This window comes from Acidobacteriota bacterium, from assembly GCA_019347945.1.
In the GTDB taxonomy this organism is placed as follows: domain Bacteria; phylum Acidobacteriota; class Thermoanaerobaculia; order Gp7-AA8; family JAHWKK01; genus JAHWKK01.
The window spans coordinates 1-115343 of sequence record JAHWKK010000006.1 but is presented as its reverse complement, the minus strand read 5'-3'; the positions used below and the strand labels follow the sequence as shown (position 1 = coordinate 115343).

Here is a 115343-nt window from a genome sequence, read left to right as displayed (position 1 = left end):
CAGTTCCGACTCCCCCTCCGCCGGGCGCGGCGGAACACCCGCCGGTTCCAGGACCCGGCCAGCCCGGCATCAATACACCGGCCGGATACTACTCGCAGGAACCCGTCAAGACCGCTGAGAAGAAGGGCTGCGGAAAATGGGCGATCGGATGCGGAGGCGCGGGTTGCCTCGTCGTCATTCTTCTGATTGGCGGTTTCTGGTGGCTGCTCGACAGCGGATGGTTCGGCAAGACGCTCATGACCGAGCTCTCGAACACCGTGACGGAATCGACCGAGCTCGATGACGCGGCGAAGGCCGAGCTCACACGGGAGCTCGACGAGGTTCGCGTCAGAATCGAGCGGAAAGAGATCGGATTCATGGACCTCCAGGAGCTTCTGCCGGTCCTTCAGACGGCTGTCGCCGACGAGCGAATCGACTCGGAAGAAGCCGAGGAACTTCTGGTCGAGCTCCGCAAGATCAACGACGAGCCGATCGAGCAGAGTTTCTGAGCCCGATCTCCGAGTGAACAACTTCGAGCTGACGTCACGCTTCACGCCTCAGGGCGATCAGATCGAAGCGATCGAACAGCTGACCCGATCCGTGTCATCGGGTGAGAAGCATCAGGTCCTGCTCGGCGTGACCGGTTCGGGCAAAACCTTCACGATCGCGTCCGTCATCGAGAAGATCAATCGCCCGACCCTGGTGTTGAGCCACAACAAGACGCTCGCGGCGCAGCTCTACCAGGAGTACCGGAACTTCTTTCCGCGCAACCGGGTCGAGTATTTCGTCTCCTACTACGACTATTACCAGCCTGAAGCATACGTACCGCAAAGCGATCTCTACATCGAAAAGGAGATGACCAAGAACGACGAGATCGACAAACTGAGACTCGCCGCGACGAAAGCGCTGTTCGAAAGGCGTGACGTGATCATCGTCGCCTCGGTCTCCTGCATCTACGGCATCGGCGATCCGCAGCTCTATTTCGGCATGCTCCTCTTTTTCGAGACCGGACAGGACCAGCCGATCGATCACTATCTGAGACGGTTGACCGACATGCAGTACGAGCGCACGCCGTACGATCTGAGCCGAGGAACGTTCCGGTTGCGTGGCGACGTGATGGAAATCTGGCCGGCGTACGAGGACGATGCCGTCCGGATCGAGTTTTTCGGGGACGAGATCGAGGCGATCCGGCGAATCGATCCGGTCACCGGAAGGGCGGGTGAATCGATCGACCGTCTGGCCGTCTATCCCAAGAGCCATTACGTGACCCCGCGCGACCGCCTGGCCGACGCGATGACCAATATCAGGGAAGAGCTCGACGAACGGGTGAGGGAGCTGAGAGAGGCTGGAAGAATGCTCGAGGCGCAGCGGCTGGCGCAGCGAACGATGTTCGATCTGGAAATGATGGCCGAGCTCGGCTACTGCAACGGTATCGAGAACTACAGTCGTCATCTGAGCGGCCGGGCTCCCGGAGAGCCGCCGCCCACCCTTCTCGACTACTTTCCCGATGACTTTCTGATCGTCATCGACGAGTCGCACCAGACGATTCCTCAGGTGCGCGGGATGTGGGGTGGCGACCGTTCGCGCAAGGAGACGCTTGTCGAGTATGGCTTCCGTCTTCCGAGCGCCCTGGACAACCGCCCGCTCAATTTCGACGAGTTCAGGGAGCGGATCGATCAGGCCATCTACGTCTCGGCCACGCCCGGCGATTACGAGCTGACACTCACCGGCGGCGAGTTTGTCGAGCAGGTGATCCGGCCTACGGGGCTGCTCGACCCCGAGGTCGAGATCCGTCCGGTCCGGGGCCAGGTCGATGATCTCATCGGATTGATCCGGGACCGGACTGAGCGTGACGAAAGGGTGCTGGTCACGGTCCTCACCAAGCGGATGGCCGAGGATCTGACCCGGTACCTGCTGGAGATCGGGATCAGGGTTCACTACCTCCACAGCGACATCGACACCCTCGAGCGAGTCGCGATCCTGCGCGATTTCCGCCTCGGTACCTACGATGTGATCGTCGGGATCAACCTCCTGCGGGAGGGACTCGACATTCCGGAATGCTCGCTCGTCGCCATCCTGGATGCCGACAAGGAGGGATTTCTCCGCTCCGGTACGTCCCTGATCCAGACGATCGGCCGGGCAGCGCGCAACGTCAACGCGAAAGCCGTTCTATACGCCGATCGGATCACCGACTCGATCCAGCACGCGCTCGATGAGACCAACAGACGTCGTGCGGTTCAGTCGGAGTACAACGAGTTGCACGGGATCGAGCCGAAGTCGGTCATGAGAGCGGTCGATTCCGATCTCGTGAAGATGGCCAACCTCGATTTCTATGGCGTCGAGATCGCGAATACGGGGCTCGATCTGGTGGCCGAGGGCCCTCTCGAAGAGCGAATCAGGCGGCTCGAGAAGGAAATGCGGGAGGCAGCCTCGAAGCTGGAATTCGAAAAGGCCGCCGAACTGCGCGACCGGCTCCGCCAGTTGCGCGAAGCCGAACTGCTCATCTGATCAGCGCCCCGATCGATCGAGTCCGCGGAGATGATCGGTGCTCGGCGAGATCGCGAGAAATGCAGCGATTGCGACGAGTCCGAAAGGAACGAAGAAGTCGAAGCTCTGTTTCACCATCGCCAGAACCAGCCCGAAGATCGCGACCGATTCGATCATGGTGAGCCGGAGGATGTAGGCCGTGGTGACTTCCCCGGTGAGCTCGAAAGCGGAGGTCGGTTGTGAAGTCGAGGGACGATCCGAGCGCTTTGCTCGGCGAGCCGCCGTTACCACGAGGCCAGGCACGACAATCGCTGCGATCATCACCATGGCAGCCATGCCCGCGAGGATGTAGACCATCGGATCCCGCCAGTCCGCGGGTTCGGCACTCTCGCTGGTGATGATCCATGCGAGAAGGCCATAGATCAGAACCGACGCCAGCATGGCGATCCAGAGCATTCGAAGGGTCTCCGGGGTCGCGGGCCTGCTCATGGACGCATCATACTTCGGGAATGGCCGGGCGTTACCGTGAGAGTGAGGAGAGGCAAATGAGTGATCTGATCGTGAAATGCCGTTCGTGCGGAAAGAGGAACCGGTTACGTGAGCCCGGCCGCCGGAACGTTTGCGGAAGCTGTGGGACGGATCTCGAAATGAGAGGGACCCCGGTCGAGGTCACCGACGAGAACTTCGACGCGCTTCTCTCGCGGGAGCCGAGGGTCGTGGTCGACTTCTGGGCCGAATGGTGCGGGCCCTGTCGTCGTATGGCACCGGTGTTCTCCGAGGTTGCATCGCGTCGAACCGATGTGACGTTCGCCAAGCTCGATACCGAGGCCAACCGAGCGACATCGACCCGCTTCAACGTCCAGAGCATTCCGATGCTCGTCTTTTTCAGGGACGGAGAGGAAGCGGGACGGCTGGTCGGTCTGACCGATCGGGCCGGCATCGAGAGCGCTCTCGAGCGTTATCTCTAGGCATCGGGGAGATAGAATGGGGTGGTGAGACGGTGAGTTTCGCGAATCCCATCTTTTTCGGAGTAAACGGCTTGACGAGAAAAGAAACAGTGACCACTGCTGCTGGTACGCAGGTCGTCGAAGACATCCGGACGGCAAAGCGTTACGTCTTCGCCACGCCGCTCGAGGCGGAGATCGGCGGCGACTCAGTCGTCCTGGTGGATATCTCCACGGGGGGAATGGGGATCGTCAACACCACCCATCTCAATGTGGGATCGCCGGTTCGGATCTCCGTGCTCGATCCCGACTTCGGACAACGTCACAAGTTCAGGGCCGACGTCGTCTGGAGCCGGATGACGGGAGAAAAAGACGCAACGGGAAAGCTGTTTTATCGAACCGGGCTCCGGTTCGACCAGCCGATCGAAGAGATCGCCGGAATCCTCGGGAGGCTCATCCGATTCCACGGGCGCGAGGACGCCGAATCCTTCGATCGCAAGAAGAAGGCGGTAGCCATTCGAATGATCGAACGGGCCCGAGCAGGGATTCAGGGCGCCCAGGCGATCGATTCGGACACGCTGATGCTCGTGGAGCAGGCGATGAGAAGTCTCGCCGAGCTGTCCGACAGCCAGGATCTCCTCGCCGATGCCCGCGGTGAGATGGAGAAGCGGGGTGTGACCGGCAGCCACAGCCGGGAGGTGCTGATCCTCTGGCGGATGCTCGATTACACGGTCAGTCTCGAGAGCATCACCCGTGCACGTGCCGCGGTCGAAGCGATCCGAAAAAGCGGCGGATGATCAGTTGTCGGGAACGCCCCTGGCGAAATCAGTTCGATTCCGCGCGAAACGGGGATAGGTGAGCAGAAATATCGGAATCGCCATGGCTGCAACGGCAGCACCCGTTCCCCATGCGGCGCTCCAGCCTCGAGTGCCGGCGATCCATCCGATCACGAGCGATCCCGCGCCGATTCCGATGTCGAGCGACATCAGGATGCTCCCGAATGTTGCTCCGTGTCTGTCGCCCGGAACCAGCATCAGAATGGCCGACAGAAGCGCCGGGTAGATCGCACCGAATCCGATTCCGAACAACGTCGCCGAGAAGGCCATCTGCAGGCCGGTCCCGGCGTGGATCAGGAGCAGCATCGCCGGAGGGACGAGCAGCAGCGCCGGATAGAGAAGCCAGAGGGGTCCGTAGCGGTCGCCCAGAGGCGTAATGACGATCCGGGTCACGATGATCGCGATCGAGAGGACGATGAAGAAGAGAGCGTCGGGATGGATGCCGCGCTCCGCGGTGAAGATCGCGACGTAGGAGGTCAGCCCTCCGTAGGGAAACGCGCATACGAGAAGAGTCGTACCGACGAGGACCACCCTCCAGTCGACGAGCTGCCGAGGCCGGGGCCACCTCCGGACCGGCTGGTGCGAGTCGGTGATCCGCAGACCGAGAATGAGAATCCCCACCGAGAGAACGGCCATGCTCACACATACCGCCATCCAGCCGGCGGTCTTGAACAGATGCAGCCCGAGCAGCGGAGCGAACGCAATCGCGAGTGTCGGAGCCATACCGTAATAGCCGAGCCCTTCGACGCGCCGCGTCGGTGGAATGATCGAGGTCAGGACCGCCCCGCTCGCCGAAAGCAGCCCCGACCAGAGAACTCCGTGTACGAGCCCGATCGCGAGCAGAACCGGAAGGCTCGTGGTCATTGCGTAGAGGAGAGTGAACAGGAGAAAGGCGATCGAAGCGGTCAGCATCAGCCGGCGCCGGCCGAAGTTGTCCGCCACGGTTCCGGTCAGCGGAGCGGCTATCGCGGATGCCCATGTGTAGACGGCGAGAAAGAGCCCCGCCGACGCCTTCGATCCACCGAGCTCGAGGATGCGCAGGGGCATCGTCGGAAAGAGCTGGAACGCCGAGGTGAATGTGATGAAGACGAACGCAAGCAGCCGCAGGAAAGGACCGGTGAAGAGCGGTGGGCGGCTGCTCATCGCCGGGCCTGGACCGGTCACAGACGAGGCAGTCGTCGACGGGGAGAGCACGGCCGGAAAGGATACCCGGTTTGCGGATGCCGGAGACCGGCGGAATGGCTCCTCCTCCAGCTCAGTCGCGAAGCCTCAGGGCGAGGCGGTTCCATTCGGCGACGCTCTGCCGGATCCGCGCTTCATACTCGGCATTCGAGATGGCGACTTTTCCGACGTAGTTACGGGTCTCGTCGAACGGAGGGACGCCTCCATACCGGCGGACATTTCCCTCACCGGCGTTGTAGGCGGCGAGCAGGAGCGTCTCGTCCCCTTCGAATCTGCGATGGAGATAACGGAGATAACGGGCTCCGGTTTTGATGTTTTCGTCGGGATTGAAGAGGTTTCCTGCTCCCATCCAGCGGCCGGTGCTGGGAATGATCTGCATCAACCCGAGGGCGTTCTTGTGGGAAACAAGCCGAGGCCTGAAATCCGACTCGGTTTTGACGACCGCCGCGACGAGCTCGGGGCGCAGGCCGTTTCGCTGAGCCTCTTCGTAAATGATTGATCCGTAAGGAACGTGATCCCGGAAATAGGCACGCCGGACGGTTTCAGCGGTGAGCCTGTCGTGAAGCCAGCGGTGGACGCGGGGCGCCACCGGGCGCCGTACCTCCGATTCGATCTCGACGATCTCGACGGAAGCCGAAAACGGGAGCAGCTCCGAAGCCGACGTCAGAATCGGGTGAAAGACCTCGGCGCCGAGCGGGGTGGTAATTGAAAGTATGACGACGAGGACGGAGGTGATACCTGCGGTGATCCGTCCGAGACGGGATCGGCGGCGGTGCGTCTGGCACCGGCAGATCGTCCGGAGCGAGTCGACCGCGCGGCGGCGTCTCCTCGCTGCGATCGATGTCGATACGATGTGCATGAGATTCCTCATCAAGTGGGCTCCGGAGGCAAAATTCTGTCCAACTCTTCGTTTAAGGGCTCTTTTTTCACAGGCGTCGACCGACTATGATTACCCGGCACGTTCGATCCCCTGCTGCGGATCGCACGGAGCCCCGTTGGATCGCAGGTGGCGAACGAATGTCCTGGCTGGTTAATTTCTATAGCTCAACCCTGGGGAAGAAGGCGGTGATGGCGATCACCGGCATCATCCTCTTCGGATTCGTTCTGGTTCACATGATCGGGAACCTGAAGCTCTACTTCGGAATGCATGCAGGTCGTTATCCGCTGGACGTTTACGGCGAATGGCTCCGGGTGATAGGGGTTCCAGGACTGCCGGAAGGCGGGGCCCTCTGGATCGCCCGTCTCGTTCTTCTCGCCGCGGTGATTCTTCACATCGATTCCGCCGTTCGCCTGACTCTGGCGAACCGGCGCGCTCGTCCGGTCGGCTATGAGATGAGAAGGACGGTCGCGGCGAAGTATGCCGCTCGGACGATGCGATGGGGAGGGGTCATCATTGCCCTTTTTGTTGTATTTCACATCCTCGACCTCACAACGGGACACGTGAATCCGGCATTCGAGGAGGGAGCGGTGCATCAGAACCTGGTTGCGTCGCTCAGCCGGCCGCTCGTGAGCGCGTTCTACATCCTGGCGAACCTCGCCCTGGGGCTCCACCTTTATCACGGATTATGGAGCATGTTTCAGTCGCTCGGTCTCAACCACCGGAAATTCAATGACTGGCGGCGGGTCTTCGCGATCGCGTTCGCCGTGATCGTGACGATCGGGAACCTCTCGTTTCCGCTGGCGATCCTGATGGGGGTGGCGAAGTGAGGGTGACCAGCGTCGGCGGCAACGGTCTGGATGGGCGCGTCCCGAAGGGCCCGATCGAGAATCGGTGGGATGAAGCGAAATTCACCATGAAGCTGGTGAACCCCAACAACAAGAGGAAGTTCCGGGTGATCGTCGTCGGAGCAGGGCTGGCTGGTGCATCCGCCTCGGCAACCCTTGGCGAGCTCGGATACGAGGTGAGCTGCTTTGTCTTCCACGACACCCCGAGGCGTGCTCATTCGATTGCCGCGCAGGGGGGGATCAACGCGGCGAAGAACTACCAGAATGACGGGGACAGCATTCAGCGGCTCTTCTACGACACGGTGAAGGGGGGCGACTTCCGGGCCCGGGAGTCCAATGTCTACCGGCTGGCCCAGGTCAGCGTGAACATCATCGATCAGTGCGTCGCGCAGGGGGTTCCGTTCGCTCGCGAGTATGGGGGCTACCTGGACAACCGGTCGTTCGGGGGAGCGCAGGTCAAGCGTACGTTTTATGCCCGGGGACAGACGGGACAGCAACTGCTGCTCGGCGCTTATCAGGCGCTCGAGCGTCAGATCGCGGCCGGGACTGTGAGAATGCACACCCGTACGGAGATGCTCGACCTGATCGTCGTCGACGGGGAGGCGAGGGGAATCGTGGTTCGCGATCTCGTCTCGGGGAAGATCTCGAGCCACTTCGCAGACGCAGTCGTCCTCGGAACGGGGGGTTATTCGAACGTCTTCTATCTCTCGACCAACGCGAAGTACTGCAACGCGACCGCGATCTGGCGGGCACATCGGAAGGGCGCCTTCTTCGCCAATCCCTGCTACACGCAAATTCATCCGACCTGCATTCCTCAGAAGGGTGACTATCAGTCGAAGCTGACGCTGATGAGCGAGTCCCTTCGAAACGACGGGCGGATCTGGGTTCCGAAGAAGAAGGACGACGATCGTCCTCCGAATCAGATCCCCGAGGAGGAGAGGGACTATTACCTGGAGCGGAAGTATCCGAGCTTCGGCAATCTCGCTCCACGAGACGTGGCGTCGAGGGCGGCGAAGGAGGTCTGCGATGCCGGATACGGAGTCGGCAGCTCCGGCCGCGGCGTCTACCTCGATTTCTCCTCGGCGATCGAGCGGCTCGGCAAGTCCACCATCGGCGAGCGTTACGGGAACCTCTTCGACATGTACGCCGACATCACGGCGGACAATCCCTACGAGACGCCGATGCGGATCTATCCCGCGCCCCATTACACGATGGGCGGACTCTGGGTCGACTACATGCTGATGAGCAACCTTCCGGGTCTCTATGTCATCGGAGAGGCGAACTTTTCCGATCACGGAGCCAACCGCCTCGGAGCGAGCGCCCTGATGCAGGGACTCGCGGACGGATACTTCGTGCTTCCCTATACGATCGGCAACTTTCTCGCGACCAAACTCAACCGGGAGAGGCCTGACCCGACGGCGGCGGCGAGAGATGCCGAAGCGGAAGTCGAGTCGAGAGTGTCCGCGCTGCTCGGAACCAATGGTTCCCGGACCGTCGAATCGTTCCACCGCGAGCTCGGCGCGATCATGTGGGAGGGATGCGGGATGGCTCGCAGCGAGGAGAGTCTGAAGGACGCGATGACCAGGGTCCGCGAGCTGAAAGAGCAGTACTGGCGCGAAGTGCGCGTACCGGGTGCCGCGGAGACCTTCAACCAGAGTCTCGAGAAGGCCGGCCGGGTTGCGGACTTCTTCGAGCTCGCCGAACTGATGTGCATCGACGCTCTCGATCGCGACGAATCGGCGGGCGGTCACTTCAGGGTTGAACATCAGACCGATGATGGAGAGGCGAAGCGGAACGACGAACGGTTCCAGTACGTCGCCGCCTGGGAGTACACGGGCGACAGCAGCGCACCGCGGCTCCACAAGGAGCAGCTCGAGTTCGAATACGTCAAGCCCACCGTGAGGAGCTACAAGTAATGAAATTGACTCTCTACGTCTGGCGTCAGGCAGGCCCCCGTTCAAAAGGCCGGTTCGAGCGTTACGAGGCGACGGACATCAGCCCTGATGCCTCGTTTCTCGAGATGCTCGACATCGTCAACGAGAATCTCACCGAGAAGGGGGAGGAGCCGATCGCGTTCGATCACGACTGCCGCGAAGGGATCTGTGGCTCCTGCGGCGTGATGATCAATGGCGAAGCACACGGCCCGAAGCGGGGAACGGCTACCTGTCAGCTCCACATGCGCTCATTCTCCGACGGTGACACGATCCGGATCGAGCCCTGGCGGGCAGGGGCGTTTCCGGTGATCCGCGATCTCTCGGTCAATCGCACGGCGTTCGACGAGATCATCCAGGCGGGAGGATTCATCTCGGTCTCGACGGGAAGCGCCCCCGAGGCGAATCTCACGCTGGTGCCGAAACCCGTTCAGGAGGAGGCGATGGATGCGGCGGCCTGCATCGGCTGCGGCGCATGCGTTGCGCAATGCCCGAACGGTGCGGCGCAGCTGTTCACCGCCGCGAAGGTCTCCCATCTCGCCCTGCTCCCACAGGGCGAACCGGAACGCTACCGCAGAGTTCAGGACATGGTTGCCGTCATGGAGGAGTACTTCGGCAGCTGCACCAACTATGCGGAATGTGAGGCCGTCTGTCCCAAGGACATCTCGATCGATTTCATCGCGCAGATGAACCGGGACTGGATCCGATCGCGTTTTTCCCGCCCCCAGACCCCGAAAAAGTGAAGAAAGGATATGAGGATATGAGGATTTGAGGGGTGCACCTGGTGATGGTTGCCCACTCTTGTCCAATCACGCGGGACCTCTGGTCCCAGTGTGCCCGGGTCGGACCAGCTGACCTCCCAGCGACCTGAATCCTCACGTCCTCACATCCTCAACCCTCAAATCCTCAAATCCTTATCTCCTCATATCCTCCCCCTGTAACCGCTCCCTCCCGATCTCGTCATGAAGGGTGAGCGATGGGAAACTATGAGCTGATGGACGACGACCACGGCAGTGACGAGGATCTGATGTCGGCGGTGAGGAATGGGCGCTTCGAGGAGATGGAGCACCTCTTCGAGAGGCACCACCCCGCCTTGGTCGCGTATTGCGCGAAGATCACCGGTGACCGGGATCTCGCGAAGGACATGGCGCAGGAGACGTTCTTCCGGATTTTCAGGAGCCGCGAATCCTTCGAGGAGGGATCGCGGTTCACGCCGTGGATTTACAGCGTCGCGCGAAACGCGTGTCTGGATCACCTCCGCCGCCGGCGACCTATTGCCGTGGACCCGGCGATTCTCGATCTGAAAGATGAATCGGTGCTCGCCCCCGAGCATCTGGAGCACAGGGAAAACCTCGACCGGCTCGAGAACGCACTTCTGCGTCTCGAGCCCGCGAAGAGAGAACTGATCCTTCTCGCACGCGATGAAACGAAAGGCTACCGGGAGATCGCGCGGTCTCTCGGAATCTCGTTGTCATCGCTCAAAGTGCGCGTCCATCGGGCGATGAAGGAACTGAGATCGATCTACAGGGAGATGGAACATGAGCTCGTGTGACGAAATACAGAACGCGATTACCGATGCGTTTGTGGAAGGCGAGGAGCTGGACGCCACTCTGAGCAGGCACATCCGGAGTTGTCCCGTGTGCGTCGAGGAATACGCGGTCATGCAGGAGATCTGGCAGAACCTGCCGGCGATCGACGAGCGGAAGCTCGGCGGAGGCGACGGTACGGTTCGGGCCTTTCCCCGGAGGGTCCCGAAGAAAATCGCGATGGCGCTCGCGGCAGTCGTTCTCTTCGGCGCCGGGATCGCCACCGGGATGCTGATTCTTCGCGACAGCGATTCGCCGGGTGACCAGGCGCGGCTCGAGGAGAAGGTGGACTCGCTCAACGAGCTCGTCGTCCTCTCACTACTGGAACAGTCATCCGCCAGTGCCCGGCTCGAAGCTATTGGCAGGATTGCCGGGATGGAAGAGCCGTCTCCTGCGCTGGCGGCTGGTCTGATCGAGGCCGCCGTGTCCGATGAGAATCCGAATGTCCGGCTGGCGGCCGTCGAAGCCGCCCGCCCGCTGGTGGCCCGCCCAGGCGTCTACAGGGAGCTCGCCGATCGGCTGGCTCTCGAGTCGGCGCCTCTCGTCCAGATCGCCCTGATTGATGTGCTGCTGGAACAGCCGACGGCTGAACCCTCCGACATCGAGAGCCTCATCGACCGCGAAGACATCGAGGATGAAGTCCGGTCGTTCGCGCGGCAGCGCGCAGGAGAGAGAATATGAACCGCACAGCCCTCGCTGTTTTGTTCGTTCTGACAGCATCGACCGCACTCGGAGACACCGAGCGGAGCCGATTCGATCAGAGCTTTCCGGCCGATGGTGTTCGGTCGATCGTGATCGACAACATTTACGGTCCGATGACCATCACAACGGGCGCGGCCTCGATCCGCGTCGCCGCCGAGATCAAAGCCATCGGAGGACGACGGTCCTCGGCTTCGGGGGTTCTCGCCGAATGGCCACTAGTCATCGAGAGGAAAGGCTCGGCGCTCGAAGTCCTGGTCGACGCACCGATGCGATGCTCGGATCGCGGGTGGCGCTGTTCCCACGACTCCGATGATCGCGATCGAGGCCGGGCAGAGTACGCGTTCACGATCGAAGTTCCCGACGGAATCACGGTCGAGGCTCGTACGATCGAAGGTGACGTCGACCTCCGAGGCACGGTCGACGAGTTCATCCTTCGCAACGTCAATGGAGGGGTCTTCTTCGAGGGTGACGCCAGGGGTGGCTCGGCTTCGACGGTGAACGGACCGGTAGCCGGCCGGTTCAGGACGACTCCCACCGTCGATTCGAAATACTCCTCGGTCAACGATGAGATCGATCTCTATTTTCCCCCGGCGCTCGATGCTCTCTTTGCAATCTCTACTCTGAATGGCGAGATCCTGACGGATTTCGACTGGCAGGCTACCTCGGTGGCCGAAATGGAAAGAACCCGGCGTGAAGGAACGAAGTGGGTCGTTCGCAACGCCGGCAGAACCGGAGTCCGCATCGGCTCGGGCGCGACTCGTATCGAAATCGATACCCTCAATGGCGACATCATGATCAGAAAAGGAAATTGAGATGAAACTGAAAAAAACTCTCTTCATCGTCGCGCTGCTGGCGGCGCTGCCGTTGCTTGCGCAGAACGAACCAATCGTCGTACCGATCACCGACCCCGGCAAGCCGGTCACCCTGCAGATCTCGAGGGTAAATGGAAGCATCGAGATCGAAGGAGCCGACGTCTCGGAGATTCAAATCATGCTGCAGACGCCGGAGGGGAGAGAAGCGAAGCCCCGAAGCGATGGCCTCCGAAGAATCCCGAACGTCAGCATGGGCCTGATCGCGGAAGAGCACAACAACGTCGTGAAGGTCGCGCTGCAACCCAATGCCCAGTCTCCGGTGATGCTGCGGGTGCCGCGCCGGGTCAACCTCGTCGCGTCGACCGTCAATGGCGGACACATCCGGGTGAGAGGTCTCAGCGGTGAGCTCGAGCTCAGAAACACCAATGGAGCAATCTATGCGGACGATGTCTCCGGAACCGTCGTCGCAAACACGACGAATGGTCCGGTACGCGTCCGTCTGCTCGAAGTCACCAACGACAGAGCGATGTCCTTCAGCAGCCTCAACGGCGATATCGACGTCACTCTGCCCGCATCGACCCGAGCCAACCTGCAGATGAAGACGAACAACGGCGAGATCCTCACTGACTTCGATATGAACATTCAGCCTTCCTCCGCTACGGTGAAGAGAGGGGACACGAGGGCCCGCGGAGGTCATCGAGTCGAGGTCGATCGCAACGTCATCGCGACGATCAACGGGGGTGGGGCCGCGTATCACTTCACGACCTTCAACGGCGACATCATCATCCGCAGCCGCCGGTGACGGAATGCATGCGGCCGGGCACCCGACCCGGCCGTATGTCGTCCGAGCTGTCCGACCCGTCCGACCTGATTCAGAAGCCGCTGAAGGTTGCCGGTCCGTTTCTGGTTTTGTGTCCCGCGAAACGATCATCGTCGAGAAGGAGCGTGACCTCCTCGGAAGGGAGAGCGGGGGAGATCAGGAAGCCCTGAAACAAATGGCAGCCGAGAGATTTCAACTCATTGACATGGGCGACTTCCTCGACTCCTTCCGCAACGACTCGCAGATCGAGCGTATGGCAGAGCGCAACGATCGACCGGACGACCTCGAGACTCTTCGGCTGGAGCAGCATCGACGAGACGAAGGAGCGATCGATCTTCACCGCAGAGAAGGGGAACATCTGGAGATAGACCAGCGAGGCGTAACCCGTCCCGAAGTCGTCCAGGTGGACTTCGACGCCAAGATCGACGACCTGATTCATGACCTCCATTGCTGTGTCGGAATCGCCGATCAGGACGCTCTCGGTCAGTTCCAGATGCAGCGTTCCCGGATCGATTCCGGTCTCCTCGAGCGTTTCCTGAATCTTGCGGACGACGGCGGAGCTCCGGAAATGAAGTCCGGAGAAATTGACGGAGAGCGACAGATTGGTTCTTCCCTCAACGCGTTGCCACCGGGCCAGCTGACGGCATCCCTCCCGGAGGATCCGAAGATCGATCTCGGTGATCGTCCCGGTTTCTTCGGCGACGGCGATGAAGTTGCCCGGCGGAAGGATTCCCCGGGTGGGATGGCGCCAGCGCATGAGTGCTTCGACGCCGGTGATCGCGCCGGATTCGAGTGAGATGATGGGCTGGAAAAACGGAAGAAGCTCGCTTCGATCGAGGGCGGTGCGGAGGTCGTCCTCGGTTCGCTTGCGACGGAGGAACTTCTTCTCCATCGCCGACTCGAAGACGACCACACCCGATTCGCCGGAGCGTTTGGACTGCTGCAACGCGATGTCCGCGCGGCTCAATACCATCTCGATGTTGTCGCCGGAGCCGGCGATCGTGATTCCGCAATTCGCGCCGACGTGAATCTCGTGACCCTGGATCTCGAATCGGCTCGTGAGCGCTTCAATGATCCTGCGACCGAGCTCCCTCGCTTTGTCGACGCCGTCGATGACGTCGATCAGGATCATGTACTCGTCTCCGCTGACGCGGGCAACCGTATTCGTCGTTCCGACGATCCGGCTGAGGCGACGGGCGGCGCGGCGGAGCAGATCGTCTCCGATTGCGCTTCCGAGGGAATCGTTGATCAGCTTGAACCGCGTGAGGTCGACGTGAAGCAGGGCGAGCTCATCGGTGCCCCCGAGACGATCCAGAGCGTGGTGAAGGCGGTCCCGAAGCAGCCCGCGGTTCGGCAGGCCGGTGAGCGGATCGTGCAGCGACACATGTCTCAGTCTTTCCTCGGCCACGCGGCGATTCGTGACATCGAACATGAAGCCATGGACGAGTCTCGGCTCGGAGGCTTTCGGATCCGATTCGATCACGTCGTGAACCCAGACGATGTGTCCCCCTGCGGCCAGCATTCGATACTCGATCGCGAGCGGGCCGGTTTCTCCGGGGTAGTTCCGATAGTGATTCTCGACCCGTTTCCGGTCGTCGGGGTGGACGTGCTCGGTCCAGAAGGATTCCCGATACCACCATTCACGCGGGTATCCGAGAAGCTGCTCGATCTCTGGTGCGATGAAGGTGAACCGCCAGTTGTCCGCCCGAGCCTCCCATGCGACGACCTTCGTGACGTCGGCGAAGCGGCGCATCCGTTTTTCCATGCGCCCGAACTGTTTCTCACGCTCGAGCTCGGATGAGACGTTCCGGCACATCACCACGAGCCTTCGCCTTCCGCCGGGATCCGATCGAACGGCCGATCGGCAGTGGAAGCGGGCGAGCGATCCATCCGCGGGACGGAACGTCACGACTCGATCGAGGGGCGTTTCCTGTTCGAGAGCGATCATCAGCGCACCGCGTACGGAGGAACGTTCGATCTCGTCGACGCACTCGATGATCTCGTCGAGCGTGGTCGAGCGTGGGTCGAGCTCATAACCGAGAAGATTCTCGACGTGGTGTCCGACCGTGATGCGGTTGGAGATCGGGTCCCATTCGAAGCTGCTCAACCCGGCCAGCGATTCCGCTTGCTTCAGATGCGCCTCGCTCGCCTCCAGCTGGGAGACGATTGCCTGCCTGCTCGTGATCGCGACTCCGGCGAAGAGCGAAGCGATTGCAAGAGTCGCGACGAGCAACTGCGTCTCGATCAGAGTCTCGGCGGAGCTTCGGACGACGAACTGCCAGATCATCGAGGCGATGATCAGCGTCAGCACGGCGAAAACAGCGTTCTTCGTCCCCCCCTTCAGCGCGGCCCAGAGGAGTGGCAGGAGAAGGAGCGAGTATGCCGCAGCTCCGATCGAGCCCTCGATCGAAAAGACCAGCGCGCACGACGCCGCCATCAAAAGGACCACCACGATCGGCGCCGCCCCGTCGCGCATCGTCCGCAAATCGAGCGGCTTTGCGCGCGAACCTCGTTCGTGCTTTCTGAGCTCCATCTCCCCCCATAGAAGCAGCACGACGGGAGCGATCGCGAGAACTCCGAGAAAGTCGCCCAGCCAGAACTCCAGCGACTGTGTCCACGGATCGACGACTCCCGTGTAGATGACGTAGTTCGCGAATACGGCGATCGGGATCGGCGCCAGGATCGCTACCGCGACGAGGGAGTAGACGTCCCGGGCGCGCCGGAGCAGCGGATCGAAGCCCCGCAGCCTCACGAGCTCGGCCGCTCCGAGATAGACGAGAAGTTTTGCGAGCGCCATCGGCACCAGACTGTCGAGAGAGCCCGGAAAACCTCTGGCCGTCATTGCGCTCGCCAGCGCTGCGGCGAGGAAAGCGACCGCCCAGCGCTTTCCGTAGATCAGAAAGAAGGCGAATGCGAGTCCGGCGGGAGGATAGAAACGGGTCACCCCCGGCTCCAGCTCGAAGACGTTCGTCGCGATGTCGGTCAGGACGTAAAGGATGACGAAAATGCAGGCGATCGTGAGTTTTTCCGTCCTGCCGGAGCCTTTCCAGACTCGTTCGGCAAACTTGAGCCTCACACCACTCCGCAGTGACAGGTCAGCATTCTGCCGCGTCGTCATCCGTTACTCCTCGGACATACTATCACCTGGATTGGATGATTCCACGGCTCAAATGCGCGAGCGGCCGTTGGGGCGTCGGCCACCACGGCGGCGGCCCGGCGACTCCCATCGAAAGAAACAGGGCCCGGCTTTCACCGGGCCCTTTCCCCTTCTCATTTTTCAGAAGCGTTTCGATCAGTTGACGTCGACGTGCTCGTCGAGGAACGCCTTGAGCGCCCCCTTGTTCATCGCACCCTGGCGCCGGTCGACGACCTCACCCTTCTTGAACATGACGAGCGTCGGCAGAACCATGATGCCGTACGACATCGGGGTCTGCTGATTCTCCTCGGTGTTGACCTTGGCAATCTTGATTTTTCCCTCGTACTCCGGAGCCACTTCGTCGAGAGCGGGGGCCATGAACCGGCACGGTGCGCACCAGGGGGCCCAGAAGTCGACGAATACCGGGATCTCGGAGTCGATCACTTCGTTCTTGAAGTTCTCGTCATTGACTTCGATGACAGCTTTGGACTCAGCCATTGAATCTCCTTTCGGATCGTTTCCGAAGCAAGGGTCGTGCAGTCAGCTCGAAGAACGGTTCGAAACCGGTCATGAATTTCGCATTAGGGGGACGTTGGGGGAGGATCAATTTCGGAATGCCATTGAATCTCAAGAGTGACCGGCGGGCTGAAGAACGTCCGGAGTCGCCCGACCGGCGGCGCACCCCCCGGCCGCCGCTGTGGCTCAATCTGGCGATTCTTCTGCTGGCCGCGATCGTTTTCCTGATCTCGTCCTGGCATCGCAGAGCGCTGGCCGAGGATTTCGAGAGGGTTCTCGCGAGCGAGCAGACCTCGCCGGTCGCGATCAACGAGGTCAAGGACGAACTGGCGGAGATGGATCTGACCGAGGAGCAGTTGCGGCGCGAGCTTCAGGCTCGGGAGCAGCTGATTGCAAACCTCGACGACGAGAACTTCTATCTCGCGCTCGATACTGAGAAGAAGGCTCTGATGCTTCAGTACGCGGACCAGGTTCTCAGGGAGATGCCGGTCGAGGTTGGGGAGCAGAGGGAGATCGAGGGGAAGGACGGGAAGGTCTGGACATTCGTCCCTCTGAAAGGGGCTTTCGAAGTGGTCGGGAAGTCGTACTCCCCCTCCTGGCAGGTCCAGGAATGGGTGTATCTGATGAAGGGCGAAGAGGTGCCCTCCTCTCTGCCGGCCATCAAGGGAGGCCTCGGCCGCTACGTGATCGAGCTCCCGAACGATTACATGATTCATACGACGCCCTCCGAGGAAAGCCCTCTCGATGGCGTCAAACCCGGTTCCTTCATGGTCTCCGAGAGCGACATGAGAGCCATCTGGCCTCGCATCGGCGAGGGAACGAAGATCTACATCTACTGAGGAGACGACTGAATGAAGCGATGGATTGGATTGATTGCCTCCTGGGCGCTGCTGGTCCTGGCCGTGGGACTTCTGGCCTGGGCGGTCGCGGCGGAAACGCTCAATGTCCAGGAGGCTGCGAAGTACCGGCGCTACGACCGGATCGAAGAGATGATCCAGGAGATGCGCCAGCAGCGCCTCGACGAGCTCCGCGAGAAGATGGAGACGGCGGCCGGTCGGCTCGACGAGCTGTCGGGCGAAGTGGAGTCATCCGACGAGACCCTCAGCGATCATCAGGATTCGAACCAAGTGATCACGGTGTCGACCGAGGAGAACAAGGTGTACTTGCGGCGGGAGGGTGAGGTCGTTTTCGAAGCCGTCTGCTCGACCGGAAAGAGCGACATCCTGGTGCAGAACGGGCGGCGCCGAGACTTCAGGACGCCCGTCGGAAGGTTCAAGATCATTTCGAAGGAAACCGACCCCGTGTGGAAGCCGCCGGACTGGCACTACATTGAGATCGCGAACAGCACGGGTGCAGACATGGTGAGACTCGACCGTGACTCGGCGATCGGCACGCCCGAGCACATGCTCAGCGTCAGCGGTAGGGACGTCGTCGAGATCCGCAACGGTCAGGTCGTCCGGACGATGCCGGCCGGGCAGGAAATCTGGTTTCAGGGGAGGCTCGTCGTTCCGCCGCTCGGTACCCGACCGCGTGAGTACGAAGGCGTGCTCGGCGACTACCGGCTGAATCTCGGCGATGGCTACGCGCTACATGGAACGCAGGCCGTTTCCCAGCTCGGACAGAGCGTGTCGCACGGTTGCATCAGACTCTCGAATGAAGACATCGGCCGGCTGTATCGGATGGCGAACGTCGGCGACGAGGTGATCATCTACTGATGGAAGACCGACGCGAAGAAAACCGACCGCATCCCGCGCATCCCGAACCCGAAGAAAAGGATACGTCCGAGGAGAGCCAGTACGACGAGAAATCGGGCGAGGACCATCCCGGCCCGAAGGATCAGCCGGCTCCGGAGCGGCCCGATTCCGAGTAATCGTTGCGCTCCATCCTGATCAGACCGGGCGACCGGCTCGAGCCCGAAGACCTCGAGAGCTCCGAGTCGGTGATCGTCATCGACAGCGAATGGGCCCCGGAGGGCGGCATCGAGCCGCTCGCCGGAGCTCTCGCGAACCGGCGTGCCACCCTCATCACCGATGCCGCCGGCATGATCGGCGGCGACAAGCTCGCCCTCGGGCTCTGCTCCGACGTCTTCGTCGCGACCGGGGATTCGCGCTTCGATTTTTCCCGCTGCAGCCCGATGGCGATCGCCGGGCTCGTCTGGCGATGCGGGCGGAGAGCGATCGAGATCCTCGGAGGCGACGGGCCGCTGACTGTCGCGACCGCACGCGATCTCGGGGTCCTCGATCTCATCCGGGACGGCGGCGTGCGGACGGCCTCATGGCTCGAGAGCTGGACCGCGGGACGGAGCTTCGAAGCGATTGCGACGGCCGCGCGTCTGATCCGCTCGTCCGGTGGCGATCCCGGAGAGCGGGCCGTCTTCGCTTCGCAGTTCACCCGCACCGACGTGGTCGAGGGATTGAAGGCATTCCTCGAGCGGCGACCGCCGCGCTTCCCACCGGAAAAGTTCCGATAGAGACCGGCCGCAACGGGAAGAGGAAACCCGGGCTCCGCATTTAGGGGAAGAGGAAACCGGGCTCCGCATTTAGTAGAATGGTTGCAACGATCTGGTTTTCCACCGCTTCCGCGGTGTCGAAGAACCGATCGAACCGGCGATTCTTCTGACAGGGAGGCCAATCTGCATGTCCGGCCACAGCAAATGGAGCACCATCAAGCACAAGAAGGGTGCGGCTGACGCCCGTCGCGGCAAGCTGTTCACTCGGATCATTCGCGAGATCACGATCTCGGCTCGGCTCGGAGGAGGGGACCCGGCGGCAAATCCCCGACTCCGCAGCGCCATTGCCGAGGCGAAGGCCGCCAACATGCCGAAGGACAACATCGAGCGTGCCATCAAGAAGGGAACGGGGGAGCTGGAAGGGGAAGCCTTCGAGGAAATCACCTACGAGGGGTATGCCTCCGGAGGCGTCGCGATCGTCATCGAAGCCGTCACTGACAACTCCAACAGGACCACTCCCGAGATCCGCAACCTGCTCGAAAAGAACGGCGGCAACATGGGGACTCCCGGATCGGCCTCCTATCTCTTCGAGAAGAAGGGCTTCATCAGCGTCGCCAGATCGAGCATCGGTGAAGAGGAGCTGATGGAGATCGTGCTCGAGGCCGGCGCCGAGGACCTCGTGTCGGAAGATGCCGAGACATTCGGCGTTTACACGACTCCGGAAGCGTTCGAGGGCGTCCGCCAGAGTCTCGAGGATCGAGAGGTTCCGATGATCGAAGCGAGTATCGGGCTCTTTCCGACCACCTCGATCCCGCTCGACGACGACTCAGCGAAGAGCGTTCTTCGCCTGATGGAAGCTCTCGATGACCATGACGACGTCCAGAACGTCTGGGCGAACTTCGACATCTCCGAGGAAGTGCTGGCCGCTCAGCAGGGCTGATGGGAAACCCCGGGAAAGCGGCCGTCGCCCGTGAGGATCTCCGCATTCTCGGGATCGATCCCGGCTCGCTGGTCACCGGCTACGGTGTGGTCGACTACCGCGCAAGCCGGATCCACCTGGTCGAGCAGGGTGCAATCCGCGGAAAAAAAGGGGACGATCTCGTTGCCCGGCTCGAGAGGATCTTCTACGGAATCACCGAGTTGATCGAGCGTGTGAAGCCGTCCTGCGTGGCGGTGGAGACACCGTACAGCGGAGTCAATGCGAAAAGCCTGATTCAGCTCGCGCAGGCGAGAGGAGTGATCCTGCTGGCGGCCCGGATTGCGGGGCTGGACATCTCGGAGTATTCTCCACGCTCGATCAAAGGCGCCGTGGTCGGGTATGGAGGCGCCGAGAAGAAGCAGGTGGCGCACATGGTGCGTATCCTGGTGAGGGGCACCGAGGATGCAAGGCTGTCAGCGGATGCGGCGGACGCCCTTGCAGTGGCGATCTGCCACGCACATTCGGGACAGTCGAGGATGAGGCTCGCGCGCGTCCGCGGGTGAGCCGTCGACGGAGGGCGAGTTTCTTCCCGGCCCCGGGGCCACCCACCCGAAGAGGAATCGATCAGATGAGAAACTGATGGCAAAACGCGCCGAAAAAAAGAAGACCGAGCCCGCGCTCGGAGAGATCGCTGCCCCCGAATGGGAGCGCATTCTCCGGGAGATGGTGCTCGTCCGGAAGTTCGAGGAGGCGTCCGAAAAAGCGTTTCGAAAAGGAAAAATCGGCGGCTATCTCCACGTCTACAGCGGCCAGGAGGCCGTCGTTGCCGGGATCACCTCGGCTCTCCGGAAGGACGACATCGTCTACGCCGGGTATCGCGACCACGCGCACGCGCTCCTTCTCGGTTCGGACCCGAAGGACGTCATGGCAGAGCTCTACGGCAAGGCCAGTGGCGTCTCGAAGGGGAAGGGCGGATCCATGCATCTGTTCGACGTCGACCGCGGCCTCTACGGGGGATACGGAATCGTCGGCGGCCACCTTCCGCTCGCCGCCGGGACCGCATACTCGCTCCGCTACTCCGGCACCGATCGCGTCTGTGTCTGTTTCTTCGGCGACGGTGCGATGAACATCGGATCGTTTCATGAGGCGCTGAACATGGCCGGCCTGTGGGGCAAGCGTGGAATGTGCCCCGTGATCTTCGTGATCGAGAACAACGGATACGCGATGGGAACCTCCGTCGACCGTCATTCCGCGGTTACCGATCTCTCCGCGCGGGTCGAGGCCTACGCCATCCCCTCGGAGAAGGTCGACGGGCAGGACACCTTCGCGATGCGCGGCGTCGCCGACCGTGTCATCAGCCAGGTCCGGATGACCGGCCGGCCCTATTGCATCGAAGCGATCACCTACCGATTCAGCGGACACGGTGCCGCGGATCTCTTTCAGCCCTATCGAAGCAAGGAGGAGGTCGAGGAGAGCCGCCATCGCGACCCGATCCTGATCCTCTCCAAACGCCTTCGCGAGATGACAGGGCTGACCGACGAAGATCTCCAGGAGATGAGCGACTGGGCGGACGAGGAGGTCGCGGAAGCCGTCCGCTTCGCCGAGGAGGCCGAAGAGCCGGACCCGAAGGAGCTTTTCGAGGACGTGATCGCCCTCGAGCCGGGGCGCGAGCCTGACGGCGACGTTTCGTCTCCGCTCCATTGGGGTCCCCGTGACGAGGGAGGCGGCGAAGAAGACGAAGAAGACGAGGAGGCTGAAGATGCCGAAGACGTCGAAGCGGCGGCGAGCTCCGAGCAGGCCGGCGACGAAGAGGGTGAGGAAGAGTAATGGCGGAGAAGAGCTACCGCGACGCCGTCAGGGACGCGATCTTCGAGGAGATGGAACGCGACGACTCGGTCGTCATCATGGGCGAAGACATCGGCGTCTACGAGGGAACCTTCCGGATCACGGCCGGGATGCTCGACAAGTTCGGCGAGAACCGCGTGATCGACACACCGATCGCCGAGGCGGGGATCGTCGGCACTGCCATCGGAATGGCGATGACGGGGATGCGCCCGATCGTCGAAATGATGACGTTCAACTTCGCGCTCGTGGCAGCCGATCAGATTCTCAATCATGCGGCGAAGATCCGCTACTTTTCCGGGGGCCAGCTCGACATCCCGATGGTGATTCGAGGTCCTCACGGCGCAGGTGTCGGGCTTTCGGCGCAGCACTCCCAGAGCTTCGAGGCGTTCTTCGGACACTTCCCCGGTCTGGTCGTCGTTGCACCATCGACTCCGGCCGACGCGAAAGGTCTGCTGAAGTCCGCGATACGAGGAAAGGATCCGGTGATCTTTCTGGAGAACGCCGCGCTCTACGCCATCAAGGGAGAGGTACCGGACGATTCCGACTTCACGGTGCCGATCGGCACATCGACCATCGCGAGAAAGGGAGCGGACGTCACGATCGTGGCATCCGGAAAGATGGTGCATCTCTCGCTCGCGGCCGCGAAAACACTCGAAGAGGAGGACGGAATCGACTGCGAGGTCGTCGATATTCGCGCGATCCGGCCGCTCGACGTGGCGCCGGTGATCGAGTCGGTGAGGAAAACGCATCGGGCCGTGGTCGTGCAGGAGCAGTGGAAACCGTTCGGATTTGCGGCGGAGATCGCGTCATCGATCATGGACGAGGCATTCGACGAGCTCGATGCGCCCGTCATCCGCGTCACCGGAGCCGATGTTCCGATGCCGTATGCGCGAAATCTCGAACTGCTGGCGGTGCCGCATGAGCCGGACGTCATCCAGGCCGTGCGCGATGTCGCCTACGCGAATGGAGTGTGAGGAGAAATGGGCGAGATCATCATGCCGAAAACCGGCGACGCAATGACCGAGGGTCGTGTCGTCAAATGGTACAAGGCTGAGGGCGACGAGCTCACAAAGGGTGAGCCGGTCGTCGAGATCGAGACCGACAAGGTCAACCTCGATCTGGAGGCGGAAGAGTCCGGACCGCTCAGCTCCATCCTCGTCGGCGAAGGCGAGACCGCCGAAGTCGGGAAAATCATCGGCATGATCGGCGGCGAGCCGCCGAAGAAGAGTGCAAAATCCTCGAAGAAGCCGGAGAAGGAATCGAAGAAGCCCGACGACGAGGAATCGGAAGAGAGCGACGAGAAATCGGAAAAGCCCGACGAGAAAACAGGAGAGAAGAAGGAGAACAAGAAGAAAAAGACCTCCGATGAGACCGCCGATAAGCCGGACGAGAAGAAAGCTGACGCCGGGAAGAAGGTTCCCGCGGAACCGGAGCCCGGAAGGAAGGCCGAAACGAAGGCGCCCGCAGATTCCGGCACCGCTTCGGGCCGCACCAAATCGTCTCCGCTCGCACGACGGCTTGCGAAAGACCTCGGGGTCGAGATCCAGTCGATCCGGGGAAGCGGTCCGTCGGGGAGGGTGGTCGCCGACGACGTCCGGAAAGCGGGCAGCGGAAAACCTGCCGCTACCGGCCGCACCGCAGAAAAGCTGAGCGCCCCGAAACAGCTCGAGGAAAAGGACGTGCCGCTGAGCGGCATGCGCCGCACGATTGCCCGGCGGCTGGGCGAATCCCTCGGTCCCATCCCGCACTTTTTCCTCACGATCGACGTCGATGTCACCGAGCTGATGTCGCTCAGAAAGCAGCTCAATGAGATCCAGCAGACGAAGACGAGCGTCAACGATTTCGTCGTCCGGGCCGCCGCGCTTTCTCTGCTCCATCATCCGCGAGTGAACGCGAGCTGGGGAGATGAAGCGCTCCGTTACCACTCGAACGTCGACGTCGGAATCGCCGTCGCGACTGACGAGGGTCTGCTGACGCCGGTGGTTCGTGGCGCGCACGAGCTTTCGGTTCCCGCGATCGCCGCGCGCGTGCAGGAGCTCGCCGGTCGCGCGAGGAACCGGAAGCTGACTCCCGAGGAGTACCAGAATTCGACCTTCACGATCTCGAATCTCGGGATGTACGGAATCGAGGAGTTCACCGCGATCATCAATCCGCCGAACGTGGCGATCCTCGCCGTCGGCAGCGCGATGGAAAAGGCCGTCGTGCTGGATGGAACGGTCGCCGTCCGGAATCGTATGAAGATCACGATGTCGTGCGATCATCGGGTGATCGACGGCGCTGCCGGTGCCGAGTATCTCGCCACGCTGCGCAGCTACCTCGAACAGCCGCTCCGGTTGCTCGTCGAGGTGAGGGAGGAACCGGCTTGAGCGAACGAAAGTACGGACACCGCGGCTATCAGGACAGCGGCATGGAGAAGCAGACCCGCCGCGATTCCATCCCGAAGAAGGAACGGCTGGAAGGAGCACCGAGGGGGCGAACCGCGGGTGGCTTCGGCCCGCAGGCCTTCAAGTGTGCGCGATGCGGAGCTTTGAAGAAAACGCTCGGCGAGGTCGAGATCTCGTTCGACGAGAAGTGCCTCGACTGCGGTGCCGATCTCCACACCTGCACGAACTGCCGGAACTTCGACACCTCGGTTCAGTGGTCCTGTCGAGAGGAACGGATCCCCGCCCGCATCCCGAAAAAGGACACCGCGAACGAGTGCGAATACTTTCAGCCGAAGATGGTCAGGGATCTCGCGGCGGACAAATCGAAGACCCAGACCCCGGACGACGCGCGCAAGGCGTTCGACGACCTCTTCAAGAGCTGACGATGGATTCTTCGGCCGCGACACGGCTGCGAGGGTCACTGCACCTTCGCATCGCTGCTTCCATCGCGTCAGGCGTTGCGCTCGCTCTCGCGTTTCCGAACGCTTCGATCGCCCCGCTCGCCTTTCTGGCTCTCTTTCCGCTGATCATCGCGGTTCTGACTGCACGCGGCGGACTCGAAGCCTTCTTCCTCGGTCATGCGGCGATCACCGTGCAGTGGCTGATCAACGTCCCGTGGGTGATCACGGTGATGTCGGAACAGGGGGGCATCCCGCTTCCGCTCGGCATCGGGATCTACGTTCTACTCGCGATCATTCTCGGGATCTACGGCGGCCTCTTCACGCTGACGGTATGGCGACTCGATCCCGGCAGGGGATGGGGTCGGTGGATCGCCATCGCGGTTGCGTGGGCGGTGTTCGAGTACGCGCGGACGATTCTTCTCTCCGGGTTTTCCTGGGACCTGATTGCTGCGACGATCGTCGATCTTCCGTTGGTACAGCTCGCGCCGTGGACGGGTCCTTATCTGCTCGGGAGCATGATCGTCTTTCCTTCGGTCGTCGCGGCGCGGATGTTCATGCTCGATCCGCGCATCGCGTCGCGAATCCAGCCGATCGCGGCGACGGCAGCGTATCTGATCGTGTGGGGATTACTCGGCCTGATCGCCCAGGGGAGGGAGCCGGCGAGCGAAGGGGAAGCGCTCAGGGTCGCGGTGCTCCAGCCGAACATCGCGCTCGATGTCCGTTGGGACCCCACGAAGGCTCGTGACATCTACTTCCTGATGCAGTCGATGACGCTCGATGCGGTTCAGGCGGGGGCCGAGATCATCGTCTGGCCTGAATCGACAGTGCCGTACCCCTTCGCCATCACCCCGCCGTACCGAGACTGGGTCGAAGGAGTCTCGCGCGACAATGGGGTCGACGTCATCCTCGGTTCGATTGCGACCGCCGACGATGGATCGGACCGGGTCTGGAACTCGGCGTTTCTGGTGCACGACGGCGGCATCGCGTCGAAATACGACAAGATCCAGCTCGTACCGTTCGGCGAATACGTGCCGATGCAGCGTGCGTTGTTTTTCGCCGAGAAGCTCGTGCGGGCGGTCGGAAACTTCCAGTTCGGAACCTCCACGGAGCCTCTGCGCGGTAAACTCGATTACGGGCTCGCCATCTGTTACGAGGTCGTTTTTCCGGAAATCGGCCGGAACCAGGTCCGGAACGGAGCGAACATTCTGGTGACGATCACCAACGACTCGTGGTTCGGCGAGACCGCGGCTCCGGCGCAGCATTTTCAGTCGGCCCGGCTGCGGGCGATCGAAGCGGATCGCTGGCTCATCCGTGCCGCGACCACAGGAATCTCGGCGGCGGTGACGCCGCGAGGCCGCGTAGTCGAAGAGATTAGAATGAATCAATCCGGGATGTTCATCACAGAGGTCCGCCCTCGAACGACCCTGACGCCCTACGTGAAATGGGGCGACTGGTTCGCGATCGGGGGAGCGCTGTTGCTGATCATCCTCACAGTCACTCGAAGGAGCCAGTCGTAGATGAAAGAAGATATCTCCACACGCATCGACCACATCCAGGAGAAAGTCGCCGCGATTCGAGGTTATCTTTGACCTCGATTCCGCGAAAAGCAGCCTTACGGAGGTAGAGCAGGAGCTCGCCAGCGGTGACGTCTGGTCCAATCCGGAAAAGGCGCAGGAGATCGGACGGAAGCGCGCGCGCCTCGAAAAACGCGTCAGCACCGGCGTCGACTTCGAGACCAAGCTCGAGGAAATCGAGGTGATGCGCGAGCTCGCCGGAGAAGGGGAGGACGTCGCGGCGGATCTCGAACGGGTGCTTCGAGGGCTCGAGGCACAGACCCGGTCGATCGAGATCGAGATGAAGCTCTCCGGGGAGCACGACGAGGCGGACGCGATCGTCTCGATCCATCCGGGGGCGGGCGGAACCGAATCGCAGGACTGGGCGGAGATCCTTCTTCGAATGTACCTCCGGTACTGCGAGAGGCGCGGATGGGAAACCGAGACCGTCGACTATCAGGCGGGCGACGAGGCCGGCATCAAGGGCGTCACTTTCATCGCGAGGGGTCAGCACACTTTCGGATACCTGAAGGCCGAACGGGGAGTTCACCGTCTCGTCCGGATCTCTCCGTTCGACGCCAACAAGCGGCGACACACCTCTTTCGCCTCGGTGCACGTCTTCCCCGAGATCGACGACGAGATCGAGATCGAGATCAACGACAAGGATCTCCGGATCGATACCTATCGATCCTCGGGGGCGGGGGGGCAGCACGTCAACGTGACCGATTCCGCGGTTCGGATCACACATCTTCCGACCAACATCGTCGTGACGTGCCAGAACGAGCGGAGCCAGTTCAAGAACCGCGACACCGCCATGAAGCTCCTCAAGGCGCGGCTGTATCAGCTCGAGCTGGAAAAACGACAGGAGGAGGCCGCGAAGATCACCGGAGAGAAACTGGAGATCGGCTTCGGAAGCCAGATCCGCTCGTACGTCATGCAGCCGTACCAGCTCATCAAGGACATGCGGACCGGGTATGAAGTCGGCGACGTCCAGCGGGTTCTCGACGGCGATCTCGACGACTTCATCGAGGAATGGCTGAACCAGCAGGCCCGAAAGACGATGGATTGACGCCGGGAAGGCCGCTCCCGTGCCTCGCCGATCAGATAGAATCGGGTGCGACGCATCCGCAGCTCACTCGAACCGAATGGAGCTCCTCATATGAAGAAACTGATTGTCGCAGCTTCGCTTTTCGCCTTTACCCTTCCCCTCACCGCACAGCTCGAGACGCCTCGCATCAGCCAGAAGGCCTCGGTCGTCCAGACGATTGGAACCACCGACATCGAGATCGAATATCACCGGCCCGGGGTCAAAAACCGCCGGATCTGGGGCGAGCTCGTCCCGTACGGACAGCCTTGGCGGATGGGCGCCAACGAGGCAACCACGATCTCCTTCTCCGACCCCGTGACCATCGCGGGAAAGGAGCTTCCCGCAGGAAAGTACTCGCTGTTCGCGATTCCGGAGAGGGATCGGTGGACGCTCGTCATCAACAGTGATCCCGACCAGTGGGGGGCGTACGGTTACGACCCCGCGAAGGACGCCCTTCGGTTCGAGGTCGAGCCGGTTTCCGCTCCGCACACCGAGTGGATGCAATTCACCATCGATCCGAAGACTCCCGATTCCGCCATGGTCACGCTCGCGTGGGAGAAGCTCGAGGTTCCGTTCGAGGTCGAGGTCGACGTGAGCGCGCTCGTTTGGAGTGAAATCGACAGGACATTCACATCGACCTGGGGTGCCGCGGCGAACTGGGCGCTCGAGAGCGGTGAGCGCCTCGAGGACGGGTTGGGATGGATCGACCAGTCGATCGCTGTGAGCGGAGAGGGCGTCTTCAATCTGTGGACGAAGGCTCGTCTCCTCCACCGGCTCGGACGGAGCTCCGAGGCCGTTCCGGTGATGGAGAGGGCGCTCGCGATGGCCGAGGGGAACGTTCCGGCCGATTTCATGAACATCCTTCGCGGAACGATGCGCTCGATCCGGGAGGCCGCGGACTGACCTGGTGATGAATGGCGGACGAGGCTGGGGGAGAGCCTGGTAGCTCGATCTTCCCCAATCCACCACTTCCACTGACATTGCCCCGATGCACCGCGCCGGCTCGCTCCTCCCTCTCCTTCTCTTCCTCCTGATATCTGCGGGCTGCCACACGGCGTCTGCACCCGCGCCGGAAGCCCGCTGGTGGAAGGGCAATCTTCACACGCACTCGCTCTGGAGCGACGGCGACGACTTTCCCGAGATGATCATCGCGTGGTACGCGGATCGCGGGTATGACTTTGTCGCCCTTTCCGATCACAACATTCTCGCGGAAGGAGAGAAGTGGGTGACCGTGCCGCCGGAGGGGACGTTGCGTCACGCCTTCGATCACTATCTGGAGACATACGGCGATGTGTGGGTCGAGACGAAGCTCGAGGACGGCGTGTTGAGTGTCCGGCTCAAGACTCTTGCCGAGTATCGGCCGCTCTTCGAGCGTCCCGGCGAGCTCCTGATCATCAAGAGCGAGGAGATCACCGACGGAGTCGCGGGCAAGCCGGTCCACGTGAATGCGACGAACATCCGGGAGATGATTCCGCCGCAGGGAGGCGCGACCGTTCTCGAGGTGATGCAGAACAACGTCGACGCGGTGCTCGCGCAGCGCGAGCGGCTCGGCGTGCCGATGTTCCCGCACATCAACCATCCGAACTACGTGTGGGCGGTGACTGCCGAAGATCTTGTCGCCCTGAAGGGAGAGAGGTTCTTCGAGGTGTACAACGGGCATCCGCTGGTTCACAACGACGGCGACGAGGACCGTCCGTCGACCGACGAGCTGTGGGACATCGTTCTGACCGCGCGGGTCCTGCGCGGCGATCCGGTGATGTTCGGGCTCGCGACCGACGATGCGCATCACTACCACGCATTCGGCCCGTCGCATCCGAATCCCGGCCGCGGCTGGGTGATGGTGCGCGCGGAGGAGCTCACCGTGGAGAGCCTCATCGCGGCGATGGAGGCGGGGGACTTCTACGCGACGACCGGCGTGACTCTCGACGACGTCGTTGTTTCGGGTGCCGAGCTCCGGATCGAGATCGCAGCCGAGCCCGGCGTCAGCTACGTGACGCGCTTCATCGGAACGAGACAGGGCGGCGAGACCGGAACCGTCCTGAGCGAAGCACCGGGCGTCTCACCGTCGTATCGCTTCCGCGGCGGCGAGCTCTACGTCCGCGCGAAGATCATCTCGTCGAAACCGGTCGCTCATCCAGTCGTCCCCGACGAGCGCGAGACCGCGTGGACCCAGCCGGTCACCAGGTGACGTCGCGAAAGTAGCGCCGCTTTTCAACGTAACGCCTTTCTGCCGAACGCGCCGCTTTGCAAGCGGCCGGCGCTACATGGGACGGCCGTCAGATTGGGCGGTGGGTGGGGCGAGGGTGCGCGTGCGACGAGGAGCAGGAATGCGCCGAGGGGAGATCGCGGCGGAGAATGAGATGGATCGCGGGGATTCGGAGGAATCGCAGTACGTGAAGCGGCTCGAGCGAGCGAAGATTGAGGGCGGCGCCGAGAAGAATCGTCGACGGGCGAAGCGAGCGGTTCACGAAAGCATCAAGCAAAACCGATGGCGCGGGATTCCGAGTCGGGTTCTGGCCGCGCTACATCGGGCCGCCTGGGAGGCCGCCACCCGGTCCATCGAGCCGACGCTCGATATCGCGGCCCTCCGACCGCACGCTGCCGACCAGAAACAGAAATGCATGATCCACCCCGCCGGTTGGACTCTTCATGCTCTATCGACATGTCCTGCTCATTGTGGCTGCCGCATTGATTGCAGGTGGCGCGTGGGCCGGGGAGGCTTCCTGCGAGGAGCCCTTTGTCCGCTTCGATGTTCCGCCGCCGGCGGAGTCCGGGGCTTACGGCCGTGATGTCGCTGCGGGACACGACGGTAGATTTCTCGTAGCGAGCCCCGGTTTCGAATCGGCCTTCGTGACTCTGCTCGATGCAGAGGGAGGAACCTCGAGCGTCACGCCGCTGCCAACGGACTCGGCTTTGATCGACATGACGGTCTCTGCGGATCCGGGTGGCTATCTGGTGTTCTGGAGCGAGGCGCATCACCGGGCAGAGACGAATCTTCATTTCGCACGGATCGATGCGAATGGTCAGCTCGTCTGGGCGCGTCCGTTCTCGACCGGATCGAACAGGAGAGCGACGGACATGGATGCGACCTTCGATGGCCTGCACCATCTCCTGGTCTGGTCCGCCACCGATTTTATCCTGCACGGGACGCTGATCGAGCCCGACGGGAGCGTCGTCGACGATTCGATCGAGCTGGGCCGTGCGGAAAGCTGCAGCTCGATCACCGCAGCGGCGGGAGATGGATTCGCGGTTGCGTGGTCGATCTCGCGCTTCTGCGACACCGCCTACACGGTCGATCACTATCCGAGTCCTGGACACATCGCGTTCCTCGACTCTCGCGGCAGGATGGTCGACGCAGCTGTTCTGAGCGAAGACTCCTCCGGTGTCACGGTCTCATGGAACGACGACCACTGGGTCACGGCTACCGCCGATTTCGGAGGGATCACGCTTCAGAAGTTCGACCCGGATGGCCTCTCGTTCGGAGAATCGCGCTCGATCAGTGCAAAACAGTCGATGGCTCCCTCGCTCTCCATGGGCACCGAGCACGCAGCGCTCGTCTGGTACGCCGACATTCACGACACCTCGGGGATCGGTACTCGATTCGAGATCCTCGTCTCCGACGTCGACGATGAGCTCAACGTCACAGAGCCTGTCTCGATCGGGTCGGCGTACGAGAGTTACGTTCCGTCCCCGGGAATTCGACTGATCAGGCCGGTGACTGCAGCATCCTGCAACTCTTCCGGCTGCATCGCGCTGAATCCCGCCGCAATCGTGAATGCTGACGGGATTCGGGTAATCGGCAGCGAGAGCCCCGGAAGGCCCGTCTGGATCATGAGCTTTCATGACGCCGCCGAGGACCAGTACCTGATGACGGTCGCGCGCTTCGGCGTCCTCCATCTGGTCGCCCTGGCTCAAGATGGGCGGGTCATCCGCGAGAGGAAGCTCACCGACACTCCGTTCGGCAATGGAATGGTCACGACGAATATGACCGCGGACGGACGATATGCGCTCGTGACTCAGTTCGAGGAGTCTCTCGTATACGGTTGGTTCGTGAATGCGGTCACGCTCGAGCCGCTCGCCGAGCGCGTACTGATTCCGTTCGGAGAAATCGAGGGAGGTACCGACTCGTTTCTGATCGCCTGGAAGGATCGCGACGACAATGGCTACTCCCTTCACATGGCGATCTTCGGTGTCGACGGCGAGGTCCGCCTGGCGGAGCCGGTCGTGAAGGACAAGAACTGGATCTACTCGGTTGCCGGCTGGCTGGGGGATCGGTTCGGCGTCTTCGCTTCATGGAACGAAGGAGCGGCGATTCTGGAGACCGCTGAGGTCGGCCCGCCCGTGGCCTCGTATCCGGTCGACATCAAGTTTTTCTCACCGTACGCGACGGAGAGTGGAGACGGCCAGCTCTTTGCGGCCTCGCGTGATCGCGTCGTCGAGATCGGGAGCGGCGGTGCTCATGACGTTCGTCCTTTCGACTTTGGAGGAGTTTCCATGAGTCGGCAAGAGGCGATCCGCTGGCGAGGACGATGGTGGGTGCAGGGCTACTCGAGCCGAGGATTCCGAGGTGGTCTGTTGCTGATCGACGAATCGGGCGAAGAGAGGATTCCGCTCTCAGGTTCGCTCGTTGTCGAGGACGACGTCCTGCTGTCGTTCCGGACCGAATATAGCGATGGCGAGGTCGCGGTATACCTGGAACGTTACGGTGTGCTTGATCCGGGTCCGTCGCGTGTCGAGTTCGCACTCCCGGAGGACAGACTCTCGGAAGGTCTCCATGACCAGTTCATCGCAGTCGGGCGGAAGGGATCGATCGCCGGGGAGAGCGTCGTTCGAGTGGAGGCAACATGGTCTCCCGCGACGGACGACGGGCCGATCAGGATCGAAGAGCCGATCGTTCGCTTCGCGCCGGGCGAGATGCTGAAACTCGTGCCGGTGACCGTTTTCGACGATCAGGTATTCGCCGACTGGGATGTCACGCTGGGGCTCGAGGCGGTGAGCAGCGGTGTCGAGCTCGGCTGCGATCGTGAGCTCGAGCTGATCATCATCGAAAACGATGCTCCTCAGCTGCGCGCTTCGCGTCCGGCCGTGAAGGAGGGGGACTCGACCAGGGTCGAGCTCATCGAGCTGATCTTCGATCGCGGGTTCCTCGTCCCGACCCGGGTGGACGTCCATGTCGACATCCCCCGGTTATTGCATGAGAACGAGAGATTCTGGAAGGATTACGAACCGTTTCATGGCTCCATACTCGTTCAGCCCGGCCAGACCACGATCGAAGTACCACTCGTCATCCATGGTGACGAGGAGCCCGACATCTCGGGAGCAGTGATGATCGAGTATTGGTATGGAGGCAGGGATCATCCGCTCGACGGCCGCCTTTTGATCAACATCATCGACGACGATCGCGGAAGGCGCCGGGCCACCAGACGACGCTGAGCAATCTCCCGGCGCAAAAGTAGCGTAGGTCTCCGGACTGGCGTTACCCGCACAGTAGCGCCGGTGTCCCATCGGACTAAACTCGCGCCGACTGATGCCGGATCGCTACGATTCAGCGAGGGGCTTGGGCGGGATGGCGCGGGGATGTCCGTGTTCGCTCTCCTCGGACGCGCACTCGGACGACGCGGCGACCCGATTGCGACCTTCCCGCTTGGCGCGGTAGAGCGCGGGGTCCGCCGCGGTGAAGAGCGATTCGCTTTCGGTCGTCTGCGAAGGAACGCAGCTCGCGACACCTAGGCTGATCGTGACGACGGGAGCCACGCTCGAGTTGGGATGCGCAATCGCGCGATCCTCGACGGCTTTGCGAAGCTCTTCCGCGAGCCTCGTCGCCGCTTCGAGATCCGTACCCGGCACGAGCACGACGAACTCCTCGCCACCATATCGAGCGACGAGATCCCCCGGCCGTCTGATCCGGTCCCGGAGCACCTCGGCCACCGCCACGAGACACCGGTCCCCCTCGGGATGACCGAGCGAGTCGTTGTAGTCCTTGAAGAGATCGACGTCGGCAACCATCAGCGCCAGCGGCGTTTGCGATCGCGCCGCGCGCCGCCACTCCTCGTCGAGCTTCTCGTCGAACCGGCGGCGATTCGCGAGTCCGGTCAGCGGATCGACAAACGAGAGCCGCTCCAGATGATCGTTCGCGAGCCGCAGCTCCTCGGTTTTCTTCGCGACGAGCCGCTCCATCTCGGTTTGCTGCAGACGCAGATGCCGCGTCCAGAGCCAGATCGTGACGGCGATCACCGCGGCGATCCCGATCACCAGCAGCGCGATGAACCAGGGCGTTTGAAAGAAGTACGGTCGCACGGCGATCGGAAGCGCGGTCGCCGCCTCCTGCCACGTCTGGCCGTCGAACGACGCCGCGACGTGAAATGTGTAGTTGCCGTGCGGAAGCGCCGGGAAGAAGGCCTCGCGACTCGTGCCGGCGTCGACCCATCCGCCCGGGGCGCCATCCATCCGGTAGCGGAAGTTGACGCGTTCCGCGTTCTGGAGCGTCGCCGCGGTGTAGCGGATCCAGAGGGGGGCGGATCCCGGCGGGAGCGTCACCTTCTCATCGAGGGGCCGGCGCTCGCCGTCGACGATCACCTCCTCGAGACGCACCGCCGGAGGGCCCTCGTGACCGGGGAGATCATCGGGGTCGACGATCACCAGTCCGCGGAAGCTCGGCAGCCAGAGGTTGCCCGCGGCGTCGATGGCGCCGGCGGGCTGGACGGTTCCGGCGAAGGTCGTGCTGCGGAGCGCGTTGCCGGGCCCGTAGCTCTCCGGGGTGACTCGCTCGATGCGGCCATCGGCGAACGCGTCGAGCTCCGCGCGCGAAACGGCGAAAAAGCCGCGGTTGCAGGTCATCCAGAGCCGGCCGCGGTCGTCCTCGAGAATCGTCTGGATGAGGCCGTCCCACAAGCCGTTCTCCGGCTCGATCTGCGCTATCTTCCCGTCGCGGTAGCGATTCAGTCCCTCGCCGTTCGTTCCGATCCAGATGCCGCCGTCCGAATCCTCGTGAAGCGCCATGATCCAGTTCGAGAGGAGCCCGTCCTCGCGGGTGAACGTGGTGAAGACGCCCTCGCGATAGCGGACCAATCCCTCACCGCTGAGCCCGATCCACAGCGAACCGTCACGAGCCGCGAGGATTGCCCCGACTCCGTCGACTGGTAGGTTCTCGTCGACGATCGGCTCGAAGCGGTCGCCCGTGAATCGGGCGAGTCCTTCCACCGTGCCGATCCAGATCGTCCCGTTGCGGTCCTCGAGTACCGAGCGGATGTCGCCTGACGGAAGGCCGTCCTCCACGCCCCACGTCTCGATCACGCCGTCGCGCCACCGCGCGAGCCCGTCGGTATAGCTGCCGATCCAGATCGCGCCCGAGCGATCGGCGTAAACGCAGGAAGTTTCGTTGGTCCGCAGCCCCTCCTCGACTCCGATGTGCGTGATGGTTCCCCGATGGATTCGATTGGCACCGCCGCCCGCGGTGGTTGCCCATGCGGCGCCATCCGGGGCATGCGTCACCGAGCGAACGTTGTCATGCGAGAGCCCTTCGGGAGTTCCGAGGACGACGAAGTCGCGGTCGCGCAGCCGGTTGAGTCCCCCGACCCAGGTGCCGACCCAGACGCTTCCTTCACGGTCGGCGAGCACCGACCAGATCTGTTCTCCCGCGAGACCGCCGTCGACCGAGATCGAGTCGAACTTCCCATTGCGCATTCTCGCGAGACCTTCGCCCCACGTCCCGATCCAGAGCGAACCGTCTTCGTCGAGATCGACTGTGGTGAGCTGATCGGTGGGGAGGCCGTCCGCGACGGTCCACGTTCGAATACGTCCGTCGCGCAGGTGAACGAGACCGCCGCCGGCGGTACCTGCCCAGACGCCGCCTTCAGGATCGGCGATCACCGAACGGACCTGATTGTTCGGAAAGCCGTTCGACTCGTCGAAGAGCTCGAAGCGCTCACCGTCGAACGAGACCAGGCCGCCGCCGGAGGTCGCGATCCAGAGGAGGCCGTCGCGATCGAACGTGAGGGCGCGGAGCCGCTCGGTCGGAAGACCGTCGCTGACCTGGTAGAGCCGCGCCGCGTTGTTCTTCCAGTGGACGAGTCCGTTCTCGGTCGCGATCCACATCGAGCCGTCCGGAGCGGGAGCGAACGACCAGACCCGCCGCCCCGCCGTCACCTCCGCTCCCAAAACGGGCCGGAACAGTCCGTCGCGATGGATCATGGCGCCTTCGGAATGTCCGATCCAGAGATTTCCGTCCGGATCTTCCATCAGCCCGTAGATCGGCCAGCCCGGAAGCTCCGGGACCGCGGTCAGGTCGAACGTTCTGAAACGAATGCCGTCGAAACGGGCGAGTCCGCCGCCGGTTCCGACCCAGAGATAGCCGTCGCGAGTCCGGTGGAGGACCTGAACGGTGTTGAGGGGGAGTCCCTGCTCGGTCTGCCATCCGTCGATCCGGTACTGCGTGAGCGCCTGCCCGGGATCGCTCGGATCGACCGCCTGCGCCCGCGCGATCGTCGCAGGAAGCAGGAGGGTCAGCAGGATGGTCGTCAGCGTTTTCATGGCGATCCGATTCGCGCGCGCATCTTACGTTACGGAGGCGACATACGGCAGTGACGGAAGATAGGAGGCCGTTGGGGCCTTCGGCTATGCTGATGGCCGAGAGAATATGACGATGACCGACCAACGGTTCTCATTGTGGCGACCCCATCCCTGGCATGGTCTCGAGACGGGAGCGGAGCCGCCGCTTCGCGTGAATGCGTACATCGAGATCACACCATACGATCTGATCAAATACGAGGTGGACAAGGCGACCGGATACATGCGAGTGGACCGGCCGCAGAGAACATCCTCACAGCCACCCGCCCTCTACGGTTTCATTCCACGTACCTTCTGCGGCTCCAGGGTCGCGACGCTCTGTCCGCGTGCCGAGCGGGGCGATGGTGACCCGCTCGACATCTGCGTCATCAGTGAACGCCCGATTGCACGCGGTGAGGTGATCGTCCCGGCTCACGTCGTCGGCGGAATTCAGTTGCTCGATCGTGGCGAGGCCGACGACAAGATCATCGCGGTCCTCGAGGGAGATTTCGTCTGGCAGGGCGCGAACGAGCTTCGCGACATTCCTCCCATTGTGGTGGAGCGGCTTCAGCACTATTTCGCCACGTACAAACTCGTGCCGGGAGAGGAAGCGCAGATCTCGCTCCTGGGCACTTTTGGCCGGGATCATGCGGCTCGAGTGGTCGAAGCGGCGATGCTCGACTACGAGGCACTCGATCCAGATGAGAGTATGACGTGACCGGAGATCCAAATTCATGCAATGAACGGGCGGCGCTGACTCGCCGGGCCGCTCTGTACTGGATGGCGGGGTCGCGCGCTTTCCCGCCCATGCGATCGCCCTGGTTCCTGGCGTAGCGCCAGCCGCGAGACGCTCTGCGGGGCGCCGATCTTCATTCCCTCGAAGCAGTCTCTTTTTCGCCGGCCGCCAGACGGTTCGGCCAGGGCAGCGCCCCCCTCGTAGTACGATTCTCTAGCCATGGTGGGCACGGGAGATCAAGCGGCGATTCACCTGGCCGGCCGTTCCGCGAGCTTTACCCCCGCGGAGCTCCCCGCCGTGCCGCGGCATCGGGTCATAGAGGGTCGGCCTCAATGATAAGCGCTGATCAGGCACGGCATCGCCTCCGCACAGACTTCCAGGTCGGAATTCTGATGCTTTTCGGGGTGTGCGCGGTGGTGGGCATTCTCCCGTTCGCGATTTACCGCTTCCTCGTCGGCCATTTCCTCGTCGGCGTCATCGACACGATACTGGTTGTGGTCATCGCCGGTGCTGGGTTTTACGCCCTCCAGACGGGCGACACACGATACCCCGGGATGCTGCTCGTGATCGTGACGACTTCCGCGGCGACACTGATGGCCATTCTACACTCCGCAGGGCTGTCATGGATGTATGTGGCTCTGGTCGCCAGTTTTTTTCTCGTCGACCGGGTGACGGCCTCGCTCGCCACCCTGCTTGCCCTCGCGATCCTGGTCATTCACGGTGGTGCTTTCCATTCGCCGCTGCAGATGTCTTCGTTCCTGATCACGGCACTTCTGGTCAGCCTCTTCTCGTTCATTTTTGCCTACAGGAGCGAGATGCAGCGCCGTCAGCTCGTCGCACTCGCCAGCCAGGATCCGCTCACAGGGCTACAGAACCGGCGTGCGATGGAGCAGGAGCTGCAGATCGCGATCGAAACGCGACGGCGGCAGAAGACCCCCTGCGGACTGGTGATGATCGACATCGACCACTTCAAGGACATCAACGACGCCGGCGGCCACGAGACGGGAGATCAGGTCCTGATGGCTTTCGCCCGCATGCTTCGCCGTTCCACGCGACAGGTCGATCGCATCTTTCGCTTCGGTGGGGAGGAGTTCGTCCTTCTGATGCCAGGTGCGGACGTTGCGGCGCTCGGCAGGATCACCGAAAAGCTCCGATGCGCGGCTTCGGCTCTGTCGGAGCTCGCCCCGGCTGCAGTCACGATCTCCCTCGGCGGTGCCGCTCTCGAGGAGGGGGAGGACTGGCAGCGCTGGCTCGCCCGCGCCGACGCGGCTCTCTACCGCGCCAAGGAGCGCGGCCGCGACTGTGCCGTGATCGACGCTCCGTCCGATCCTGAGCGGCACGAGGCGGTGAGGCCGACGTGACCGTGGCAGCTTCTAGAATCAACTGCGATTCGGTCGCGTCGTTCATCGCTCCTGTTCTAACGCCTCACTCCATCCCTCAGTATGGTGAAATCCATCCTTTGCGTCATCCCGATGAACTTCACCGATAATCGAGGGGGAGTGTGAAGGACACTCCGCGGAAGCGAGGTGTCAACGTGCGTGCAGAGCTCGGCGGACGGCAATCTCGACGAGACGGAATGGCGGTCGGTCGGGGAAGATGCGCTGAAGAAGCGGCATCGCAACATTGTGGACCGGAATGCCGCTCTTGGTCCGGCCGTCGGGCGATCCGTAGTGTGCATGCCCGTGAAAGACGACGTCGGCACGGAACCGGTCGATCGGTTCCTCGAGACGAGTCGATCCGAGAAACGGAGCGATCTGTTCCGGCTCTCCGACGATCGTTTCGTGAACGGGGGAGTAGTGGAGCAGAACGACCTTCTGTTCGGTTCGAAGCTCGCCGAGCGCGCGCTCGAGCTTTGCCGCCTCGTCGACCGCTTCCTGGACGAAGGCCTTGGTCGCCTGCTCGCCCCAGGCCATGAGAGACCGGCGTCCGAATCCGCCGCCGAAGCCTTTCGTGCCGGCGAAACCGATTCCGAGCATGGTGGTGGCGGTTCCGTCGAGGACGGTAACGCCGGCATCGGCAAGGGCTGCCTTCACACGGTCCTCGTTGCCGCTCTCGAAATCGTGATTTCCGAGCACGGCCACGACGGGAATGCCGCGCATCGGCTCGAGCTCGTGCCGGAGAAGCTCGACCTCCTCCGGCTTCCCGTACTTCGTCAGGTCTCCGAGAAGGAGCAGAATGTCGGCCTCTCGCGCCGCCGCCTCGAACATAGGGCGCAGCGTCCCTTCGCAGTCGGCTCCGCAGTGGATGTCCCCGACCGCGGCGACTCTGACTCGCTCCTCAGTCAATAATGCCCTCCTTTCTCATCGCTTCGGTCCAGTGCGCGACGTCGTCCGGTTTCATCCGTCCGGAGGGCTCGAGCCGGGCGTCGAGATAGCCCCACTCTTCGATGTCGATCAGGTATTGGGCGCGTGATAGAAGCGTGCCGTTGCAGATCCTTCTCTCGGGTGCCGGCTCGACGAGCTGACTTCTGAATCGCTTCAGCATGAACTGCGTGATCGCGAGCGGCATCTTGTTTCGATCGAATGGATAGATGAAGTGAAACAGAACGAGGTGGCTCAGAAGCACCGGCCACTGCTCGCCGAAACGCGCGGCAAGCCGAGGCCAGTCGAGGGTCTCGGCGCAGGAGTGAAAGAGGTGAGCGATCTCCGCTCCGTCGTAACGCTCACGCTCCATGATGAACGACTTCGACCAGATGAGCTCCTCGACGGGGCAGAATCGAACGCGCCGACCCCACAGCTCTCCCTCGACGGCGTGGCGGAACCAGTCCTCGTCGACCGGAGCGATTCCATTTCCGGAACCGTAGATGAAGTCGACCGTTACGTCGTCGCGCTTCGCCTTTCCGAGCCAGTGCGGAAAAGAGAGCTCGGTTTCGAGCCCGATCCGTTCCATCAGCGCGAGCGCCTCGGGGCAGTCCTCCTCCCGCACGAAGATGTCGAAATCGCGCGAGGGGCGATCGAGCTTCGTGTAGAGGTTGTAGGCATGACCGCCACCGATCAGGAAGTCGAAGTCATTCGAGATCAGCTGGTCGAGCACCTTCTCGTATACCGGAAACCGGCCAATCGTTGCGCCGGGTCCAACTGGGGCCGTCGCCATCGGCATCCGAAAGTGCACCATCCATGCCCCGAGAGTGCCCGAAGGAGTCTTCCGTGCGGACTTATAATCCCGGCCATGAGAACCGACAGCAAAGAGTTTCGAATGATGTCCATGCGGAAGACGAGCAGCGTCATCCTCGCATCGTCCTTCGCGCTTTTCGCCTTCGTGGCATCGCTCGAGGCCGACGAGTGCAGGACGGAACCGGTAATCGACGTCCACCTCCATTTCTACGACGAGGAGAGATTCTGGGGCCCCGCGCCGAATCGAATTACTGGCGAGATGTCGCCCGAAACGCCCGAGAGCCATCGGAAGGAAACACTCCGGCAGATGGATGAGAACGGGATCGTGCTGGCTCTCGCGAACGCGCCATTCGGATGGGACAACCACGACACGGCGCTCCTCTGGCACAGTCTCGAGGTGGAACATCCGGACGAGATCGACATCGAAGCACTCGAAGAGGCCGTCGAGGATGGGCGCATCCGCGCGATCGGCGAGATCGGCGCGCAGTACCAGGGCATCTCTGCGGCGGATCCGCGGTGGGAGCCGCTGTGGGACCTGGCCGAGAAGCATGATCTGCCAGTCGCCATCCATACAGGCGGAGGGCCGCGCGGCACCGTGCTGCGGAGTCGTCCGAAGTTTCGCTACGAAATGGGAGATCCACTGATGCTCCAGGACGTTCTCGTGGAGCATCCCGGGATGAAGGTTTCCATGATGCACGCCGGACTCGATCTCTATCTGGACGAAACACTCGCGATGATGCACATGTATCCGGATCTTTACGCGGACATCGGCGTGGCGGTCTGGGTGAGCCCGCACATGAGACGTGCCCTCGATCGTTTCCTTCGTGAAGCGGAAGCCCGCGGCTACGAAGATCGGATCCTTTTCGGCACCGACCAGATGATCTGGCCTGACGCGATCCCGATCGCCATCGAGACCCTCCGGTCTCGCGACTACCTCAGCGAGGATCAGAAGCGCGGCATTCTTTTCGAGAACGCCGTGAGATTTCTCGGGCTGACCGACGGCGAGCGGGCGGAGCTCATCGAACGGGCGTGCAGGTAAGCGCCATTCGTTCCCGTTTCCCGAGTTGCGTCGAGCCACTCGAAGGATCGGGAGGGGAGGGGTCCTGGCGGAAGACCGCCGAGGACCCCTCGATTCTCAGAGCGCGTTGCGAAGCTCGATCGCGAGATCCTTGATCATTCCCTTTGGCGTCACGAAGTTACTGCTCGCCACTCCCGGTCGGCTGTACGAAGTGACGACGAGCCCGTCGGAGGTTCGGATCAGACGGACCGACACGGCGGCGCGGTCGCTTCGGAAGGTCATCGCGGCCACCGAATAGAAGTCGTCGACCTCGCCGTTGATGACGTACTCGACGCCCTGCGCCCGCCCATACTCGGCGGCTTCCTCGTCGCTGAGGACCATGTTGTCGGCAACTGGCCGATCGAGCACGCGGGCCTCGAACGTTCCTTCATTGAACGCCTCCGCGAATGCCTCCGCTGCCTGCTCTCCCGAACCGGTGCAGTCCTCTTCCTGTCCCGTGATCACACAGTCGCGAAGCGAGATGATCCCGATCTCCGATCCGGGGGGAACCTCCACTGCCGTTGTAATCGGTACCGATGCGCAGGAGGCGACGAGAAACAGAGTTGTGAGTCCGATGAGTGTTGTCTGAATCGATTTCATGGAAATGATCCTTTCTGCCGTGGTCAGCGGCCCTTCTCTAGTCGATCCGCCTCTGGTTGGCGGACGAAATCAATGCGATGGTGAGGCGAGGCGACGGGGCGAACACGTCGGATCGCGCTGGTGGGACAAGCCGACTCGGATTCCGATTCATCGAAGGACCTCCCTGACCTCTTACGATCGTCGAATGGCGAGCGGGATCGTAACCCGAAATTGGGCGATCGGGAAGGGGAGAATGTGGATGGTGGATTTTTTCGCTGCTGGCTGTTATGCCGGATTGTCCCGTCGGAAATGGGCGGCAGCCAGATGGCGGCCGGTTCAGAGCCGGTCGAGGGCCTCGGTCGGGCTGAGCACGGGAACTCCATGACGGAGGAGTGTGATGAAGTCGCGCTGGTTCTCGGTGACGACCGCCGCAGCACCTGAATGACGGGCGATGTCGGCGATGTGCGCGTCGTAGATCTTTCCGCCGGCCACGGCGTCCCGCGGAAGTGAATCGACGAATGACTTCCGGCTGCGGGACGGGAGGTCTCTGACCGAGAAGCGCCCGAGAAGCTCCTCGAGGACGATCAGCGTGGCATCGGCCGGCATGAGCCGGTACTCTTCCGGAAGGCGGGTCGCGACCGAATAGAACTCGAGGCAGCAGTGCCAGGCGGTCAGCGGCTTGCCGGACCCTTCGGCGACACGGTCCATGAGCGCCTGGGCCGGCTTCGCGCTCTGGCCGAAATCGATGATGCCCGCGAGCAGTACGCTCGTGTCGACGAAGAGCTCCCTGATCGTCAGTCTCGCCATCGCTCGCGTTCCGCTTCGACGATGGCGGCAACGTCGACCGGGGGACGCCCTTCCGCGGGACCGGAGGGACGGGCGACGATCCGGCCGCCTACGCGATCGAGCTTGGGCGCGGGGACGGCGCGATGAATCGTAATCGAGGCGCCCGTGTACTCGACCTCGATCTCGGTGCCCGGCGTGAGTCCTGCCCGATCCCGAATCTCCTTCGGAATCACGATCCGGCCTGCCTGGTCGATGGTAGTCAACATGGCAGCAGGATACCATTAAGATGGCAGAATGGCTTCCATTCGGGGTGCTCGTGACACGGGTCGATCCCCGCAGGATCATTTCGCCGTCGTGCGCGCGGCGTCATCGGAAAGAAGTGACTCGATCCGCTCGCGGATCTGATCTCTGACGCGGCGAAACACGGCGAGCCGTTCTGCCTCCGAACCGGTCGCCGAGGAGGGGTCATCGAAACTCCAGTGGAGGCGTGCCTCGCCGCCGGGGAAGAGCGGGCACGACTCGTTCGCCTGATCGCAGACGGTGATCACGTAGTCCCACCGGTCAGTTCGGAACCGCTCGAGCGTCTTGGACGTCTGTCGCGAAATGTCGATTCCGATCTCGGCCATCGCTCGGATCGCGAGAGGGCGGACGTGCGTCCGCTCGGTCCCGGCGCTCTCGGCTTCGAATCGGTCTCCCGCGAGATGACGGAGGAGCCCCTCGGCCATCTGGCTCCGCGCCGAGTTGTGCGTGCAGATGAAGAGAACCCGCTTCTTCCTGTCAGTGTATCCGTGCGGATCGGATTGTGTGGTCAACTCGCGAAACAGCGTAGCGCGGGGAGAAGGGAAACGGAAGTGAACGTGCCGGCCTTTCCCGTAGAATCGAGGTCGATACGCGATATGAGCTCGGAGGTGGAGGATGGTTCGATCGATGATGCTGTTCGTTATTGCCGGCCTTTGCGAGATCGGCGGGGGATATGGTGTCTGGCTCTGGCTTCGGGGGAATCGGACGATCGCCTTCGCCATCGCCGGAGCGGTCCTGTTGATTCTTTACGGTGTCATCCCGACGCTTCAGCCGGCGAACTTCGGCAGGGTGTATGCGGCCTACGGCGGTGTTTTCGTAGTCCTGTCGATCTTCTGGGGCTGGCTGATCGACCGCGTGACGCCGGACCGGTTCGACATCCTCGGAGGCTCGATCTGTCTCGCCGGCATCATGGTGATCATGTACGCGCCGCGCGCGTGACTGGCTGGCCGTCCCGTGGGAGGCATCGCCGGGCGATGCGACAAACCTTAACGACGGAACCTGCATCTTTCGGCTCTTGCGCTGCACGGAATGTGAGCTCAGTGGCGTGAATTCCGCAGGATGGCAGCGCGATCATGAATGGTCGTCAATCCGCGGCACTCGAGGACCGTCGACGTCCATCCGCAGCCCTGATGATTGCGGCCGCCAGCGTTGTCGTCATTTCGCTCGCTGCGCTCGTCACGCTTCCGATCCTGCTGAACCAGCGAATGGAGGGAATCCGTGATGAGCTCGAGCAGCACGCCGACCCCGCCCGAGCGGCACTCAACGAGATCAGCTTCCGGATGAGCGAGCAGATCGCATCGCTGACGCGCGCGGCTGCATCCGGTGCTCCCCAGTCGACCGAACGATATCGCAGGGCCATCGAGCCGCAGCGAGCGGCCATGCGAATTCTGCAGGCACATCGCGGGCGCCTGGGCTCCGAATACCAGATGCGTCTCGAGGAGCTCGGGAATCGTCTCGAGCTGTGGCATCTCTCGGTGCAGCGGAGTGTCGACTCGCAACGCCTCGCTTTCGAATCGAATTATCCGGATGTGATCGAAGCGATCCGACGACTCGACGAATCGATCACGCGCGTTCAGGCGGGTCGGCGTCAGCAAGTCGAGCGCCTCACTCAGATCCAGGTCTGGCTGACGGTCGGGCTGGTTCTAATGGCAATGGGTGCCGCACTGGTGGTGATCTGGATCATCGCGCGTCTCCGCCAGCTCGCTTCGATGCTCGAGGAAGAGTCGGATGCACGGCAGGGCGCGCTCGAGCGCGAGCAGGACCTCGTACGGATGCGCGATGAGATTCTCGGAGTCGTCTCCCATGATCTCAGAAGCCCGCTCACGACGATCGCCCTGAGCGCCGAGCTCCTCCCGGACGCGTCGCCCGAGGAGCGAGCCGAGCATGTTGAGACGATCCTCACGACGACCGGACGGATGGAGCGGCTCATCCGAGATCTCCTGGACGTGACGAAAATCGATCACGGTGCGCTTCAAATCCGCCGTGACTTGGTCAAACCGGCGGAAGTCGTGAAGGAGGTCGTGGCAGGGCACGAGCCGATCGCCGATTCGAAGGAGATTCAGCTCGAGACTTCGATCGATGAAACTCTGCCGGAGATCATGGGAGACCCCGACCGGCTCGCGCAGGCCCTGGGAAACCTCATTGGAAACGCGTTCAAGTTCACCCCCTCCGGGGGGATGGTTCGGGTCTCGCTCGTCCGGCGCGATCGCATCATCCGTTTCGAGGTGTGCGACAACGGCCCTGGAATCGCGCCCGCGGATCTCCCTCATCTGTTCGATCCGTTCTGGCAGGCGAAGAAGACGGCGCATCTCGGGGCGGGACTCGGCCTGAAGATCGCGCGCGCGATCGTCGAGGCTCATGGTGGATCGATCGAGGTGGACAACCTCGTCGGCGGCGGGGCCCTGTTCGCATTCGAGCTTCCGGCAGCACCTACGGGCGCTCCCGATGATGGTCTGGATGACTCCCGGCCAGTGGAAACCATCGCCACCCAGGGTTGACCGCATCGCCGACTCCCTGCGGTATGATTCGCGTCGTGCAGGAGCGCTCGAAGCGACCGGTCTGGATCTGGCTTCTCGGGGGTTGTCTGCTGCTCATCCTCCTTGCTGTCGCACTGGTGATCGGCGCCATGTACTGGGGAAGCGGCAAGCTCGCTTCGATGGTCGAGGAGCAGTCGAATCCCGAAATGCGCGAGCAGAAGGCAAAGGAGATCCTCGGAGGGACCTCCCTCCCGCCCGGGTATCACGCGGGATTCAGCATTTCGATGGGTCTCGTCCGTTCGGCGAGGGTCGCCGACCATCCTGACGGATTTGCGGAGGCAACCCGAGGCTTCGTCTACAACGAATCGATCCGGGGCGGCGAGTCGAAGGTCGATGCTTACGTCGCGGGAACCGCTGGAAATGTTCTCGACGAGATGGGGACGCGAATCCGTACCGACGAGCTTCTCCTCGAATCGACCGTGGAGGTCGACGGTCGCACCGTACCCTACTCTGTGAGGGAGGGAGAGATCAGCGAATCTGACGTGGCGCTTCCGGCGCTCTTCACACTGATGACGATCCCTTGCGACGATGATCGGGAGCGGTGGGGCGTGTGGTTTCAGCGCCGCGATTCCGAGACGACGGTCACCGGGAGCGATCTCGAAGGAACAGTCGGTGACCCCGACGCCATCAGCGATCTTCTCGGGTATTTCGACGTCTGCGGTTGAGGAGCGGCATTCGGGGGTCAGGCGACGCCTGAGCTGCGAAACCCCGCAGCCGGATCGACCCCACCCGGGTGCTCCATTTTCGCGCGCTCCAAGCCCCGTCCTTCTGACCCGTCGGTTCCCGACCCCGGATCGCTGACTCCTGATTGTCAACAATCGGCACGCCTTTTGATTTAATTCTAAAAATAAGTCATCGGCGGAAGGTCCGTTCCGATGACCTTTACAGACTCACCCAATCAGAAGGAGACCAGACATGGAACAGAAGAGAAACAGCTGGACGAGGAAAACGATGGGACTGGCAGCAGCCCTCGGATTGACTTTCGCCATGGGATGCGCAACGACCGACGACGATGTCACTTATGAAACCTCAGAATCGGACACCGTTGCAACCGGACAGACCGCTGACCCGCTCGGACCTCCCGGACACATCGACTCCGCGGTAGGACAGGAGTTCCCGAGCAGCCAGACCGGAGCCGGGAACATGAAGGCCTCGGGAACGAACACCAACCTGAATCCGACGCCCCCACCGGAGCCGTCGGTCACGATCACCCAGAGCGATTCCCCGGTAGTGGAAGAGGAAGAGACGATCGTAGTCGAGACGGAGCCGGTACGCACCGTTCAGGTGACGCCCCCTCCCGTCATTGAAGTCGAAGAAGAGCCCGTCAGACGTACGACGAGAAAAGAATAAACATTTCGAGATTCGAATGGGGTGACGCGGCAGCCGCCGCGTCGCTCCGTCGTTTCGAGAGCAGATGAAGAGTCACTTCGACAGAGCCGCCGGAGATTTCTGGAGAATCGCGGGAGCGATCGTTCTCGCGCTCACGTGCGGTTTCGCCGCGGATGCGGATGAGCTCAACCGCATCGGCAGTGGCACCGCCATCGTATTCAGCCCCGATTTCTCCGATCCTGACAACGAGCGGTTCTATGAACGCCTCGGGTTTCTCTACATCGAGAGTCCCGACTGGTGGGCCGTTCTCGATCGAATCAGAGCTCACAATGCCGACCCCCTTCTCGAGCCGGTCGAGGTTCTGGTGGTCGAGTCTCACGGTACGAATGGCCACGGGCTCAAGCTTCAATCGAGCAAGAAGCCATCGGACCCACGCTCCTACATCTCGGTCGGGGCTCTGCAGGAGAATCTTGCCGGCACGGGTGTCGAGCTCGTGATCCTCAGCGCCTGCAATTCCGGACGCCTTCTGCGACCCGAGATCTACAGTGCTCTGGATCGTTCGGTCCGGGATCCGCTCTTTCTCCCCGCGACGCTCGAGATCATCGACGCGTCACCGGAGTTCGACGCAGCGCGAAGCCCCGTCAAAGTCTTAAGGCGGGTGGAGAGCAACCTCGAGACCCTGCTTCACGCCGGTACTGACGAGCTCGCACCGATTGCGAGATCCGCGCTGCATGCCCCGAATGATTCGTGGCGCTTCGCAGTTTCGAGCATGCTGATCCAGTTGCTCACCCGCGATTCATCCCTCGCGCTGATCGACGAAGGCTATGTACGGGAGAAATCGAGAGCGGAGCTGAGCGCCGAACAGCACGAAAAATTGTTCGAGAACTTTGCGCTCTTTCTCGAGCGGCGCGCTTCGATCGAAGCGCGAGCTGACGAAGCCGAGGATCTCGCAGTGGTCTCACGGGCGCTGTTCGAAGCACGCTCAGCACCCTGATCTTGCCTCGATCTCCACGCCGGGATAGGCTCGATCGATGAAAGCTTCGAGCCCGTTTCTCGCCGTCGCCATTCTCTTCATCGCATGCGGCGACGAGGCGGAGCGCCTTCCCGTCGAGACGACGGTGACGGAGACGGAACCCGCGGATCTGTTCCTCGAACGAATCGCGGAGCATTGCAACCAGGCGTTCGCCGGCAGAATCGTCGCCGACGAGCCTCCACCGAGCGGCGAGGACCCATTTACCGGCAAGTCTCTGGTGATGCATATCCGGGAATGCTCGGACGACGAGATCAGAATCCCCTTCCACGTCGGCGATGATCACAGCCGCACCTGGATACTGACGCGCACCGACACCGGACTGAGACTGAAGCATGATCACCGGCATGAGGACGGAACCGAGGACGCGGTCACGATGTATGGTGGCGAGACGGCCACCGCGGGCACCGAGGTTCGGCAGGAGTTTCCGGTCGACGAGGAGTCGATCCGGACGTTCGAGGAGAACGGGCTGACGGCTTCGTTGGTCAACGTGTGGGCGATGGAGATCGAGCCGGGCGAGCGATTTCTCTACGAGCTCGCGCGTCCGGGGCACGGCCGTCTCTTCCAGGGCGAGTTCGATCTGACCACGCCCGTTCCGTCACCTCCGACACCGTGGGGACATCCGGAGCTCGACTAGCCCGGGGAGGGCCAGCCTCCCTGCCTGGCACCGTCGCAAACTTGTGGAATTTCCCCCATCACCGGGAGGGCGAGGCTCCTGCAAAGCCGCCCCGTCGCGAACTTGCGCGATGCAAGGCTTGACCGGGAGGGCGAGCCTCCGGCGGGCCGCGATCCTCGAAACCGAACCTGAAACAACAATCATCCGGCGGGGGCTCCGGTGATTGGGCGCCCCTCCGCCGAAGATCATTCCGCTCTGCCGCTGCCGGGCTCGTATCTCCACGCGGTCTCTTCTCGCGCACCCTCTGCGAATCGGGTGTCGACGTAGTCCGAAAAGGGGATGTGGCGCTCGAGAACACCGGTCTCGATCATCAGCCCGACGATCTCGTCGAACTCGTCCTCGTACGGGGTCAGCGGCGTATAGCGCACACGGTCGAGCGGGTTCGTCAGCGCCCAGCGGAGAAGCGTCGGGTCCTGGCGGTAGTAGTAGCGTCCGACGAAATCGGCAGCGTGCTCGCGGTTCCTCTTCCCCTCGTCGAGCCAGAGTCCCGATCGCGCGATCCCGTCGACGAGGATCTGGACCGCCTCGGGGCGCTCGTCGATCACGTCCTGTCTCACCACCAGGACGCAGGAGGTGTAGTCCGGCCAGTAGTCCTTCGCGTGGAACAGAACGCGGCCGAACCCCGCCATCTCGGCCTGCGACGGAAACGGTTCGCCCATCGAGAATGCGTCGATCGCCCCGGCGGCGAGCGCAGCCGGGACGTCGGGAGGTGCCATCTCGACGAGCTTCACCTCCGATGGCGGGATCCCGAAGTCCTTCAGGACCCTGTAGACGATCAGCCGTTCATTGGAAAAGCGGCTGGGAATGGCGATCGTACGCCCGCGGAGATCGGCGGGTGAGCGGATGTCGGAATCCTTTCCGACGACGACCGCGCTTCCGTAACGATGCCCGAGGTAGGTGATTCTGAGCGGTACGCCCTGAGCCCGCAGGGCGATTGCCATCGGTGCGACCATGAATCCCGCCTGGATCCGGTCGGACATCAGCGCCTCTTTGATCTCCGGAAAGCCCTGGAAGAGCCTCGGAATGAAAAGATTGCCGTGGTCCGAGTAGGCCGAGATGTAGTCGGTCACCGGGCACGCGAGATGTCACGTGACCGGGATGTATGCGACGTTGAGCTTTCTCTCGTCCGGAGGAACGAGCCCGTTGATCACGACCGACCAGTTCACGTTCCATGCTCCATGGAGGATCGTGACCAGACTGACCCATGCAACCGTCGCCAGCATCATCTTCTTACGCATCGTCATGCTGCAGCTCCTTTTGAATTCGGCCGGATTAATCACGAAATCCCCATCGAACCGAGGGGAGTCGCTCAATCAGTCGCGTGGTGGTGTCGAGCAGGAGCCCGATCACGCCGATCAGGATCATCCCTGTGACGACCAGATCGTACCGCTTGCCTGCGTTGCGCGCATCGATGATCAGGTAGCCGAGTCCGGAATCGACGGCGATCATTTCGGCCGCGACGAGCACCAGCCAGGAGATGCCGAGCGCGATGCGGAGACCGGTCAGGATCGAGGGAAGGCTGGCGGGGAAGACTACGCGAACGAGGACCTGGAGTGTCGAAAGCCCGAAGTTGGATCCGGCGCGGAGGTAGATCGCGGGAACGTTTCTCACGCCATCGGCAGCCGCAACAATCAGCGGAAAGACTCCACCGAGAAAGATGAGGAACACCGGTGCAGCGTCGCCGATGCCGAACCAGATCACCGCGAGCGGCATCCAGGCGAGCGGACTGATCGGTCGCAGCGACTGGACGAGCGGATTGAGCGCACGGTCGAGCAGGCCGAACCATCCGGAAAAAATCCCGATTGGGATTCCGATCGCGATGGCCAGCCCGAAACCGATGGCGACGCGGCGGAGCGAATCACCGATGTACGAAAGCAGCACGCCGCGGCGCGCGAGCTCACCGAATCCGGCGACGACCTCGGAAGGCGAGGGAAAGACGGGCGTGCCGGTCGCTCGGACGAGGAGCGACCACAGCACGAGTATTGCGACGGCGGTGCCGAGCGGGAGGGCGATCCGTTCGATGAGCGGGCGGGTCATACCTGATGAGCCAGTCCGATCTCCGCGAAGATCGAGTCGCGGAGCTCGATATAGCGCGGATCGCTCAGATCGCGCGGGTGCGGAATGTCGATCTCGACGATGCGCCGGATCCTGCCGGGGCGCGCAGTCATGACGACGACCCTGTCGGCGAGCTGAACCGACTCCTCGATGTCGTGAGTGACGAAGAGAATCGTCTTTCGTTCGGCCTCCCAGAGCCGAAGCAGCTCGCGTCGCATCTGGAGCCGCGTGATCGAGTCGAGCGCGCCGAACGGCTCGTCGAGGAAGAGGACGTCCGGATCGACGGCGAATGCGCGCGCCACCTCGACGCGCTGTTTCATCCCTCCCGACAGCTCATGGGGGTAAGCGCGCTCGAATCCGCGGAGGCCGACCATCGCGATGTAGTGCGCGATCCGTTCGCGTGCTTCGGCAGGTGGAAGATGGTCGAGACCGAAGGCGATGTTTCCCTCGACTGTGAGCCACGGAAAGACGCCGCGCTCCTGAAAGACGAAGATTCTGCGGCGGTCGGGGCCGGTCACCGGCTCCCCGTCGATCGTGACGGTTCCGCTCGATGGAGCGAGAAATCCGGCAACGATGTTGAGCAGCGTCGATTTCCCGCAACCGGACGGTCCGAGAAGGCAGATCAGCTCACCCGCACGAACCGAGAGACGGATGTCGCGCAGAGCTTCCACCTTCCCCTCGTCGGTGCGGAATTGCCGATTGACGTCGACCATCTCCACTTTAGACGTCATCGGACGTACCCCCAGCGCACGGCAGGAAGGCGTTCGAGCCGCCGCATGGCGAGGTCGAGTACGAGGCCCAGCAGCCCGATCATCACCATGCCGGCGACCACGAGGTCGTAGCGATTGCCGGCATTGCGCGCCTCGATAATGAGAAACCCGAGTCCGGAATTGACGGCGATCATTTCGGCGGCGACGACGACGAGCCAGGACACGCCGAGCGTGATCCGCATACCGACGAAGAGGCGGGGGAGGATCGCGGGAATGACGATTCGCCGGACCATGGCATTGCGATCGAGTCCGAAGTTTCGGCCGGCATCGAGAAAGACCGGATCGACCTGACGCACCGCCTGCATCGTCACCGCGATCATCGGGAGAAACGACGCGATGAAGATCAGAAAGATCGCGGAGAGATCGCCCACGCCGAACCAGAGGATCGCGAGCGGAATCCATGCGAGCGCGGAGATCGGCCGGAGGATCTGGAGCAGCGGACCTGCTGCGGCTCGTGCGCGGGGTGCGAGGCCGAGCCAGACGCCGAGCGGGACGGCGAGTCCGACCGCAAGCAGATACCCCCAGGTGGTGCGGAAAAGAGAGGCGACGATGTATCGGAACAGCAGCCCGCGCTCCAGAAGCTCGAGCGTCCCCGCCGCCACCGCGACGGGCGAGGGAACGAGCGGGCGAGGGTCGAGCATGACGGCGGTCTGCCAGAGGATCACGAAGAGCGGAATCGATAGGAAGGGTGCCGCCCGCCAGACGGCGCGTCGCAGACTCATCGGGTCGGAGAGTCTAACCGATCTCCTGACCGGAACAGTCTGTTCTGAAGCGTTCATGTCGATCTGCACCCGGAATCGGAGGATCTCCGAGCGCCTCCTGTTTTGTCGGCTCCGAGTGGCATGTTTCCTGAAATTGAAATGGTGATCAATTCTGTCGCCATTGGTGGTTGATCCGTTCAGCTGAAAAAGTGGGTGCCGGCGCCGGCCGGGATGTCATTCGCCTCCGATGCGAATCGTCCTTTTCTGCGCGTTCGGTGTAAGATGGGCAAAACCGAAAACTCGTGAAGACGTAACAGAAGAGCGGGCGTGTTTCCGGGTCCTGACCAGGGATCCGAGGAGCTCTCCGAGACGCTACCTTGTTGATGGAGGCAGAGATGGGCGGGCAGGAGGCGACTGCACAGGCGGAACGATCGGAAGCTCCGATCTTCGGGCGTCGGACTGTCGCATCGGATTCCGATGGTCTCTGGGCGTCTGATGACCTGCTGCACCTTCACGCCTGGCGCCTCCGCCAACTCTCGCTCTGGTGTGCCGTTGCGGTGGCGGTCGGGAGCATGATCGACCTGGTGGGGCGGTCGTGGCTGATGAGCTCGCTCAGCCTGGCCATCGAAATGGATCTTCCGGCTCTTCTTGCTTCACTGGCCGTCATTTCATTTCATTTCAGAAGGAAGGTGGGCCTGGGAGTGGCGCGGGCCCTTTCGGTCCTGGCTTTTGCAACCCTGATGGTCTCGTTCGTCTTTGGTGGGTTTCCGGCCGTCCACCTCGGAGCATTCTCGGTGCTGCTGCTGGTCACGTCGGGCTATCTGCTGATGAGGACGGAGAGGTTGGCTCGGGCCGCGGCGGACTGGCTCACGGTGACGGCGATAAGTATTGCGGGTGTGGCCCTGCTCGCTCGTCTGTTCCGCATCGACGATGTCGAAGGCGTTCAGCGATTCGTGATGATCAGCCCTCTGACGGCAGCCGGTCTGATGGTGTTCGGAGTCGCTGTCCTCTGCTCCGACACGGAATGGGGGATCGCTCGCGCATTGTCGCAACCGAACGCGGCGGGCCGGATGCTGCGCTGGTTTCTCCCGTCGGCTCTCGTGGGGACTCTGGCGCTGGGACTGGTCATCGGGATGGCCAGAGACGCACAGCTCTTCAGCAGAAGCTTTGCGTTACCACTCTTCGTGGCGCTCGAGATGCTCGCCTTGTCTTTTCTGATCTGGCGAAGTGCCGTACAGCTGCAGGAAATCGATGATGAGCGGGCCGAAGCGACACGAGGATTGCGCAGAGCGAAGGACGAACTGGAGGCCCGTGTAGCAAGGCGGACGGCAGAGCTTCAGAAACTGAATGGGGAGCTCGAATCCTTCTCGTACTCGATCTCGCATGATCTGAGGGCTCCGCTGCGTGCGATCGCGGGCTTTTCGCAGATCCTGCAGGATGAATACGGTCCTCGCCTCGACGACGAGGCGAAGCGGTATCTCGGAATCATCCGGACGAATACGGAGACGATGGGTGATCTCATCTCCGACCTGCTGGCGTTCTCGCGTGTGTCGCGGCAGGAAGTCAGGACCACGACCGTCGACATGAGCCGGCTCACGCAGGAGCTGGTCGCCGCGGCGGCCGCCAGGCTCGGAAAAACGGTCGAATTCGAACTTGAAGCCCTTCCACCGGCCCAGGCGGATCCCGCAATGACGAAACAGGTCGTGGAGAACCTCGTTTCGAACGCGATCAAGTACAGCGAACGGAAGCCCGGGGGAACCATCCGCCTCCGGGGTGAGCGCGGTGAAAAGTTCAACCGGTATCTGATCGAGGACCAGGGCGTCGGATTCGACTCCCGGTATGCCGGCAAGCTTTTCGGTGTTTTCCAGCGACTCCACGGAGATGAGTTCGAGGGCACCGGAGTGGGGCTGTCGATCGTCAAAAGGATCGTCGAGAAGCACGGAGGCGAGGTCGGAGCCGAGTCGCAGCTCGGAGAAGGAGCGACGTTCTGGTTCACATTGCCCGCGGCTGATGCGCGGCCGGAGCGAGATGAAACAAGTGAGGGGGAAAAGGAGAGGCGATGAAAGAGGAAGAATTGACCGATGTGGAAATTCTGATTGTCGAGGATAACCCGCACGATCTGGAGCTGACTCTCAGAGCTCTCAGAAAGCACAACATAACCAACAAGATTCTCACTCTCAGCGACGGTGCCGAGGCGCTCGACTACTTCTTCTCCGACGGGAAGTTCAGCGGCCGGGACATCAACCGGAAACCACGGGTGATTTTTCTCGATCTGAAGCTTCCGAAGGTCGACGGGCTGGAAGTTCTGGAGAAGCTGAGGGCGAATGAGGCGACCAAGACGATTCCGGTCGTCATGCTCACTTCCTCGACTGAGGAGAAGGATCGCCTTCAAAGCTACAAGCTCGGTGTAAACAGCTTTCTGGTGAAACCGATCGCTTTTGACGAGTTCATCAAGGCAGTCTCGCAGGCAGGGTTCTACTGGCTTGCCCTGAACCGTCCCCCTGAAGACGGCGAGAGGAGATGACGGCTTGCTGAAGCTTCTTCACCTGGAGGATTCGACCGTCGATCAGGAGCTGATCCGCAGGCAGCTGAAACGTGAAGATCTCGAGCTCGACTGTACCTATGCGAACGATCGGAAGAGTTTCCGGAAGTGTCTGGATGAGCTGGAACCCGACGTGATTCTGAGCGATTTCTCGCTGCCATCGTTCAATGGGCTCGAGGCCCTGAAGATGGCGAAGGAGAAGTATCCCGATACCCCTGTGATCTTCGTGACCGGTGCTCTCGGTGAAGAGAAAGCGGTGGAGTTTCTGAAGGAAGGAGCTGCCGACTACGTCCTGAAGGACAGACTCCAGCGGCTGGGATCTGCAATCGTTCGTGCCAGAGAAGAGGCAGACGCCCGGATCGAGAACCGGAAGGCTGAAGAAGCGCTGCGGCATCGACAGCGGCTGGAACACGTGATCAATCGTTTCTCGGTGAGCTTCGACAAAGGCGAGATCGACAGTCTCGAGCCAGCCGTTCAGGAAGCGCTCGACGATCTCGGGCGATTCATCGGAGCTGAACGGATCTGCATTTATACGAAGGACCCCTCGCGGAAGTACCTGACGAATACATTCGAATGGGCTCGGCCGGGCCTGGAAAGACGGGGCGAGTGTCGAGTTCCGCTTCATCGGTTCGAGTCGCTGTTCCACGAGTCCGGGCTCTCGAAGCCTTTACGCGTGAACAGTATCAAGGATCTTCCGCCCGAAGCGGAGCCGAAGACCTGGTTGTTTTCCGATCCTCGGATCGAGTCACTTCTGCTGGTTCCGATCTCGCCGCTGGGAGAAAACCTGGGGCTTCTCGTTTGCGAAGGACTCGCGGACGCCGATTGGTCGGACGAGACAGTCGGCCTGATCAACATCGCCGGAGAGGTTCTGGGAAATGCGATCAGAAGGGTCGATACCGAGCGGGAGCTTCGGGAAGAACGTCAGTTTCTCGAGAAAGTACTCGACTTTTCCGAAATGCTCGTGATCGTGATCGATGACGAGGGGCGCTTCGTTCGCATCAATCAGGGTTTCGCGGAAGTGACCGGTTACTCCCCTGAGGAGTGCATTGGACGCTCGATGTTCGATCTGTTCGTCACCGACGACACTCGGGAGACGGCCGCCGACGATCTTAAGAGGGTGCTCGAAGAGGGTTCCATCGAGTATTACGAGAAGCCGATTCGAACCAGGGATGGAGACCGTCGAATCGTTCGATGGAAAGCTGACACGTTCACCCACAACGGGGAGCGGCAGATTCTCGCATGCGGCATCGATCTGACGAATCTCAGGGATGCCGAGAACCGACGGATTCAGATGGAGTTGAAGCTCGCCCAGGCCGAGCGGATCGACAGCCTCGGTCGTGTCGCCGCGAATGTAGCGCACGAGTTCAATAACGTCCTGATGGGGATCCAGCCCTTTGCAGAGGTCGTGGCACGCGTTGCAGGCGAGGACGAGCGTCTCCAGATGTGTGCCCGGCAGATTTCGCGATCAATTAAGACCGGCACGAGAATCACCGGCGAGGTGCTTCGGTTCGCCCGACCGGCCGTTCCGACGAGGCAAGTGGTTTCTGCCGGGGACTGGCTGCGGGAGCTCGTCGCCGCAAGCAGGATGGCCCTCGGCGATCAGATGGAAGTCGTCCTCTCGGTCGAGCATGACTCGGAGATTTCGATCGACGGCTCGCAGATGGAGCAGGTGATCATGAATCTTCTGTTGAATGCACGCGATGCCATGGACGGAAAAGGGCGCATCGAAATCGTCGTTGCATCGCCAGCGTGGGACGGGGGAGGTCGCTTTGGTGTTCTCGCAAATCCGCACAGCCACGCGCACGTCATGGTCAGGGACCAGGGCCCCGGGATAGCGAGAGATGTCCGGGAACGGCTGTTCGAGCCGTTCTTCACCACGAAGCCGAAGGGAACGGGACTCGGGCTCGCCGTCAGTCACCAGATCGTTCGCGCGCATGGTGGCCACCTCTTCGTCGAGAGCGAAGAGAACCGGGGCTCGACATTCCACCTGTTTCTTCCGAAAGCGGATCAGCCGGAAAGTGAGCAATAGGTTGGAGGTTGGAAGTTGGAGGTTGGAGGAGTCAGTTACGTCTTCATCGTTGCCCTTCAACAGAGGTCTTGCTATGGTTGAATCCGTTCGAACAGGAGGAGACGATGGTTACGGAACCTCAGCCGCAGAAGAAGAAGGCGCAGCCCGGGCAGGCGGTCGCAGCGGGTATCGCAATTGGACTATCCATTGGACTTCTGTTCGGGGTCGCGCTCGACAATCTCGCGCTGGGGCTTGCTCTCGGAATGGGTCTCGGTCTCGTCTTTGGCGGTGCACAGGAGAAGAAGCGCGCGAAGGAGCCTCTTTCAGGCGACCCGGCGACCGATCTGCCGGAGTCGCCCGCAGAGTGACCGCACCGCGGACGTAGCCTCGGCTCGGAATGAAGTGGCAGCCTTTTGCAGCGCTTCGCTTGGCCTGATGTCCCACCCTGCAAGGTCCCTCGCTTGCCCGCCCGACCGCCCGCTCGGGACGACGTCGGTTTGAGTATGGGGTGCGGAGTTTTGCGGGCTCCGGTTTTCATTCCCGCTTCACCGGCGCAAGGTCATGCCCAGCGAAGCGCCGACCCAACATCGCCCTTTCTCCGGCGCATCTCGCGTTCATTCCCGCTTAACCGGGGCGTAGCTTCGTTCAAATGGCTCGGGATGACGCGGGCTGGAAAAATGTCGCGCCCCGCATTTGGCCCCGCTCCCGCATCGCAGCCTCGGCGGTGAAAAGAATCCTCCTCATCGCAGTCCCGATCCTTCTCCTGGCGGTGATCGGGATCGGTCTGGTCGAATTCGATTCTCCCGAGCTCGGACGGCTCCTTCTTTCCCGGCTCGGCGAGCGCGCGGAGATGGATCTCCAGGCCGACGAGCTCCGGGTGAGTCTGCTTCGGGGAGTGACGATCCGGAACATGCGGGGATCATCGACGGGAGTGGACCGCGACCTCGATCTCGAGATCGAAACGGTCCGGCTCGAGCACCGGTTGCTCCCGCTTCTGCGGGGAGAGTGGGTATTCGATCGCATCGAGATCGAAAGCCCCCGTATCGAGCTCCAAACCAGCGCGTCAGGCGAGCTCTTCGGTGCGGCGGCCGTTCCGGCGGCGCTCGCGATCCCCGACGAAGAAAGCTCCGAGGCGAGAATGGTGATCTCGTCGATCCTCATCACGGATGGAAATTTCGTAGTCGTGTCGGATGGAGAGACGGGGCTCGCGATTCGAGGATTCCGGCTGGAGCTCGACGAGCTCCGGCTCGATCCTGCCGCGAGCGCGGTCGAAGGTCTCTCGGGGCACGGCACGCTCGTCAGCGATTCGATTCAACTCGGAGATCTCATCGCTCGCGACTCGAGCGGACCACTGACGCTGCAGAACGGCACGCTGATCCTCAATGGCCACCAGTTCGCGACCGAGCTCGGAGAGTTCGAAGCGGAGGTGCTCGAGATCGATCCGGCGGCGGAGCCCTTTACCTACAGGCTCATCCTGAAAGGCGATCCGCTCCACGTCGCGTCGCTGCTCGGAGGCTCGGGGGAAGGAGAGACGGGGGAGTTCTTTCTCGAGGGAACGGGAGCAGGACCCGAGAAGGATGGGCTTCGCGGAGACGGCCGCGTTCATCTGCCGGGAGGAGAGGTCCCTTCTTCTCCTTATCTCGCGCTGATCGAGTCGCTCCTCGGAGGAGTGCCGATCGCCGGTGAACGATGGGAACCGGCGGACGTCGATTTCGAGATCGCGGAGAGCACGGTCCGTCTGCTTCCGTTCACGATTGCGCTCGAGAGCGCACAACTCGACATCGAGGGGGCGGTCGATCTCGAGGGGCCGCTGAATCTCGACGTGCGGGTCGGCGCGCCGCGGGCTATGGTGCGCGTGAAGGAGATTCCGGACGAGCTGGTCGACATACTCACCGACGAGCGTGGGTACGTTTCGATCCCCCTGGTGATGCGGGGCACCATCGAAGAGCCTCGTATCCGTCCCGATTGGAATGAGCTCGCACGGATCGGGAGAAGCAACCCGGGCCGGGTGCTCGAATCGCTGGAGAAGGGCCTCCGAAGCCTCCTCGACTGACGGGATAAGCTGGGGCGATGAAGGGGCTCACGAAACGATCGTTCCGCGCGGCGGTGAAGAGACTCGCTTTGCTCGACCCCGACCTCGGGCGCGTCTTCCGCGACCACGGGTACCCCGAGCTTCTTCCGCGAGAGCCGGGGTTCGCGACGCTCGTCATGCTGATCATCGAGCAGCAGGTTTCGCTCTCGTCCGCGCGCGCAACGTTCGCCCGGCTCGTCGATGCAGCGGGCGGCGAGCTCACTCCCGGGCGCTTCGTCGAGCTCGACGACGAAACGCTCCGCGCGATCGGATTCAGCCGGCAGAAGGCACGGTATGCACGACTGCTCGCCGAAGCGATCCTCTCCGGTTCGTTCGACCCGGCGGCGCTCGCGTCGATGTCCGATGACGAAGCGCGCCGGGCGCTGCGATCAGTCACCGGGATCGGACCTTGGACCGCGGAGGTCTATCTGCTCATGGTCATGCTGAGGCCGGATGCCTGGCCGACTGGAGACCGCGCGCTCGTGGTGGCCGCCCGGGAAGTCAAGCGACTCGAGGTTGACCCGACGACCGAAGAGCTCGAGAAGATCGGGGAGGTGTGGCGTCCGTACCGCGCCGTCGCCGCCCGCATTCTCTGGCACCACTACCTCAATACGATACGTGCCCGCTGAACGACGGAAGCCTCGCGATCTCGGGGTATAGGATCGGCGGGATTGAGCGAAGACGTGGCGCTCGACGGAAAGGTGGTCATTCGAGATCGTCGACGGCGGCGTCACGGCGCCCTATCGCTGAGCAAAACCGGGGACCTCTCCAGTCCGGTTCGGGTCCGCCGATACGCATAACCACCAGTTGAGGTACAGCCTCTCCGGAAGCGAAATCTCTGTGGTAATCTGCCGCGTCGAAAAGCGGCAGTACGTCCACGGTCGTCGGTTCAAAATTGAATTGAGGAGGGCTCTTCATGAGTCTGATCGCCTTCATTCTAGGCCTGCTCGTGTATATCGTTTTCAAGGTCGGCATTCGAGGTTTCTACACGGTGCGGCCTGACGAAAGAGCCGTCAAGACGAGTTTCGGGCGCGCGGAGAGGATGCCGGGCGCGAGCGAACAAACGCATCCGAGCGTTCAGGACGAGGCGGATCTCTACTCCTACCCGGCACTGCGTGTGATACCGCCGGGAGGGCCGTATCTGAAGATGCCGTGGCAGAAGGTGCACAAGGTACCGATCGCCACGCAGGCGCTCGACATCGTCTGGGATCCGACAAAGCAACAGTCGACCATTGAAGCCGTCACCAAGGACAACCTGACGACGGGTGTGAATGGCCAGATCCGTTACCGGGCTTCCGAAGAGAATCTCTATCCGTATCTGTTCGGCGTCGAGAGCCCGCTTGAGCATGTGATGGGGTATTTCATCTCCGTGCTCCGCGAACGGATCGCCAACTTTTCCGATCCGAAGGGAGCTCCGCTCGTCGGGGGAGATGCCGGTACTCCGTCGGCGGTGGAGCTTTCCGAGGGAGTGTCGATCAATGATCTCCGCAAGAACCTGCCGATGATCAATGAGTACATGGAGCAGCAGTGCAACTCGACGATCGGACGATATGGGATCGAGCTCGATGCAGCGCTGATCACCGAGATCGATCCTCCGCCAGAGGTCGATCAGGCGCTGTCGGCGATCAACTCGACGCGAAACCAGGTCGCGGCCGACATCTCAACGGCTCGTGCCGATGCCGAGCAGCAGATCACGATGAGCGAACGCGCCGTGGAGATTGCACGGAACAACGCGGAAGCGGAGGTCGCGCCGCTTCGAGAGCTCGCGACCATTCTTTCGAAGATCAAGACCACCGGTGGGAGGGATGCGCTCAAAGCCTACATGCGCAACCTTCGCGTTCCACTCTATGCCCGGGCCGATCGCGTCATCCGGGTGGAGGACTGAGCCGATGACACCAATGCCATTCATTGCTTTCTTTCTCGGTCTGATCGTCGTTCCGATCGCCCTCGGTCTCGCAAAACGTTTCGGGATTTACGCCGTCGTCGAGGAGCGGGAAGCTCAGGTCTTCACGGTATTCGGCAAGGTTCTGGGCGTGCTCGACGAGCCGGGTCTCAATTTCCCGATGACGCAGCTCGGCATGCGCGCGTTTCTCGTCCCGTTCTTCGGTAAGCGCTACCGGGTTTCGACCGCCTGGAAGCAGCATTACTACCGGAAGCTGATGGTGAACTCCGAAGAGGGGACGCCGATGGGCGTCGGCATCTGGTACGAGATGAAGGTCAGCGATCCCGTCTCGTACCTCTTCGTCAATGCGAATCCCGAAGGATCGCTTTCGGCGAATGTCGCCAGCTCGACGATCTCCACGCTGTCGAATCTGGAGATGGAGAAGATGCTCGAGAGCCGGCACAGTCTGAGCCGGACGGTTCGTGCGGCGGTTTCGCCGCTCAGCGAAAAGTGGGGCTACAGGCTCGGCTCGGTCTACATCAGAAAGGTCGCGTTCACCGATCGCTCGATGGTCGACAACATCACCGAGAAGGTCGTGAAGCGGCTCGTTCAGGTCACCAGCGCCATGCGGCAGGACGGAGAGAACCGCGTGGGGCTGATCCAGAGCGAGACGGCAAAGAAGGTCTCGCAGAAACTTGCCGAGGCGTCGGCATCGCGACCGGCAGTGGTCGGGGAGACGCTCAACCAGATCAGGCAGACGGACCCGGAGATTCTCGATGCCGTGCTCGAGGTGATGGAAACCGAAAAGCTGCTCTCGTCGCCCGCGAAGGTGGAAGTCGTTCCGCGCGACTCGTCGATCCTGATCCAGACCAGCGGAGGCTGACGGAGGACTGGCGGGGTAGCGATACGGGGTCGGGTCTGAACTTGGAACTTAACGCCGAAATTGGTCGAAAGCCGGGATATTCCGGGCGTTAAGTTCCAAGTTCAGACCCGACCCCGCGCTTTTCTCTGCCTCGCGAGCTCTTCCTCGAAGCGGAGTCTCCACCGCTCGACGTAGCTCTTCGTGGCGGCCGGGTCGATGAAGGGATTCGGACCGCCGGCCTTCATCGCCTCGATCTTGCGCTGAAGCTGGATGAAGCTGCCGTGCGTGGTCAGAAGGACGTCCGCGTCGACCGATCCGAGCCGTTCGAAGCTTCGTCGATAGTCTTCGATGATCTCCGGATAGCTGTCGTTGCCGACCAGCCGGTAACCAGGAGCGGAGAGGCTGTTCGCGAAGAGGACCCGGTACTTCTTTCCTACTTCGACGACATCGAGAAGCCAGCTCGTGCTTCCTTTCGTGTGGCCGGGTGTCGCCATCGCGGTGAGGCGAACGCCTCCGAGCTCGATCACCTCCTCGTCGAGGACGAATCCGTCGACCTTTACCGGAGGGAATGTAGCGTCGTCGCCGAAGGCGAAATCACCTCTTCCACCGCTTTCGATGAGCCTGGCATCCGCCTCCGAAACGAGCAGACGTGCTCCCGTCGCCTCCTTCATCCTGGCGAAACCGCCGGCGTGGTCGTAGTGTGCGTGACTGTTGAGCATGATCTCGACGTCGCGCGGATCAAATCCGAGCTTCCTGATCGCACCGAGAATATGAGAGACGTTCTCCTCCATCGGAGCGTCGATCAGGATGTGACCCTCCCGGCTCGTGATGAGCCACGAGGTGAGGTCGGCAGTTCCGACGTACCAGACGTTGCCGATGACGCGAAATGGCTCGACCGGCTGGGTCCACGAAGCAGGGTCGTCGCCAGTCAGCGGGACGGCCAGCGCGATCAGGATCGAAGCGGCTACGCAGGTTCTTCTCAAAGTGTCACCTCCACAATCGGAAGTATGAAGCTCGATTGTGGCGTCATCGTGTCGATCCGATGAGATTTGCGCGGAGAAGGTCACGTCGGGTCGATCAGGCCGGTTGGTGCCCGCGCTCCCGCCGCCGCCGGATGAGCTCGTCGAGCGAGTAGCGGCCCGGCCCGGTCAGTGCCAGAGTCAGAAAGACGACGAGGAACATCAGCGCCGGCTGTTTGCTCGCCCACGACTCCGACAGCTCTTCGAAGAACAGACGCGCTCCCTCCGACATCGTCCACGGATCGGTCCCATGCGCGACGAATGCGGCAACGCCCATTGCGATGATCGGCGGGATCGCGGCGATCCGGGTCGCGAGTCCGATGACGACCAGGCCGCCGCAGATGAGCTCGGCGAACATCAGAAGCCAGAGGCTCGCCACATTCCCGATGCCGATCGGATCACCCATCATCTCGTACTGATCGTCGAGAATCATCTGAAGCTTGCCCCAGCCATGGGTCATCAGGAAGCCGGCGATCCCCACTCGCAGGGTCAGCAGTCCGATGGACGTGGCATTATCGCGGTCGAATGTCTTCGTCATGGGTGAGTTTTTCCGTCGTGCGCTCCGACCCAGTGCCGGACCGCAGGAACTTATCCCACGCTGGCCCGCCTGTCGTTTCCGGCACTGGTGACATTCTTGAAGTTTGAGAGTCTGTAACGTCATTCGCGATGGAAGAGGACGGCAGAGCGGGGCCGTGCCTCTCGGACCGGTTTCCTCGCCGGTCCGAGGGATTTCTGTTCTGCCCGGCCGGATCGTGCGTATAGTCTCGGGCTCGATGAAGAGCGGATTCGGCGGGATCTGGTGGGTCGTTGCGGCGGCGCTGCTTTGGTCGAGCGGCGGGCTCGGGATCAAATCGGTCGCCGACCCTGCGCTGAAGGTCGCGTTCTACCGATCGGCGATCGCGGCCGTCGTCCTCTTTGCGATCTTTCGTCCCAGGGCGGTGCGATGGACGGTGCCGTTCCTCACCGCGATCGGAAGTTACGCGATCTGCCTGACGACCTTCGTTCTCGCGACGAAGATGACGACCGCGGCGAACGCGATTTTTCTCCAGTACAGTGGCGTCGTCTGGGTGCTCGTCGCATCTCCACTCGTGCTGAAGGAGACGCTGCGGCGCCGCGACGCGATCGCCTGCACGGTTGCCATCGGCGGGATGGCGCTCTTCTTCATCGGCCGTTTCGGCGGAGGAACGATGGCTGGGAATCTGATGGGCCTGGTCTCGGGAATCTTCTTCGCGATTCTCGTCGTCGCACTCCGGTTCGAGAGAGGCGCCGGCGCCGAGGCCGCGGTCACGTGGGGGAACGTCCTCGTCGCGGTTGCGCTGTTTCCCTTCGTTTTCGACGACCTCGCGGTCACTCCCGTATCGCTCGGATGGCTCTTGTTTCTCGGCGTCTTCCAGATTGCGCTCGCGTACGCCTGCTTCGTGAAAGGGCTCGAGAGCGTCACGGCCACCGCCGCATCGCTCACGGGAATGATCGAGCCCGTCTCGAACCCGGTCTGGGTCTTTCTCGTCCTCGGAGAGCGGCCGTCGCCGTGGGCCATTGCCGGCGGCGTGATCGTTCTCGCGGCAATCGCCTGGCGGACAATCGAGACCGGCCCGCCGCATCGGCGAAAGGTGGCGCCGCCCGATTAGGGATTAGGGATCAGGGATCAGGGATCAGGGATCAGGGATTGGAGGAAGTGAACTCTGTGCGCCCGTTCCGCATCCTCTGGGAGGGCGAGGCTCCTGCCGAGCCGCCCCGTCACATACTCGCGCAAATGTCGGCTTGCTGAAATCGAACGAAAAGCGGAGAAATCCGGATCGGCATCTTGACATCAAAGCCATCAGGTATATGGTTCAGATGCGGACCACCCTGACCATCGACGACGATCTCTACGACGTTCTGCGGGAGCGTGCGTCCGTCCAGGGTGTTGCCTTTCGTGACGTCGTCAACGATGCGTTGCGGCGTGGCCTGATGACCGGATCTTCAGGCGAGCGAACCGAAGCGAGATTCGAGGTGGTTCCGCGATCCCTCGGGTTCCGCCCCGGGGTCGAACCGTCGCGGCTCAACTCGCTCCTCGATGAGTTGGAATCGGAAGGTCTTGCAGAGCATACGGGGCAGAACACTGCCGATTCCTGACGCCAGCATTCTCGTCTACGTGCGCGATCCGATCGGATGACCCGTGGCGTGCTTCTTGATCGCTCGGCAGGCCATGAGACTCTTCGCGTTTGCGGTTCTCCTGGTTGCCGGCTGCAGCGGTTCCGCTGTCACTGACGCCACGAGCGAGTTGAAGGTGCTCGCCGATACCGAGTGGGAGCTCGTGTCGATCGAGGGAAACCCGGTGCCCGCCAAGCCCCGCGTAACCCTCACGTTCGAGCATGATCAGCTCGGAGGTTACGCCGGTTGCAACTGGTTCGGAGGCACCTATGCGCAGACGGGCTCGAGGCTCGAGCTCGGAGATATGCAGCAGACGTTGCGCGCCTGCGCCGAACGCGCCGCCAATGACCGCGAGACGGCTTACCTCCGCGCATTCGGTCGCGTCTCCCGCTGGTCGGTCGAGAACGGCCAGCTCCATCTTCGTGACGATTCCGGGAACACGCTCCTCGTATACGACCGGAGGGTGCCGCTCCGGATGAACCCGGACGACCTGATCGGTACCGAGTGGAGACTTCGCTCGATGGAGGGGGCGAGGGTCCCGACCGGCTCCACGATCACGCTCGAGCTCGAACGCGGCCGCATCGAGGGATTCGCCGGATGCCGGGGCTTCACCGGTACCTACACGGCGGAAGGTGACGAGATCGACATCACGACCATTTCGATGAACGAGATGGAATGCCGGGACGAGGGGCGCCTCCTCTTCGAGGGCCAGTTCACCACCGACCTCTCCGAAACGGTCAACTACGAGCTCGAGGGGGACACGCTCACCCTCGTCACGCACCCGGGCCGGAAGCTGGTCTTCGACCGCCGGTGACTTCGCGAAGTTGGATGCCGTCGGAGCCTCGGCGCTTCCAGGCGCAGCGGCGGTGCTATCGTCGAGCCAAGCCACGATCCGCAGGCCCCTTGCAGCCCGGGGTGGAGCCGCGTTGCCGCGAATAACCCGGGTCAAGCGCACAATCTCGAGCCATGGAAGAAAGAGATCGATGCGCCCCGGCAGGGCGGTCAGAAAGTAGCGCGCTACTTTCTGCCGCGCCGCCGGCGCTGGATCCCCCAGGCCTCTGCAGTGGGCGCCCTTTCGCCCTCCGGATCGAGCCACGCCGGGCCTCGGAACGATGCGGCAGCCTCCGCGCTCGCGAGCCTGCGCACTCGAATAGACATTCAGGATCGGTCCCGCCACGGGCACTTTTGAAAGTATCCGGAATCATCCGGTCGTCTTTGAAGTAATCTCTCCTGAAGGAGAATGTGACGATGCGACGAGCGACGGCGTTTCTGGTGATGGCCCTGGCAGCGTTCCCGGTGGTTTCCGAGGGGGCGGAACCCGACTATTCGGAATGGGGAGCGATTCTGAAAGAGCATTACGATCCCGCGCGCGGCATGGACTACGCCGCTCTGAAGCGTGACCGGGCAAGGCTCGAGAAGCTGCGCAACGAGATGGCGAAGGTCGACGTTTCGTCGCTGAACCGGAATGAGCAGCTCGCCTACTGGATCAACCTCTACAACATCAGCGCCGTGTCGGTAGTCACCGACAACTATCCGGTCGATTCGATCCGGTCGATCTCGACCGATCCGATCATCAGACTGAACGTCTTCAAGAAGAATTACGTGAAAGGTCCGGACGGGCCGATGTCGCTCAACGACGTCGAGAACGTGAAAATCCGCGAAGGTTTCGGCGATCCACGGATCCACTTCGCGATCAACTGCGCGGCGAAGAGCTGCCCGCCGATCCGGGAGGAGCCGTACGTCGGCGCCCGGCTCGACGCACAGCTCGACGACCAGACGCGCAAGTTCCTCAATGGCAAGCTCGGCGTGCACTTTCGCAAGAGCCGCAACCGGCTCGACGTCTACACGACGAAGATCATGGACTGGTTCGGTGAGGATTTCGAGAAAGCCGGAGGCGACATCGCCTTCCTGAAGAAATACCTCAGCCCTGACAAGCTGAAAGTGATCAACGAAGCGTCGGAAGTTCGCGTTCGCTACGACGACTACGACTGGGCGCTCAACGACAGGAAGTAGCGACTCGAATCACTCTGCCGTCGGATGAAGGTGCGGCCCAGGTCTGACGGGTCCGACAGGTCTGACACGTCTGACAGGTCCGACAACGCATGGCGATTGAGCCACTCCACCGGCGCTTTCTCATCGGACGAGACGCCGCTGGTTAGAATGAACCATGTCGAAGCGGTGGCTGATCTATGGAGCGTACGGGTTCACCGGGAAGCTGATCGTCACCGAGGCGCTTCGAAAAGGGATGCGCCCCGTAATCGCGGGGAGGGATCCGGAGCAGATCGAAAAGCTCGCTTCGGCGACCGGGCTCGAAGGTCGTGCATTCGCGCTCGACGAGGGAATCGACCGCGAGATTTCCGATGTCGAGCTGGTTCTCCACTGCGCGGGACCCTTCGAGCAGACGAGCGCTCCCATGGTGAGCGCCTGCATACGAGGTGGGGTGAGCTATCTCGACATCACCGGAGAGATCGAGGTCTTCGAGGCCATCATGCGCCTCGGCGCCGAAGCGAAGGATGCGGGCATCGTGATGATCCCGGGTGTCGGCTTCGACGTCGTGCCGACCGACTGCCTCGCGGCGAAGCTTGCGGAGGATGTCGCGGACGCGTCTCATCTCGACCTCGCGTTTTCCTCGAAGAGGGGAGGGATCAGCAGAGGAACGCTGAAGACGATGATCGAGGGGATCGGAAAAGGAGGTGCAATCCGGAAAGAGGGGAGGATCGTCCGAGTCCCGGTCGCGTGGGATTCCCGCGAGATTCCTTACGAGTCCGGGCCTCGCTCGTCGATGACGATTCCGTGGGGAGACGTCTCGACGGCGTTTCACACGACGGGCATTCCGAATGTTCGCGTCTACACGGCTACGCATCCGAAGACGATTCGCCGGATGAGAATGCTCCGCTGGCTGCTTCCCGTGGTGGGTCTGCCGCCGGTGAAGTGGCTGCTGCTGCGGATCGCAGATCGCCGCAGCGGACCGGACGAAACGGAGCGGGGGAAAGCGCACATCGAGCTCTGGGGAGAGGCGTTGAACGCTTCGGGGGTGCGCAGGTCCAGAACGATGCGCATTCCGGAGGGCTACACCTTCACGGCCGCCTCCGCGGTTCTCGCGGCAGAGCGGGTCATGGAAGGAGGAGTCGAGCCGGGCGCGTGGACTCCGGCGCGGGCATTCGGCGCGCGATTCGTCGACGATGTGGTCGCGGAGATGGCGAAAGCGTGAGCTCGGTTACTTTCGCTTGACGGGTTTGCGAGGACCAGCGCCGGAGCGGCCCGACGTCGTTTTACCGGCCGGCCTTCCGGATCGCGCGCCACCTCTGACCGTTCCCTTTGGTGGCTTCCCCCGGTCTCGTACGCCGCCCGCGGGCGGCCGGCCGAGCCCGGGGCGCGCCGTCCGGATGTCGAATGGCTTCCCTTTGAAGCGGGCGGCCTTGAGCGCGCCGACCACCTGGCGCTCATACCTCTCCGGAATCGTCACGAGCGTGAAGTCGTCGCGAATGTCGATCGGTCCGATGTCGGAGCCGGGGATGTCGGCCTCGTTTGCGATCGATCCGACGACGTCGGCGGGGCGGATTCCTGCTTCCTTCCCGATTCCCATCATCAGCTGAACCTTCGGCTCGTCCCGACGCTTGCGGTCGAACGCTTTCGGCGCACGTTTCGAGTCGTCACGCCGTTTGTCGGCGCGCGGCGGAGCGCCGCGCTTTCCCTTCTGATCCCGATCTCTCGGGCGCTCGGGTGCGATCTCGGGAATCGCTTCTTCGAGCGGGGTGAAGCTCGCCGCGCTGCTCGCAAGTCGGGCCGCCGCGGCCGCGATCTGCGTGAGATCGTGTGGACCTTCTGTGGAGAGCTCGGTGACGAGGTTGCGATAGAGATCGAGGTCGCCCTGTTCGATCTGAGCGGCGATCCCCTCCTTCAGAATGGCCACACGGCGCGCGGAGACGTCCGCCCTGGTCGGCATCTTCATCGGCGTGATCGAGGTGCCGGTGTGCTTTTCGATGTCGCGCATCATTCGTTTCTCGCGCGGGGTGACGAAGAGCGTCGCGGTTCCGCTGCGCCCGGCCCGGCCGGTGCGTCCGATCCGGTGAATGTAGGCGTCGACGTCGTTGGGGATGTCGTAGTTGACGACGTGAGTGATCTGGTCGACGTCGAGCCCGCGGGCGGCGACGTCCGTCGCGACGACGATCTCTACCTCGCCCTTTCTCATCCTTCTGACGACCGCTTCGCGCATCGCCTGGGTCATGTCGCCGTGGAGGGCGGCGGAGGCGAAGCCGCGCGCCTGGAGCTTCTCGGAGAGATCGGCGGCCCCGAGCTTGGTGCGCGTAAAGATCAGCACTCCTTCGCTCTGCTCGAGCTCGAGGATCTGTGTGAGAGCCGTCAGTTTCTGGTGCTGCGAGACATTGAGGAACTTCTGCTCGATCGCGGGTGCGGCGACTCCGCGATGCTCGATCTTCACCGATTCCGGATCGCGGAGGTGCGTCTTCGCGATGCGGAGGATCGGCTGCGGCATCGTCGCCGAAAAGAGTGCGATCTGCCGCTCCTTCGGAGCCTCGGAGAGAATCCGCTCGACGTCGTCGATGAAGCCCATCCGCAGCATCTCGTCGGCCTCGTCGAGGACGAGCATCGAGATGCTCGAGAGCGAGAGCGACTTCCGATTGAGATGATCGATCAGACGTCCCGGCGTGCCGACGACGATCTGGACGCCGCGTTTGAGATGCTTGATCTGCAGGCTGATCGGCGCGCCGCCGTAGATCGGCTGCACCGATACGAATCCCGTACCCTGGGCATACGTATGGATCGCCTCGGCGACCTGGATGGCGAGCTCGCGGGTCGGTGTGAGGACGAGCGCCTGCGTGGTCTGGGTGCTCCGGTCGATCTTCTGCAGCATCGGGAGCGCGAACGCCGCGGTCTTCCCCGTTCCGGTCTGGGCCTGACCGATCAGGTCGCGGCCCTCGAGGAGGAGGGGGATGGTCTTCTGCTGGATCGGCGTCGGCGCTTCGTAGCCGAGCCGGCCGAGCGTCTCGACCAGGCGCGACTCGAGCCCGAGGGATGTGAAGTCGGCGGTGGAATCGGTCATTGGGGGTTCGCAGGTGCAAAAACCCGACCCCGGGGCCGCGACGCGGCCGTTCGAGGTTGGAGGTTGGTTTGCCCCGTGCTCCCAGCTGCCGTATTTCTGTCTCTCATATCCTCAAATCCTCATATCCTCATATGCTTTCCCGCATGTTCGGGCTGGAAACAGAAAGGCTCACGATTCGGCCGTGGAACGAGGAAGATCGTCCAGCTCTCGTCGAGATTACGAGCGACGGCGAGGTGATGCGCTACCTCAGCCAGGCGGGGGGGTGGGATGAGCAGAAGGTCACCGAATTTCTCGAGCGGCAGACGCGCAACCTCGGCGATGACGGCGTCTGCATGGGCGCGACGATCGAGAAGGCGACGGGAAGGCTCGTCGGAATCGCCGGCATCCAGCGCCTCGGAACCACGGAGGACTTCGAGATCGGCTGGATCTTTTCGCGCGACGCCTGGGGAAGGGGATTCGCAACCGAGGCGGGGAGGGCGGCGAGGGATCACGTGCTCGAGGTGATGCGAAAGCCGAGGGTTGTGGCGATCATCGATCCGGAGAACGTGGCATCGAAGCGGGTCGCGGAGCGTCTCGGGATGGCGTACGACCGGCGCGTCACCGGAGAAGAGATCGGGCATCGGATGCCGGAGATCGTGGTCGATCTGTACATCTATCCGGGAAGCTGAAGGCAGACTTCAGACATGTCTGACAGGTCCGACTGTCCGACCTCAGATTCCGGTCACCCGGATGACTTCTTCGAAGGTCGTCACACCCTCGGCGAGCTTGCGGAGCGCCGACTCGCGCAGTGTGCGCATCCCGTTTTTCGTGGCGACGTCCTTGATCGTGAGAAAGTCCTCGGAGCGATCGATGAGCTCCCGCATCGTCGAATCGATCTCGAGGAGCTCGAAGATCCCGCTGCGGCCGAAATATCCGGTGTTGCGGCACTTCTGACAACCCTCTCCCTCCTTCACCACGATTCGCTTTCCGGAGGGGGTCTTCAGGTTGAGCATCCCGGCTTCCTCGAGCGAGAGCGGGCGATTCCGTTTGCAGCCGTCGCAGATCTTCCGGACGAGTCGCTGGGCCATCGTGCCGACGAGTGTCGAGGAGATGAGGAACGGTTGGATGCCGAGATCGATCAGACGGGTGATCGAGGTCGCGGCGTCATTGGTATGCAGCGTCGAGAAGACGAGGTGACCGGTCAGCGCGGCCTGAACGGCGTTCTGCGCCGTTTCGAGGTCACGGATCTCTCCGACCATGATGATGTCGGGATCCTGGCGAAGAATCGTTCGGAGCGCGGAGGCGAAGGTGACGCCGATCTTGTTCTGCACCGAGGTCTGATTGAACTCGTCGTAGATCATCTCGATCGGGTCTTCGATCGTCGTGATGTTGACCTCGGGGCTCGAGACGAGCCGTAGGGCTGAGTAGAGGGTCGTCGTCTTTCCGGAGCCGGTCGGACCTGTAACGAGGATGATGCCGTGGGGACGATGAATCCAGTTCGTGAAACGATTCATCTCGTCGTCTTCGAATCCGAGCTCCTTGAGATCGCGGAGGAGAACGTCGGGGTCGAAGATGCGCATGACGATCTTCTCGCCGAAGGCGGTGGGAAGCGTGGAGACGCGGAGCTCGATTTCCTTCCCCTCCCGCTCGGTCTTGATTCGCCCGTCCTGAGGCCGCCGTTTCTCGGCGATGTCCATTCGGCACATCGTCTTGAGTCGCGAGGTCACGGCCAGGTTGACCAGACGCGGCACGCGCTGGATCGGATGAAGCACGCCGTCGATCCGGAATCTGACGAGTGCGTGCTCGCGCTTCGGTTCGATGTGGATGTCGGACGCGCGCGAGTCATACGCGTGCTGGAGCAGGTAGTCGACGGCGTTGACGATGTGCTGATCGGAGCTTTCGATTTCCTGGTTCGACTTCAGCCGGACGAACTGCTCGAGATTCAGCAGATCCATTCCGCCGCGGAGGTCGCGCTCCGCCTTGGTGACCGAGGAGCGGAACCCGTAGATGTCGTTGATCGCGTGCATCACGTCGGCTTCCGAGGAGACGACGAGCTCGATCTCCTGCCCGGCGATGTTCCGGAACGACTCGATCGACGCGACGTCGAAGGGATTGACGACGGCGACGCGAAGCCTGCCGTCCCTCACGGCCACAGGGAGCATTCGATGCCGGCGCGCGAACGGGCGCGAGATCTTTTTTTCGATCAGGTCGATGTCGAGCTTCAACGCATCGATCTTGAAGTAGGGGAGATCGGCATCCTCGGCGATCAATCGTGCGATCAGAATGTCGTCGATCTTCGTCCCCTGCTGGCTCGCGTCGGTGAGATTGAGCGCCGACACCGTGGCGATCGGAGATGGCTCATCCTCGCTGCGCTTGCGGTCGAGGACTTTTTTCTTCTGCTTGTCGAGCTGGTCGATCTCCGCGCGTTGTTGTGCGTCGATGAAGCCGGCGCCGTAGAGCAGGTGCGCGATGTAGCCGATCGAGATCTCCTTCGATCCGGTGGCGAACTGTTCTCCCGCGACTCCCGTCATTTCTTTTTCGCTTTCTTCGCGCGGCCCATCCTGACGACCGTCTGGAAGTGTTCGCGCTCGACGGGCTGTACCGAGAGCCGTGATCCCTTCCGGGTGACCATCATGCCGGCCAGCTTCGGCTCGTCCTTCATCTCGGAGAGCGAAACGGTACCGTCGAATTTCTCGACGAATCCGATGTCGACCATGTACCAGGTCGGGTTCTCGGGGTCGCTCTTCGGATCGAAGTAGTGGTGTTTCTTCTGAAAGGCGGATTGATCGGGATACGCCTCCCGGACGATCTCGGCGACACCGGTCACGCCCGAGGGATCGGCGTTGGAAGCGTAAAAGAGAACCTTGTCGCCGGTCTGCATCTGATCCCGCATGAGATTCCGCGCCTGATAGTTACGGACGCCTTCCCAGCTGGTCTTTCCGTCGCGCTCGAGATCCTCGATGTCGTAGGCTGATGGCTCGCATTTCATCAGCCAGTACCTGGTCGGCATACGGCCATTGTCGCAGATCGTCGCGCGCGCTCAAACTCGCGAAGCGGATCGTAACCGTCTGGTCGCACGGCCGGACCCCGGCGACCTATAATGACCGGGTGAGCATTACTACCCGACAGAGATTCCACACTCCCTGCCAGGAGAAGGTGTATCTGCAGATTCGTGGCTATCTCGACATGCTCGTCGACGAACACTTCGACGACGCGGAGCACTGCGACTTCTATTTGAAATACGGCTCGACGCTCGTCGAGATCTCGATCGAGCCGTACGGACAGGATGATGCGATCGTCGAGATCGTGGCGTTCTGCGTGTACGGGGTGGAGCCGACGGCCGGGCTGACGCGAGAGCTGCTCCGTTTCAACGCCGAGCTGCCGATGGGTGCGTTCAGCATGGTTCACAACGATGTCTTCTACAGCCACGCATTCCTCGGGCGGCGTCTCGATCCCGATCAGCTGATCTCATCGCTCGACAACGTTGCGATGGTCGCCGACGAGCATGACGACATCATCGTCGAGAAGTACGGCGGCGAGCGGGCTCTCGACCGGTTACGGGCCTGGTCGCGACGAATGCCTCACGTGAATTAGCAGCGCCTCGATCAGTCGGCGGTGGTGGTGGTTCGCGCCGCGTCGTCGCCCGCCTCGTCAGCATCAGGTATCGGCTCGCGATTCCGGATCGCGTAGCGGATTGATGTCCCCGCGCCGCTGGGCATTTCCCTGAGCTCGAGCATGACGCTCGGAGAGCCGTCCGGAATCGCCGAGCCCGGAATGAACGGCTGCTTCATCGCTTCATTGAGCGGAATGACCAGCCGGCGAGCAGACTCGTTCCTCGAAGGGTACGGGGCCGGATGGTCCCAGGCGCGGAATTGCGCGAGGTAGGTCACATAGTAGTGCCACACCATCGGAAAAGGATCATTCGTGACGAGGTCGAACGAGTCGCCATTCTGTCGCTGTTCCTCCGCTCCGGGATAGATGGGAATTGCCGGCTGAATCTCGTCGAGGCGGGCACGCAATGCAGGCGGTGGCGGGGCGACGATTCCTCCGGCCGCCACGGTATCCGTTTCACCGGGGACCGTCCCTTCCTCCGGTTCGGACCGCTCACGGCACGCCGGCACCAGAAGAACGAAGATCAGTGGAAGCAACCCTGCACGCCGCATCATCCGCGTTCCCGAGAGCAAGCGATGTGCCTCGCTCGGGTTCGTGGTCCGCGGAAGGCGCCGGCGTCAGCGGACTTCGGTTCCGGGGGGGACGGCGGGGTCGACACCGAGAAGCGACGGGACGCCGTCGACCGAGGCCGCGAGGATCATCCCCTGTGACTCGATCCCCATCAGCTTCGCCGGTTTCAGATTCGCGACGATGACCACCTTGCGTCCCACGAGCTCGGCGGGGTCGTAGGCCTTGCCGATTCCGGCGACCACCGTCCGCTCGCCATCGCCGGTCGAGACCCGCAGCTTCACGAGCTTGTTCGACTTCTCGACTCTCTCGGCCTCGAGAATCTCGGCGACGCGCAACTTCGTCTGGAAGAATTCATCGATCGAGATCTCCGTCGCGTCGGGAGGCTGGGCCTCGGTGGTCTCGCGAGGCGCGACTCCGGTTCCTCCCGCCGGGGGAGGGCTCGCAGTGTCGTCGCTTCGAGTCGCCGCGGGGTTCGCCGCCTGAGTGGTGTCGATCGGGGGGCCGGATTTGTCCTGACTGGTCATCGAAATCTCCTCGAGGAATTGTTTCTGATCGATTCTGGGAAAGAGCGCTTCTCCTTCGGGCAGCGCGAGGCCGGTCTGCAGAGATCCCCATTCGAGCGCGCGCGCCCCGGTGGACTCCGGCTCGATCCCGAGCTGGCGAAAAGCCGCCGAGGATACCCGCGGCATCACGGGTGACATCATGACCCAGACCAGCCGCAGACCTTCGAGAGCATTCCAGAGGATGCGGGAGAGACTTTCGTCGGCGCCCTTCTCCTTGTAGTGCTTCCACGGCTCGCGGGCCACGATATAGGCATTGATCGAATTGAGGAGATCCCACACCTCGTCGAGCGCACGCTGGAAGTTCCAGCCGTCCATCGCGTCCCTCCATCGAGGGATCACCGCGAGCGCCCGGGTCCGGATATCGCTGTCGCCGCACTCGACCGGCGGGGTGCTGCCGTCGAAATACGTCCGCGACATCTTCAGCGCGCGTGAGAGGGTGTTGCCGAGATCGTTCGCGAGGTCGGCATTGAACCGCTGTACGAACGCCTCGTCCGAGTAGTTGGCGTCCTGTCCGAAGCTCATCTCGCGGGTCATGTAATAGCGGAGGGCATCGGGACCGAATCGCTCGATGATGTGATTGGGACGAACGATGTTGCCCGTCGATTTCGAGATCTTCTGATCGTCCCGGAGCCACCAGCCGTGCCCGATGATGCTCTTCGGGAGCTCGATCCCGGCCGACATCAGGAAGGCAGGCCAGTAGACCGCGTGAAAACGAACGATGTCCTTGCCGATGAGGTGAACGTCGACCGGCCAGTACTTCTCGAGCAGCGTTTGATCGTTGCTGCCGAAGCCCATCGCGGAGATGTAGTTGGTCAGCGCATCCATCCAGACGTAGATCACGTGCTCCGGATCGTCGGGAAAGGGGATGCCCCAGGAGATCGAGGTCCGCGAGACCGAGAGGTCTTTCAAGCCCTGTTCGACGAACGAGATGATCTCGTTGAAACGGGTCTTCGGTCTGACGAACCCGGGATTGGCGCGGTAGAAGTCGAGAAGCGGCTTTTCCCAGGCCGAGAGTCGGAAGAAGTAGTTGCGCTCGGTCGTCTTCTCCACCTTGTGACCGTCGGGGCAGAGCCCGTCGACGAGCTGCGAATCGGGAATGAAGGCTTCCTCGCTCTGGCAGTACCAGCCGGAGTGCTCACCGACGTAGAGGTCGTCGGGGTTGCGCTCCCGGATTCGCCGGATGAGCTCGTAGACTCCGGCCTTGTGTCGCGGCTCGGTCGTGCGGATGAAGTCGTCATGACTGATCGCGAGCGTTTTCCATAGCTCGTGATGATTGCGGACCACACGATCCGCGAGCTCGATCGGCGCGATGCCTTCCTTCTCCGCCGATCGCTGGATCTTCTGCCCATGCTCGTCGGTGCCGGTGAGGAAGAAGACGTCGTCTCCGATGAGCCGGTGATAGCGGGCGGCGACGTCCGCCGTCACGTTCTCGTAGATGTGGCCGATGTGGGGGAGGTCGTTAACGTAATGAATTGCTGTCGTGATCGAGTATTTCATGGTGCGTCGTTCCGGCTGGCCGCGAATTTACCCTAACCGGGTGAGAAAGCGACGTATTGCTGTGAAAAGGATATGAGGATGTGAGGATATGAGGATGTGAGGAAAGGATATGAAGATTTCAGGATTTAAGGATGGAAGAGGGTGAGTATTCAGGATGTGGGGGATGTAGGATCGGTCCAGGGACGAGCAAACACTCGTCATCCTGAGCAATTGACCGGCGCGTTGCGCCGGTGAAGCGGAAATGAAAACCGAGCCCGCAAAACTCCGCACCCCATACTCAAACCGGCGTCGTCCCGAGCGGGCGGTCGGGTGGGCAAGCGAGGGACCTTGCAGGGTGGGACATCAGGCCAAGCGAAGCGCTGCAAAAGGTCGAAGTCCACGCAATTTCGTGGTCGTTTCATCAGGAGCCGGCGTAGCGCGGCGAAGGATCTGGGCGGTGGCTCGCGAAACGCCAGTACCGGATTCTTCTTCGGTTCACTCCAGAGGGCGGTGATCCTCAAATCCTTACATCCTCATATCCTTCTCTCACAAAGACGACGGGCAGAGCGATCAAACTCGCTCAATTCGAACTTCAGCGAATGGGGTCCGGTCCGTGCATCGGCTTCGCTGACGGAGGCGCTAGGAAATGCTCAAGAAAGTTCTGATCGCGTTGGGTGCCATTCTCGGGGTGTTTCTCCTCTGGCAGCTGATCACCTTCTCGCGGGTGGGCAAACTGGCCACCACGAATCCCGAAACGACGGCATTCATGGAGCAGCGGAAGGAAGAGCTGCGGGATGCGGGGAAGTCCGACGAGCTCGATTACCGCTTCGTCCCGTGGGATCGGATCTCTCCGAATCTCCGGGCCGCCGTCATCGTTTCGGAGGACAGCCGCTTCTACGAGCATGAAGGGCTCGATACCGAAGAGCTCGAAAAGGTCGCACGGGAAGCGTGGGAGAAGAAGAGTCTCGGCCGGGGAGGGTCGACGATCACGCAGCAGCTCGCGAAGAATCTCTATCTGTCACCCTCCCGATCTCCCTGGAGGAAGCTCAAGGAGCTCCTCATCGCGAAACAGCTCGAGCGGAAGCTTTCCAAGAAACGGATTCTCGAGCTCTACCTCAACGTCGTCGAGATGGGTGAGAGAGTTTACGGAGCGGAAGCGGCCGCCTGGCACTATTTCGGAGTCCCCGCCTCGTCGCTCTCACCGTCGCAGGCGGCACTGCTCGCTGCAAGTCTGCCGAATCCGCGAAAGATGAACCCGGGAAATCCGGGACCGTATCTTCAATCCCGTCGGGACATCATCGTCTCCAGGATGCAGCGCTGGGGCTACATCGCCGATCGTCGCGTTGAGAGCGAGGCGGAAATCGAGGAATCGGAAACCACGGAATCGGCCGACGACGTCACGCCCGAAGAATCCATGCTCCCGGATGTCGAAACGAGCGGCGAAGAACCCGCCGTGGAAACCGAGGAGCAACCGGTGGAAGAGCAACCGCCTGTCGAAGAGGATGAGCCGGTCGAACCTCTCGAACCCGCCGAGCCCCTCCCTCCGGAAGGGGAAGAGAATCCCGAAGAACCGCCGGATGACAAGGCTATGAGGATGTAAGGATTTGAGGATTTAAGGATCGGGCCGGCACGAGCAAGCACTCGTCATCCTGAGCAATTGACCGGCGCGTTGAGCGGTGAAGCGGGAATGAAAACCGGAGCCCGCAAAACTCCGCACCCCCTACTCAAAACCGACGTCGTCCCGAGCGGGCGGTCGGGTGGGCAAGCGAGGGACCCTGCAGGCTGGGACATCAGGCCAAGCGAAGCGCTGCAAAAGGTCGAAGTCCACGCAATTTCGTGGTCGTTTCATTAGGAGCCGCCGAAGGACGGCGAAGGATCTGGGCGGTGGCTCGCGGAATCGACGCGATTTGTGAGCCTCAAAGATGCCTCTTCACTCCGGAAGGCGGTGATCCTCAAATCCTCAAATCCTCATATCCTTTTCTCAAATCCTCATATCCTGCCTCATCTCACGGCCAGAGCCAGGCGAAGACCCCCGCCGTCAGGAGTCCGTAGATCGTGGCATCGATCGAGTTCTTGACGGTCGTGCTCCAGGGCCGACCCCAGTAAATCGATTCGACGAAAGATCCCGCACCATGGGCCAGAACGGCGATCGCACCGGTGATCTGGAACACGTCGAGGTATTCGGTGCCTGGCGCAAGCGTGCGACCGGCGATGTAGGCGACGAAGATGCCGATGATCGTCAGGTGGACGAACCAGAGCGAGAGCTGCCTGGTCATGTTGGGCGACCACTTCAGAATCGTCACGAACCCGGATGGGCCTCTGGCGAGTTTCTCCTTCAGCTCCGGAGTCATGGATTTCCATTCCCTGACGTACGGCATCGAGTAGACGCCGGGCGGAACGGGGCCGACTGCCTTCATGACCGAATCTTCATCAGGGAGGGGTTCGAGGTCGGTCTTGTGATGGGGGAGGACCATCCAGATGATCGCGCTTGCAATCCAGACGAGGGCGGCGGAGAGGAGTATGGGCACCCAAAGCTCGAGAATCGGGATCATGACGGCCTCCTGCGGCCGGATTCTAGCAGGGTTACCAATGTGGAGAGTCGGCTCTCGCCGTGTATGATTCCGCGCCGATGAACGTGATCGAGACCGACCTGCCGGGAGTTTTGCTCATCGAGCCGGACGTATTCGAGGATGCCCGGGGCTACTTCATGGAAACCTTCAATTCCCGGCGGTTCGAGAGCGCCGGAATCCCTGCCCGGTTCGTCCAGGACAACCACTCTCGCTCGGCTTACGGCGTGCTTCGAGGGCTGCATTATCAGGAACCGAGGCCTCAGGGAAAGCTCGTCAGGACAGTGAGAGGGGAGATCTTCGACGTCGCGGTCGACATCCGGCGAGGCTCGCCGACGTTTCTCAGGTGGACGGCGGCGGAGCTCAGCGATCGCAACCGGAGAATGCTCTGGGTTCCGCCGGGCTTCGCCCACGGGTTTTGCGTCACCTCGGACGAGGCGGACGTCATCTACAAATGCACGGAGCTGTGGCACGGTCCCGATGACCGGGTGATCCGGTGGGACGACCCGGCCATCGGAATCGATTGGCCAATCACCGACCCCGTCCTGTCCGAAAAGGACGCGACGGCAACATTGATTGCAGACGCGGAGGTACTTCCCGAATGGAATGGATGAAGAAAACAGGACTGCTCGTCGCACTCGTTTTGAGCGGCCTGTCGCTGCCCGCTTCGGCGGACGCGCTCGACGTGGATGGATATCGCTTCAACGCCGGCATCTCCTGGCTGTCGACGACGGGAAACAGCGAATCCTCGTCGTTCGGGCTTGCCTCCAACTACGAGCGGAAGCAGGGTGACTGGCGCTATCTGCTGATCGCGGGAGCTCTCGAGGCGAGCGAAGGAGGGGAGACGGTCGCGGAAGCGTTCACTCTCGGAGGACGGGCGTCGAGGCTGATCCGGGACCGGCTTTCGATCACCGGCGGTATTCTCGGGGAACAGAACCGGTTCGCCGGGATCGATTTTCGCTCGACTGTCGACCTCGGGGCCGACTGGCGCGCGATCGATCGCGAGGACTGGTCGGTGAATGCCATTGCGGCGGCGACGTACAACATGGAGGAGCTGACCGACGGATCGGACCAGGAGTACGCCGGGGCGCTCCTCGCCGTCAGAAGCGTGTGGGATCTGTCGGAAACGGCCAGCTCGGAACAGTCCATCAGATTCGAGCCGAACTTCGATGATACCGACGACTACAGAATCGACGCCCAGGTCGGCCTGAAGGCGGACCTGACCGGCTTGCTGGCGTTGAAGGTGTCGTACGGCCTCCGATACGACGCGGTGCCCGTGCCCGGTTTCGAGAGCACCGATACGATTGCGACCGCATCGGTCGTATTCGAGCTCGAGCGGCTCGCCGGGGGAGGCGTGGAATGAAGCAGGCGCTGCTGCTCAGCAACTCGAGGCTGTCGGGCGAATCGATGCTCGAGTGGTGTTCGACCGAGATCCGTGAATTTCTGAAGGACTCGGAGAACTGTCTCTTCGTGCCATGGGCGCTCAGCGATCATGAAGGTTATGCGAGACAGGTCGGTTCGGCCTTCGACTCCTTCGGACTGGGGCTCTCGTCGATCCACGAATCGGATGATCCGGTCGCGGCGATCAACGAGGCATCGGCGATCTTCGTCGGAGGAGGCAACACGTTCCGGCTGCTGGACCGGCTTCAGCGTGCCGGAGTCGTCGAGGTGATTCGCAACCGTGTCGCGTCGGGCGAGCTCCGATACATGGGAAGCAGCGCCGGATCGAACGTCGCCGCTCCGACGATCCGAACGACCAACGACATGCCGATCGTTCAGCCGGCGTCGTTCGATGCGATTGGAATCGTCCCTTTTCAGATCAATCCGCATTACACCGATCCCGATCCCGCGTCGTCACACATGGGAGAGACTCGGGAAGAGCGGCTGATCCAGTACCTCGAAGAGAACGAGACCCCCGTGGTCGGAATCCGGGAGGGGAGCCTGATCAGAGTCGAGGGGGAGACGTACACGGCGGGGGGGAGGTTTCCGGCCCGGATCTTCCGGCGCGGCGTGGATCCCTATGACGTCGAACCGGACTCGGAGCTCGACTTGGAAGAGTGACGAGTGAAGAGTGAAGAGTGAAATGGGAAGGGGCCACCCACTCGCGAGCCGCCCAGGCCACCCTTCAGCGCTCCGCTTGGCCCGACTGTCCCAGCCTGCGAGGTCCCTCGCTTGCCCGCCCCGACCGCCCGCTCGGGATGACGTCGGTTTGAGTATGCACGTGCGGACCTTTCTGGGCCCGGATGTCATTTGCGCTTCACCGGCGCAAGGCGCCGGTCACCTGCTCAGGATGACGAAGGGGTGGGTTTCGCGAGAGCAAACATTCGTCCTTGATCGTCACTTCGCGCAAACAGAACATTCGTCATTCTGAGCCCGGCGGAGCGCGGGCGAAGAATCTGGGCGGGGGGTTGATGACCACCAACATACGGCGTTGAGGCGGGGTCGGGTCTGAACTTGGAACTTAACTCCCAAAAGCGGCGCTTGATCAAACGTTTTCGGAGTTAAGTTCCAAGTTCAGACCCGACCCCGTATCCCGTCCTCATTTCTCCTTTTTCAGCTCGCGGAGGTCGTTCAGAAGGGTTTCACCGTGTGTTTTCGCATCGACTTTCCGATAGATCTTTCGGATGCGACCATCGGGTCCGATCAGAAAGGTGATCCTTTTGACGCCCCATGATCTTCGTCCGTAAAAGTTCTTCTCCCCCCACGCTCCGTACATCTTGGCAATGTCGGCCGTGCTGTCCGAAAGGAGGGGAAAACGGAGGTCGTATTTCTCGCGGAACTTCTCGTGGGACTCGAGGGAATCCGTCGACACGCCGAGAATCTCGGCACCCTCTTTTCTGAGCTCGGCGCGGTAGTCGCGGAAGGAACACGCTTCGGCGGTACATCCCGGCGTGTCGTCTTTCGGGTAGAAGTAGAGGACGACCCATTTCTTCCTGAAATCGGAGATGCTGACGTCGCTGCCGTCGGTGGAGGGAAGATCGAAGTCGGGCGCCTTCTCGCCAATTTTCGGTTCGTAGTAATCCTGCATTCAGCTCAATCTCCTTTTCTGCCGAAGTCCCTGAGACGCCGGCAGGCTTCTTCCAGATCTTCGAAACTCTTCGCGAAGCAGAATCGGAGAAGGTCTTCTCCGGCTCCCGGCGGGTGGAAGGCGGCGCCGGGGACTGCTGCGACTCCCGCCCGCTCCAGAAGCGATTCCGCGGCCTCGCGGGAGTGATCGTAGCCGAGACCTCCCGTACCAGCCAGCATGTAGTAGGCGCCCTGCGGTACCCACGGCTGAAAGCCCGCATCCCTCAGCGCGGATGCCAGCATGTCGCGCTTGTCCTCGTAGTCCTCGGCGAGCTTCCGGTAGTAGCTCTGATCGATCTCGAGACCCGCCGCGACACCCCACTGCAGCGGGGTTGGGGCGCACACGTAGAAGAGATCGTTGAGAAGCGCAATCCCGGGAGCGATGTCGGGAGGAGCGATCACGTATCCGATCCTCCAGCCAGTGATCGAAAAAGTCTTCGAGAAGCCGGAGATCGTGATGACGCGATCGGCCAGACCCGGCATCGATGCCATCGAGAGGTGGACGCTCCCCTCGTAGACGATGTATTCGTAGATTTCGTCGGTGAAGACGAGACAGTCGTGCTCGATCGCGAGCTGGCCGATCAGCTCGAGCTCTTCACGCCGGAACACCTTGCCGGACGGATTCGAGGGAGTGCAGACGACGATTGCCCGGGTCCGGTCATTGAAGGCGGCCGCGAGCTCGTCCGGATCGAAGCGCCAGTCGGGAGGATGGGTCCGGACCGAACGGACGCCGACGCCGAGCAGCTTCGGCGTGCTGACGTGGTAGCCATACCAAGGTTCGAAGACGATGATCTCGTCTCCCGGCTCGAGCGTGGCCAGGACCGCCATCGCGTATCCACCGGTCGCTCCGACCGTGACGATGATCTGCCCGTCCGGATCTGCTTCGATCCGGTTGAAGCTGGCGGCTTTCTCTGCGATGCGCTTGCGGAGCAGATCGATTCCATCCATCCGGGAGTAGGTCGCGAGGTTTTCTCTGATGGCGTCAATGGCGCCCTCGGCGACGAGATGCTCGGTGTCGATGTCACAGATGCCCTGACCGAGGTTGATGCCGCCGGCCTCGGTGCAGAGGACCGACATCCGGCGAATGTCGGACTGAGTGAACCCGTCGAGGCGTGATGCGGTACGCTTCTTCACGGCGCCCGAGCATAGCACCCGACAACTGCCGCTGCCATCGACCCGCTCAGGCGAAGGAATGAGTTCGGGCCGCGGTGCGATAATGATCCCTTGAAGTAACGTGAGAGGAGGCTCCTGGCATTGATCCATGGTTTGATCGTCACGCACGGGGGGCTCGCAGACGAGCTTCTGGAAGCTGCGAAGAGAATCGAAGGCACAATCGAAGGGATCGAGGCGCTGACTCTTGACTGGGATGAAGATGTCGACCGGGCCCAGGAGAGGGTTCGTGCCGCCGTCGATCGAATCATTCGCCGGGGAACCGATCTGATCATCTTCACCGACATGTTCGGCGGAACGCCGAGCAATCTCAGCATGCCGTTCATGCAGGAGGGAAAAGTCGAGGTGATTACAGGTGTGAACCTGCCGATGATCGTGAAGTTCGGAGCGTTGAATCGCGGAGACTGCGAACTATCGCAAATCTCGCAGATCGTGCGGGAGAAGGGCGCTCGGGCAATCTGCGTCGCCTCCGAGCTGCTGCATCAGCAGGCGGCCGGAGGGGAGGAGAAGTGATCGAGCGTGAGATCGAGATCAGCAACAAGCTCGGCCTTCATGCGCGAGCTGCCGCGAAGCTCGTTCACACGGCGGCCCGGTTCGCCTCCGACATCAAGGTGAAGAAGGGTTCCGAGGAGGTCGACGGAAAGAGCATTCTCGGGGTTCTGCTGCTGGCAGCCGCCAAAGGATCGAAGATCACCATCTCGGCCGACGGATCGGACGAAAACGAGGCGATCGAGTCGATCCAGCAGCTTTTCGACGACAAGTTCGACGAGTCGGAGTGACCAGGCCGTGACCACCATGACCGAGGAACCGCGAGGCAGACTTCGCACCTACAAGGGGACAGGCGTCTCTCCCGGCATCGCGATCGGACGCGCCCTCATTCTCGAAAAGCGAGGGGGATCGATCTATCGCGTCCCGATCCGCCCGGACGACGTCGCGAAAGAGCTTCGAAGGTTCGATCAGGCGATCGCCCACACGAAAGCCGAGATCGAGGACCTGCGCGAAAAGGTCACCCGCTCGATGGGCGACGAGTATGCCTCGATCTTCGACGCACACGCGATGATCATCGAAGACCCTTCGTTCGTCGACGAGATCCGGCAGCGCATCGAGTCCGAATTGATCAGTGCGGAGTGGGCCGTCACCACCGTCAAGGATGAGCTCCTCGCCCGTTTCGACAGCTTCGAGGACGCCTATCTTCGGGAACGGGGGGAGGACATCTCGGACGTTGCCCGGACGCTGATCGAGAGTCTGGAGGGGAACGCCCGTCATGATTTGTCGGAAATCGAGCATGACGTGATCATTTTGGCCGATGATGTGACACCGTCGGACGCGGTCCATTACAACCGAAAGCCGATCGTCGGCTTCGCCACCGAGTCCGGCGGGCGGACCTCACATACCTCGATCATCGCGAAATCGATTTTCCTTCCGGCAGTGATCGGCGTTCCGCGCCTGACCGAGATGATCGATAACGAGGAGCTGGTGATCATCGACGGGTGGGAGGGGACAATCCACGTCAATCCGTCCCGGGCGATGATCGAGGAATGCCTCAGTCGCGAGCGGAGGCATCGCGAGCAGGAGGGCCGGCTGCTCGAGAACCGGGACGTTCCGCCGGTCACGCGTGACGGGCGGACTGTGACGCTCCGAGCGAATATCGAGCTCGTCCCGGAGGTCAACGACGCGATCCGGTTCGGCGCCGAGGGGATCGGTCTCTATCGCTCGGAGTTTCTCTACATCTCCAAAAGTCCGGACCTCCCCTCGGAGGACGAGCACTACGAGGTCTACAGGGAGCTGCTCGAGAAGATGTCTCCGAATACGACGATCATCCGGACGTTCGATCTCGGCGGAAAAAAACTCGCGCGGGAAGTCATCGGAAGCGATGAGGACAACCCGGTGCTCGGCCTGAGAGGTCTGCGTCTCTGCATGAGGCACAGGGATATGTTCAGGACCCAGCTTCGAGCGCTCTATCGTGCGTCGGTGCATGGGGATCTCTGGATCATGTTCCCGCTGGTGTCGAATCTCCAGGAGGTCCGGCACGTGAAGGCGCTTCTCAAGGAGATCGAGCGGCAGCTCGAAGCCGAGGGGATCGAGTTTCGGAAGGACATTCCGGTAGGGATCATGATCGAGGTGCCGGCGGCAGCTCTGATCGCGGACATTCTGGCGACGGAGGTCGATTTTTTCTCCATTGGAACCAACGACCTGATCCAGTACTCCCTTGCGATCGACCGCGGCAACGAGAACGTCGAGTATTTGTACGAGCCCTTCCATCCAGGCGTGCTCCGGATGATACGGGGGGTCATCCGCGCCGGAAGCGAGGCGAACATTCCGGTCTCGCTGTGTGGTGAGATGGCGGGAGATCCGATTTTTACCGCGATTCTTCTGGGACTGGGTCTCGAGCACTTTTCCATGAGTCCGGCGTCCATTCCGATGGTCAAGAGCGTCATCACGAATCTGAAGTATTCGGATTCGCGGCGGATCGCCGAACAGGCCCTGCTCCGGAAGACTGCGCAGGAGATCGAAGAGTACGTCATCGAGCAGGTGGCTACGCGGATTCCGCAGGGACTCTCGAGGTTCGGATGACGAAGAAGGAACCGGGAAGGCTCCAGGCGGCGCGCGTCGTACGCGTCCCGAAGCCGTGGGGCTACGAGCTGATCTTCGCAAAAACGGACCGTTACGTCGGCAAGATCCTCCACGTCACCGGAGGTGAATCGCTCAGTCTGCAGTATCACGAAATGAAGGAAGAGACCCTCTATGTTGTTCGAGGACGAGTACGGCTGACAGTCGAATGGGACAGTCAGCGTCGTGTAATCGAACTGGGGGAGGGTCAGGCGTTCCACGTTCCCCCGCGAATGATTCACCGGATCGAAGGAATCGAGGACTCCGACATCGCCGAAGTTTCGACCACGGAGCTCGACGACGTCGTGAGATTGGAGGATCGATATGGCCGGGTCGAAGAGAATTGAGACTGCGCTGATCGCCGCGTTGATGCTGGCGCCGGGTGCCGCTCTGCACGCGCTCCAGTCTCAGGACCAGGAAGCGAGCGAAGCCGGGGAATCGACCCGGGCGGACGAGAACGAGCAAACCTCGAAAGAGTCCGGGCGCACCGAAGCCGCCTCGGCCGATCGAAGGAAAGCGGCGACGACGCCGGAGACAAGGCGGGTACAGCCTGCTCGTTCTCCAGAGTCCCGGATGGTGAGGGCCGCGAAGAGCGCGTCCGAATCGAAGGGGGCGCGCATCAGCCTGACCAACGCCGACCTCGACAAAACGAAGGGAACTCTCATCGTGCTCGAGGGCTCCGGGCGCCAGCAGGACGATCCGCCAGCAGCGGCCACGAAAAAGGACCCCGAGGAGTCGCGGAAAGCCGTGACCGCGACGGTCCAGGCGGCCCGCACGCAGGCTCTGCGCGAGAAACAGCGGAAGCTGTTGACCGACAAAATTGCGGAGATCGAAGCGCGCCTGGCACGTTACGAAGACGAGTTTTATACCACTGAGGACGACATCCGGCGGGAAGAGCTGGAAGCGAAGTTCGCGGCCAGTCAGAAGGAACGCGCCGAGCTGCGCAAACAGCTCGACGAGCTGGGGGACGAGTGACGGCATCCTCTGGACGGTTCTTCATCGAGACCTGGGGGTGCCAGATGAATGATCTGGACTCGCAGAGGCTCGCCGGCCAGCTGACGCTGAGGGGGTGGGCTCCGGCAACCGGCCCCGCCGAGGCGGATCTCGTCCTTCTCAACACATGCAGTATTCGCGACAAATCGGAGCAGAAGGTCTACCACTATCTCGGGCGTCTCCGCAGCCTGAAGTCCGAGAGACCATTGAAGATCGGCGTCGCCGGTTGCGTCGCGCAGCAGGAAGCGGGAAGGATTCTCGACCGGGCACCCTGGGTGGACTTCGTGATGGGTCCCGGAACGGTCGGGCTCCTCGACGAGGTGCTCGATGGGGAGCGCCGCATCGCCACAGAGTTTCCGGCGGACCGGCGTTACGACTGGCTCTCGATCGACAGGCCCTCGAAGGTTCGGGCGCAGGTCACGGTCGTGGAGGGATGCAACAAGAACTGCACCTACTGTATCGTTCCGACAACGCGCGGCCGCGAAGTCTCACGATCGCTCCGGAGCATCGTGGCGGAGACGAGCCACGCCGTTTCGACGGGACGATCCGAGATCGAGCTTCTGGGACAGACGGTCAATGCATGGAGATGCCCGGAGAGCGACGCGGGATTCGGGGATCTGCTCGATGCCGTCGCGGGCGTCCCGGGGGTCCGGCGCGTCCGATTCATGACATCCCACCCGGCCGAGGTCGACGACTCGATGATCGCCGCAATGGCAGGAAACGAGAACGTCTCGAAATTCCTCCACCTCCCGGTTCAGTCGGGTTCATCGCGGATTCTGAGGCGAATGAAACGGCTCTATACGCCCGAACGCTATCTCGAGATCGTCGGCCGTATCCGGGGGGCGATGCCGCAGATCCGGTTCTCCACGGACGTGATCGTCGGTTTTCCGGGGGAGACGGAGGACGATTTCCGCCAGACCCTCGAGCTTCTCGAGGAAGTCCGCTTCGGCTCGCTTTTCGCCTTCGTCTACTCCGAGCGGCCTGGTACGCCGGCGCTTCGTCTCGGAGACAAGGTCGATGAAGGTGTGGCGCGGGAGCGGCTGAACCGTCTGTTCGCGTTTCAGGAGCGGATTCAATCCGAGGTGCTCGACGGCTACGTCGGAAAGACGGTCGATGTCCTGGTGGAGGGTCCGAGCCGGGCATCGGAGCTGGAGCTGGCAGGACGTACCGACGACAACTTGACCGTGAATTTCACCGGAGGAGCTGACAATTGTGTCGGCGCTCTGGTCCCGGTAAAGATCATCGAAGCAAGGCATCACACGTTGAAAGGAGAAGCGGCTTGAGTGAAGAAGTGGCCATGACGATCAAGGGATTGATGCTCGATCCGGTAGCCAACTCTCCGATTGTCGTTCTGAAGGACGACGCCGATTCGACGTATCTGCCGATCTGGGTCGGGATTTTCGAAGCCAACGCCATTGCCCTCGAGCTGGAGAGTGTCGAGACGCCGAGGCCGATGACCCACGATCTGCTGAAGTCGGTTCTGTCGACGCTCGAGGCGGTCGTGACGCGGATCGTTATCGACGGCCTTCGCGAGAACACCTTCTACGCGAAGATCCACATCGACTCGTCGTCACGCTCGCTCACGATCGATTCCCGCCCGAGCGACGCGATCGCGCTCGCTCTGCGGACGAAGGCTCCGATCTTCGTCGCGCGCTCGGTGCTCGACGAGGCCCGGACGATCAAGCCGGATCAGGCTTCCGAGGACTCGGTGAAGAAGTGGCTCGAGCAGATGCGGCCGGAAGACTTCGGGAAATACGAGATGTAGAGAGGCAGGAGTCAGGAAACAGGATCCAGGAGTCAGGAAACAGGAGTCAGGAAGCAGGATCCAGGAAGCAGCAGAAACCGGCAGCCAGGAGTGATTGCAAGGGTCAGGACACGGCATCCTGCGCGGTAATGCGCTCCCGCGAAGTCTGATTCGCGGCCGGGGAGGACAAGGTCGGTTCATTCTTCAATCGCGATTCATGAAAGCTGGAGCTTCCGCGAATCGCTGGATCCTGAATCCTGTTTCCTGAATCCTGTTTCCTGGATCCTGCTTCCTGGATCCTGTTTCCTGACTCCTGTTTCCCGACCTGATAGAATCCGCCACCGGGAATGATCATTACGGTCGCGAACCAGAAAGGTGGGGTAGGGAAGACCACCACCACCATCAATCTCGCTGCGGCCGTCGCCACGAAGGGTTTGTCGACCCTTCTCATCGATCTCGATCCTCAGGCCAACTCCACGATGAGCTATGTGGACCACGATGCGGTCGAGAAATCGATGTACGACGTGCTGGCGACGGACTCGGTGTCGATCGACGACGTCATCCTGCCGACGAAGGTGGACAACCTCCAGGTCGCTCCGGCGAGGATCGCGCTCGCGAAGCTGGAGTCGAAGCTGATCGGCGAGATCGACGCTTACTACAGGCTCAAAGACCGGCTCCTGGCGTCCGACGTCCCGAACCGATGGGACTATGTTTTCATCGATACACCGCCGACGCTCGGGATGATCACGGTCAACGCGCTGGTGGCGTCGACTCACGTACTGGTGCCGATCCAGTCGTCGTACTTCGCGCTCGAGGGAACCGACGACCTGCTGGAAACGGTCGAGAAGATCAAGAGCAGACCGAACCCGAACCTCCAGCTGCTCGGTGTGGTCATCACGATGCACGACAAGCGAACGACGCTGGCGCGCGACATCCGCAAGCAGATCCGGAACGTTTTCGGCGACAGGCTTTTCAGGACGGTGATCTCCAAGTCGATCCGGCTCGAGGAGAGTCCCGCCTACAAGGAATCGATTTTCACCTTCGCTCCGCGCTCGAGCGGGGCGCTGGAGTACTACTCGCTCTCCGAGGAAATGCTCGGCAGGGTCTGATCACGGGAAGGAGAAGGGATGAGACGCGGTCTGCCTCAACGGAAGTCGATGCGTCACGACGCGCACTTCGTCGAAGAGCTCGTCCGTCGATCCGGCAACACGATCGGCATCATTCTTCCGCTCTCGATCATCGATCCGAACCCCGAGCAGCCGCGACGGCAGCTCGGCGACCTGGACGACCTCACCGCATCCATTGCGGAAAAGGGGGTCCTCGAGCCGATTCTGGTCCGCTCGAGCGACGACGGCCGTTACATGATCATCTCGGGCGAGCGGCGATACCGAGCGGCCGCGGCAGCCGGTCTCCAGGAGATCCCGGCGATCGAGCTCGATGCGGACGATTCCGAGGTCCTCGAGATCGCGCTGATCGAGAACATCCAGCGGAAGGACCTCACGCCGTTCGAGGAGGCTGAAGGCTTTCAGGTGCTCCAGGAAAAATTCGGCTACACCCACGAGCGGCTCGCCCAGGTCCTTGGGAAGTCGCGAACCACGATCACCGAAAGTCTCCAGCTCAACCGGATCCCGAACCGGATCCGGAAGTTGTGCCTCGAGGCCGGGATCACGAGCAAGTCGGTGCTCATCCAGATCGCCCGGGCCGATGACGAGGCGGCGATGGTCTCGCTGGTGGAGCAGTTGGCCGGGGGTGGGCTGACGCGGGCCGGGGTGCGGGAGCAGACCTCCGGGAAGGCTGCGAAGAAGGCGCAGCGCGGGCGACCGAAAAACTTCAGGTACAGCTTCAGGGACAAGGATCTTCCGTTTCGTCTGGAGATGAACTTCCGGAAGTCCCGGGTGGAGCGTGAGGAGATCATCGACGCGCTGAAGATGGTGATCGACCGTCTGAAACGGGAGTAGTCGGGCGCTGAATTGTACGCTCCAGATATGGTCCGCGGCTTCAGCGATAATCTGTCGCCCGCTGAAGCGGGCTCGACATTCTCTGCGACGGCTCTCCCAACCCCCGGCTGAAGCCGCGGGGGCTAAGTTCTTTCGCCCGCGCGGCGCGGGCTCATCCGAAGTGGAGATCTCGCGAGATTCAGCGTGTTTGAGGGCGCTCGACGTTCTGTCGCCCGCGGACCGCGGGCTGCAAAGCGGAGGTCTGGAGAGATTCAGACGTCTTCGTGGGCCGGCGACGTCTCTGTAGCACACCGACCGCGGGGGCTGGCAAAGACTGGTCCTCGCGCGGTGTGCGCGACCGCGGAGCGGGCGACAGATCGAGACACGACCGGCTGAACGTTCCAGATACGCTCGAATTGGACGCAGCTTACGGAGCCACCGGAGGGCGGCGCCAGATCTTAGCCCCCGGCTTCAGCCGGGGGACAGAAACGTGGCATCCTCAAATGTCGAGCCTGCTTTAGCGGGCGACAGAACCCCGGCGCGCTGAAAAGCTCACGCAGTGTTTGAGGTTTCAGGTGGTCCGCATTTGAGTCGGACGGTCTGACCTGTCTGACCTGTCGGACACGTCTGACTCGTCCAAATCCGGATCTTCTGGTGTTTCCTGCGGATTTCCGCAGTGTCTCATAAGATATATTATGTTAAATATGGCCTCCGATATAGAACCGTTGCATTCGTCGACCCCGTCCCGCCACTTCCTGTAGTCTCTCCCGTCAGTGAAGATCCTCAACAAATATCTGATCCGGGAGATGCTCGGTCCCACCCTGCTCGGTCTCTCCTTCTACACCTTCATCCTGATTACCCGCGAGACGATGATGCTCGCGGAGCTCATCATCCGGGAAGGTGCGGGTCCCGGCACGATCGGAACGCTGCTGCTCTTCACCATCCCACACGTGGTCGTCCTGACGGTTCCCATGGCCGTGCTGTTCGGGATTCTGATCGCGGTCGGGCGTCTCTCGAGCGACTCCGAGATCATCGCGATGCGCTCGAGTGGCCTCTCGCTTCCGTTCGTGTACCGGCCGGTCCTCTATTTCTCGATCGGGATCTTCCTGATCAACGTGATTCTGATCAACGTTCTGGTGCCGTACAGCAACACACGGCTTCAGGAGATTCAGACCGAGCTGGCCACGCGGGCCGTCAAGAGCCAGATTCAGCCCCGGGTTTTCTACGACGAGTTCGACGATCTCGTGCTGTACGTCGACGACATCGATTCGTCGACCGGTCGATGGAAAGGCATTTTCATCGCCGATTCGACCCAGCCGGGCCGGAGCAATGTCATCGTCGCCTCCTCGGGAAATCTGACGATCGAGGAAGGGACCTCCCGGACCTGGATCGATCTGGTCAACGCGCGGAACCACATCGGGCGGCCCGGCAATGCGGAAACATACGACCTGGTGACCCATGGTACCCAGCGACTGTCACCGAGGATCGAAACGGTCGAGGCAGAGACCTCACGCTCATACAAGAGCATGAGCCTCGGGGAGCTCTGGAGAGCTCTCGCCCGGGTGGACAATCCGCTCGACCGGCGCAACGTCCGGGTCGAGATTCACAAGAAGCTCTCGATTCCCTTCGCGTGCATCGCTTTCGGTCTCGTCGCCCTTCCGCTCGGTCTCACGAACCGGCGAGGAGGCCGAAGCTCCGGTTTTTCACTGAGCATCGCGATCATCCTCTTCTATTACATTCTCCTGACCTGGGGATCGGATCTCGCCGAGGAAGGAAGGATTCCGGCGGGACTCGGGATCTGGCTGCCGAACATCGCGCTCATCATTCTCGGAGCGATGCTTCTGAATCGTGCGAATCGTGACACTGGCCAGCGCGGCGGGTCGGGCCGGATCGCCAGGCTCGTCGAGAGGCTTCGGAAGGGAAAGAGCAAGGAGTCGAGTGAACGGACCCAGGCGGTGGAGCAGTCCTACCAGCCCCTTCTGCAGCGGCTGGACGTGACGTTTCCGAACCTGCTCGACCGGTACGTCCTGACCCTGCTGGTCCGGATCACTCTTCTCGTTCTCTTTTCGACGCTCATCCTCTTCGTCGTGATCAATTACACGGAGATATCCGACGACATCCGCGAGAACGCGATCGCGATGACGGACGTCATCTCCTTTTATCAGTTCTATTCGCTGCAGATTCTCGACATCCTTCTGCCGCTTGCGATCCTGCTCGGGACCCTGATCACATTCGGGATTCTGTCGCGAAACAGCGAGCTGGTCGCGATCAAATCGAGCGGGGTCTCGCTCTATCGCCTGAGCGTGCCGGTTCTTCTGGTCGCGGCTCTGATCTCAGTGGTGTCGTATTTTCTTCTCGATTTCGTCCTCCCCTATTCCAACCGGCGGTATCACGATCTGGAGAATCTGATCAAAGGGCGGGAGTCGGCAGCAGCGGTTGATCTGAATCAGCGACAGTGGGTCTGGGGCGAAGGTCCGTGGCTGTTCAACTTCCTCACGTTCGACGAGCGAGCCAATACGCTCTCGGAGGTTCAGGTATTCGAGTTCGATCAGGAGAACTTCAGCGTTACCCGCCGGATCTCGGCGAGGGAAGCACGTTTCGACGGAGTCGGCTGGGTCTTCGTCGACGGATGGATGCGATCGTTCGGCGAGGACGGAGGGGTCAGCTTCACGCCGATCCGTTCGCCGATTCGTCTGCATTACCCCGAGCGACCGCTCTACTTTTCAACCGAGATTCGCACACCTCAGGAGATGACCTTCGGCGAGCTGCGACGGCACATCCGGGATCTCCAGCGGTCCGGATACGCGGCCGACGCTCTGCAGGTCGAGCTCTACCGGAAGACCGCCTGGCCATTTCTCCCGCTCGTGATGGCACTGATCGCCCTCCCCTTCGCGTTCCGCATGGGCAAGCGGGGGGCGCTCTACGGAATCGGAATCGCCATCTTCCTCGGGTTCGCCTACTGGCTCGTTTTCGTACTCTTCACCAAGTTCGGCGAAGTCGGAAATCTCCCGGCCATTCTCGCGGCATGGAGTGCGAACGTGCTGTTCGCGATCGCGGCGATCACGATGTTTCTCCGTGTCGAGACCTGAGAACGAAGCGTGGCCACCATCCGGAGATGGTGGCCACGTCTCATCGGTTCAAATCAGTTCAGCGTCATCGTCTCGATCGGCATGCCCAGCTCCTCGAGCTGAGGACGAATTACGGATTCGTCGCCGATGACCACCCAGATCAGTTTCTCCGGGTCGATGGCTGCGCGAGCTGCGGCGTCGAGCTCTGCAGCCTGGAGCGCTCGGTAGCGGTCAGCGACCGATTCGTAATAGTTGTCCGGTCGCCGGAACAGCGCGTTGCTTCGCAGCGCACTGAGGACATCTGCCGACGTCTCGAAACTGCCCGCGAGCTGGCGGACGTTCCCATTGATCGTCCGCTCGAGCTCGGCGGCGGTGACGCCGGAGTCACCGAGGAATGCCTCGATGTCTCCCATCAGGGCGGCGATCGAGGGTCCGGTCTTGTCCGCCTGGACCGGAGCGTAGACCAGGTACGGAGAGTCCATCTCGATCTGATTGATGAATCCGCGGACTCCGTACGCCCATCCCTTGGTTTCGCGAAGATCCATGTTGAGCCGTGACAGGAAATTGCCTCCGAGCACCTCATTGGCGGCGTTGAGGACGAGGAGGTCGTCGGTTCCCTTCACCGGAAGGATGGTTCCGGCGAGAATCAGCGACTGCGGCGACTGCGGCCGGTCGATGATGACGATCCGCGGACGAGCCGGCGGCACCTCGGCGTCGAACCGCTTGACACCTTTCGGCGTCGCTGGCGCTTCCCACGCACCGAACTGACTCTCGAGCATCGGAGTCAATTCTGCGAGCGGAATGTCTCCGACCGCGAAGATCGTCGCGTTGTCCGGTCTGATCCAGGTCTGATGGAAGCGAATCAGGTCGTCGCGAGTCACGGTCTTCAGAAGCTCCGGATCGCCCGATCCGGTGAACGGGATTCCATAGGGGTGCTCATCGCCGTAAATCAGCGGCGGGAGCGAGCGGTACGCAATGGCGAACGGCTGGGTCATCTCACTCGCAATGGAGGTGATCTGCTGGTCGCGCAGCCGTTCGATCTCCCGGGGAGCGAAGGCTGGATTTCGGATGATGTCCGCCATCAGTGCCAGCGAAGGCAGCAGGTTCGGAGTCAGCGCCGACATCGTCACCGCCGTACGGTCGAGCGAAGCACCCGTGCTGATTGCCGCACCCAGCCGCTCCTGAGCCTCCGCGAGCTCGATCGAATTCATGCTCGTCGTCCCCTCCTCGAGGAGATTGAGCATCAGCGCCTGCGTCCCGAGCTTCTCCTTCGGGTCGGCTGCATGACCGGCGTTGAGCTCGACCGCGATCCGCACGACCGGTACGACGTCTCTGCGTGCGTAGACGACGGGGATGCCGTTGGAAAGTCGCGTTCGCTCGACGTCGGGAAAGTCGAGATCCTGAATCGTTCCGACGGTCGGCCATTCACGATCTGCCATCACCTTCGGCACCGGAGCCATCAGCTCGTCGCCATCCGCCGGCGGGCGGAAGTACGACGGCCTCTGAGTGAAACTGCCGACCGACGCGGCTTCCTCATACTCGCCGCGCTCTCCAGGGGTCACGCGGAGGGTCAGCCTGGGACGCGTGAGCCACTTCTCCATCATCTGCTGCACCTGAGCGGGCGTCACCCGGCCGTACGCGAGCAGTTGTGTCCGGAAGAAGTCGGGGTCGTTCATGTAGAGAGCGCCCTCGGCCAGCGCCACCGCCTTGCCCCCGAACCCACCGACCTGCTCCAGCCCTTTGATCCGGTTCGAAACCTGGCGCATCGCGACTCTCTGGACCTCATCCTCGGTGGGACCGTTCGCGATGAACTCGGCGATGATTTCATCGAGCCGGCGCGCCACCATGTCGGCATCCACGCCCGGCTTGACGTCGACCTGCACCTCGGCGAACCCGAGGCGGTGGAAGTCCTGGAGGAATGCGGCGACGCGTACCGCCAGCTGTTCCTCACGAACCAGAATATTGTCCAGCCGCGAGCTCGCGAGACCTCCCAGAACGGTCATTCCGACGTCGAGGGGAATGCTCTCGGGATCGGTAAGCCCGGGCGTCATCCAGTTCCTGTAAAGACGCGTTGTCGCGACACGGTCCTGCATGTCGATGTGAACCGCCTCGTCCAGAACCGGGATCGAGGCCTCGGCGGGATGGTTGATCGGACCTCGAGGAATGTCACCGAAGTACTGATTCACCAGACGTTTAGCCGTTTCGGTGTCGACGTCACCGGCGAGGACGAGCACGGCATTGTTCGGGCCGTATTTGTCGCGGAACCACTGCTTGACATCCTCGAGGCTCGCCGAGTCGAGATCGGCCATCGAGCCGATCGTCGAGTGCGCGTACGGATGACCCTCCGGGAGGACGCTCAGCTGCGCGTAGTCCACCAGGCCGTAGGGCTGATTGTCGCCCTGACGCTTCTCGTTCTGAACGACTCCCCGCTGGTTGTCCAGCTTTTCCTGAGTGACCGCGCCCAGAAGGTGGCCCATCCGATCGCTCTCGAGAAACAGAGCGGTCTCGAGGGCCGGCGTTGGAACGGTCTGGAAGTAGTTGGTCCGATCGAACCAGGTCGTGCCGTTCAGATCGGTTGCCCCGATCTGCCGGAGCGGCTCGAAATAGTCGCCCGGGGCATTCTCGGAACCGTTGAACATCAAATGCTCGAAAAGGTGCGCGAAACCGGTCTTTCCCTTCGGCTCGTCCTTCGAGCCGACGTTGTACCAGACCGAAACTGCCACCACAGGGGCCTTCCGATCTTCGTGAACGATGACTCTCAGCCCGTTGTCGAGAGTGAATTGTTCGTACGGTATCTCGACTTCGCGGACCAGTTCCGCGACCGGCACAGGCTCCATCGTCAACAATGGCGCCGGGGGCGTGGTGACCGGTTCCGGCTCGGGCGCGGTCGCCATCGGCGTCGCGCAGGCCATCGCGAAGACCAGAATGGCTCCGGTCAGAAAACCTGAAGCACTTCTCATGGGTTGGACCTCCTGATAGGTTGAAAATGGCATCTCTGCCGGGGTGATTGGAATCGGACTGCGAAGCAGTTCAGACGAAGAATATCCGATTTCGTGTCGACGGCGTCTGTGCCGCGGAGGTCGGCACGCTCGCAAAATAAGGGAGTTGTCCAGGGAGATCGCGCCTCTGGCGGGCCGCGATTCTCGAAGCCGAACCTGAAACCGGCGACCATCCGGGCGGGTCGCGTCAGCCATCCAATCCCGCGAGCTCGCGGCCCGCCAGAGGCTCGCTCTCCCGTCAAACGCATCCCAGGGAGCGAAATCTCCCGGCTCGCACCGGCGTTGCAGGTGCGTTCCCATAAGGGGAGCTCCCTATGAGTTTTCGATACGACATACGAAACGTCGCGATCATCGCGCACGTCGACCACGGAAAAACCACCCTCGTGGACGCCCTGCTGCGCCAGACGGGTGCGATTCGAAGCGCGCGGTCCGGGGGAAATGAAGAGCGGGTCATGGACTCGAACGACCTGGAAAAGGAGCGTGGAATCACGATCCTGGCGAAGAATGCGTCGCTGATCTACCGGGTCGACGAGCCGGACGCCGAGGGGCATCCGGTCCACCATGAGCCAACGCCGACCTACCTGGGGCACACACTTCCGGCAGACTTCGTCCATCCGGCCGCGGTCAAGATCAACATCGTCGACACGCCCGGCCACGCCGACTTCGGCGGAGAGGTCGAGCGATCTCTCTCGATGGTGGACGGGGTGATTCTTCTGGTCGATGCGGCGGAGGGCCCGATGCCCCAGACGCGATTCGTCCTGCGAAAGGCGCTGGCTCTCGGACTGCTGCCGACGGTCATCATCAACAAGATCGATCGAGCCGACGCCCGGCCCAACCAGGTCGTCGACGAGGTCTTCGATCTGATGGTCGAGCTCGGAGCCTCCGATGAGCAGCTCGACTTCCCGATCCTCTTCGCTTCGGGACGAAGCGGATACGTCCGCCACGAACTGCATCACACGAACGAGGACGTACGACCGCTTCTCGACGTGATTCTCCAGCGCATCCCTCCCCCGCTGATCGACACCGGAACGCTCCAGATGCTGGTCAGCTCGGTCGATTACGACGACTACGTCGGACGTCTCGGGATCGGACGCATCCGGCGCGGTACGATCTCGAAGGGCGAAACGATCACGTTGATGCGGCGCGATGGAGCGACGGTTCGTGGACGGGTCACCCGGCTGGTCTCCTACGAGGGTCTCGAGCAGACCGATGTCGATCAGGCACGGGCCGGGGACATCGTCGCCGTCTCCGGGTTTCCCGACGTCGAGATCGGAGAAACGCTGGCGGATGGCACCGAACCGGAGCAGATTCCGCCGATCCTGATCGACGAGCCGACCGTTTCGATCGAATGGGTGGTCAACGACTCCCCCTTCGCGGGGCGGGACGGCAAGTACGTCACCTTTCGGAAGATCGTCGAGCGTCTCGAAAAGGAAGCGCGACGCGACGTGGCGCTGCGTCTCCGCTCGGTCGAGGCCTCGAGCTCGATCGAGGTGAGCGGTCGGGGCGAGCTCCATCTTTCGATCCTGGCCGAGAAGATGCGTCGCGAAGGTTACGAGTTCTGCCTTTCCCGTCCACAGGTGGTCGTGCGGGAGATCGACGGGGTCGCCTGCGAGCCATGGGAGTCGCTGGTGCTCGACGTCCCCGAGGAGAGCATGGGCGCGATCATGGAGACGATGCAGCTTCGGCGCGGCGAGGTGACCAATCTCGAGAACCCCGGATCGGGGCGCGTCCGGATCGAGCTTTCGATTCCGACGCGCGGACTGTTCGGAATGCGGACGATCTTCCTCAGCGAGACGCGTGGGACCGGCATCATGTACCACACGTTCGAAAAGTACGCGCCGGTGAAGAGCCGTCTCGTGGCCCGCGCTTCCGGGGCGCTGATCGCCAAGGAAGGGGGCGACGTCACCGCCTACGCGATCGAGCAGCTTCAGGAGCGCTCGACCCTCTTCGTCAGTCCCGGCGACAAGGTCTATGCGGGGCAGGTGGTCGGAGAGAACGCGCGGGACAACGACATGGTCGTGCAGATCTGCCGGCAGAAGCATCTGACCAACATGCGGGCTTCAGGTTCGGACATCGCGACGCAGATCACGCCGCCGACGAAGATGTCGCTCGAGCGGTGTCTGGAGTGGATCGAGGACGACGAGCTCGCCGAGGTGACACCGACCGCGGTCCGTCTCCGGAAGCGGATCCTCGATCACGCGCAGCGGAAGATCGTCGAGAAGAAAGCGAGTGCGTAGAGAAGCAGGGGTCAGGGATCAGGGATCAGGGATCAGGGGAAGAGCAGGGATTAGGGTTCAGGGGCCAGGAATCAGCGGGCTGTTGCTCAAATCGAAACCCGAGAGAACCCGTGTCCGGGGAAGCTCGTGAAGCGCGATTGAAGAGGCTCGCGCGACCTTATGATCGCTCAGATCTGCCGCTTCAGCATGTCGAGCATCTGCGGTGCCGGCAGCGGATGGCCGAAGAGATACCCCTGCATCAGCTCGCATCCTCGATCGCGCAGAGCGATTTTCTGCTCTTCGGTCTCGACTCCCTCGGCTATCACCTGAAGACCGAGGCCGCGGCACATCGTGACGATCGCCGATACGATGGCGGCATCGCCTTCGCTGTCGAGCATCTCGACGATGAAATCTCTGTCGATCTTGATGACGTCGAGCGCGAATCGTTTGAGATAGTTGAGCGAGGAGTAGCCCGTACCGAAGTCGTCCATCGTGAGCGTTACGCCCATGCCGCGCAGATCTGCGAGCATCCTCTGAGTCCATTCGGCATTCTTCATCGCGGTCGATTCGGTGATCTCGAGCTCCAGGAACCGCGGTTCGAGCCCCGTCTCCTCCAGAATGTTGCGAACGCGTCCGACGAGCCCCCGGTGCTGGAACTGCCGGACCGACAGGTTCACGGCGACGCGAAGGTCGCGATGACCTGCGTTCTGCCACTTTTTCAGTTGGGTACACGCCTGCCGGAGAACCCATTCGCCAACGGTGAAGATCAGTCGGGTTTCTTCGGCGAGCGGGATGAAGTCGTTCGGTTGAATCAGCCCCTTTTCGGGGTGGTTCCAGCGAACCAGCGCTTCCATGCCGATGATCCGGTTGGAGACGAGATCGACCTGGGGTTGGTAGTACACCTCGAGCTCGTCCCGTTCGACGGCTCCCCGCAGGTAGTGCTCGAGCGTGAGACGCTCTTCCGCGCTGGCTCCGTTCGAGTCGGAACAGAGCTGGTAGTTGTTTCGCCCGAGCGCTTTCGCGCGGTACATCGCGCTGTCGGCATTCTTCAACAGTGTGTCGGAGTCTTCGCCATCCTCGGGGTACAGCGCGATCCCGATACTCGTCGTGATGAAGAGCTCGTGGCTGTCGATCAGGAATGGTTCGGCCACGGCATCGAGAATCTTGCGCGCGATCGTTCTGGCGTCGTCTTCGACGGGAATGTCGGTGAGTAGCGTAAATTCGTCTCCACCCATCCGCGAAACGGTGTCGTCGAGACGTACCGATGATGACAGCCTCGCGGCAACTTCCTTCAGGAGCGCATCCCCGACGGAGTGGCCGAGGGTGTCGTTGATGAACTTGAAGTTGTCGAGGTCGAGAAACATGACGGCGACCAGCGTCTGGTTACGCTTCGCGTGATTCAGGGCAACCGAAAGGCGGTCGAGGAACAGCATGCGGTTCGGGAGCGCGGTGAGCGGGTCGTGATATGCCTGGTACTCGACTTCTTCCTGCGCCCGACGACGCTCGCTGACGTCGCGCGAGACCGTGACGATCTCGACGATCGAGCCCGTTTCCTCGCTCAGGACCGGCTTGATCGTCGATTCGATCCAGACGAATCCCCCGTGCTGGTGACGAACCCGATAGCTGACGGTCCCCCCATCCCTCTCCTGAAGAACGCGCTGAGCCGCGGTCAGAAAGGATTCGCGATCGTCCTGATGGATGATCGAGGGGAGCGGGGTACCGACGAGATCCTCCACGGCGTATCCGAGAAGGCTCTCCGCCGCGGGCGAGGCGTACATGAAGAGCCAGTCGGGCGTGAGCCGGGAGATCATGTCGGTCGAATACTGCGTCATCAGCCGGTACCGCTCCTCGCTCTCCCGGAGGGTTGCCTCGGCGCGCTTGATCTCGGTGATGTCGATCATCGTCCCTTCGATCTGTCGATCGGGACCGTCGACGGTAGCGTCGAGAAGCGTGGCGCTCTCGAGTACCCAGACCGGACTTCCATCCTTCTTTCTGAAACAGTTTTCGCGATTGGTGAACGCTTTGCGCCTCTCGAGATCACGAATCAGAGTTTCGCGTTCCTCGGATTCGAAGTAGACGTCCGCAGCATTCACCATCATCAGCTCGTTGCGGGATTCGTAGCCGAGAATGCGGGCGCAGGCATCGTTGCAGTCGAGAATCCGGCCGTCGACCGAGCTTCGGTAGACGCCTGCGAGGTTGCGCTCGAAAAGGAGCCGGAAGCGCTCGACAGACTCCCTCAGTGCACGCTCGGCTTCACGACGCTGAGATACGTCCGAAAAGCTCCAGACCCGTCCGACGGGCTTTCCGTCCAGCATCTGAGGTTTGGAGAACATCTCGAGAATCCGCCCATCCTTGAGCTCCAGATGATCGGAGGACTCCTTCAGCGGATCTAGCCTCAGAGATCTCCAGCGAGCGGTGAAGGCGTCCGGCTCGGTGAGGAACTTGGCCATCGCGCGTAGGAAGGTCTGCTCGGAACCGAATTCGAGCGTCGATGGAGAGATGCTCCAGATCTCCAGAAGTCGGCGGTTGTAGGTGACGATCCGTCCGTCGAGATCGATGGCGAGGATTCCGTCGTCGGTGCTCTCGAGAGTCGATTGAAGAAGCGAAGCGGTACGCTTTTCGATCCGCTCCGCCTCGAGACGGGGACTGACGTCACGCGCGACGACGAGAACGGAAGGCTTGCCGCCGTGGACCAGCCGGCGCGCCGATACCTCGACATCGACCGAGGATCCGTCGCGCCGGAGGAAGCATTCTCTCTGGAGATCGATCTCCTTTCCCGTCTTCGTGATCGCTTCGATCCGATTCTGAACCTGTTCGTGGTCAGTGTCTTCGATGATCGACAGTACGTCCGCGCCGACGATCTCATCGACGGATGCGCCGAGAAGTCGAGCACCCGCTTCGTTGATGTAGACGATCTGACCTTCCCGATGAAGAAGAATCAGATCGGGGGTCGTTTCGAAGAGCTTTCGGTAACGTTCCTCGCTTGCTCGAAGCGCTTCCTCCGACCATTTGCGAGCGATCGCGCTCGAGAGCATTTCACCGATGATCTGAAGAGGACCGATCGTGTTCTCCTGCCACGCCCGCCTCTCGCGAACCATGTCGTAGCCGAGAAGCCCGATGAGCTTGCCGCTGACGGCGAGGGGAACGATGACGCAGGACTGCACTCCCTGCGCTTCCAGCAGCTTTTTGTCGAGGGCAGCCTCCTCCGGAAGGTTGGCAACATCGTCGATGATGACGACTTCGAGATTCTTCAGCTTCGCGGTCGTATATGGAGCCGCCTCCGTCGGGATGTTCTGAAGGTTGGCGATCTGCGGCTCGATTCCGGGAGCGCACCATTCGAAGATGTTGCTCGCCGTTTCGCCCCCTTCCTCCAATACGAAGAGGTACGAACGGTCGACTCCTGCGAATGTGCCGATTCGTTCGACGGCATCCCCGACCACCTCGTCGATCCGCTCGGTCGGAACGCTGATCAATCGGGCGGAGATCGAAGAGACAGTGCGTTCGCACTCGAGGTAATACTCGAGTCCTCCCTCAGCCCTTCCTGTTCCGGTCGGCTCTCCCACGCTGCCAGTGTCAGCTGTAGTCACGTCTTCGATACCAGCTGTCCCGCTTCGACCCGGGCCCCCATTGAGATTGTTTCTTTCCAGTCCGATCGATACTCGTCTCCGGTGCGCCTGGGGATATGCTCCCAACGCGGTCACTCAGCCTCCCGTCATCAGGGGAGCGGCGCCCGCCGATGCCCGGTTTTGATCGCGCCCGTCCGGTCTCACGCTCGACACCCGCTTCCGCTTCCGAATCGACATGGTCGTATTGTTCGCTCATTCGCTGCTCCTCACCACCAACCTTCGTCAGGTTCTGCTCCTCACCACCGATTGACCGGTTTCCACCGGTCCACCACCTCGGCTCCCTCCACGATCTCATAGATCTCGAACTGCGCGGCCGTTAGACACGAGTGATTCGGAATGATTCTAACCTTCGTTCCGATCGCGAACGAGCCAGCGCTCTCCGTCGCAATCTCGCCGTGCTCCTGGGAAAGCGTGTGCAGGTGGAGCTCCTCCAATACCCGCCCCTCTTCATCACAAACGATTCCATAGCCCGGGTCGCCGCCGAGATGTACGGCGCCGCGGTCCTTGGAGAGCGCGATCGCTCCCGCATCGATCACGATCGAGCTCCGGCCGGGATAGCATCCGATGACCGTGGCGAGGACGGATACAGCGCAGTGATCGAGAGTGCAGGATCCGAGGGCGGCCTGAAAAGCGTCGAAGAAAACGTAGTTACCCGGACGAATCTCGGTCACTCCTCCGTTGTGCAGACCCACCGTCGTCGTCGGCGTTGAGCCCGCGCTCACCACCGGCACGTCGATCCCCTCCGCGATCAGTTCGTCCGCCATGGCGCGTACGCTCCTGTGCTCCTGCTCGGTGATCGAATGGATTTCTCCGCCCCCTTTCGCCTGATAGGAGTGACCGGCGTGGGTCAGAAGACCGCGAAACTCGAGATTCGAGGCGTCCGCGACCCTTCGCGCAAGCGCCACCGCTTCTTCGCCGGGCTCGATCCCGGTCCTGTGATCGCCACAATCAATTTCGATGAAGACCGGAATCGTGTACGCCTCCCGCCGGCCGGCGGCCTCGAGCTCGCGCACCATGTCGGCATGATCGATCACCAGCGATAGTCGCTCGATCCCCTTCCCGATTCGGATTGCCCGACCGATCTTAGCCGGCACGACCGGCACAGCCCACGTAATGTCAGTGAACCCTTCGCTGGCGAAAAACTCGGCTTCCGCGAGTGTCGAGACGGTGATCGGCCCCGATGGTGCGCCGAGCTGCATCCGCGCGCCCTCGATCGTCTTGTGCGTCTTGACGTGCGGGCGCAGGGTCACGCCCCATTCCGTCGCCCTCTTCCGCATCCGCTCGCAGTTGTTCGCCACCCGTTCGCGGTCGACCAGAAAGGCAGGGGTCGGGAGATCGCCGATCCTCATCTCCGGTATCCGGGCCCGCGGAGAACGCGCCCCGGCAGGCTTCCCGTCATCGCCGCATCGCGCAGTACGAAAATGCCGTTCACGATCACATGGTCGATTCCGACCGAATAATGATGTGGATCCTCGAAGGTCGAGATGTCCTCGAGCCGGTCGGGATCGAAAACCACCACGTCCGCCTTCATCCCCGGGCGGATGACTCCCCGGTCGTGCACGCCGATTCTGGTGGCCGCCTGCGAGGTCACCTTACGCACGGCATCCTCGAGAGTGAGCAGCCCCTCTTCCCTCACGAACCTCCCGACGACCCGGGGAAACGTTCCGTACGCACGGGGATGCGCTCCCGAGGTTCGCCTCGAGGCGACGACCGATCCGGAGTCGGCTCCCACCGAGACCCACGGACGCCGAAGAGCTTCCTTCATGTCCTGTTCGTTCATCGCGAAGTAGATCGCCTGCGGGGCGCTCCGGTTGTTCTCGAAAATATGGATGAGAGCGTCGACGGGATCCATCCCGAGCTGTTCGGCAATCTCCGAAAGGTACATCGGCTCGAGGTGCTTCATCTCGGGGTTGCCGATGCTGCTGACGATCACCCCCGAGGCTCCGCCGATCCGCTGATACCGCCCCGGTCCGCGGATCTCCTCGATGATGCGGGCACGGAGCTCCGGATCGGCCAGCCGCTCGAGAAAAGCGTCATAACCTCCCTCGAGCGCCCAGCTCGGTGCCAGCAGATCGAGTCCGGTCGATGAAGCGGAGTAGGGATAGAGGTTCGCCGCGATGTCGACGCCGTCCCTTCGCGCCTCCTCGATCTTCTCGAGAACGATCGTCATCCGTCCTGCAGCATTCCGATCGGCCACCTTCAGATGCCAGATGTTGGCGGGAATCGCAGCTTCACGGCTGATCCTCACAGTCTCGTCGACGGCTTCGAGTATGCCGTCGTCTTCGCTTCGCATGTGAGTGAAGTAGACGCCACCCCATGACGAAGCGACGCGAGCGAGACGGATGAGCTCTTCGGTCGTCGCGTACCTCGCCGGTACGTAGATGAGCGAAGTCGAGATTCCGATCGCTCCTTCCCGCATCGCCTGATCGACGATCGCTTCCATCCGCCTCATCTGTTCTTCATCCGGCTGGACGTCGTTCAGTCCGAGGACGATCTCTCGGGGGTTGGTCGCACCGACGAAAAAGGCGAAGTTGAGGGCAGTTCCTCTCGACTCGATGAGCGCCATGAAGTCCCCGAGCGTTCGAAACTCGACCGGATCCTCTCCGCCGACACCTCGCCAGCGGGCTGCCATCGCGTCGTCGATCGGACCGGGCGACCTCCCCTCCCCCGTCGCCTCCGTGGTTACTCCCTGCCGGATCTTTCCTTCGAGCGCCGGCTCGACGAGTGCAGGAAAGTGCGACCAGCCGAGAAGATCGATGAATCCGGGTGCCACGACCCGATCGCCTACGTCGACGACCTCGGCTGCGCGCTTCCGGTCGAGCGTCCCGACCGCGACGATCGAGTCGCCTCTGATCGCAACGTCGCCGCGGAACCAGGGGGCTCCGGTTCCGTCGACGATCCTCCCGTTGGTGAGAAGAAGGTCCCAGTCATGGACCTCGCGTGCAGGTCCGGTCGCGCAAGACGCCACACAGCAGAGAAGAGCGAGAAGGAGGCCGGCAGTGCCGGGGCGGAAGACGAAGATGGAGCTTTTTTCGCTTTTCATGCCCTATAGGATATTCAAAGGATCGACGTCGATGGTGACTTCGACGCCCGGAGATACTTCCGCGTCGGTCAATGCGCGGTCCACTGCGGAGCGCAACATCCCCTTCTGCCGCGATCGAACCAGGATCTGGTAGCGCCACATCCCCTTCAGCCGCTCGAGCGGCGCCGGAGCGGGTCCCTGCATTCGTGCGTCTTCGACCGAGCCGAGAAAACGTTCGAGACGGTCCCCGATCCTTCTGGCGGTGCGCTCGACCGCCGGCTGCTCGTTACCTCTCAGCCTGATGGCAATGAGACCGGTGATCGGCGGATAGTGAAAGCGCGATCGAAACTCGATCTCGGACGCATAAAAGGCCTCGTAATCCTGGCTGATCGCCGACTGGATCGCGTGGTGATGTGGCCACGCCGTCTGGATCATGACCCTCCCCGCATCCTCCCCTCGTCCCGACCTTCCGGCCACCTGAGTCAGGAGGTAGAAGGTCTTCTCGGCCGACCTGAAATCGGGATACCCGAGCACCGAGTCTGCGTTGAGGACTCCGGTCAGAGTGACTCCCGGAAAGTCGTGACCCTTGCTCACGATCTGCGTTCCGATCAGTACGCGGGTCCGGCCGTCTCTGAAATCGCGAAGAATCCTCAGCAGCGAGCCCTTTCGTCTCACCGAGTCGCGGTCGAGAACCGCGGCGGGTACCTCCGGGAAATCGCGCATGAAGCGCTCTTCGACCTTCTCGGTTCCGAAGCCGATCGGCTGGAGCACTTCGCCGCCGCATTCGTAGCAAGCAGCGGGAATCGCCGTCCTGTAGCCGCAGTAATGGCAGACGAGCTGGCCATCGCGGCGATGGACCGTGCGCGTGACCGAACAGTTCGCGCAACGAAAGTCATTCTCGCATTCGCGGCAGAGAAGAAAGGGGGCGTAGCCGCGGCGATTGATCAGGATGATGATCTGTTGTCCCTCGAGAAGCACCCGGGTCATCTCATTCTTCAGAGGTTCGGAGAAGATCACCATCCCCTTGTCGCCCTTCTCCGCTCTTTCGTTCCGCAGATCGACGATTTCGATTTCGGGGAGCTGGCTTGCACCGATCCGGGCGGGAAGCGTCAGATGCGTGTAACGACCCTGTTCGACGTTGTATCTGCTCTCGAGCGAAGGAGTGGCAGAACCGAGGATGACGGGGCATTTCGATGCGCGGGCACGTACCACCGCGAGGTCTCTCGCGTTGTATCGGGGCGTTTCATCCTGCTTGTACGCGCCGTCTCCCTCTTCGTCGACGATGATCACGCCGAGATCTTCGAAAGGGGTGAACAGAGCCGAGCGCGGACCGACCGAAACGTCGGTCTCCCCTCTTCTCGCCCGCCTCCATTGATCCCACCGTTCGCCAGGCGTGAGGTTGCTGTGCAGAATGGCGATCCGGTCGCCGAATCGCTCGCGCAGTCTCGCAGCCACGGCCGGGGTGAGGGCGATCTCGGGGACCATCAGGATCGCCTTGCGGCCGCGACGCACCGCCTCGCGCATGATCTCGATGTACACCTCGGTCTTGCCGCTGCCGGTCACACCCTGCAGAAGGAACGGATGAAATGATCCGAGGGAATCGGTGACGGTCGCGATCGCTTCGAGCTGCCCCCGGTTCAGAGCGAGGTCCCCTTTCGAGGTTGCGGCCATCGACAGCAGGTCGATGTCGGCCTCAGCCGGCCTTCTGTCGCCGACGAGCTTCCCCTTCTTCATCAGGGTCTGGATCGCGGAGGAGCTTCCGCCGGCGTCGAGGATCGCGCGTTTGGGCGCCTCCCCGCCGGTCCCTTCGAGCAGCCGAAGAACGTGCTCCTGCTGTGTGCTGGTCGGTTGGACTTCTCGGTCTGTGAGCATCACCCACTGCTCCCATCGCACGCCGCTGGAATCATGAAGCTCTTCCTCGGCGGAGATCCACCCGTCCCGCTCGAGTCGCGCAATCCGTGACCGGAGAGAGGGGTCCCGTCGCATCATCGGCCGCGCGTCGCGACCCTTTCCTCCGAGCTGCGCGAGAAGTTCGACGTCTTCGTCTGAAAGCGAGCCGGAAACCAGCGCGGGAGCCGTCTCGTCGAGATTACGGGCGAGTCGCAGGATGCGCTTTCCCCGGCTCGCCATGTTCGCGGGAACCGCGGCGCGAAAGACTTCTCCGGGGGGTGCCAGATAGTAGCTTGCGGCGAACTCGCAAACCTCGCGGATCTCGGGAAGGATCGACGGTTCTTCATCGTCGAGTATCGACGTGATGGACTTCAGTTTGTTCGCCTCGACCGCGGTTTCGTCCGCCAGCTTCACGACGAAGCCGGTGGTGAGACCCTTCCCCCACGGCACTTCGACGCGATGCCCGGGAACGAGCTCGCTTTCCAGCTCCTCGGGAACCCGGTACGTGAACAGGCTCCTCACCGGGACCGGAATGGCGATTTCGGCATAGCGCGCCATGGCGCCGCGAGTCTATATGCCCGAAGGCATCATGCGACGGCGGACGACTCCTCTCCCTGGAACCGCCGGGCGAATGCTTCGCGGGCTTCCATGGTCAGGCTCAGCAATGCCGGAATAAGGAAGAGAGTGAACGCGGAGGAGACGACGAGACCGCCGACCACCACGCTCCCGAGTCCCCGGTAGAGCTCCGAGCCGGCGCCCGGGAAAAGAACCAGCGGCAGCATCGCGAAGACGCTCGTCGTCACGCTCATGAAGATTGGCCGGACACGGGTTCGCACCGATTCGGTGATGGCGCTGCGAATGTCCATCCCCGCGTCACGGATGTAGTTGAGGGTCTGATGAACGATGAGGATGGCGTTGTTCACCACCGTACCGACGAGAATGACGAACCCGAGCATCGTCAGGATGTCGAGCGCCTGATACCGGAAGAGGTTCATCAACCCGAGACCGAGAAAACCGCCGAGCGCGGCGAGCGGGACAGTGAAGAGGATGACGAAGGGATAGAGAAAGTTCTCGAAGAGTGCTGCCATCAGGAGATAGGTGATCAACACGGCGAGGATGAAGTTCCAGATCAGGGCCTGCCAGGTCTGCGTGAGCTTGTCCGCGGTTCCCGACATGCGGGCCCGATAGAGTCCGCCGAGCTCACCGCGATCGCGGATCGGATCGAGAATCCTGGTTTCCACCAGCTCCATCGCTTCCTGCAGCGGCATTTCCTCGGGCGGTGTGATCGCGATCGTCACCGACCGTTGCCGTTCGCGATGCGCGATCTCGGCTGGTCCGTTGACGAGCTCGACCTCAGCGACCGAACCGACGGTCACGAGATCGCCGTCCGGAGTCGAGAGCGGGATCTGTTCGATCAGGTGTGTTCGCTCCATCTGCTGGGTCTCGCCGATCACGCGGAGGTCGATCTGCTGTCCCTGATAACGGTAATCGCTCGCGCGCGCTCCGTCCACCAGTGCGTTGACGGTCGCCGCGAGGTCCGCGTGAGTCATCCCCGCTTCGGCGGCTCGCCGTCGGTCGGTCCGGACCTGAATCTCCGGATTTCCGAGATCGAGTCCGGGAATCGGGCGCGCCTGCGATCCCGGCAGAACCTGATCGACGCTGGCGAACACTTCACCGCCGATCTCCATCAGGCGCTCGAGATCGGGACCGACGATCTCGACTTCGATGTTGCGCCCCTGGCCGAACCCTCGCTGAAACAGACTCGATTGCGACATGAAGGCGATTGCTCCGGGAACCTTCGCATTGACTCGCTGGAACTCGGCGAGGAGCTCTCGAGCTCGACGGTCGTCGCGCGATCGCGCTCCCATGAAGACGCGGTCGTTCAACGCGACGTAAAACCAGCCGGCGATCCCCCCGCCGGGAAGATCCACCGACTCTTCCGGGGGCGCCTTCCAGAGATGCTGCAGTTCCTCGACGTAGAGATTTCGAAGCTCGGTATTTTCCTCGAGGCTGTGTCCTGGATTCGGCAGGATGATGCCGAAGAGAAGATTCCGGTTTCCCGTCGGGAGATATTCGACCTTAGGTGTCAGGATGTAGCTCAGGGCCAGCGCGCTGAGCGTGAAGACGAGGACTACGGCGATCTTCCGTTTCGTCGACTCGAGGATCCAGTCGACTCTGCCGGTGATCCAGCCAGGGACGGAAGCAAATCGGGGCGAAAATCCCCAGAGATTGCGGAATGAGCGCTCGGAACCGGTCGACCCGGCCGTTCCGAGAATTCGGGCGGAAAGCGTCGGGATCACCGAGATCGAAACGAGCATGCTGAGGAAGACGGCCGCCGAGATGGCGATGGCAATGTCTCTGAAGAGCTGCCCGGCCTCGTCCTGAATGAAGAAGATCGGCAGAAATACGGCGATCGTCGTGAGCGTCGAGGCGAGAACGGCACCCCAGACCTCCTTCGCACCATCGAGCGCGGCTCGAGAGCGGTGCTTCCCCATTTCTCGGTGCCTGTAGATGTTCTCGAGGACGACGATCGAATTGTCGACCACCATTCCCACGGCGAATGCCATTCCGGCGAGACTGATGACGTTGATCGACCGGCCCGCGGCATACATGATCAGGAAGGTTCCGACGATGCTGATCGGAATCGCGATGGCGACGATCAGGGTGCTCGTCCGGCTTCGCAGATAGAGAAGCAGCACGACGATCGCGAGGAAGGCACCGATCAGAAGGCTCGACTTGACCAGGTCGATCGCCGAATGAATGTAGGTCGTCTCGTCGTAGGCCTGCACGAGCCGAAGGCCCCGGGGCGCCAGCAGATCGGCCTCGACCTCTCCCATCGTCTGCTTCAGACCCTCCATCACCTCGAGTACGTTGGCTCCCGACTCGCGGACCGCGTTGAATGCGATCATCGGTTCGCCGAAGTAAAACGCCCTCGCGATCGGCTTCGAGTGACTCAGCTCGACCCGCGCGACGTCGCGGACCTGGATCGGGACACCGTTTCGAATCGCGACGATGACCTCTTCGATCTCTCCGGGGGATCCGTACTCTCCAACCGTTCGGACCACGTAGCGCCTTTTCCCCTCGGTGAAGTCGCCGGCCGAGAAATCCCGGTTCTCCCGGTCGATTGCCCGCATCAGTTCGGGAATCGTGATCTGTCGCGATGCGAGTGCTCCCGCATCGACGATCACCTGCATCTCGTTCTCCTGACCGCCGAAGACATTGATCGCTCCGACACCGGGAACCCGCTCGAACTCCGGCTTGACGGACTCCTCGACGAAGGTCAGCAGGTCCGGAACAGTTCCTTCGTACGGGTTCTCTTCCGCGGGAAGAAGGATGAACCAGGCGATCGCGTTGAAATTCTCTCCTACGACCTGGATGACCGGCTTGTCCGCGTCGACCGGATAGGACGGAACCTGATCGAGCGCGTTGGAAACCTTCAGAAGCGAGGCATCAACGTCGGTTCCCGGCTGGAAGGTCAGAGTGATCGATCCGCGGGAATCCCGGCTCGAGGACTCCATCCGGACGACTCCCTCGATGCTCTTGAGCTGATCTTCCTGCTCATCGATGATCTCACGCTCGATCTCGTTCGGACTGGCTCCCGGCCAGAACGTCGACACGCTGATCTGCGGCTCCTCGACCGTCGGCGTCATCTGAACAGGGATGCGGGTCAGCGAAATCACGCCGAAAAGAACGAGGAGAATCATCACGACGGAGGTCGTGACGGGATAGCGGATTGCTGCCTGGATCGGATTCATGGCGCTGGGTACTCGAGAATCGCCGGCGTGACCTTCTGGCCGGGCCTTATTCGTTCATTGCCTCGCGTGATCACCGGATCGCCCGGAACGACGTCCCCGTCGACCGCGATCCACGACCCGGTAGACTCCGATGTAGTGACGGGGACACGTCTGACGGTGTTGTCGTCGTCGACGACGAAGATGGTCTGAGCGTTTCCCTGACGGACGATCGCGTCCTTCGGAACGATGACCGAGGGTTTCGGCTGACCGAGTGAGATGTGGACGGTTGCGAGCATGCCGATCCCGATCCTGCCACCGCTGATGGCCACCTTGACCGGGAACGTCCGTGCATTGGATGTCGTTCGCGGAATGATCGCACGCACCGAGCCCCCCGTCTCGAAACGTCCGAGCGACGGAATCTCGACGCGCGCGGCGCTCCCCCGCGAGATCTCCGCGAAGTACCGTTCGGGAACCTCGACGGTCACGTCGAGGTTGGTGACGTCGATGACCTCCGCGACAGGTCCGCCGGCGTTGACGAACTCGCCGACCCCTACCCGTTCCTCGATCACCACCGCCGTGAATGGCGCCCTGACGACGGTCCTCGCCAGATCGCGTTCCAGGCGCTTGACCTCGGCCTCGGTCCTGGCGACCCGGCCGGCCCAGGCCGCCCGCTCACTAGTTGCGTTGTCGAGCTGCTGGCGGCTCGCCACCTGATCGTCGAAAAGTCCCTTCATCCGCTCGTAACTCGTTTCGGCGAGATCGAGTCGCGCACGCGCTTCCTCGAACTCTGCCCGGGCGGATTCGAGTCGAAGCCGCAGATCCTCGCTCCGGAGCCTGACGATGGGTGTTCCCGCCCGCACCTGCTCCCCTTCTCGTGCGAAAAGCTCCTCGACGATCCCCCCGATCTCGCTGGCCAGCACGCTGCTGCCCCGGCTCTCGACCACGCCGCTCAGCTCGATCGTTCGCTTCAGCGAATGCTGCTGCGCAGGCGTGACGCGGACGGGCGTAGGAGGCATCTCCTGCGCCTGGAGGATCATCGGAAAGAGTGTGAAAAGGACGATGAGGACTCGTCCGACGGGACGCGTATTCATGCGGGCCATTTCACCATAACATTCAACCTCCGGAGCGAATCGTTTTGGATTCCGTGGCAACGGGCGGGCCGGGCAGCATTCACCTCAACGCTTCCGCCACTGGTGGAATGCCGTCGCGATCTCGCGAACAGTCTTCGAGGCCTCCGCATCTGAGGTTCCGCCGGTCAGGACGACCAGTATCCAGGGGCGTTCCCCCTCCGGATAGACGATGGCGGCGTCGTGATAGATCTCGGTGATCGAGCCGGTCTTGTGCGCAACCCTGGTTCCTTCCGGCAATCCCGCCGGGATCCCCTCGTTGAATTCCTGCGCTTCGAGGATCCGAACCATCCGGTCGGCCGGCCCGTCGCTCTGGGCCTCAGCGCTCTCCGCGATCTTTCGAAGGACGACCATCAGATCATGGGCCGTAGCGGTGTTGTTCATGCCCGCTTCATATGCTGCGAGATCCTGAACTCCGCGAAGTACTTCCATCCGGTGGCCACCGGCCTCGCGAATCATCGAGGTGACGCGCTCGGCACCGATCCGTTGGATCAGGATATTGGTCGCGAGGTTCGAGCTTCGGACGATCATCCGTCTCGTCAGCTCTTCAACCGACATCGTCGAGCCGATGTGATCGTAGAGCTCGATATCGGAGTCCTCGTCCGCTCCGCTCGCGAACGTGGAACCGTCGTAGATGCTGATGAACTCGTTGTGCACGGGGATCATCTGATCGAGGGACAGCTCCCCCTGCTCGGCCGCCCTGAAGATGCCCATCATGACGGGCACTTTCATCGTGCTCGCCGCGTGAAAGAGCTCGTCGGCATTGTGCTCCCAGACGGTACCGTCGCGAAAATCGTAGAAGGAGATGCCGACCCGTTCGGCCGCGCTTTCGTCGAGAATACGGTCGATCCGGCGATCGATGTCTTCTGTTTTCATTGAGGTGCACCCGGTGAGCAGAATCGAGAGGAGGACCAGTGAGCTCTTCATCGTGCGGGATCGTAACAGAAGCAGGAGCGCTCGCGGTTTCGGCCTCATCCCCCGAAGCCTCTGTAGAATACGCCGCGTGAGCGATCCATCGGGACCCATGCTCACGGTGATCGTTCCCGTGTACAACGAGCGGGCCACCGTGGCCGAGCTTCTTCGCCGTGTCCGGGCAGTCGATATCGACAAGGAGATCATTGCGATCGATGATTGCTCCACCGACGGCTCGTTGGACGTCGTTGCGGATCTTGCTGCGAAGTGGCCGGAGCTGCAGCACATCCGGCAGGAGTCGAACCGAGGAAAGGGTGCGGCCATTCGCCGCGGCATCGCTGTGGCGAAGGGGCAGCTCATCGTCATCCAGGACGCCGATCTCGAATACGACCCGGAGGAGTATCCGAAACTGATCAAACCGATCCTCGATGGCCACGCGGACGTCGTTTACGGTTCGAGATTCGAGGGGTATCCGAGGCGCGTGATGCTCTACTGGCACACGCTCGGGAACAAGCTACTCACGGCCCTGTCGAACGTGACGACGAACCTCACGCTCACCGACATGGAAACCTGCTACAAGGTCTTCCGACGCGAGGTCATCCAGTCGATCCACCTCCGCTCGGACCGGTTCGGGTTCGAGCCGGAGGTCACGGCGAAGCTTGCGCGCCGGGGATACCGCATTTACGAGGTACCGATCTCCTACCACGGACGCGACTACTGGGAAGGAAAGAAGATCAACTGGAAGGATGGGGTCAGCGCGCTGTGGTCGATCCTGAAGTACGGTCTCTTCGTCGACCCGGACAGCGAGCCGCGGACTTACGTATCGGTGCGGCGGCTGGAAGGGTTGAGACGCTATACCCGGTGGATCTGGGATCGAATCTCCCCTTACGTCGGACAGAGAGTGCTCGAGCTCGGCGCCGGAACCGGAAGTCTCACGCAGCTGCTCTACGGCCGTGAGCTCGTCGTTGCAACCGATCGGGAGACTGGGTACGTGGACCGGCTGATGAATCGATTCAGGCGCAGCCCGGGGATCATGGTTCGCCGCCTCGATCTCTCCGCCCCGGACAATGCGGCAGCCTTGCGCGAGCTCCGGCTCGACACCGTGCTCGCGGTCAACGTGCTCGAGCATCACGAGGACGATGCCGCCCTTCTGCGGAACGCGTTCGATCTTCTCGAGCCTGGAGGGAAGCTCGTCGTCTACGTCCCGGCGGACCCGTCGCTCTTCGGGCGTCTCGACGAGTCCGTCGGTCACCGCCGGCGGTACGAAAAGGGCGCGCTGATCGAGATGATGCAGGAAGCGGGCTTCGAGATCGAGAACGCCGCCTACCACAACGTTACCGGACGAATCGGCTGGCGGATGAACTCCGGTGCCCGGACCCTTCCTCTCGCCCAGTCGAAGATGTTCGATGCAGCCGTTCCCATCCTTCGCAGACTCGAACCGGATGATCCTCCGGAGGGTCTGAGTCTCGTCGTGATCGGCGTCAAACCGGAAACGGAGGCGTCCTGAAGCGCGCCGCAATCATTCTCGCCGGAGGCGGCGGGACGCGTCTGTGGCCGCTGAGCACCGACGAGAGACCGAAACAGTTTCTGACACTGGGCGATGGAAGATCGCTCCTCCGGATGACCTGGGAGAGGATCGCCAGGGTCGTCGATCCTTCGCTGATCCGAATTGCCACGTCCGAACGCTACGCACCACGGGTGATTGAAGATCTCGGCCTCGACCCTTCCCTGGTTGTGACCGAGCCCGCCCGCAGAAATACCGCTCCCGCGATCGCATACGCCGCCGAGATGCTCAGAGCCGAGCTTGGCGAGAACCACATCACCGGAGTCTTCCCCTCGGATCATTTCGTGGCCGGGGAGGATGCCTTCAGCGACGCCCTTTCGACTGCCTTCGATCTGGCGGAATCGAGCTCGAGTCTGGTCACGCTCGCCGTCGAGCCGACCGCTCCGAGCACCGAGTACGGCTATCTCGAGCTCGGAAGCCGGATCGGAGACGAGGCCAGGGAGGTCGTCCGGTTCGTGGAGAAACCCGATGCGGAGACCGCGGCCCGGCTGGTCGAATCCGGCTCGTATCGCTGGAACGCCGGAATCTTCGTCTGGCGGTACGACTCGTTCAGGCGCGAGCTCGAAGCGGCAGCTCCCCGGATCGCCGGGATCGCGGCTGCACTGGCCTCGGGCGCTCCGATCGAACGCTATCTCGAGATGCCGGACATTTCGATCGATTACGCGCTGATGGAGCAGGCTTCCCAGGTCGCAGCGGTATCGGTCAGCGCGGGCTGGTCGGATCTCGGGTCGTGGGATGCGCTCGCCGAGCTGATCGAATCCGACGAGGATGCGCATCTGGTCGAGTCGATCGACACTATCGTGAAGCGTTCTTCGACGAAACCGATCGTCGTAGCCGGCGTAGATCGGGTGGTCGTCATCGAGACGGATGACGGCATCCTCGTTCTCGACCGGAACCGCGCGCACCTGATGAAGGATGTGGTGCGGATGCTGAAGTCAGGAAACTGAAACAGCCCGGCATCGCGTAAACGTCTGGAGCCGGAACGCGTCCATTCATCAGAAACGAGCGTCGTTTCCGGCATTTCAAACAACCAGACGTGGAGGTACAGATGAGCAATCGGAGACTCACCGTAGCAGCAGCAGTCATCGTCATGGCGTTCTCGAGCGTCGCGATCGCAGGCCACGGGGAAGGGCGGCATGGCAGGACCAGGGGTGAAACGAAAACCCGCATGGTGGAGCGGATGACGAGGGCACTCGACCTCACCGCCGATCAGCAGGCCGCCTGGACGAGGCTTCACGAAGCGTTCAGCGCGTCGGCTGAGCCCATCCACGAAGCGATGAAGGCGAATCGCGAGGCGTTGAAGGCGGAACTGGAATCGGATTCAGCAGACGCCGAAGCAATCGGCCAGCTGCAAATCGACAACAAGGCTCTCCGCTCACAGCTCGAAACGATGCGCGCGTCGTTGAAGACCGGCCTCCGGGCGGTGCTGACACCCGAGCAGCAGGAGAAGTGGGACGCGCTCGCGGAGAAGCGAGCGAAGCGCCACGGTGACCGGCAACGCAGAGGGGATTCCTGACCTGGATCTCGGTTCATTCAAACGTGGGGCGGCGAGCCGATCGCCGCCCCATTGAAGGGGGCGGGGTCGGGGGGGGGAAAAGGACATTACAAACCCGACCAACGGGGGTCGGCCCGGACCCCCGGGGTTAGTTTCAAAGTGAGTACCCCCCCCCCCCCCCCGCGATTGGGCCGGCGCCCGAGAAGCCGGGGGGCGCGGGTGCCCCTGGCACCCCACGGAGAGGGGAGAAGGCGGGGGTGGGGTGCCTTGGGGGTTGG

At 62.1% G+C, this 115343-nt stretch carries 102 protein-coding genes; 67 read left to right on the top strand and 35 right to left on the bottom strand.

Annotated elements, in window-relative coordinates; all coding sequences use genetic code 11:
* Window positions 1-279: 279 nt before the first annotated feature.
* The gene (gene uvrB / locus KY459_05765; GenBank protein ID MBW3564212.1) at window positions 280-2487 is read left to right on the top strand and encodes an excinuclease ABC subunit UvrB; all 2208 of its coding nucleotides are present in this window, start codon (window positions 280-282) and stop codon (window positions 2485-2487) included.
* On the opposite strand, the gene KY459_05760 is transcribed toward uvrB, so the two are convergent.
* Window positions 2488-2955, bottom strand: a complete 468-nt coding sequence (locus KY459_05760) for a hypothetical protein (protein ID MBW3564211.1) — start codon at window positions 2953-2955, stop codon at window positions 2488-2490.
* A gap of 158 nt (window positions 2956-3113) precedes the next feature.
* On the opposite strand from KY459_05760, the gene trxA (KY459_05755) reads away from it, so the two are divergent.
* Together trxA (KY459_05755) and KY459_05750 are read left to right on the top strand one after the other, a co-directional pair.
* Window positions 3114-3434: a thioredoxin gene (trxA, locus tag KY459_05755; GenBank protein MBW3564210.1), complete on the top strand. Its 321-nt coding sequence runs from the start codon at window positions 3114-3116 to the stop codon at window positions 3432-3434.
* A gap of 71 nt (window positions 3435-3505) precedes the next feature.
* Window positions 3506-4207, top strand: coding sequence for a PilZ domain-containing protein (locus tag KY459_05750; protein ID MBW3564209.1), 702 nt, complete (start codon window positions 3506-3508; stop codon window positions 4205-4207).
* Here KY459_05750 and KY459_05745 read toward each other — a convergent pair whose 3' ends face one another.
* Complete coding sequence (locus KY459_05745; protein MBW3564208.1) at window positions 4208-5389, bottom strand: MFS transporter; 1182 nt, start codon at window positions 5387-5389, stop codon at window positions 4208-4210.
* A 112-nt stretch (window positions 5390-5501) separates the two neighbouring features.
* Window positions 5502-6299 (bottom strand): lytic transglycosylase domain-containing protein, encoded by a 798-nt coding sequence (locus KY459_05740; protein ID MBW3564207.1) that lies wholly within the window; start codon window positions 6297-6299, stop codon window positions 5502-5504.
* 146 nt (window positions 6300-6445) lie between these two features.
* Here KY459_05740 and KY459_05735 point away from each other — a divergent pair, with 146 nt between their 5' ends.
* The 7 genes from KY459_05735 to KY459_05705 all read left to right on the top strand — a co-directional run bounded on the left by KY459_05735 (window position 6446) and on the right by KY459_05705 (window position 12986).
* On the top strand, window positions 6446-7135 hold the full coding sequence (locus tag KY459_05735) for a succinate dehydrogenase cytochrome b subunit (protein ID MBW3564206.1): 690 nt from the start codon (window positions 6446-6448) through the stop codon (window positions 7133-7135).
* Complete coding sequence (locus tag KY459_05730) at window positions 7132-9069, top strand: fumarate reductase/succinate dehydrogenase flavoprotein subunit (GenBank protein MBW3564205.1); 1938 nt, start codon at window positions 7132-7134, stop codon at window positions 9067-9069. Before KY459_05735 ends, KY459_05730 begins: the two co-directional genes overlap by 4 nt.
* The gene (locus KY459_05725) at window positions 9069-9827 is read left to right on the top strand and encodes a succinate dehydrogenase/fumarate reductase iron-sulfur subunit (GenBank protein ID MBW3564204.1); all 759 of its coding nucleotides are present in this window, start codon (window positions 9069-9071) and stop codon (window positions 9825-9827) included. The genes KY459_05730 and KY459_05725 overlap by 1 nt, the downstream gene beginning before the upstream one ends.
* A 233-nt stretch (window positions 9828-10060) precedes the next feature.
* Window positions 10061-10636 carry an RNA polymerase sigma factor gene (locus tag KY459_05720; GenBank protein ID MBW3564203.1) on the top strand — a complete coding sequence of 192 codons (576 nt, stop codon included), beginning with the start codon at window positions 10061-10063 and terminating at the stop codon, window positions 10634-10636.
* Window positions 10623-11351, top strand: a complete 729-nt coding sequence (locus KY459_05715) for a hypothetical protein (protein MBW3564202.1) — start codon at window positions 10623-10625, stop codon at window positions 11349-11351. The genes KY459_05720 and KY459_05715 overlap by 14 nt, the downstream gene beginning before the upstream one ends.
* Window positions 11348-12184, top strand: a complete 837-nt coding sequence (locus KY459_05710) for a hypothetical protein (protein MBW3564201.1) — start codon at window positions 11348-11350, stop codon at window positions 12182-12184. Before KY459_05715 ends, KY459_05710 begins: the two co-directional genes overlap by 4 nt.
* A gap of 1 nt (window position 12185) precedes the next feature.
* The gene (locus tag KY459_05705; protein ID MBW3564200.1) at window positions 12186-12986 is read left to right on the top strand and encodes a DUF4097 domain-containing protein; all 801 of its coding nucleotides are present in this window, start codon (window positions 12186-12188) and stop codon (window positions 12984-12986) included.
* Window positions 12987-13056: 70 nt separating this feature from the next.
* Here the strand turns inward: KY459_05705 and KY459_05700 are convergent, their stop codons facing one another.
* Window positions 13057-16122 (bottom strand): EAL domain-containing protein, encoded by a 3066-nt coding sequence (locus KY459_05700; GenBank protein ID MBW3564199.1) that lies wholly within the window; start codon window positions 16120-16122, stop codon window positions 13057-13059.
* Between the two features lie 174 nt (window positions 16123-16296).
* Window positions 16297-16638: a thioredoxin gene (trxA, locus tag KY459_05695; GenBank protein MBW3564198.1), complete on the bottom strand. Its 342-nt coding sequence runs from the start codon at window positions 16636-16638 to the stop codon at window positions 16297-16299.
* A 116-nt stretch (window positions 16639-16754) separates the two neighbouring features.
* On the opposite strand from trxA (KY459_05695), the gene KY459_05690 reads away from it, so the two are divergent.
* From KY459_05690 to KY459_05620, 15 genes are all read left to right on the top strand, one after another.
* Window positions 16755-17495 (top strand): L,D-transpeptidase, encoded by a 741-nt coding sequence (locus KY459_05690; GenBank protein ID MBW3564197.1) that lies wholly within the window; start codon window positions 16755-16757, stop codon window positions 17493-17495.
* Window positions 17496-17507: 12 nt separating this feature from the next.
* Window positions 17508-18371 carry a L,D-transpeptidase gene (locus KY459_05685; protein ID MBW3564196.1) on the top strand — a complete coding sequence of 288 codons (864 nt, stop codon included), beginning with the start codon at window positions 17508-17510 and terminating at the stop codon, window positions 18369-18371.
* Window positions 18371-18526 carry a hypothetical protein gene (locus tag KY459_05680; protein MBW3564195.1) on the top strand — a complete coding sequence of 52 codons (156 nt, stop codon included), beginning with the start codon at window positions 18371-18373 and terminating at the stop codon, window positions 18524-18526. Before KY459_05685 ends, KY459_05680 begins: the two co-directional genes overlap by 1 nt.
* 3 nt (window positions 18527-18529) lie before the next feature.
* Entirely contained in the window at window positions 18530-19126 is a 597-nt protein-coding gene (locus tag KY459_05675) for a hypothetical protein (GenBank protein MBW3564194.1), read from the top strand.
* Between the two features lie 166 nt (window positions 19127-19292).
* Window positions 19293-20045: a YebC/PmpR family DNA-binding transcriptional regulator gene (locus KY459_05670; GenBank protein MBW3564193.1), complete on the top strand. Its 753-nt coding sequence runs from the start codon at window positions 19293-19295 to the stop codon at window positions 20043-20045.
* Window positions 20045-20587, top strand: a complete 543-nt coding sequence (gene ruvC / locus KY459_05665; protein ID MBW3564192.1) for a crossover junction endodeoxyribonuclease RuvC — start codon at window positions 20045-20047, stop codon at window positions 20585-20587. Before KY459_05670 ends, ruvC begins: the two co-directional genes overlap by 1 nt.
* Window positions 20588-20663: 76 nt before the next feature.
* Window positions 20664-21851, top strand: a complete 1188-nt coding sequence (locus tag KY459_05660) for a pyruvate dehydrogenase (acetyl-transferring) E1 component subunit alpha (GenBank protein ID MBW3564191.1) — start codon at window positions 20664-20666, stop codon at window positions 21849-21851.
* Window positions 21851-22843: an alpha-ketoacid dehydrogenase subunit beta gene (locus tag KY459_05655; GenBank protein MBW3564190.1), complete on the top strand. Its 993-nt coding sequence runs from the start codon at window positions 21851-21853 to the stop codon at window positions 22841-22843. Before KY459_05660 ends, KY459_05655 begins: the two co-directional genes overlap by 1 nt.
* Window positions 22844-22849: 6 nt before the next feature.
* Complete coding sequence (locus KY459_05650) at window positions 22850-24235, top strand: 2-oxo acid dehydrogenase subunit E2 (protein ID MBW3564189.1); 1386 nt, start codon at window positions 22850-22852, stop codon at window positions 24233-24235.
* Complete coding sequence (locus KY459_05645) at window positions 24232-24675, top strand: hypothetical protein (GenBank protein ID MBW3564188.1); 444 nt, start codon at window positions 24232-24234, stop codon at window positions 24673-24675. Before KY459_05650 ends, KY459_05645 begins: the two co-directional genes overlap by 4 nt.
* A 2-nt stretch (window positions 24676-24677) precedes the next feature.
* Entirely contained in the window at window positions 24678-26210 is a 1533-nt protein-coding gene (gene lnt, locus KY459_05640; GenBank protein ID MBW3564187.1) for an apolipoprotein N-acyltransferase, read from the top strand.
* 10 nt (window positions 26211-26220) lie between these two features.
* The gene (gene prfB, locus KY459_05635; GenBank protein MBW3564186.1) at window positions 26221-27315 is read left to right on the top strand and encodes a peptide chain release factor 2; all 1095 of its coding nucleotides are present in this window, start codon (window positions 26221-26223) and stop codon (window positions 27313-27315) included.
* A 90-nt stretch (window positions 27316-27405) separates the two neighbouring features.
* Window positions 27406-28236: a DUF2911 domain-containing protein gene (locus tag KY459_05630; protein MBW3564185.1), complete on the top strand. Its 831-nt coding sequence runs from the start codon at window positions 27406-27408 to the stop codon at window positions 28234-28236.
* A gap of 85 nt (window positions 28237-28321) precedes the next feature.
* A complete protein-coding gene (locus KY459_05625) occupies window positions 28322-29521 on the top strand; it encodes a histidinol-phosphatase (protein ID MBW3564184.1) in 1200 nt (399 codons plus the stop codon).
* 461 nt (window positions 29522-29982) lie between these two features.
* Complete coding sequence (locus KY459_05620) at window positions 29983-32766, top strand: hypothetical protein (GenBank protein ID MBW3564183.1); 2784 nt, start codon at window positions 29983-29985, stop codon at window positions 32764-32766.
* 105 nt (window positions 32767-32871) lie between these two features.
* On the opposite strand, the gene KY459_05615 is transcribed toward KY459_05620, so the two are convergent.
* Complete coding sequence (locus KY459_05615; protein ID MBW3564182.1) at window positions 32872-35862, bottom strand: diguanylate cyclase; 2991 nt, start codon at window positions 35860-35862, stop codon at window positions 32872-32874.
* Between the two features lie 106 nt (window positions 35863-35968).
* Between KY459_05615 and KY459_05610 the strand changes: the two genes are divergently transcribed.
* Both KY459_05610 and KY459_05605 read left to right on the top strand, forming a co-directional pair.
* Window positions 35969-36595: an inorganic pyrophosphatase gene (locus KY459_05610; protein MBW3564181.1), complete on the top strand. Its 627-nt coding sequence runs from the start codon at window positions 35969-35971 to the stop codon at window positions 36593-36595.
* Between the two features lie 350 nt (window positions 36596-36945).
* Window positions 36946-37974: a GGDEF domain-containing protein gene (locus tag KY459_05605; protein MBW3564180.1), complete on the top strand. Its 1029-nt coding sequence runs from the start codon at window positions 36946-36948 to the stop codon at window positions 37972-37974.
* 168 nt (window positions 37975-38142) lie between these two features.
* Here KY459_05605 and KY459_05600 read toward each other — a convergent pair whose 3' ends face one another.
* Together KY459_05600 and KY459_05595 are read right to left on the bottom strand one after the other, a co-directional pair.
* Window positions 38143-38898 carry a metallophosphoesterase gene (locus KY459_05600; GenBank protein MBW3564179.1) on the bottom strand — a complete coding sequence of 252 codons (756 nt, stop codon included), beginning with the start codon at window positions 38896-38898 and terminating at the stop codon, window positions 38143-38145.
* On the bottom strand, window positions 38891-39706 hold the full coding sequence (locus KY459_05595; GenBank protein MBW3564178.1) for a nucleotidyltransferase family protein: 816 nt from the start codon (window positions 39704-39706) through the stop codon (window positions 38891-38893). The genes KY459_05600 and KY459_05595 overlap by 8 nt, the downstream gene beginning before the upstream one ends.
* A 75-nt stretch (window positions 39707-39781) precedes the next feature.
* On the opposite strand from KY459_05595, the gene KY459_05590 reads away from it, so the two are divergent.
* A complete protein-coding gene (locus KY459_05590; protein MBW3564177.1) occupies window positions 39782-40765 on the top strand; it encodes an amidohydrolase family protein in 984 nt (327 codons plus the stop codon).
* Window positions 40766-40861: 96 nt separating this feature from the next.
* On the opposite strand, the gene KY459_05585 is transcribed toward KY459_05590, so the two are convergent.
* From KY459_05585 to KY459_05570, 4 genes are all read right to left on the bottom strand, one after another.
* A complete protein-coding gene (locus KY459_05585) occupies window positions 40862-41383 on the bottom strand; it encodes a hypothetical protein (GenBank protein ID MBW3564176.1) in 522 nt (173 codons plus the stop codon).
* 315 nt (window positions 41384-41698) lie between these two features.
* Window positions 41699-42169, bottom strand: a complete 471-nt coding sequence (locus tag KY459_05580) for a PIN domain-containing protein (protein ID MBW3564175.1) — start codon at window positions 42167-42169, stop codon at window positions 41699-41701.
* The gene (locus KY459_05575) at window positions 42157-42414 is read right to left on the bottom strand and encodes an AbrB/MazE/SpoVT family DNA-binding domain-containing protein (protein ID MBW3564174.1); all 258 of its coding nucleotides are present in this window, start codon (window positions 42412-42414) and stop codon (window positions 42157-42159) included. Before KY459_05575 ends, KY459_05580 begins: the two co-directional genes overlap by 13 nt.
* A gap of 75 nt (window positions 42415-42489) precedes the next feature.
* Window positions 42490-43170: an arsenate reductase ArsC gene (locus KY459_05570; protein ID MBW3564173.1), complete on the bottom strand. Its 681-nt coding sequence runs from the start codon at window positions 43168-43170 to the stop codon at window positions 42490-42492.
* On the opposite strand from KY459_05570, the gene KY459_05565 reads away from it, so the two are divergent.
* From KY459_05565 to KY459_05540, 6 genes are all read left to right on the top strand, one after another.
* Window positions 43076-43387, top strand: coding sequence for a YnfA family protein (locus KY459_05565; GenBank protein MBW3564172.1), 312 nt, complete (start codon window positions 43076-43078; stop codon window positions 43385-43387). The two genes, KY459_05570 and KY459_05565, sit on opposite strands and share 95 nt — an antisense overlap.
* Window positions 43388-43521: 134 nt before the next feature.
* Complete coding sequence (locus KY459_05560; protein ID MBW3564171.1) at window positions 43522-44946, top strand: hypothetical protein; 1425 nt, start codon at window positions 43522-43524, stop codon at window positions 44944-44946.
* 23 nt (window positions 44947-44969) lie between these two features.
* Window positions 44970-45650, top strand: coding sequence for a hypothetical protein (locus KY459_05555; GenBank protein ID MBW3564170.1), 681 nt, complete (start codon window positions 44970-44972; stop codon window positions 45648-45650).
* A gap of 250 nt (window positions 45651-45900) precedes the next feature.
* Window positions 45901-46335 (top strand): hypothetical protein, encoded by a 435-nt coding sequence (locus tag KY459_05550; protein ID MBW3564169.1) that lies wholly within the window; start codon window positions 45901-45903, stop codon window positions 46333-46335.
* A gap of 64 nt (window positions 46336-46399) precedes the next feature.
* Window positions 46400-47308, top strand: coding sequence for a hypothetical protein (locus KY459_05545; protein MBW3564168.1), 909 nt, complete (start codon window positions 46400-46402; stop codon window positions 47306-47308).
* A gap of 37 nt (window positions 47309-47345) precedes the next feature.
* On the top strand, window positions 47346-47981 hold the full coding sequence (locus KY459_05540; GenBank protein MBW3564167.1) for a hypothetical protein: 636 nt from the start codon (window positions 47346-47348) through the stop codon (window positions 47979-47981).
* 224 nt (window positions 47982-48205) lie between these two features.
* Here KY459_05540 and KY459_05535 read toward each other — a convergent pair whose 3' ends face one another.
* The 5 genes from KY459_05535 to KY459_05515 are packed head-to-tail and all read right to left on the bottom strand — an operon-like array spanning window position 48206 to window position 51567.
* Window positions 48206-49090 (bottom strand): ABC transporter substrate-binding protein, encoded by an 885-nt coding sequence (locus KY459_05535; protein MBW3564166.1) that lies wholly within the window; start codon window positions 49088-49090, stop codon window positions 48206-48208.
* A gap of 15 nt (window positions 49091-49105) precedes the next feature.
* The gene (locus KY459_05530; GenBank protein ID MBW3564165.1) at window positions 49106-49264 is read right to left on the bottom strand and encodes a hypothetical protein; all 159 of its coding nucleotides are present in this window, start codon (window positions 49262-49264) and stop codon (window positions 49106-49108) included.
* Window positions 49265-49292: 28 nt separating this feature from the next.
* Complete coding sequence (locus KY459_05525; protein ID MBW3564164.1) at window positions 49293-50057, bottom strand: ABC transporter permease; 765 nt, start codon at window positions 50055-50057, stop codon at window positions 49293-49295.
* Window positions 50054-50806 carry an ABC transporter ATP-binding protein gene (locus tag KY459_05520; protein MBW3564163.1) on the bottom strand — a complete coding sequence of 251 codons (753 nt, stop codon included), beginning with the start codon at window positions 50804-50806 and terminating at the stop codon, window positions 50054-50056. The genes KY459_05525 and KY459_05520 overlap by 4 nt, the downstream gene beginning before the upstream one ends.
* Complete coding sequence (locus tag KY459_05515; protein ID MBW3564162.1) at window positions 50803-51567, bottom strand: ABC transporter permease; 765 nt, start codon at window positions 51565-51567, stop codon at window positions 50803-50805. The genes KY459_05520 and KY459_05515 overlap by 4 nt, the downstream gene beginning before the upstream one ends.
* Window positions 51568-51941: 374 nt before the next feature.
* Here KY459_05515 and KY459_05510 point away from each other — a divergent pair, with 374 nt between their 5' ends.
* From KY459_05510 to KY459_05475, 8 genes are all read left to right on the top strand, one after another.
* Window positions 51942-53609: a hypothetical protein gene (locus tag KY459_05510; protein ID MBW3564161.1), complete on the top strand. Its 1668-nt coding sequence runs from the start codon at window positions 51942-51944 to the stop codon at window positions 53607-53609.
* A complete protein-coding gene (locus tag KY459_05505) occupies window positions 53606-54070 on the top strand; it encodes a response regulator (protein MBW3564160.1) in 465 nt (154 codons plus the stop codon). The genes KY459_05510 and KY459_05505 overlap by 4 nt, the downstream gene beginning before the upstream one ends.
* A gap of 4 nt (window positions 54071-54074) precedes the next feature.
* On the top strand, window positions 54075-56117 hold the full coding sequence (locus KY459_05500; protein MBW3564159.1) for a PAS domain S-box protein: 2043 nt from the start codon (window positions 54075-54077) through the stop codon (window positions 56115-56117).
* A gap of 104 nt (window positions 56118-56221) precedes the next feature.
* Complete coding sequence (locus KY459_05495; protein MBW3564158.1) at window positions 56222-56464, top strand: hypothetical protein; 243 nt, start codon at window positions 56222-56224, stop codon at window positions 56462-56464.
* Window positions 56465-56820: 356 nt separating this feature from the next.
* Window positions 56821-58149, top strand: coding sequence for a hypothetical protein (locus KY459_05490; protein MBW3564157.1), 1329 nt, complete (start codon window positions 56821-56823; stop codon window positions 58147-58149).
* Between the two features lie 17 nt (window positions 58150-58166).
* Window positions 58167-58796, top strand: a complete 630-nt coding sequence (locus KY459_05485) for a DNA-3-methyladenine glycosylase 2 family protein (GenBank protein ID MBW3564156.1) — start codon at window positions 58167-58169, stop codon at window positions 58794-58796.
* 287 nt (window positions 58797-59083) lie between these two features.
* Window positions 59084-60052, top strand: a complete 969-nt coding sequence (locus KY459_05480; protein MBW3564155.1) for an SPFH domain-containing protein — start codon at window positions 59084-59086, stop codon at window positions 60050-60052.
* A 4-nt stretch (window positions 60053-60056) separates the two neighbouring features.
* Window positions 60057-60932: an SPFH/Band 7/PHB domain protein gene (locus KY459_05475; GenBank protein ID MBW3564154.1), complete on the top strand. Its 876-nt coding sequence runs from the start codon at window positions 60057-60059 to the stop codon at window positions 60930-60932.
* A gap of 101 nt (window positions 60933-61033) precedes the next feature.
* On the opposite strand, the gene bla is transcribed toward KY459_05475, so the two are convergent.
* Together bla and KY459_05465 are read right to left on the bottom strand one after the other, a co-directional pair.
* Window positions 61034-61894, bottom strand: coding sequence for a subclass B3 metallo-beta-lactamase (gene bla / locus KY459_05470; protein MBW3564153.1), 861 nt, complete (start codon window positions 61892-61894; stop codon window positions 61034-61036).
* Between the two features lie 94 nt (window positions 61895-61988).
* Window positions 61989-62468, bottom strand: a complete 480-nt coding sequence (locus KY459_05465; GenBank protein MBW3564152.1) for a DoxX family protein — start codon at window positions 62466-62468, stop codon at window positions 61989-61991.
* A 235-nt stretch (window positions 62469-62703) separates the two neighbouring features.
* On the opposite strand from KY459_05465, the gene KY459_05460 reads away from it, so the two are divergent.
* From KY459_05460 to KY459_05440, 5 genes are all read left to right on the top strand, one after another.
* The gene (locus KY459_05460) at window positions 62704-63558 is read left to right on the top strand and encodes a DMT family transporter (protein ID MBW3564151.1); all 855 of its coding nucleotides are present in this window, start codon (window positions 62704-62706) and stop codon (window positions 63556-63558) included.
* 208 nt (window positions 63559-63766) lie between these two features.
* Window positions 63767-64045: a DUF2191 domain-containing protein gene (locus KY459_05455; protein MBW3564150.1), complete on the top strand. Its 279-nt coding sequence runs from the start codon at window positions 63767-63769 to the stop codon at window positions 64043-64045.
* 73 nt (window positions 64046-64118) lie between these two features.
* Complete coding sequence (locus KY459_05450; GenBank protein MBW3564149.1) at window positions 64119-64877, top strand: META domain-containing protein; 759 nt, start codon at window positions 64119-64121, stop codon at window positions 64875-64877.
* Between the two features lie 434 nt (window positions 64878-65311).
* The gene (locus tag KY459_05445; protein MBW3564148.1) at window positions 65312-66076 is read left to right on the top strand and encodes a DUF547 domain-containing protein; all 765 of its coding nucleotides are present in this window, start codon (window positions 65312-65314) and stop codon (window positions 66074-66076) included.
* 154 nt (window positions 66077-66230) lie between these two features.
* Complete coding sequence (locus KY459_05440; protein MBW3564147.1) at window positions 66231-67274, top strand: saccharopine dehydrogenase NADP-binding domain-containing protein; 1044 nt, start codon at window positions 66231-66233, stop codon at window positions 67272-67274.
* A gap of 6 nt (window positions 67275-67280) precedes the next feature.
* On the opposite strand, the gene KY459_05435 is transcribed toward KY459_05440, so the two are convergent.
* The gene (locus KY459_05435; protein MBW3564146.1) at window positions 67281-69125 is read right to left on the bottom strand and encodes a DEAD/DEAH box helicase; all 1845 of its coding nucleotides are present in this window, start codon (window positions 69123-69125) and stop codon (window positions 67281-67283) included.
* Window positions 69126-69268: 143 nt separating this feature from the next.
* Between KY459_05435 and KY459_05430 the strand changes: the two genes are divergently transcribed.
* Window positions 69269-69793, top strand: coding sequence for a GNAT family N-acetyltransferase (locus KY459_05430; GenBank protein MBW3564145.1), 525 nt, complete (start codon window positions 69269-69271; stop codon window positions 69791-69793).
* A 42-nt stretch (window positions 69794-69835) separates the two neighbouring features.
* Here KY459_05430 and KY459_05425 read toward each other — a convergent pair whose 3' ends face one another.
* Complete coding sequence (locus KY459_05425) at window positions 69836-71635, bottom strand: GspE/PulE family protein (GenBank protein ID MBW3564144.1); 1800 nt, start codon at window positions 71633-71635, stop codon at window positions 69836-69838.
* Window positions 71632-72114: an EVE domain-containing protein gene (locus KY459_05420; GenBank protein MBW3564143.1), complete on the bottom strand. Its 483-nt coding sequence runs from the start codon at window positions 72112-72114 to the stop codon at window positions 71632-71634. The genes KY459_05425 and KY459_05420 overlap by 4 nt, the downstream gene beginning before the upstream one ends.
* Window positions 72115-72212: 98 nt before the next feature.
* Here KY459_05420 and KY459_05415 point away from each other — a divergent pair, with 98 nt between their 5' ends.
* The gene (locus tag KY459_05415) at window positions 72213-72698 is read left to right on the top strand and encodes a YbjN domain-containing protein (GenBank protein MBW3564142.1); all 486 of its coding nucleotides are present in this window, start codon (window positions 72213-72215) and stop codon (window positions 72696-72698) included.
* Between the two features lie 11 nt (window positions 72699-72709).
* Here KY459_05415 and KY459_05410 read toward each other — a convergent pair whose 3' ends face one another.
* Both KY459_05410 and metG read right to left on the bottom strand, forming a co-directional pair.
* Window positions 72710-73270: a hypothetical protein gene (locus KY459_05410; protein ID MBW3564141.1), complete on the bottom strand. Its 561-nt coding sequence runs from the start codon at window positions 73268-73270 to the stop codon at window positions 72710-72712.
* 63 nt (window positions 73271-73333) lie between these two features.
* Window positions 73334-75346: a methionine--tRNA ligase gene (gene metG, locus KY459_05405; GenBank protein MBW3564140.1), complete on the bottom strand. Its 2013-nt coding sequence runs from the start codon at window positions 75344-75346 to the stop codon at window positions 73334-73336.
* A gap of 625 nt (window positions 75347-75971) precedes the next feature.
* Between metG and mtgA the strand changes: the two genes are divergently transcribed.
* The gene (mtgA, locus tag KY459_05400) at window positions 75972-76925 is read left to right on the top strand and encodes a monofunctional biosynthetic peptidoglycan transglycosylase (protein MBW3564139.1); all 954 of its coding nucleotides are present in this window, start codon (window positions 75972-75974) and stop codon (window positions 76923-76925) included.
* Window positions 76926-77331: 406 nt separating this feature from the next.
* Here mtgA and KY459_05395 read toward each other — a convergent pair whose 3' ends face one another.
* Window positions 77332-77877 carry a hypothetical protein gene (locus tag KY459_05395; GenBank protein ID MBW3564138.1) on the bottom strand — a complete coding sequence of 182 codons (546 nt, stop codon included), beginning with the start codon at window positions 77875-77877 and terminating at the stop codon, window positions 77332-77334.
* 77 nt (window positions 77878-77954) lie between these two features.
* Here KY459_05395 and rfbC point away from each other — a divergent pair, with 77 nt between their 5' ends.
* Genes rfbC through pepE form a run of 3 tightly spaced genes read left to right on the top strand, consistent with a single transcriptional unit; the run spans window position 77955 to window position 79953 of the window.
* Window positions 77955-78506 (top strand): dTDP-4-dehydrorhamnose 3,5-epimerase, encoded by a 552-nt coding sequence (gene rfbC, locus KY459_05390; protein MBW3564137.1) that lies wholly within the window; start codon window positions 77955-77957, stop codon window positions 78504-78506.
* On the top strand, window positions 78503-79255 hold the full coding sequence (locus KY459_05385; GenBank protein ID MBW3564136.1) for a DUF481 domain-containing protein: 753 nt from the start codon (window positions 78503-78505) through the stop codon (window positions 79253-79255). Before rfbC ends, KY459_05385 begins: the two co-directional genes overlap by 4 nt.
* Entirely contained in the window at window positions 79252-79953 is a 702-nt protein-coding gene (gene pepE / locus KY459_05380; protein ID MBW3564135.1) for a dipeptidase PepE, read from the top strand. The genes KY459_05385 and pepE overlap by 4 nt, the downstream gene beginning before the upstream one ends.
* 478 nt (window positions 79954-80431) lie before the next feature.
* Here pepE and bcp read toward each other — a convergent pair whose 3' ends face one another.
* Together bcp and KY459_05370 are read right to left on the bottom strand one after the other, a co-directional pair.
* The gene (gene bcp, locus KY459_05375) at window positions 80432-80920 is read right to left on the bottom strand and encodes a thioredoxin-dependent thiol peroxidase (GenBank protein MBW3564134.1); all 489 of its coding nucleotides are present in this window, start codon (window positions 80918-80920) and stop codon (window positions 80432-80434) included.
* 5 nt (window positions 80921-80925) lie between these two features.
* Window positions 80926-82035 carry an aminotransferase class I/II-fold pyridoxal phosphate-dependent enzyme gene (locus tag KY459_05370; protein MBW3564133.1) on the bottom strand — a complete coding sequence of 370 codons (1110 nt, stop codon included), beginning with the start codon at window positions 82033-82035 and terminating at the stop codon, window positions 80926-80928.
* Window positions 82036-82212: 177 nt separating this feature from the next.
* Here KY459_05370 and KY459_05365 point away from each other — a divergent pair, with 177 nt between their 5' ends.
* The 10 genes from KY459_05365 (at window position 82213) to lptG (ending at window position 92501) form a co-directional block, all read left to right on the top strand.
* Entirely contained in the window at window positions 82213-82641 is a 429-nt protein-coding gene (locus KY459_05365) for a hypothetical protein (GenBank protein ID MBW3564132.1), read from the top strand.
* Window positions 82638-82907, top strand: a complete 270-nt coding sequence (locus KY459_05360; protein ID MBW3564131.1) for an HPr family phosphocarrier protein — start codon at window positions 82638-82640, stop codon at window positions 82905-82907. Before KY459_05365 ends, KY459_05360 begins: the two co-directional genes overlap by 4 nt.
* Before the next feature lie 16 nt (window positions 82908-82923).
* Window positions 82924-84702: a phosphoenolpyruvate--protein phosphotransferase gene (ptsP, locus tag KY459_05355; GenBank protein ID MBW3564130.1), complete on the top strand. Its 1779-nt coding sequence runs from the start codon at window positions 82924-82926 to the stop codon at window positions 84700-84702.
* The gene (locus KY459_05350; GenBank protein MBW3564129.1) at window positions 84699-85085 is read left to right on the top strand and encodes a cupin domain-containing protein; all 387 of its coding nucleotides are present in this window, start codon (window positions 84699-84701) and stop codon (window positions 85083-85085) included. Before ptsP ends, KY459_05350 begins: the two co-directional genes overlap by 4 nt.
* Window positions 85063-85713, top strand: a complete 651-nt coding sequence (locus tag KY459_05345) for a hypothetical protein (protein MBW3564128.1) — start codon at window positions 85063-85065, stop codon at window positions 85711-85713. The genes KY459_05350 and KY459_05345 overlap by 23 nt, the downstream gene beginning before the upstream one ends.
* Window positions 85714-85757: 44 nt before the next feature.
* Window positions 85758-87014: a tRNA (N6-isopentenyl adenosine(37)-C2)-methylthiotransferase MiaB gene (miaB, locus tag KY459_05340; protein ID MBW3564127.1), complete on the top strand. Its 1257-nt coding sequence runs from the start codon at window positions 85758-85760 to the stop codon at window positions 87012-87014.
* Window positions 87015-87028: 14 nt separating this feature from the next.
* Window positions 87029-87496, top strand: a complete 468-nt coding sequence (locus tag KY459_05335) for a bifunctional nuclease family protein (GenBank protein MBW3564126.1) — start codon at window positions 87029-87031, stop codon at window positions 87494-87496.
* 326 nt (window positions 87497-87822) lie between these two features.
* The gene (locus KY459_05330; GenBank protein MBW3564125.1) at window positions 87823-88584 is read left to right on the top strand and encodes a ParA family protein; all 762 of its coding nucleotides are present in this window, start codon (window positions 87823-87825) and stop codon (window positions 88582-88584) included.
* Between the two features lie 18 nt (window positions 88585-88602).
* Window positions 88603-89433 carry a ParB/RepB/Spo0J family partition protein gene (locus KY459_05325; protein MBW3564124.1) on the top strand — a complete coding sequence of 277 codons (831 nt, stop codon included), beginning with the start codon at window positions 88603-88605 and terminating at the stop codon, window positions 89431-89433.
* 752 nt (window positions 89434-90185) lie between these two features.
* Window positions 90186-92501 (top strand): LPS export ABC transporter permease LptG, encoded by a 2316-nt coding sequence (gene lptG, locus KY459_05320; protein ID MBW3564123.1) that lies wholly within the window; start codon window positions 90186-90188, stop codon window positions 92499-92501.
* Window positions 92502-92554: 53 nt separating this feature from the next.
* Here the strand turns inward: lptG and KY459_05315 are convergent, their stop codons facing one another.
* Window positions 92555-95440 (bottom strand): insulinase family protein, encoded by a 2886-nt coding sequence (locus tag KY459_05315; protein ID MBW3564122.1) that lies wholly within the window; start codon window positions 95438-95440, stop codon window positions 92555-92557.
* A 353-nt stretch (window positions 95441-95793) separates the two neighbouring features.
* Between KY459_05315 and typA the strand changes: the two genes are divergently transcribed.
* Window positions 95794-97716, top strand: coding sequence for a translational GTPase TypA (gene typA, locus KY459_05310; GenBank protein ID MBW3564121.1), 1923 nt, complete (start codon window positions 95794-95796; stop codon window positions 97714-97716).
* A gap of 167 nt (window positions 97717-97883) precedes the next feature.
* Here the strand turns inward: typA and KY459_05305 are convergent, their stop codons facing one another.
* The 7 genes from KY459_05305 to KY459_05275 form a co-directional block, all read right to left on the bottom strand.
* Window positions 97884-101282, bottom strand: coding sequence for an EAL domain-containing protein (locus tag KY459_05305; protein MBW3564120.1), 3399 nt, complete (start codon window positions 101280-101282; stop codon window positions 97884-97886).
* Between the two features lie 275 nt (window positions 101283-101557).
* Complete coding sequence (locus tag KY459_05300) at window positions 101558-102670, bottom strand: alanine racemase (GenBank protein ID MBW3564119.1); 1113 nt, start codon at window positions 102668-102670, stop codon at window positions 101558-101560.
* Window positions 102667-104364 (bottom strand): D-aminoacylase, encoded by a 1698-nt coding sequence (locus KY459_05295; GenBank protein ID MBW3564118.1) that lies wholly within the window; start codon window positions 104362-104364, stop codon window positions 102667-102669. Before KY459_05295 ends, KY459_05300 begins: the two co-directional genes overlap by 4 nt.
* A gap of 3 nt (window positions 104365-104367) precedes the next feature.
* On the bottom strand, window positions 104368-106791 hold the full coding sequence (priA, locus tag KY459_05290) for a primosomal protein N' (protein MBW3564117.1): 2424 nt from the start codon (window positions 106789-106791) through the stop codon (window positions 104368-104370).
* Between the two features lie 29 nt (window positions 106792-106820).
* Window positions 106821-109988, bottom strand: a complete 3168-nt coding sequence (locus KY459_05285; GenBank protein MBW3564116.1) for an efflux RND transporter permease subunit — start codon at window positions 109986-109988, stop codon at window positions 106821-106823.
* Entirely contained in the window at window positions 109985-111058 is a 1074-nt protein-coding gene (locus KY459_05280; GenBank protein ID MBW3564115.1) for an efflux RND transporter periplasmic adaptor subunit, read from the bottom strand. Before KY459_05280 ends, KY459_05285 begins: the two co-directional genes overlap by 4 nt.
* Before the next feature lie 84 nt (window positions 111059-111142).
* Entirely contained in the window at window positions 111143-112021 is an 879-nt protein-coding gene (locus KY459_05275) for a class A beta-lactamase-related serine hydrolase (protein MBW3564114.1), read from the bottom strand.
* A 76-nt stretch (window positions 112022-112097) separates the two neighbouring features.
* Between KY459_05275 and KY459_05270 the strand changes: the two genes are divergently transcribed.
* From KY459_05270 to KY459_05260, 3 genes are all read left to right on the top strand, one after another.
* Entirely contained in the window at window positions 112098-113513 is a 1416-nt protein-coding gene (locus KY459_05270; protein ID MBW3564113.1) for a glycosyltransferase, read from the top strand.
* Window positions 113510-114517: a mannose-1-phosphate guanylyltransferase gene (locus tag KY459_05265; protein MBW3564112.1), complete on the top strand. Its 1008-nt coding sequence runs from the start codon at window positions 113510-113512 to the stop codon at window positions 114515-114517. Before KY459_05270 ends, KY459_05265 begins: the two co-directional genes overlap by 4 nt.
* Before the next feature lie 101 nt (window positions 114518-114618).
* Window positions 114619-115086 (top strand): Spy/CpxP family protein refolding chaperone, encoded by a 468-nt coding sequence (locus KY459_05260; protein ID MBW3564111.1) that lies wholly within the window; start codon window positions 114619-114621, stop codon window positions 115084-115086.
* The last annotated feature ends 257 nt before the right edge of the window (window positions 115087-115343 follow it).

What these genes read in the sequence shown, in the direction of transcription:
- ptsP (MBW3564130.1), top strand. Translation starts at nt 82,924, where the DNA reads ATGACCGAGGAACCGCGAGGCAGACTTCGCACCTACAAGGGGACAGGC.
- KY459_05590 (MBW3564177.1), top strand. Translation starts at nt 39,782, where the DNA reads ATGAGAACCGACAGCAAAGAGTTTCGAATGATGTCCATGCGGAAGACG.
- priA (MBW3564117.1), bottom strand. Translation starts at nt 106,791, where the DNA reads ATGGCGCGCTATGCCGAAATCGCCATTCCGGTCCCGGTGAGGAGCCTG.
- KY459_05420 (MBW3564143.1), bottom strand. Translation starts at nt 72,114, where the DNA reads ATGCCGACCAGGTACTGGCTGATGAAATGCGAGCCATCAGCCTACGAC.
- miaB (MBW3564127.1), top strand. Translation starts at nt 85,758, where the DNA reads ATGAATGATCTGGACTCGCAGAGGCTCGCCGGCCAGCTGACGCTGAGG.
- KY459_05440 (MBW3564147.1), top strand. Translation starts at nt 66,231, where the DNA reads ATGTCGAAGCGGTGGCTGATCTATGGAGCGTACGGGTTCACCGGGAAG.
- KY459_05580 (MBW3564175.1), bottom strand. Translation starts at nt 42,169, where the DNA reads ATGGCGAGACTGACGATCAGGGAGCTCTTCGTCGACACGAGCGTACTG.
- KY459_05465 (MBW3564152.1), bottom strand. Translation starts at nt 62,468, where the DNA reads ATGACGAAGACATTCGACCGCGATAATGCCACGTCCATCGGACTGCTG.
- KY459_05325 (MBW3564124.1), top strand. Translation starts at nt 88,603, where the DNA reads ATGAGACGCGGTCTGCCTCAACGGAAGTCGATGCGTCACGACGCGCAC.
- KY459_05625 (MBW3564184.1), top strand. Translation starts at nt 28,322, where the DNA reads ATGCACCGCGCCGGCTCGCTCCTCCCTCTCCTTCTCTTCCTCCTGATA.
- KY459_05455 (MBW3564150.1), top strand. Translation starts at nt 63,767, where the DNA reads ATGCGGACCACCCTGACCATCGACGACGATCTCTACGACGTTCTGCGG.
- KY459_05445 (MBW3564148.1), top strand. Translation starts at nt 65,312, where the DNA reads ATGCGACGAGCGACGGCGTTTCTGGTGATGGCCCTGGCAGCGTTCCCG.
- KY459_05545 (MBW3564168.1), top strand. Translation starts at nt 46,400, where the DNA reads ATGAAGAGTCACTTCGACAGAGCCGCCGGAGATTTCTGGAGAATCGCG.
- mtgA (MBW3564139.1), top strand. Translation starts at nt 75,972, where the DNA reads ATGCTCAAGAAAGTTCTGATCGCGTTGGGTGCCATTCTCGGGGTGTTT.
- KY459_05550 (MBW3564169.1), top strand. Translation starts at nt 45,901, where the DNA reads ATGGAACAGAAGAGAAACAGCTGGACGAGGAAAACGATGGGACTGGCA.
- KY459_05630 (MBW3564185.1), top strand. Translation starts at nt 27,406, where the DNA reads ATGAAGAAACTGATTGTCGCAGCTTCGCTTTTCGCCTTTACCCTTCCC.
- KY459_05515 (MBW3564162.1), bottom strand. Translation starts at nt 51,567, where the DNA reads ATGAGTCTGCGACGCGCCGTCTGGCGGGCGGCACCCTTCCTATCGATT.
- KY459_05450 (MBW3564149.1), top strand. Translation starts at nt 64,119, where the DNA reads ATGAGACTCTTCGCGTTTGCGGTTCTCCTGGTTGCCGGCTGCAGCGGT.
- KY459_05435 (MBW3564146.1), bottom strand. Translation starts at nt 69,125, where the DNA reads ATGACCGATTCCACCGCCGACTTCACATCCCTCGGGCTCGAGTCGCGC.
- KY459_05575 (MBW3564174.1), bottom strand. Translation starts at nt 42,414, where the DNA reads ATGTTGACTACCATCGACCAGGCAGGCCGGATCGTGATTCCGAAGGAG.
- KY459_05495 (MBW3564158.1), top strand. Translation starts at nt 56,222, where the DNA reads ATGGTTACGGAACCTCAGCCGCAGAAGAAGAAGGCGCAGCCCGGGCAG.
- trxA (MBW3564210.1), top strand. Translation starts at nt 3,114, where the DNA reads ATGAGAGGGACCCCGGTCGAGGTCACCGACGAGAACTTCGACGCGCTT.
- KY459_05700 (MBW3564199.1), bottom strand. Translation starts at nt 16,122, where the DNA reads ATGACGACGCGGCAGAATGCTGACCTGTCACTGCGGAGTGGTGTGAGG.
- KY459_05410 (MBW3564141.1), bottom strand. Translation starts at nt 73,270, where the DNA reads ATGATGCGGCGTGCAGGGTTGCTTCCACTGATCTTCGTTCTTCTGGTG.
- KY459_05295 (MBW3564118.1), bottom strand. Translation starts at nt 104,364, where the DNA reads ATGAAAAGCGAAAAAAGCTCCATCTTCGTCTTCCGCCCCGGCACTGCC.
- KY459_05650 (MBW3564189.1), top strand. Translation starts at nt 22,850, where the DNA reads ATGGGCGAGATCATCATGCCGAAAACCGGCGACGCAATGACCGAGGGT.
- KY459_05485 (MBW3564156.1), top strand. Translation starts at nt 58,167, where the DNA reads ATGAAGGGGCTCACGAAACGATCGTTCCGCGCGGCGGTGAAGAGACTC.
- KY459_05395 (MBW3564138.1), bottom strand. Translation starts at nt 77,877, where the DNA reads ATGATCCCGATTCTCGAGCTTTGGGTGCCCATACTCCTCTCCGCCGCC.
- KY459_05710 (MBW3564201.1), top strand. Translation starts at nt 11,348, where the DNA reads ATGAACCGCACAGCCCTCGCTGTTTTGTTCGTTCTGACAGCATCGACC.
- KY459_05275 (MBW3564114.1), bottom strand. Translation starts at nt 112,021, where the DNA reads ATGAAGAGCTCACTGGTCCTCCTCTCGATTCTGCTCACCGGGTGCACC.
- KY459_05570 (MBW3564173.1), bottom strand. Translation starts at nt 43,170, where the DNA reads ATGGCGAAGGCGATCGTCCGATTCCCCCGAAGCCAGAGCCAGACACCA.
- KY459_05670 (MBW3564193.1), top strand. Translation starts at nt 19,293, where the DNA reads ATGTCCGGCCACAGCAAATGGAGCACCATCAAGCACAAGAAGGGTGCG.
- KY459_05335 (MBW3564126.1), top strand. Translation starts at nt 87,029, where the DNA reads ATGACGATCAAGGGATTGATGCTCGATCCGGTAGCCAACTCTCCGATT.
- KY459_05520 (MBW3564163.1), bottom strand. Translation starts at nt 50,806, where the DNA reads ATGACGTCTAAAGTGGAGATGGTCGACGTCAATCGGCAATTCCGCACC.
- KY459_05560 (MBW3564171.1), top strand. Translation starts at nt 43,522, where the DNA reads ATGAATGGTCGTCAATCCGCGGCACTCGAGGACCGTCGACGTCCATCC.
- KY459_05260 (MBW3564111.1), top strand. Translation starts at nt 114,619, where the DNA reads ATGAGCAATCGGAGACTCACCGTAGCAGCAGCAGTCATCGTCATGGCG.
- uvrB (MBW3564212.1), top strand. Translation starts at nt 280, where the DNA reads ATGACGCGGCGAAGGCCGAGCTCACACGGGAGCTCGACGAGGTTCGCG.
- KY459_05480 (MBW3564155.1), top strand. Translation starts at nt 59,084, where the DNA reads ATGAGTCTGATCGCCTTCATTCTAGGCCTGCTCGTGTATATCGTTTTC.
- KY459_05615 (MBW3564182.1), bottom strand. Translation starts at nt 35,862, where the DNA reads ATGAAAACGCTGACGACCATCCTGCTGACCCTCCTGCTTCCTGCGACG.
- KY459_05510 (MBW3564161.1), top strand. Translation starts at nt 51,942, where the DNA reads ATGGGCGGGCAGGAGGCGACTGCACAGGCGGAACGATCGGAAGCTCCG.
- KY459_05505 (MBW3564160.1), top strand. Translation starts at nt 53,606, where the DNA reads ATGAAAGAGGAAGAATTGACCGATGTGGAAATTCTGATTGTCGAGGAT.
- KY459_05690 (MBW3564197.1), top strand. Translation starts at nt 16,755, where the DNA reads ATGCCATTGAATCTCAAGAGTGACCGGCGGGCTGAAGAACGTCCGGAG.
- KY459_05735 (MBW3564206.1), top strand. Translation starts at nt 6,446, where the DNA reads ATGTCCTGGCTGGTTAATTTCTATAGCTCAACCCTGGGGAAGAAGGCG.
- KY459_05685 (MBW3564196.1), top strand. Translation starts at nt 17,508, where the DNA reads ATGAAGCGATGGATTGGATTGATTGCCTCCTGGGCGCTGCTGGTCCTG.
- KY459_05370 (MBW3564133.1), bottom strand. Translation starts at nt 82,035, where the DNA reads ATGTCGGTCCTCTGCACCGAGGCCGGCGGCATCAACCTCGGTCAGGGC.
- KY459_05285 (MBW3564116.1), bottom strand. Translation starts at nt 109,988, where the DNA reads ATGAATCCGATCCAGGCAGCAATCCGCTATCCCGTCACGACCTCCGTC.
- KY459_05620 (MBW3564183.1), top strand. Translation starts at nt 29,983, where the DNA reads ATGCTCTATCGACATGTCCTGCTCATTGTGGCTGCCGCATTGATTGCA.
- KY459_05430 (MBW3564145.1), top strand. Translation starts at nt 69,269, where the DNA reads ATGTTCGGGCTGGAAACAGAAAGGCTCACGATTCGGCCGTGGAACGAG.
- KY459_05705 (MBW3564200.1), top strand. Translation starts at nt 12,186, where the DNA reads ATGAAACTGAAAAAAACTCTCTTCATCGTCGCGCTGCTGGCGGCGCTG.
- KY459_05760 (MBW3564211.1), bottom strand. Translation starts at nt 2,955, where the DNA reads ATGAGCAGGCCCGCGACCCCGGAGACCCTTCGAATGCTCTGGATCGCC.
- KY459_05725 (MBW3564204.1), top strand. Translation starts at nt 9,069, where the DNA reads ATGAAATTGACTCTCTACGTCTGGCGTCAGGCAGGCCCCCGTTCAAAA.
- trxA (MBW3564198.1), bottom strand. Translation starts at nt 16,638, where the DNA reads ATGGCTGAGTCCAAAGCTGTCATCGAAGTCAATGACGAGAACTTCAAG.
- KY459_05300 (MBW3564119.1), bottom strand. Translation starts at nt 102,670, where the DNA reads ATGAGGATCGGCGATCTCCCGACCCCTGCCTTTCTGGTCGACCGCGAA.
- KY459_05740 (MBW3564207.1), bottom strand. Translation starts at nt 6,299, where the DNA reads ATGAGGAATCTCATGCACATCGTATCGACATCGATCGCAGCGAGGAGA.
- rfbC (MBW3564137.1), top strand. Translation starts at nt 77,955, where the DNA reads ATGAACGTGATCGAGACCGACCTGCCGGGAGTTTTGCTCATCGAGCCG.
- KY459_05595 (MBW3564178.1), bottom strand. Translation starts at nt 39,706, where the DNA reads ATGGCGACGGCCCCAGTTGGACCCGGCGCAACGATTGGCCGGTTTCCG.
- ruvC (MBW3564192.1), top strand. Translation starts at nt 20,045, where the DNA reads ATGGGAAACCCCGGGAAAGCGGCCGTCGCCCGTGAGGATCTCCGCATT.
- KY459_05680 (MBW3564195.1), top strand. Translation starts at nt 18,371, where the DNA reads ATGGAAGACCGACGCGAAGAAAACCGACCGCATCCCGCGCATCCCGAA.
- pepE (MBW3564135.1), top strand. Translation starts at nt 79,252, where the DNA reads ATGAAGCAGGCGCTGCTGCTCAGCAACTCGAGGCTGTCGGGCGAATCG.
- KY459_05280 (MBW3564115.1), bottom strand. Translation starts at nt 111,058, where the DNA reads ATGAATACGCGTCCCGTCGGACGAGTCCTCATCGTCCTTTTCACACTC.
- KY459_05745 (MBW3564208.1), bottom strand. Translation starts at nt 5,389, where the DNA reads ATGAGCAGCCGCCCACCGCTCTTCACCGGTCCTTTCCTGCGGCTGCTT.
- KY459_05475 (MBW3564154.1), top strand. Translation starts at nt 60,057, where the DNA reads ATGACACCAATGCCATTCATTGCTTTCTTTCTCGGTCTGATCGTCGTT.
- KY459_05385 (MBW3564136.1), top strand. Translation starts at nt 78,503, where the DNA reads ATGAAGAAAACAGGACTGCTCGTCGCACTCGTTTTGAGCGGCCTGTCG.
- KY459_05345 (MBW3564128.1), top strand. Translation starts at nt 85,063, where the DNA reads ATGGCCGGGTCGAAGAGAATTGAGACTGCGCTGATCGCCGCGTTGATG.
- lnt (MBW3564187.1), top strand. Translation starts at nt 24,678, where the DNA reads ATGGATTCTTCGGCCGCGACACGGCTGCGAGGGTCACTGCACCTTCGC.
- KY459_05525 (MBW3564164.1), bottom strand. Translation starts at nt 50,057, where the DNA reads ATGACCCGCCCGCTCATCGAACGGATCGCCCTCCCGCTCGGCACCGCC.
- KY459_05565 (MBW3564172.1), top strand. Translation starts at nt 43,076, where the DNA reads ATGATGCTGTTCGTTATTGCCGGCCTTTGCGAGATCGGCGGGGGATAT.
- KY459_05350 (MBW3564129.1), top strand. Translation starts at nt 84,699, where the DNA reads ATGACGAAGAAGGAACCGGGAAGGCTCCAGGCGGCGCGCGTCGTACGC.
- KY459_05610 (MBW3564181.1), top strand. Translation starts at nt 35,969, where the DNA reads ATGACGATGACCGACCAACGGTTCTCATTGTGGCGACCCCATCCCTGG.
- KY459_05540 (MBW3564167.1), top strand. Translation starts at nt 47,346, where the DNA reads ATGAAAGCTTCGAGCCCGTTTCTCGCCGTCGCCATTCTCTTCATCGCA.
- metG (MBW3564140.1), bottom strand. Translation starts at nt 75,346, where the DNA reads ATGAAATACTCGATCACGACAGCAATTCATTACGTTAACGACCTCCCC.
- KY459_05720 (MBW3564203.1), top strand. Translation starts at nt 10,061, where the DNA reads ATGGGAAACTATGAGCTGATGGACGACGACCACGGCAGTGACGAGGAT.
- KY459_05555 (MBW3564170.1), top strand. Translation starts at nt 44,970, where the DNA reads ATGATTCGCGTCGTGCAGGAGCGCTCGAAGCGACCGGTCTGGATCTGG.
- typA (MBW3564121.1), top strand. Translation starts at nt 95,794, where the DNA reads ATGAGTTTTCGATACGACATACGAAACGTCGCGATCATCGCGCACGTC.
- KY459_05585 (MBW3564176.1), bottom strand. Translation starts at nt 41,383, where the DNA reads ATGAAATCGATTCAGACAACACTCATCGGACTCACAACTCTGTTTCTC.
- KY459_05315 (MBW3564122.1), bottom strand. Translation starts at nt 95,440, where the DNA reads ATGAGAAGTGCTTCAGGTTTTCTGACCGGAGCCATTCTGGTCTTCGCG.
- KY459_05330 (MBW3564125.1), top strand. Translation starts at nt 87,823, where the DNA reads ATGATCATTACGGTCGCGAACCAGAAAGGTGGGGTAGGGAAGACCACC.
- KY459_05715 (MBW3564202.1), top strand. Translation starts at nt 10,623, where the DNA reads ATGAGCTCGTGTGACGAAATACAGAACGCGATTACCGATGCGTTTGTG.
- KY459_05655 (MBW3564190.1), top strand. Translation starts at nt 21,851, where the DNA reads ATGGCGGAGAAGAGCTACCGCGACGCCGTCAGGGACGCGATCTTCGAG.
- KY459_05425 (MBW3564144.1), bottom strand. Translation starts at nt 71,635, where the DNA reads ATGACGGGAGTCGCGGGAGAACAGTTCGCCACCGGATCGAAGGAGATC.
- KY459_05605 (MBW3564180.1), top strand. Translation starts at nt 36,946, where the DNA reads ATGATAAGCGCTGATCAGGCACGGCATCGCCTCCGCACAGACTTCCAG.
- bcp (MBW3564134.1), bottom strand. Translation starts at nt 80,920, where the DNA reads ATGCAGGATTACTACGAACCGAAAATTGGCGAGAAGGCGCCCGACTTC.
- KY459_05530 (MBW3564165.1), bottom strand. Translation starts at nt 49,264, where the DNA reads ATGACGATGCGTAAGAAGATGATGCTGGCGACGGTTGCATGGGTCAGT.
- KY459_05660 (MBW3564191.1), top strand. Translation starts at nt 20,664, where the DNA reads ATGGCAAAACGCGCCGAAAAAAAGAAGACCGAGCCCGCGCTCGGAGAG.
- KY459_05460 (MBW3564151.1), top strand. Translation starts at nt 62,704, where the DNA reads ATGAAGAGCGGATTCGGCGGGATCTGGTGGGTCGTTGCGGCGGCGCTG.